General features: G+C 59.0%; 98 protein-coding genes and 1 pseudogene (1 of these 99 running past the window's edge). 34 read left to right on the top strand and 65 right to left on the bottom strand.

From position 1 onward, the window contains the following. The 6 genes from QD357_RS20875 to QD357_RS20900 all read right to left on the bottom strand — a co-directional run. On the bottom strand, window positions 1-2,627 hold a 2,627-nt coding region (locus tag QD357_RS20875), incomplete at its 3' end, for a PAS domain S-box protein (protein WP_414124915.1). 592 nt (window positions 2,628-3,219) lie between these two features. Then, window positions 3,220-4,365, bottom strand: coding sequence for an IS630 family transposase (locus QD357_RS20880; RefSeq protein ID WP_414124916.1), 1,146 nt, complete (start codon window positions 4,363-4,365; stop codon window positions 3,220-3,222). Between the two features lie 178 nt (window positions 4,366-4,543). After that, complete coding sequence (locus QD357_RS20885) at window positions 4,544-5,935, bottom strand: transposase (RefSeq protein ID WP_414124917.1); 1,392 nt, start codon at window positions 5,933-5,935, stop codon at window positions 4,544-4,546. Between the two features lie 375 nt (window positions 5,936-6,310). Further along, window positions 6,311-6,964: a BON domain-containing protein gene (locus tag QD357_RS20890; RefSeq protein WP_414124919.1), complete on the bottom strand. Its 654-nt coding sequence runs from the start codon at window positions 6,962-6,964 to the stop codon at window positions 6,311-6,313. An 81-nt stretch (window positions 6,965-7,045) separates the two neighbouring features. After that, window positions 7,046-7,300: a hypothetical protein gene (locus QD357_RS20895; RefSeq protein WP_414124920.1), complete on the bottom strand. Its 255-nt coding sequence runs from the start codon at window positions 7,298-7,300 to the stop codon at window positions 7,046-7,048. A gap of 255 nt (window positions 7,301-7,555) precedes the next feature. Next, window positions 7,556-8,164, bottom strand: coding sequence for a DUF2026 family protein (locus tag QD357_RS20900; protein WP_414124921.1), 609 nt, complete (start codon window positions 8,162-8,164; stop codon window positions 7,556-7,558). 339 nt (window positions 8,165-8,503) lie between these two features. Between QD357_RS20900 and QD357_RS20905 the strand changes: the two genes are divergently transcribed. Continuing rightward, on the top strand, window positions 8,504-8,674 hold the full coding sequence (locus QD357_RS20905) for a hypothetical protein (RefSeq protein ID WP_183939823.1): 171 nt from the start codon (window positions 8,504-8,506) through the stop codon (window positions 8,672-8,674). A 94-nt stretch (window positions 8,675-8,768) separates the two neighbouring features. Here the strand turns inward: QD357_RS20905 and QD357_RS20910 are convergent, their stop codons facing one another. After that, the gene (locus QD357_RS20910; protein ID WP_414124922.1) at window positions 8,769-9,680 is read right to left on the bottom strand and encodes a hypothetical protein; all 912 of its coding nucleotides are present in this window, start codon (window positions 9,678-9,680) and stop codon (window positions 8,769-8,771) included. Window positions 9,681-9,961: 281 nt separating this feature from the next. Between QD357_RS20910 and queC the strand changes: the two genes are divergently transcribed. From queC to QD357_RS20930, 4 genes are all read left to right on the top strand, one after another. Next, window positions 9,962-10,672, top strand: a complete 711-nt coding sequence (queC, locus tag QD357_RS20915; protein ID WP_414124923.1) for a 7-cyano-7-deazaguanine synthase QueC — start codon at window positions 9,962-9,964, stop codon at window positions 10,670-10,672. Continuing rightward, complete coding sequence (gene queD, locus QD357_RS20920) at window positions 10,672-11,028, top strand: 6-carboxytetrahydropterin synthase QueD (protein WP_183939481.1); 357 nt, start codon at window positions 10,672-10,674, stop codon at window positions 11,026-11,028. Before queC ends, queD begins: the two co-directional genes overlap by 1 nt. Then, window positions 11,025-11,762 carry a 7-carboxy-7-deazaguanine synthase QueE gene (gene queE / locus QD357_RS20925; RefSeq protein WP_414124924.1) on the top strand — a complete coding sequence of 246 codons (738 nt, stop codon included), beginning with the start codon at window positions 11,025-11,027 and terminating at the stop codon, window positions 11,760-11,762. Before queD ends, queE begins: the two co-directional genes overlap by 4 nt. A gap of 188 nt (window positions 11,763-11,950) precedes the next feature. After that, complete coding sequence (locus QD357_RS20930) at window positions 11,951-12,961, top strand: FecR domain-containing protein (RefSeq protein WP_414124925.1); 1,011 nt, start codon at window positions 11,951-11,953, stop codon at window positions 12,959-12,961. A gap of 79 nt (window positions 12,962-13,040) precedes the next feature. Here the strand turns inward: QD357_RS20930 and QD357_RS20935 are convergent, their stop codons facing one another. The 7 genes from QD357_RS20935 to QD357_RS20965 all read right to left on the bottom strand — a co-directional run bounded on the left by QD357_RS20935 (window position 13,041) and on the right by QD357_RS20965 (window position 27,280). Beyond that, a complete protein-coding gene (locus tag QD357_RS20935; RefSeq protein ID WP_414124926.1) occupies window positions 13,041-15,212 on the bottom strand; it encodes a CHASE2 domain-containing protein in 2,172 nt (723 codons plus the stop codon). Between the two features lie 170 nt (window positions 15,213-15,382). Next, a complete protein-coding gene (gene glgB / locus QD357_RS20940) occupies window positions 15,383-17,590 on the bottom strand; it encodes a 1,4-alpha-glucan branching protein GlgB (protein WP_183939487.1) in 2,208 nt (735 codons plus the stop codon). Further along, the gene (gene treS, locus QD357_RS20945) at window positions 17,590-20,868 is read right to left on the bottom strand and encodes a maltose alpha-D-glucosyltransferase (protein WP_414124927.1); all 3,279 of its coding nucleotides are present in this window, start codon (window positions 20,866-20,868) and stop codon (window positions 17,590-17,592) included. Before treS ends, glgB begins: the two co-directional genes overlap by 1 nt. Next, window positions 20,869-24,102 carry an alpha-1,4-glucan--maltose-1-phosphate maltosyltransferase gene (locus QD357_RS20950; RefSeq protein WP_414124928.1) on the bottom strand — a complete coding sequence of 1,078 codons (3,234 nt, stop codon included), beginning with the start codon at window positions 24,100-24,102 and terminating at the stop codon, window positions 20,869-20,871. 141 nt (window positions 24,103-24,243) lie between these two features. Continuing rightward, window positions 24,244-25,071 (bottom strand): nickel-binding protein, encoded by an 828-nt coding sequence (locus tag QD357_RS20955; protein WP_414124929.1) that lies wholly within the window; start codon window positions 25,069-25,071, stop codon window positions 24,244-24,246. A 99-nt stretch (window positions 25,072-25,170) separates the two neighbouring features. After that, window positions 25,171-25,992 (bottom strand): SDR family oxidoreductase, encoded by an 822-nt coding sequence (locus tag QD357_RS20960; protein WP_414124930.1) that lies wholly within the window; start codon window positions 25,990-25,992, stop codon window positions 25,171-25,173. A gap of 94 nt (window positions 25,993-26,086) precedes the next feature. Then, a complete protein-coding gene (locus tag QD357_RS20965; RefSeq protein WP_414124931.1) occupies window positions 26,087-27,280 on the bottom strand; it encodes a phytanoyl-CoA dioxygenase family protein in 1,194 nt (397 codons plus the stop codon). Between the two features lie 94 nt (window positions 27,281-27,374). Here QD357_RS20965 and QD357_RS20970 point away from each other — a divergent pair, with 94 nt between their 5' ends. Beyond that, a complete protein-coding gene (locus tag QD357_RS20970) occupies window positions 27,375-28,397 on the top strand; it encodes a LacI family DNA-binding transcriptional regulator (protein ID WP_183939499.1) in 1,023 nt (340 codons plus the stop codon). Window positions 28,398-28,417: 20 nt separating this feature from the next. Here QD357_RS20970 and QD357_RS20975 read toward each other — a convergent pair whose 3' ends face one another. The 3 genes from QD357_RS20975 to QD357_RS20985 all read right to left on the bottom strand — a co-directional run bounded on the left by QD357_RS20975 (window position 28,418) and on the right by QD357_RS20985 (window position 30,666). After that, a complete protein-coding gene (locus tag QD357_RS20975; protein ID WP_183939501.1) occupies window positions 28,418-29,092 on the bottom strand; it encodes an HAD family hydrolase in 675 nt (224 codons plus the stop codon). Window positions 29,093-29,166: 74 nt separating this feature from the next. Beyond that, window positions 29,167-30,147, bottom strand: a complete 981-nt coding sequence (locus QD357_RS20980) for a mannonate dehydratase (protein WP_414124932.1) — start codon at window positions 30,145-30,147, stop codon at window positions 29,167-29,169. 126 nt (window positions 30,148-30,273) lie between these two features. After that, the gene (locus tag QD357_RS20985; protein WP_414124933.1) at window positions 30,274-30,666 is read right to left on the bottom strand and encodes a hypothetical protein; all 393 of its coding nucleotides are present in this window, start codon (window positions 30,664-30,666) and stop codon (window positions 30,274-30,276) included. A 221-nt stretch (window positions 30,667-30,887) separates the two neighbouring features. Between QD357_RS20985 and QD357_RS20990 the strand changes: the two genes are divergently transcribed. Further along, window positions 30,888-31,265, top strand: coding sequence for a hypothetical protein (locus QD357_RS20990; protein ID WP_414124934.1), 378 nt, complete (start codon window positions 30,888-30,890; stop codon window positions 31,263-31,265). A gap of 52 nt (window positions 31,266-31,317) precedes the next feature. Here QD357_RS20990 and QD357_RS20995 read toward each other — a convergent pair whose 3' ends face one another. The 16 genes from QD357_RS20995 to oiaX form a co-directional block, all read right to left on the bottom strand. Beyond that, window positions 31,318-32,382, bottom strand: coding sequence for an ABC transporter ATP-binding protein (locus QD357_RS20995; protein WP_414124935.1), 1,065 nt, complete (start codon window positions 32,380-32,382; stop codon window positions 31,318-31,320). A 22-nt stretch (window positions 32,383-32,404) separates the two neighbouring features. Continuing rightward, complete coding sequence (locus QD357_RS21000; protein ID WP_414124936.1) at window positions 32,405-33,919, bottom strand: DUF5060 domain-containing protein; 1,515 nt, start codon at window positions 33,917-33,919, stop codon at window positions 32,405-32,407. Between the two features lie 38 nt (window positions 33,920-33,957). Continuing rightward, window positions 33,958-34,845 (bottom strand): carbohydrate ABC transporter permease, encoded by an 888-nt coding sequence (locus QD357_RS21005; protein WP_414124937.1) that lies wholly within the window; start codon window positions 34,843-34,845, stop codon window positions 33,958-33,960. After that, complete coding sequence (locus QD357_RS21010) at window positions 34,842-35,741, bottom strand: carbohydrate ABC transporter permease (RefSeq protein WP_414124938.1); 900 nt, start codon at window positions 35,739-35,741, stop codon at window positions 34,842-34,844. The genes QD357_RS21005 and QD357_RS21010 overlap by 4 nt, the downstream gene beginning before the upstream one ends. Window positions 35,742-35,836: 95 nt before the next feature. After that, window positions 35,837-37,090 (bottom strand): extracellular solute-binding protein, encoded by a 1,254-nt coding sequence (locus QD357_RS21015; protein WP_414124939.1) that lies wholly within the window; start codon window positions 37,088-37,090, stop codon window positions 35,837-35,839. A gap of 80 nt (window positions 37,091-37,170) precedes the next feature. Next, window positions 37,171-37,815: a dihydroxyacetone kinase subunit DhaL gene (dhaL, locus tag QD357_RS21020; protein WP_183939518.1), complete on the bottom strand. Its 645-nt coding sequence runs from the start codon at window positions 37,813-37,815 to the stop codon at window positions 37,171-37,173. Continuing rightward, on the bottom strand, window positions 37,812-38,831 hold the full coding sequence (locus tag QD357_RS21025) for a dihydroxyacetone kinase subunit DhaK (protein ID WP_414124940.1): 1,020 nt from the start codon (window positions 38,829-38,831) through the stop codon (window positions 37,812-37,814). The genes dhaL and QD357_RS21025 overlap by 4 nt, the downstream gene beginning before the upstream one ends. A 58-nt stretch (window positions 38,832-38,889) precedes the next feature. Beyond that, window positions 38,890-40,773 carry a hypothetical protein gene (locus tag QD357_RS21030; RefSeq protein ID WP_414124941.1) on the bottom strand — a complete coding sequence of 628 codons (1,884 nt, stop codon included), beginning with the start codon at window positions 40,771-40,773 and terminating at the stop codon, window positions 38,890-38,892. After that, window positions 40,770-41,804, bottom strand: coding sequence for a Gfo/Idh/MocA family protein (locus QD357_RS21035; RefSeq protein ID WP_414124943.1), 1,035 nt, complete (start codon window positions 41,802-41,804; stop codon window positions 40,770-40,772). The genes QD357_RS21030 and QD357_RS21035 overlap by 4 nt, the downstream gene beginning before the upstream one ends. A 3-nt stretch (window positions 41,805-41,807) precedes the next feature. After that, on the bottom strand, window positions 41,808-42,872 hold the full coding sequence (locus QD357_RS21040) for an ABC transporter permease (protein ID WP_414124944.1): 1,065 nt from the start codon (window positions 42,870-42,872) through the stop codon (window positions 41,808-41,810). Continuing rightward, on the bottom strand, window positions 42,869-44,416 hold the full coding sequence (locus QD357_RS21045) for a sugar ABC transporter ATP-binding protein (RefSeq protein ID WP_414124945.1): 1,548 nt from the start codon (window positions 44,414-44,416) through the stop codon (window positions 42,869-42,871). The genes QD357_RS21040 and QD357_RS21045 overlap by 4 nt, the downstream gene beginning before the upstream one ends. Further along, complete coding sequence (locus tag QD357_RS21050) at window positions 44,413-45,063, bottom strand: DUF2291 family protein (protein ID WP_414124946.1); 651 nt, start codon at window positions 45,061-45,063, stop codon at window positions 44,413-44,415. Before QD357_RS21050 ends, QD357_RS21045 begins: the two co-directional genes overlap by 4 nt. A 75-nt stretch (window positions 45,064-45,138) precedes the next feature. Then, the gene (locus QD357_RS21055) at window positions 45,139-46,080 is read right to left on the bottom strand and encodes a D-ribose ABC transporter substrate-binding protein (protein ID WP_183939532.1); all 942 of its coding nucleotides are present in this window, start codon (window positions 46,078-46,080) and stop codon (window positions 45,139-45,141) included. Window positions 46,081-46,157: 77 nt separating this feature from the next. Continuing rightward, entirely contained in the window at window positions 46,158-46,985 is an 828-nt protein-coding gene (locus tag QD357_RS21060; RefSeq protein WP_183939534.1) for a phosphogluconate dehydrogenase C-terminal domain-containing protein, read from the bottom strand. A gap of 94 nt (window positions 46,986-47,079) precedes the next feature. Next, entirely contained in the window at window positions 47,080-48,423 is a 1,344-nt protein-coding gene (locus QD357_RS21065; protein ID WP_414124947.1) for a four-carbon acid sugar kinase family protein, read from the bottom strand. Then, on the bottom strand, window positions 48,420-49,679 hold the full coding sequence (oiaX, locus tag QD357_RS21070; protein WP_414124948.1) for a 3-oxo-isoapionate-4-phosphate decarboxylase OiaX: 1,260 nt from the start codon (window positions 49,677-49,679) through the stop codon (window positions 48,420-48,422). The genes QD357_RS21065 and oiaX overlap by 4 nt, the downstream gene beginning before the upstream one ends. Before the next feature lie 183 nt (window positions 49,680-49,862). Between oiaX and QD357_RS21075 the strand changes: the two genes are divergently transcribed. Beyond that, window positions 49,863-50,567: a transcriptional regulator NanR gene (locus QD357_RS21075; protein ID WP_183939541.1), complete on the top strand. Its 705-nt coding sequence runs from the start codon at window positions 49,863-49,865 to the stop codon at window positions 50,565-50,567. On the opposite strand, the gene QD357_RS21080 is transcribed toward QD357_RS21075, so the two are convergent. Further along, the gene (locus tag QD357_RS21080) at window positions 50,555-50,956 is read right to left on the bottom strand and encodes a response regulator (protein ID WP_414124949.1); all 402 of its coding nucleotides are present in this window, start codon (window positions 50,954-50,956) and stop codon (window positions 50,555-50,557) included. The two genes, QD357_RS21075 and QD357_RS21080, sit on opposite strands and share 13 nt — an antisense overlap. A 229-nt stretch (window positions 50,957-51,185) precedes the next feature. Between QD357_RS21080 and QD357_RS21085 the strand changes: the two genes are divergently transcribed. Further along, the gene (locus tag QD357_RS21085) at window positions 51,186-51,464 is read left to right on the top strand and encodes a DUF982 domain-containing protein (RefSeq protein ID WP_414124950.1); all 279 of its coding nucleotides are present in this window, start codon (window positions 51,186-51,188) and stop codon (window positions 51,462-51,464) included. 117 nt (window positions 51,465-51,581) lie between these two features. Next, window positions 51,582-52,232: a UdgX family uracil-DNA binding protein gene (locus QD357_RS21090; protein ID WP_414124951.1), complete on the top strand. Its 651-nt coding sequence runs from the start codon at window positions 51,582-51,584 to the stop codon at window positions 52,230-52,232. A gap of 23 nt (window positions 52,233-52,255) precedes the next feature. Here QD357_RS21090 and QD357_RS21095 read toward each other — a convergent pair whose 3' ends face one another. Beyond that, window positions 52,256-52,753: a BON domain-containing protein gene (locus QD357_RS21095; RefSeq protein ID WP_414124952.1), complete on the bottom strand. Its 498-nt coding sequence runs from the start codon at window positions 52,751-52,753 to the stop codon at window positions 52,256-52,258. 203 nt (window positions 52,754-52,956) lie between these two features. Here QD357_RS21095 and QD357_RS21100 point away from each other — a divergent pair, with 203 nt between their 5' ends. Continuing rightward, window positions 52,957-53,208, top strand: a complete 252-nt coding sequence (locus tag QD357_RS21100; RefSeq protein ID WP_414124953.1) for a DUF982 domain-containing protein — start codon at window positions 52,957-52,959, stop codon at window positions 53,206-53,208. 467 nt (window positions 53,209-53,675) lie between these two features. On the opposite strand, the gene QD357_RS21105 is transcribed toward QD357_RS21100, so the two are convergent. After that, a complete protein-coding gene (locus QD357_RS21105; RefSeq protein WP_183939552.1) occupies window positions 53,676-54,113 on the bottom strand; it encodes a hypothetical protein in 438 nt (145 codons plus the stop codon). 182 nt (window positions 54,114-54,295) lie between these two features. Then, complete coding sequence (locus tag QD357_RS21110) at window positions 54,296-55,246, bottom strand: GlxA family transcriptional regulator (protein WP_414124954.1); 951 nt, start codon at window positions 55,244-55,246, stop codon at window positions 54,296-54,298. A gap of 86 nt (window positions 55,247-55,332) precedes the next feature. Between QD357_RS21110 and QD357_RS21115 the strand changes: the two genes are divergently transcribed. From QD357_RS21115 to QD357_RS21125, 3 genes are all read left to right on the top strand, one after another. After that, window positions 55,333-56,022 (top strand): DJ-1/PfpI family protein, encoded by a 690-nt coding sequence (locus QD357_RS21115; RefSeq protein WP_183939557.1) that lies wholly within the window; start codon window positions 55,333-55,335, stop codon window positions 56,020-56,022. 172 nt (window positions 56,023-56,194) lie between these two features. Further along, window positions 56,195-56,611: a hypothetical protein gene (locus tag QD357_RS21120; RefSeq protein ID WP_414124955.1), complete on the top strand. Its 417-nt coding sequence runs from the start codon at window positions 56,195-56,197 to the stop codon at window positions 56,609-56,611. Window positions 56,612-56,841: 230 nt separating this feature from the next. Continuing rightward, window positions 56,842-57,855, top strand: coding sequence for an alpha/beta hydrolase (locus QD357_RS21125; protein ID WP_414125011.1), 1,014 nt, complete (start codon window positions 56,842-56,844; stop codon window positions 57,853-57,855). Window positions 57,856-57,980: 125 nt separating this feature from the next. Here QD357_RS21125 and QD357_RS21130 read toward each other — a convergent pair whose 3' ends face one another. Further along, window positions 57,981-58,268: an Sf3a2-prov protein gene (locus QD357_RS21130; protein ID WP_414124956.1), complete on the bottom strand. Its 288-nt coding sequence runs from the start codon at window positions 58,266-58,268 to the stop codon at window positions 57,981-57,983. A 168-nt stretch (window positions 58,269-58,436) separates the two neighbouring features. Beyond that, window positions 58,437-58,610 carry a hypothetical protein gene (locus QD357_RS21135; protein WP_183939570.1) on the bottom strand — a complete coding sequence of 58 codons (174 nt, stop codon included), beginning with the start codon at window positions 58,608-58,610 and terminating at the stop codon, window positions 58,437-58,439. Between the two features lie 224 nt (window positions 58,611-58,834). Between QD357_RS21135 and QD357_RS21140 the strand changes: the two genes are divergently transcribed. After that, entirely contained in the window at window positions 58,835-59,686 is an 852-nt protein-coding gene (locus QD357_RS21140) for a Ku protein (RefSeq protein WP_414124957.1), read from the top strand. 3 nt (window positions 59,687-59,689) lie between these two features. After that, window positions 59,690-62,245, top strand: coding sequence for a DNA ligase D (gene ligD, locus QD357_RS21145; protein ID WP_414124958.1), 2,556 nt, complete (start codon window positions 59,690-59,692; stop codon window positions 62,243-62,245). Here ligD and QD357_RS21150 read toward each other — a convergent pair. Further along, entirely contained in the window at window positions 62,229-62,666 is a 438-nt protein-coding gene (locus QD357_RS21150) for a LysR substrate-binding domain-containing protein (RefSeq protein ID WP_414124959.1), read from the bottom strand. The genes ligD and QD357_RS21150 overlap by 17 nt on opposite strands. Here QD357_RS21150 and QD357_RS21155 point away from each other — a divergent pair. Next, window positions 62,656-62,907 carry a hypothetical protein gene (locus QD357_RS21155; protein ID WP_414124960.1) on the top strand — a complete coding sequence of 84 codons (252 nt, stop codon included), beginning with the start codon at window positions 62,656-62,658 and terminating at the stop codon, window positions 62,905-62,907. The genes QD357_RS21150 and QD357_RS21155 overlap by 11 nt on opposite strands. A 39-nt stretch (window positions 62,908-62,946) precedes the next feature. On the opposite strand, the pseudogene QD357_RS21160 reads toward QD357_RS21155, so the two are convergent. The 6 genes and pseudogenes from QD357_RS21160 to QD357_RS21185 form a co-directional block, all read right to left on the bottom strand. Next, window positions 62,947-63,749 (bottom strand): annotated as a pseudogene (locus QD357_RS21160) (Ku protein). Between the two features lie 74 nt (window positions 63,750-63,823). Next, window positions 63,824-66,481: a molybdopterin-dependent oxidoreductase gene (locus QD357_RS21165; RefSeq protein WP_414124961.1), complete on the bottom strand. Its 2,658-nt coding sequence runs from the start codon at window positions 66,479-66,481 to the stop codon at window positions 63,824-63,826. Window positions 66,482-66,527: 46 nt separating this feature from the next. Beyond that, window positions 66,528-66,878: a nitrite reductase small subunit NirD gene (nirD, locus tag QD357_RS21170; RefSeq protein ID WP_414124962.1), complete on the bottom strand. Its 351-nt coding sequence runs from the start codon at window positions 66,876-66,878 to the stop codon at window positions 66,528-66,530. Window positions 66,879-66,882: 4 nt separating this feature from the next. Continuing rightward, entirely contained in the window at window positions 66,883-69,333 is a 2,451-nt protein-coding gene (nirB, locus tag QD357_RS21175) for a nitrite reductase large subunit NirB (protein WP_414124963.1), read from the bottom strand. 19 nt (window positions 69,334-69,352) lie between these two features. Further along, window positions 69,353-70,624 (bottom strand): MFS transporter, encoded by a 1,272-nt coding sequence (locus QD357_RS21180; RefSeq protein WP_183939593.1) that lies wholly within the window; start codon window positions 70,622-70,624, stop codon window positions 69,353-69,355. Between the two features lie 407 nt (window positions 70,625-71,031). Next, on the bottom strand, window positions 71,032-71,823 hold the full coding sequence (locus QD357_RS21185) for a phenylalanine 4-monooxygenase (RefSeq protein ID WP_183939596.1): 792 nt from the start codon (window positions 71,821-71,823) through the stop codon (window positions 71,032-71,034). Between the two features lie 121 nt (window positions 71,824-71,944). Here QD357_RS21185 and QD357_RS21190 point away from each other — a divergent pair, with 121 nt between their 5' ends. Beyond that, the gene (locus QD357_RS21190; RefSeq protein WP_183939599.1) at window positions 71,945-72,406 is read left to right on the top strand and encodes an Lrp/AsnC family transcriptional regulator; all 462 of its coding nucleotides are present in this window, start codon (window positions 71,945-71,947) and stop codon (window positions 72,404-72,406) included. Between the two features lie 34 nt (window positions 72,407-72,440). Here QD357_RS21190 and QD357_RS21195 read toward each other — a convergent pair whose 3' ends face one another. Next, the gene (locus tag QD357_RS21195) at window positions 72,441-72,941 is read right to left on the bottom strand and encodes an Lrp/AsnC family transcriptional regulator (protein WP_028752075.1); all 501 of its coding nucleotides are present in this window, start codon (window positions 72,939-72,941) and stop codon (window positions 72,441-72,443) included. A 131-nt stretch (window positions 72,942-73,072) separates the two neighbouring features. Here QD357_RS21195 and hppD point away from each other — a divergent pair, with 131 nt between their 5' ends. The 5 genes from hppD to QD357_RS21220 all read left to right on the top strand — a co-directional run bounded on the left by hppD (window position 73,073) and on the right by QD357_RS21220 (window position 84,877). After that, a complete protein-coding gene (hppD, locus tag QD357_RS21200; RefSeq protein WP_183939602.1) occupies window positions 73,073-74,182 on the top strand; it encodes a 4-hydroxyphenylpyruvate dioxygenase in 1,110 nt (369 codons plus the stop codon). 59 nt (window positions 74,183-74,241) lie between these two features. Then, entirely contained in the window at window positions 74,242-75,603 is a 1,362-nt protein-coding gene (gene hmgA / locus QD357_RS21205) for a homogentisate 1,2-dioxygenase (RefSeq protein WP_183939604.1), read from the top strand. A 37-nt stretch (window positions 75,604-75,640) separates the two neighbouring features. Continuing rightward, a complete protein-coding gene (locus QD357_RS21210; RefSeq protein ID WP_414124965.1) occupies window positions 75,641-76,666 on the top strand; it encodes a fumarylacetoacetate hydrolase family protein in 1,026 nt (341 codons plus the stop codon). Continuing rightward, the gene (gene maiA, locus QD357_RS21215) at window positions 76,663-77,295 is read left to right on the top strand and encodes a maleylacetoacetate isomerase (protein WP_414124966.1); all 633 of its coding nucleotides are present in this window, start codon (window positions 76,663-76,665) and stop codon (window positions 77,293-77,295) included. Before QD357_RS21210 ends, maiA begins: the two co-directional genes overlap by 4 nt. Window positions 77,296-77,602: 307 nt before the next feature. Beyond that, window positions 77,603-84,877: a hypothetical protein gene (locus QD357_RS21220; protein ID WP_414124967.1), complete on the top strand. Its 7,275-nt coding sequence runs from the start codon at window positions 77,603-77,605 to the stop codon at window positions 84,875-84,877. 69 nt (window positions 84,878-84,946) lie between these two features. Here the strand turns inward: QD357_RS21220 and QD357_RS21225 are convergent, their stop codons facing one another. The 13 genes from QD357_RS21225 to QD357_RS21285 form a co-directional block, all read right to left on the bottom strand. Beyond that, window positions 84,947-85,930: a Tim44 domain-containing protein gene (locus tag QD357_RS21225; RefSeq protein WP_183939615.1), complete on the bottom strand. Its 984-nt coding sequence runs from the start codon at window positions 85,928-85,930 to the stop codon at window positions 84,947-84,949. Window positions 85,931-86,406: 476 nt separating this feature from the next. Next, the gene (locus QD357_RS21230; protein ID WP_183939617.1) at window positions 86,407-87,195 is read right to left on the bottom strand and encodes an ABC transporter ATP-binding protein; all 789 of its coding nucleotides are present in this window, start codon (window positions 87,193-87,195) and stop codon (window positions 86,407-86,409) included. Window positions 87,196-87,202: 7 nt separating this feature from the next. Beyond that, the gene (locus QD357_RS21235; protein WP_183939619.1) at window positions 87,203-88,237 is read right to left on the bottom strand and encodes a FecCD family ABC transporter permease; all 1,035 of its coding nucleotides are present in this window, start codon (window positions 88,235-88,237) and stop codon (window positions 87,203-87,205) included. Window positions 88,238-88,239: 2 nt separating this feature from the next. After that, window positions 88,240-89,217 (bottom strand): FecCD family ABC transporter permease, encoded by a 978-nt coding sequence (locus tag QD357_RS21240; RefSeq protein ID WP_183939621.1) that lies wholly within the window; start codon window positions 89,215-89,217, stop codon window positions 88,240-88,242. A 50-nt stretch (window positions 89,218-89,267) separates the two neighbouring features. Further along, window positions 89,268-90,188: an ABC transporter substrate-binding protein gene (locus tag QD357_RS21245; RefSeq protein WP_414125012.1), complete on the bottom strand. Its 921-nt coding sequence runs from the start codon at window positions 90,186-90,188 to the stop codon at window positions 89,268-89,270. A 250-nt stretch (window positions 90,189-90,438) separates the two neighbouring features. Further along, a complete protein-coding gene (locus QD357_RS21250) occupies window positions 90,439-91,842 on the bottom strand; it encodes an MATE family efflux transporter (protein ID WP_414125013.1) in 1,404 nt (467 codons plus the stop codon). A gap of 13 nt (window positions 91,843-91,855) precedes the next feature. Next, window positions 91,856-92,923, bottom strand: a complete 1,068-nt coding sequence (locus QD357_RS21255) for a PLP-dependent cysteine synthase family protein (RefSeq protein WP_414124969.1) — start codon at window positions 92,921-92,923, stop codon at window positions 91,856-91,858. Beyond that, entirely contained in the window at window positions 92,920-94,254 is a 1,335-nt protein-coding gene (locus QD357_RS21260; protein WP_183939627.1) for a Y4yA family PLP-dependent enzyme, read from the bottom strand. Before QD357_RS21260 ends, QD357_RS21255 begins: the two co-directional genes overlap by 4 nt. Continuing rightward, the gene (locus QD357_RS21265; protein ID WP_414124970.1) at window positions 94,245-95,240 is read right to left on the bottom strand and encodes an ornithine cyclodeaminase; all 996 of its coding nucleotides are present in this window, start codon (window positions 95,238-95,240) and stop codon (window positions 94,245-94,247) included. Before QD357_RS21265 ends, QD357_RS21260 begins: the two co-directional genes overlap by 10 nt. A gap of 129 nt (window positions 95,241-95,369) precedes the next feature. Then, window positions 95,370-95,810 carry a ParB N-terminal domain-containing protein gene (locus tag QD357_RS21270; RefSeq protein WP_183939629.1) on the bottom strand — a complete coding sequence of 147 codons (441 nt, stop codon included), beginning with the start codon at window positions 95,808-95,810 and terminating at the stop codon, window positions 95,370-95,372. 337 nt (window positions 95,811-96,147) lie between these two features. Continuing rightward, window positions 96,148-97,035: a DUF3313 domain-containing protein gene (locus tag QD357_RS21275; RefSeq protein ID WP_414124971.1), complete on the bottom strand. Its 888-nt coding sequence runs from the start codon at window positions 97,033-97,035 to the stop codon at window positions 96,148-96,150. A gap of 144 nt (window positions 97,036-97,179) precedes the next feature. Further along, window positions 97,180-98,517, bottom strand: coding sequence for a sensor histidine kinase (locus tag QD357_RS21280; RefSeq protein WP_414124972.1), 1,338 nt, complete (start codon window positions 98,515-98,517; stop codon window positions 97,180-97,182). Then, complete coding sequence (locus tag QD357_RS21285) at window positions 98,517-99,188, bottom strand: response regulator transcription factor (protein ID WP_183939813.1); 672 nt, start codon at window positions 99,186-99,188, stop codon at window positions 98,517-98,519. The genes QD357_RS21280 and QD357_RS21285 overlap by 1 nt, the downstream gene beginning before the upstream one ends. Window positions 99,189-99,617: 429 nt before the next feature. On the opposite strand from QD357_RS21285, the gene QD357_RS21290 reads away from it, so the two are divergent. Continuing rightward, entirely contained in the window at window positions 99,618-100,607 is a 990-nt protein-coding gene (locus QD357_RS21290; protein WP_183939633.1) for a potassium channel beta subunit family protein, read from the top strand. A gap of 188 nt (window positions 100,608-100,795) precedes the next feature. Continuing rightward, window positions 100,796-101,122, top strand: a complete 327-nt coding sequence (locus QD357_RS21295) for a hypothetical protein (RefSeq protein ID WP_414124973.1) — start codon at window positions 100,796-100,798, stop codon at window positions 101,120-101,122. 206 nt (window positions 101,123-101,328) lie between these two features. On the opposite strand, the gene QD357_RS21300 is transcribed toward QD357_RS21295, so the two are convergent. Then, window positions 101,329-101,574: a hypothetical protein gene (locus QD357_RS21300; protein WP_183939637.1), complete on the bottom strand. Its 246-nt coding sequence runs from the start codon at window positions 101,572-101,574 to the stop codon at window positions 101,329-101,331. A gap of 23 nt (window positions 101,575-101,597) precedes the next feature. Further along, entirely contained in the window at window positions 101,598-102,887 is a 1,290-nt protein-coding gene (gene aceA / locus QD357_RS21305; protein WP_414124974.1) for an isocitrate lyase, read from the bottom strand. A 195-nt stretch (window positions 102,888-103,082) separates the two neighbouring features. Between aceA and QD357_RS21310 the strand changes: the two genes are divergently transcribed. Next, window positions 103,083-104,495, top strand: coding sequence for a helix-turn-helix domain-containing protein (locus QD357_RS21310; RefSeq protein ID WP_414124975.1), 1,413 nt, complete (start codon window positions 103,083-103,085; stop codon window positions 104,493-104,495). A 75-nt stretch (window positions 104,496-104,570) separates the two neighbouring features. Here the strand turns inward: QD357_RS21310 and QD357_RS21315 are convergent, their stop codons facing one another. Further along, entirely contained in the window at window positions 104,571-105,347 is a 777-nt protein-coding gene (locus tag QD357_RS21315; protein ID WP_183939643.1) for a DUF899 domain-containing protein, read from the bottom strand. 321 nt (window positions 105,348-105,668) lie between these two features. Between QD357_RS21315 and QD357_RS21320 the strand changes: the two genes are divergently transcribed. Then, complete coding sequence (locus QD357_RS21320; protein WP_414124976.1) at window positions 105,669-106,502, top strand: universal stress protein; 834 nt, start codon at window positions 105,669-105,671, stop codon at window positions 106,500-106,502. A 39-nt stretch (window positions 106,503-106,541) separates the two neighbouring features. On the opposite strand, the gene QD357_RS21325 is transcribed toward QD357_RS21320, so the two are convergent. Next, entirely contained in the window at window positions 106,542-107,267 is a 726-nt protein-coding gene (locus QD357_RS21325) for a response regulator (RefSeq protein ID WP_183939647.1), read from the bottom strand. A 217-nt stretch (window positions 107,268-107,484) separates the two neighbouring features. On the opposite strand from QD357_RS21325, the gene QD357_RS21330 reads away from it, so the two are divergent. The 3 genes from QD357_RS21330 (at window position 107,485) to QD357_RS21340 (ending at window position 108,901) form a co-directional block, all read left to right on the top strand. Next, the gene (locus tag QD357_RS21330; RefSeq protein WP_414124977.1) at window positions 107,485-107,784 is read left to right on the top strand and encodes a hypothetical protein; all 300 of its coding nucleotides are present in this window, start codon (window positions 107,485-107,487) and stop codon (window positions 107,782-107,784) included. Window positions 107,785-107,792: 8 nt separating this feature from the next. Beyond that, window positions 107,793-108,218, top strand: a complete 426-nt coding sequence (locus QD357_RS21335; RefSeq protein ID WP_183939651.1) for a universal stress protein — start codon at window positions 107,793-107,795, stop codon at window positions 108,216-108,218. A 326-nt stretch (window positions 108,219-108,544) separates the two neighbouring features. Continuing rightward, on the top strand, window positions 108,545-108,901 hold the full coding sequence (locus tag QD357_RS21340; RefSeq protein WP_414124978.1) for a hypothetical protein: 357 nt from the start codon (window positions 108,545-108,547) through the stop codon (window positions 108,899-108,901). 733 nt (window positions 108,902-109,634) lie between these two features. Here the strand turns inward: QD357_RS21340 and QD357_RS21345 are convergent. Continuing rightward, on the bottom strand, window positions 109,635-110,147 hold the full coding sequence (locus QD357_RS21345) for a DUF995 domain-containing protein (protein WP_414124980.1): 513 nt from the start codon (window positions 110,145-110,147) through the stop codon (window positions 109,635-109,637). A gap of 602 nt (window positions 110,148-110,749) precedes the next feature. On the opposite strand from QD357_RS21345, the gene QD357_RS21350 reads away from it, so the two are divergent. The 4 genes from QD357_RS21350 to QD357_RS21365 form a co-directional block, all read left to right on the top strand. Continuing rightward, on the top strand, window positions 110,750-111,937 hold the full coding sequence (locus QD357_RS21350; RefSeq protein ID WP_246451443.1) for a helix-turn-helix domain-containing protein: 1,188 nt from the start codon (window positions 110,750-110,752) through the stop codon (window positions 111,935-111,937). A 372-nt stretch (window positions 111,938-112,309) separates the two neighbouring features. Continuing rightward, window positions 112,310-113,323: a UDP-glucuronic acid decarboxylase family protein gene (locus QD357_RS21355; protein ID WP_414125014.1), complete on the top strand. Its 1,014-nt coding sequence runs from the start codon at window positions 112,310-112,312 to the stop codon at window positions 113,321-113,323. Further along, complete coding sequence (galE, locus tag QD357_RS21360) at window positions 113,323-114,309, top strand: UDP-glucose 4-epimerase GalE (protein WP_414124982.1); 987 nt, start codon at window positions 113,323-113,325, stop codon at window positions 114,307-114,309. The genes QD357_RS21355 and galE overlap by 1 nt, the downstream gene beginning before the upstream one ends. Beyond that, on the top strand, window positions 114,306-115,343 hold the 5' portion of the coding sequence (locus tag QD357_RS21365) for a glycosyltransferase family 2 protein (protein WP_183939663.1). Its footprint extends 825 nt past the window's final position; the window shows 1,038 of its 1,863 coding nt (coding positions 1-1,038); the start codon lies at window positions 114,306-114,308; the stop codon falls past the right edge of the window. The genes galE and QD357_RS21365 overlap by 4 nt, the downstream gene beginning before the upstream one ends.

The following is a 115,343-nucleotide window of genomic DNA, read 5'->3' on the forward strand; positions in this document are numbered from 1 at the left end:
TCTTTCGGGACTGCGCCACCGCAAAAGCGTCTTTCGGGACTGCGCCACCGCAAAAGCGCTTCGCAGCCTGTTACACGGCGCGATCGTAAGTTAATTAGCGGCTGGTAATGCAGCTCGAATTCGTTCCTCTCCAGCGCACCTCGGAGCGCAATCTTGATCTGCTGGTGCGCTTGCAGTTGAGCATGCATCGCCACATTAAAGCGTCTGTAAGTGCCCCGGCCGCTCGACTTCGCGCTATAAAGAGCGATATCCGCCGCTTTCATTAATTCATTCGCGGTCTCCCCGTCGTCGGGTGCAAAAGCAATTCCGACGCTCGCTCCGACAGTCGCGCTGACCCCTTCTATGGTAAAGGGCTCGTATAGCACGTCGATTATTCGTTGAGCGAGATGGCAGGCCCCATCTTCATCCGTTGCGGCAGGGAGTATGATAGCGAATTCGTCACCCCCCAGTCGCGCAACGATGTCTGTAGCCCTCACGCTCTGAACCAACCGGGCGGATACCTGCCGCAGTAACGAATCGCCGGCCGGATGTCCAAGCGTGTCATTGATAGCCTTGAAGCCATCGAGATCCACGCACAGTACTGCCACACTTTGATTTGCACGTCGTTCATTCAAGACGTGATCGAAGCTCTCGCGGAAGAACACCCGGTTTGCAAGCCCGGTCAGCATGTCGTGCTTTGCCATGTGAGCCATCTGTTTCTGGGCGAGGAGCTTCTCCTCCTCCGCCCGACGGCGCTCCGTTGTGTCTCGGCAGAAAATGGATATACCGTCTTGAGTAGGAGAAGCACTTGCCTCGATCCATCGATCGAGCGACGTTAAGTAGTCCTCGAAGAAGGAGCGCGTGCGCCGACTCATTACCTCCTGGCAATGCTTCGCAAAAGTTCCTTTCCTTTCTTTCGGGAATAGCGTCCAAAAGACCTTTCCAAGCGACTCGTCCCCAATTCGCAAAAGTCTTTTGGCATTTTCATTTAAATACCGGATACGCCACTCGGGGTCGAGGAGCATGACGCTCTCCATGGTGCTCTCGAGAACCGAGGAGAGCTGCTCGGCCGCAGCTTCTGCCCGTTTTTGCGCGTGGCTTATTTCCTCTTTGGCGCGCTTCGCTTCGGTGACGTCGCGCCAGATCGAAAGCATTCGAACCGGCTCCCCTTCGCGCCCCATAACCGGCGCTGCGATCACGTCCATGCACCTTTCCCTGTCATCGGCATCCCGAATGGTGATCTCGAAACGGGCCGTTTCGCCCGACCTGACCTTGGCCCAACCGGCCTTCACCTTTTTTGCGTCCGAGGCTTTGCCGATGACATCCCATGTGGTTTTTGTCAGCGGTGCCCCTTCAGCAAGACCGAATATCTTCCGACCAGCTATGTTCATAAGTAGAGGGTGCCCGTCGAGGTCGAGCACGCGCACGCAATCGGCGCTGCTGTCGAATATGCTCCGGATGAAGGCTTCCGATTGTTCTCGGGCGATCTCCGCGGCTCGGCGCTCCGTAATGTCGAGAACTGATCCGACATATCCGAGGAACGTTCCATCGGCAGAAAAGCGGGGATGGCCGACATCAATCACCCATGCCCAGCTCCCATCAGCCCGTCGCAAACGGTATTCGCAGCGTACCGATGCCCTGCCCGCCTTTGCACTGAAAAAAGCCTTCTGCACTTTCTCCAGATCTTCGGGGTGGATGACATCCACCCAACCAAAGCCAAGCGCCTCGGACTCCGTTTGGCCGGTGGTCTCTAGCCAAAGGCGATTGAAGAAACTTGTGTCGCCCGATGGATCCGCCATCCAAATCATCACCGGCGCATTATCAGCGATCGTCCGGAACTGTATCTCGCTTTCGCGCAAAGCCTCGATGGCGCGTCGCCTATCGTCGACATCCTCGAGGACACCGTACCAGCGGACGATTTTGCCAACGCCATTGCGTTTGGCGGCCGCGCGAACTCGAAACCACCGATAAGAGCCCGTCCGAGACAATAGCCTGTATTCATAGTCCAGCGGGTCGCCGCTCAAAAGAGAGTGGTGCCAATGCTCTACCAGTGCGTCAGCATCCTGCGGATGGACGGCTTTTCCCCAACCACTTCCGACTGTCTTCTCTACGCTCAATCCCGTAAACTCGGTCCAGCGGGGGCCAACCTCCAAAACGTTTCCCGCCGCGTCTGCAATCCAGGGAACTTGCGAATGAAGGTCGACGAGAGAACGATAGTGATCTTCGCTGGTTCGAAGAGTATCTTCGGCCCGACGCAGCTTCGTGATGTCCACGATGACGGCGACCAGAAATTTCTCCTCAGTCCCACCGGTGGGTATGTGCACGCAGCGTTTTTTGGTCAGCAGCGTCCGTTGGGCGCCATTTGCCGTCGTGACCTGCTCCTCGAGATGGTGTTCCTTGCCGGTTGAAAGCACGACCCTGTCCAGGGATACTATTCTGTCGGCCTCCTCCTTGGGCAAAAAGTCATAATCGGTGTGTCCCAGAAGCTCATCGCAGTCCCGACCCAGAAGTGCGCATCCCGAGCTGTTGACGAAAACAAACCGCGAGCGATCGTCCTTTACGATCACCGGCTCGGCAATGCCCTCCAGCAAATATTGGAAAAAGTCATGAGATTTCCTGGATGAGTTTTGTGAAAGCGGTGCGTTCATAACTCGACTGTTCCACCGAGCGGCCGTCAATCGACCCCGCTCGGTAGAGCCCTCCCTGGTTGTGCAACCTCGACAAACTCTTTTCAGTCGCAATTGGTTCCAGCCGGCGCTCACATTTCTGCGACCTCAGGGCGTGAAGATTTTCGATCGGACGCAGTCGGCGGACCTCAAACAATCGGACATCTGATTAGCAACTATCGGGAAACAATCATATTGAGCTGACACGCCAAATGAACGACGCCGACGCGAAAGGCAGATACCGACTGCAGAGACGGTGGATGCCTACAACTCGATGGAGCGTAAAGAAGCCGGAGTGAAAACTGATCCGTCAGGTTGTAAATGCGGCTAGCCAAAGGCGCATTGGCGGAACGAGGAGTAGTGGAGGCTAAAGCGGAAATGCTGAGTAGAATGTGCTAAAGTGCGGCGGGCGCCCGAATCTTGGCTGTAGCGGCCAGGCGCTCGCACCGGCTCGACTCGAAAAGCGCTCGCTTGCGATATCGATTACCGAGCACCTCCCATTCCGCATTTCAAGCATTGTACCACGACGCCGGTCCGAGACGACTAGTTCAACGTTTTCGTGGTTCGAATCATATCAGGCGGCGTCGGCGAGTTTATAGGACCATGTGTGGATGACGGGATGGCGATTGACGTCGTCGATGCCGGCCATAATGCGTTCCTTGAGTTCGTGCTTTGAGCTCACCCGGATGTGGCGCAGGACGGAGCGGGCGAATTTGGAGAAGAAGCCCTCGATCAGGTTGAGCCAGGAGCCGTGTTTGGGCGTGAAGGTAAATTCGAAGCGGCCTGCCGGTCGTTTATCGAGCCAGGCTTTGGTTTCTTTCGAGATGTGGGCGGAATGATYGTCGAGGATCAACTTGATGGCGGTGCCGGCCGGATAGGCGGCATCGAGCAGCTTGAGGAATTCGATGAACTCGCGGCTGCGGTGACGGTCTTTGACAAGCGCGTGGACCTTGCCTGTCAACAGGTCAATTCCAGCCAACAGGCTGAGCGTGCCATGACGCTTATATTCAAAATCGCGTGCAAAGGCCGGATGGACACCTGGCACGGGCGGCAAATCCGGCGCCGTCGTCGCGATCGCCTGGATTCCAGGCTTCTCGTCATAGGAGACGATCGCGACCGGCTTGCCCGATTTGTTCGATTTGGCGGCGGCCTTTTTCAGGACCTGGACCTCGCGATAGACACACAAGACCTCCGCCATCTTCTGCTCGAACTCGGCATCGCGACGTTCCAGATAGTAGCGCATCTTGTGSGGTTTGATTTCCTCCTGGCCAAGGAGCTTGCTGACCGTGCCCTGAACCAGGCGGGCCAGACAGGAATGTCCGGCCCCMGGTCCGTGCTCGCGCGCATGGCGGGCCAGCAGCCGCGTCGTCCACAGTTCGTGCGGATAGCCATGGTCCTTGGCCTTGTCGCACGCCAAAGACACCAGCCAGGCCTTGGCCTCCGRCGTGATCACCGGCTCCTTGCCCGGCCGCGGCCGGTCGTCGAGCGCCGAAAGCGGGCCATAGCTCTCGGCGCGCTCAACACAGCGCTGSACCGTYTGATGGTGCACGCCAAGTCTTCGTCCCACGGCAAAGAACGACGGGTTCTCCCGATAGGCCAAAAGCATAGCTGCCCGCGATACCCGGCTCGCCGGYTCGCTTCGAGACCGCGAAAGAGCCGTCAACGTTTCGATCTCCTGCTCGCTCATCGCCAACTCGATTACGCGCCGTCTGGGTGCCATGATGAAACTCCTCATTTGGATAACTCAAACCAGGAATCCGCCAGCCCGCTTCAGGTTCCATCAAAGGCCGCTTTCATGGAATCGCTCGTCTAGTTCAGGCTGGCGGAAGTTTGGACGCATTTTCTATGCGGTCAAGGGTTTGCCGGCCCATGTCCATTTGAACGGCTTTGCCATTGTCTCATTTGAAGTAGGCGATGAAGCGCTCAATGCGGTCTTTAAGATCGGCGGTGGAGGTGAAGGAGGCGCGGCGCAGCATCTTGCGCACCAGGATGGAGAACCAGATTTCGATTTGGTTGAGCCAGGAGGCGTGTTTAGGAGTGAAGTGGAAGGTGATGCGATGGCTCTGATCGCTGAGGAAGGCGGCACGGCTGGCCTTTGTTGCGAGAATGCCGTCGCGGCCTTTGCTGCCGAGTGTTGCTTCATCGATGCCGCACTGGCGCGCCACCAAGCGCACGACGCCTTCGGACTTATGGGTGTCGAGATTGTCGCAGACGATGCGCCAGCGCATGGCCGGGGCCGCCGAGCGCAACAGGCGATCGAGGAAGCTGACGAAGTCGGCTTCGGTGCGCGTGTTTGCAATGGTGCCGCCGACCTTGCCGGTGGCGACATCGAAGTGGGCGATCAGCGTTTGGGTGCCGTGACGGACATATTCGAACTCGCGCCGCTCGACCTTGCCCGGCTTGATCGGCAAGGAAGGGGCGATGCGTTCGAGCGCCTGGATGCCGGTCATCTCGTCGACCGACACCGTCTTCGTCGTCTTTTGGGCGGCGATGGCGCTGCGATAGACGCGGCACACATCGATGCATCTGGTTTCAAAGTCCGGATCGGGCTTGGTCCCGAATGCACCAGCGACAAGCAGGTCGGCGTAGTTCTCTTTGGCAGCCGATTGGATAACGTCAGCCGTCGGTTCTCCATGAGCCTGGATGGCGATGATCTCAACATTTAGGCCGGCATTGCGGAGTACGGTTGCGAATCGGTCGCGGGCCTTCTCATTGATCAGTTTCTCATCAATGACCGAGACTAACACAACTCGCGATGTATTCTCCAAAAGCAGCCGCGCACCCGTTAGCGCCCGCGATAGGGCAGCGCTTCCGTCCCACGCAATCGCTATTGTATCAATCCGCCCATAGAACTTGTCCAAGGGAAATAGGACAAGTGGCCGGCCGCTTTCAAATAGAACACTCTCGACAAGTGGCGCTGTTATCTCAGAAGCTTCCATGACCGAAAGCTCATAGGCGCGCGAAAGCTCGGCAAGGGCGCTTGCGACGAAAGGCTCCCATTCTTCGAAGGATTGAATCGAGGCATGTATGTCCGCCTTCTGCGCATAATCTTGGAATATCTCGATCAGTGCCGCTCCACTGTCGCGGCTAAATTGCTCGGCCTCGGAACTCGTTTTCTCCGCATCGGCTTTTGAGACGAACGGTCGCCGAGTGAGTGGTATCTTGTCATGCAAAACGCTTGCAGTGAGGTCGGTCTTTTGATGGCGTGCGAATTCGACCGCATTCTGAACGATGGTAAACGAACTGGCCTCCGGATAAGTGATCAATGGTAGATGGAATTGAGGTTTCATGCCGATCTCCTGCCACACGGTGCCGTAAATGGTTACTCGCGTCGCCCACTTTTGCATTGACGGACATCAACGTTACCAGCTTATAGAGCAGCTATCGGCCCCTTGTCGGAAGGATCGGCCGATGCAACAGGTTATCGGGTTCAAACTCAATTTCTCTCGCCCCAAGCCGGTGCCGTTCTTTACAAGTTTGCCGTCCACATATGGTTGCTACCGCCGACTTTATCAAAAGAGGGCCTTCAGACGTCGTAGGACGGTTGCGATCGACGGCCATCGAGGCACTCCGAAGGCGGCTTTCCCCAGCCATCGGACGCAGCTCAGTTGCAATAGCGTCGGGGTATTAGGTGGGAAGGGGGAGCAAGAGCTTCCTTCCTTATGTCAGCCGACACTAACATGAAGATGGTTTTCAACGACTGTAACGCTGGGGATAGACCATGCAGCCTGCTCTGCGACGCGCCGCTCGTTCAACGTATGCACATTGCCCTCAAGCACCACTTTATTGTCGGCCACACAAACGCTTATCGCATTGGCGTCGAGCTCCGCGTTTCGCAGAAATGCCTGCTCAATCTGGCTCTTGATGTCGGAAACACTTGGACGTGGCTGGATCGTGAGACGATTAGCGACGCCGATAACACCACCAAGCTTCTTGACGGCGTTTTCCGCAGCCATACGCTGAAAATTCCAACGGACCTCGCCTGATAGGGTCACCCAGCCCCTCTGAACCTGGACGTCAATGGCGCCGTCCGGAAGTGAGGTGTCCCAGGCAATGACATCAAGGGCGCGGCCCGCAATTTCGTCGTCAGAATGCGCTTTATGCCCTGGATAGCGAACTTCAATCTCCTCGGTTATTGCGCGGACACCCTTCACACGTTGCGTAATAAGTTCGGCTGCCAGTTTTTCTGTGTAGCTCTTCACGTGGCCAGACAGCGTGACAATACCATTGGTCACGGAAACACCGATATTAGCAGCGTCAACCTTGGGATCGAATTCCAGTTCGTCGAGGACATCCCGGCGAATCGTTAGATCGCTCATGTTTTCCTCCTTGAATACGGTTGAGGCGCCCACCTCAGTTCTAATCTTTGTCGCTGCAGCGTTCGGTGTCATTGCGCTCGGTCAAAAATGATTGCGGACTTTTAGCATCAGCTTTCTCATGATCATCACGAGAAGATTCGGCGAATGGTGCAGATTTTCAGCGCAGCGAATACCTGATGAGTGACAATCGTTCCTTCGGAAGTGCATGACGCAATCGCTATCATGCTGACGAGCCGTGCCAAACAGGCTCAACGTTCTGAAGTGGCGATACAAGTCGTAGTAGGGATCAGGTTGCAGTCGTTCGGCGATGGCCGCGCCAGCTCCTTCGCTTTTCACCCGGAGCCCGCATCCAACCATCAATCTTCGCATGTCTTGAGAAGAACAGGCACGGCCTTTTCGTGAACCGGATTCACTATGGCGTTCGCGTCAGTTGGCGCGCCACGTCTATAGGAGGCCTCTATAGGAGGCGAGACGCGAATGCCATTGGGTTCCCTCTGGCGTGTGGATTTCAGCGCCATATCCGATCTTTGATGCCGAAGCTCGAAAATTCGGTGCACGGCGCTTGCTCGGGTCTAGCAGTCGTTCTGAAGATTACCATGCACCAGCGAGCGAATTGCCGACAAGCGGAACGATCTTGGTTTTGCCCTGCTGGTCTCGAACCGTGATTGACGCCGGCATTTGCTTCGGTGACTTTCGGAACCAATTCGCGGCGACGGTGGCAAGGTCTCCGATCATCGGATGCTTGCGCCAGTCCGCAAAACGTCGGGTCATTGCGTCAGGCTCAGAGTGATAAAAGAAATCTCCGGATTGGGCGAGATCATTGATCGACGGAGCCATTGATGAATGCGGACGCTGAAACATCTTGGACGGCACTCTCAAATCCGGTGCGCTCTCGGGAAACGTTGGCGCCATGAAGTCGATTACCCAACCGTCCGCTTCGACCCAGCAGTGAAAGTTTTCACCGGCACCGGAAACGTAACCGTCTTCGCGGTGGTCAGCGAAAAGGATGTGCTTTCCTTCAAAATTGTAAGCGGCGAGACCACCCTTGGGCGTCGCCGCGATCTTATAATGGTGTTGGAGAATGAAGGCTCCAAATGTGCTGAAATACATGGAAGCCGTGGCAGGATTGGCGTTTTCGTTGATCAGCAAGCTATTGATGACCCTGTAGATCCGATGATAGTCGCTTTGCTTGACCAACATGACCGTTTGCCCCAATTCGATAGTCGGGCATGTACTAGGCGAGAGGAGGGGCATTGTAAACGCTGCCTCATTCCCCCTTTTCAGAACCAGACATTCCGCCAAGCGATCGATCGACAACATAGCTCAAAAGGCGAGTTGGAAAAAACAGATGCTGCGGATGGAACGATCAACCAGCAATCCGGAAGATTCAAACCTGCATTCTCAACTACGTTCCCCCCGCAAACATCMACATCTTTAATCGATTAAAATAAATTCAATCGTTTAAACTTTTTAATGCTCTAATTTACAAAGAATTTCTCCCGTGGCATTCAAAGAACATCAACGGCAGGGGAGGCCCCGATGCAAGAGCGTGAAACCGTACGGAAAGAAATCCCCGTACATGTAGTCGATCGTCTGGAAAATGAATGGCGGGTAATGCAGGTCGAGCGTTCGCCGGCAAAGCTTGTGCCTGAGATCGACGGGACCGATAAGATTACCTCTGCGCCGGGCAACGGCATTAACACACGCTGAGCACTACCGCGCTTGCTGCGGTTATCGGTAAAGCCTACATCCATCTCATCGAACGTTCTGCGCTTGGGATCCGAATTGATCGGGTCCCATTTCTTTATGCGGAAATTGCGCGTGGGCGGGGAACAAGCTCTTCGCCGGATGTCGCTGAATCATCGGGCTGGTTGAGCACCGCTTGGCTCACGGTGTCGACGATGGCGTATTTCTCGGCTTGATAGTTCCAGTATTCGGAGATGAAGTTTCGAGACAACCAGAAGCTGCTTTTGCCGGAGTTGCCGGCCCAGCCGACGCTTCCGAGGTCTGTCGCCTGTTTCAAAAGCCGCTTCAGATGCGAGCCCGAAATCATAAACCGGCTCTGGATGATCTTCAGCGAAATCGGGCCGATCAGGACCTTGTCCGCGGCGGGATCAATCTTGTCGATTCGGGAAAAGAGATAGTCCATCACCACACCGCCGGAGGTCGCCCAGTTGAACAAAGCGAAGGTTACGCCGGGATTCTGCAGGCTTTCGCTGTCCAGGATCATCTTGGCGATCCTGGGCTGCATCCGCGACACCGAAGCGGGGTCGGCGGTTGTCCTTGCCAGCCTGTCGCCGCCGTCCAGCGCGTCCAGAACCAGCAGATGCGTGTAGATCCAGCGAGCCATATATTCGTGGGTCGTTTCGGTAGGCTCCAGCAAGGTGATGCGGCGGTCAGAACTGCCGGCGATCGGCCGAACGAAGCGGTAGGCAACCATTTCCTTCAGGAACGCTGCGGCCGTATTGCGGCTCGCGATCTTATGCTTGACCGCGAAATCGATAAACCTGCCGGTATAGAGCGCCGGCGCGGGGCCGTCTGGATAGCCGAGAAACAGAGCATAGCCGGCATGTGCCAGAAGCCATCTTTGCTGCGCAGCAAAGATCGAGGCTATGCGGGGGTTCTCATTGTAGATCGCCATAAGTTCATGCGCGCTCTGTAATATAGCAGATAGGAAATGTTCGTTTTGCGCAAGTTCTTTTGCTGTGAAGGCCATAAGTGCCAACATTCTTTCAATGGTTTAGGATTGGCCAAGTCATCGCCTCAATAGCCGATATTTATAGGCTTTAAATACTAAATGTTTGTTTGTCTTGCCGGTTCCAAGGGGCTGCGATTTGCGTCGCCGTCGACGTGTTATAGCCCGCCAGGCTTATGACCATCATACCTGCGCCTCGTCGGGTGATCGCGCATGCCTTGCTTCTAACAGGGTCTGCTGCTAGGGACCCTTCCATAGTTTCCGGTCGCAGCCCACCCGGTCAAAACAAGGGATCACGCATTATGAAGACTATCGTCATCTGCTCCGGCGGATTGGACTCCGTTTCGCTCGCCCACAAGGTCGCTGCGGAACATCAACTTGTCGGACTCGTTTCGTTCGACTACGGCCAACGGCATCGCAAAGAGCTGGATTTCGCCGCCGCCTGCGCCACACGCCTTGGCGTGCCGCATCATATCATCGATATCACCACCATCGGCAAACACCTGACGGGATCAGCCTTKACCGACGATGTCGAGGTGCCGGACGGACACTATGCCGAGGAAACGATGAAGGCGACGGTCGTTCCGAACCGCAACGCCATCATGCTCGCGATCGCTTTCGGCCTTGCCGCCGCTCAGAAGGCTGATGCCGTCGCCGTTGCCGTTCATGGCGGCGATCATTTTATCTATCCGGATTGCCGCCCAGGCTTCATCGAGGCGTTTCAGCATATGCAGAACCAAGCCCTGGATGGCTATGCCAGCGTTTCGCTCTATGCACCCTATGTGAACATCTCCAAGGCCGACATCGTGACCGATGGTGCGAAGAACGGCACGCCGTTTGCCGAGACCTGGTCTTGCTACAAGGGCGGCATGCGTCACTGCGGCCGCTGCGGCACCTGCGTCGAGCGGCGCGAAGCCTTCCATCTCGCCGGTGTCGAAGATCCGACGGAATACGACGATCCGGATTTCTGGGTGGCGGCGACAGCAGGATATTCGGCCGAGGAGGTGAAATAATGTTCCGCATCACCAAGCAATTTCACTTCTCCGCCTCGCATCAGCTCACCCATCTTCCGGCCGATCATCAATGCGCTCGGCTGCATGGGCACAACTATATCGTCGAGGTGGAGCTTTCGGCTGCCGAACTCAATGCCGACGGTTTCGTCCGCGACTATCATGAGCTTGCGCCGCTGAAGCGCTATATCGACGAGCAATTCGACCACCGCCATCTGAATGAAGTTCTCGGTCATGATCGTGTGACATCGGAATATCTCGCCAAGCATCTCTACGACTGGTGCAAGCAACGCCTGCCCGAGACGTCGGCAGTGCGCATCAGCGAGACGCCGAAAACCTGGGCGGAATATCGGCCATGAGCGAGGCGCGCGAAACCACGATCCGCGTTAGCGAGATATTCGGGCCGACAATCCAGGGCGAGGGGGTATTGATCGGACTTCCGACCGTGTTCGTCCGAACCGGGGGCTGTGACTATCGCTGTTCCTGGTGCGATACGCTGCATGCGGCCGACAGCGAATATCGCGATCAATGGCAGCCAATGTCGGTCGACGAGATCTGGCAGGAGGTGACCCGGCTTTCCGGCGGTAAGCCGCTGATGGTTTCGCTTTCCGGCGGCAATCCGGCGATCCAGCCGCTCGGGCCGCTGATCGCCCACGGCCATGATCAAGGCTACAGATTTGCGCTGGAGACGCAGGCGAGCATTGCGAAGGCGTGGTTTGCCGATCTCGATGCGCTGGTGCTGAGCCCGAAGCCGCCTTCGAGCGGCATGGAGACGGATTGGGATGCGCTCGACGACTGTCTCCGCATGGCGGCAGACGGACCACAGATCGCGCTGAAAATMGTCGTTTTCGATGATCGGGATTATGCCTATGCACGCGATGTCGCTGCCCGCTTTCCGCATCTGCCGGTCTATCTGCAGCCCGGCAACCATACGCCCCCGCCGCCCGAAGCGGATGATGCAACAATCGATATCGAGGGCATCATGGATCGCATGCGCTGGTTGGTGGACAAGGTGACGTCAGACGGATGGTTCGAGGCGAGGGTTCTGCCGCAGTTGCATGTGCTGCTTTGGGGGAACAAACGCGGCGTTTAGTGCCGGCGTTGTTGGGCAATTCGCCGTCGTTCCATATGAACCTGGCCGACCGTGACTATGCCAGATGGGCCTGATTTTAGCCCAAACCTAACCCGACATAATTCAAGCTATATCGAATATACTCAGAAAGGGTGAAGGGACGTTCGAGACTATCCTATGGTAAAACATAGATAATCTTGGAGGGTAGGATGTTGTGTCCGCGTGACGCCGCGATTGCTGTGCTGGGCGTCATGCTGCTCGCCCCGTCGCCCTCGAGCGCGGCCGAGAAGGTCGGCGAGGCGGTTCTCATTAAAACCGAAGTTTCGGGCGCCAGTGGTCCGCTGGCGGTCGATGATCCCGTCCATCGGGACGAGCAAATTCGCACCTCTATTTCGGGCCTTGGACAGTTCACATTTCGAGATGGCACGAAGTTAGCTGTCGGAGCCGGCTCGTCTGTTGTCATCGACAAATTCGTCTTCGATGACTCTGGTGCGGTCAAGAAGCTTACCATAAATGCGGCAAAGGGCACTTTCCGTTGGATGAGCGGTAATTCAAACCACTCCGCCTATCAGATCGTGACGCCAGCCGGAACGATCGGTGTGCGCGGAACTGCAGTCGACTTTTATGTCGGCTCCAATGGCACGACGGCGGTCGTTCTGTTGAACGGCGCCGCGCAGTTCTGCGGCGCGGGTGGCTGCAGGCAATTGAAGGCGCAATGCGACTGCGTGGTCGCTAAACGCAATGGCGAGATCAGTGATCCGCGCCGGGTCAATCGCGATATTCTCAAGACGCTCGGAAACCAGAAAGCCCTACCGTTCCTGTCCGGCGATCAAAGTCTTTCGGGAAGAATGGCTTTTGCTGGCGGCGGCGATTGTGGCCTATCGACCGCGATGAGAGACAGGCCCAACGGCATATCTCCGCGCAGCGCTCCGGCAAATAATCCTTCTCCATCAACGCCCGATACGCCGGCATCGCCACGCGCCGAGGCCCCCGCTGCACCGAGTGCGCCCGCAACGCCCAGCGCGCCCAATGTCTCCAATCCACCAAGCGCGCCTGATCCCGGCAAACCGCACGAGCACGACGACGACGGCAAGCATCATGGTCATCACGACCATCATGGCGATCATGATGACAACGACGACCATGACGACGGTGATCAAAATAGCGATCATGACGGCGATCGGGGCAATCATGATGGCGGCGGGCATCACCATCGGTAGCGCATAAAACTCTTTGAGCCCGTACGGGCTGTCCGCTCTCGATGATGCGATTTGAAGGCGGCGATGGCTGCAAATTTAGCTAGATGTCAGCCGCCTTGTCTTCTGGTTCGTCGACGAAGTGCCCGGCTCGGCGCGAAATCTGGCTGTAAAAACCTTGCAACAGCCCCATCGCCGCGACCTGCGCCTTAAGTTTCGCAGCGCTGACGAGTTTGCGGTTGTTCGTCGATCGTGCTCGCAGGGCAGAGATTAGCCGTCTGTGCATGGCGTAAAGTTCAACAAATTCGGCAGATCTTGCCAGGCTCGCATCGCCGACCACCGCAAAGAGTTGGGTTCGCATACTCTTCCCCTTCAGCGTCAGCGCTCCGGCTTCGAGCAGGGCGCAATCAGGCAGCAAGCTTGCTGTCGGTTCGGATACCAGAATGTCGAAATTGACGTCCTTACAGGCGGATTCGATGCGCGCGGCAATGTTTACGGCATCGCCGACCGCGGAGTAATTGAAACGTGTCTCGGCACCCATATTGCCGACGCAGGCAAGCCCGGTATGGATGCCGATCCCGATACCGACCTTCCGCTCGTCTCCGAAACCGAATGCATCGGTGCTGTTGAGGCGGGCGAGCGTTTCTCGCATGCCGAGAGCTGCACGGACCGCCTTGCCGGCATGATCGGAGACATCCACGGGAGCGTTCCAGAAGGCCATGATCGAGTCACCGATGAACTTGTCGAGCGTGCCGTCGTTTGCGATGACATGGTGGCTAAGGGCATCGAGCAGCGTGTTCAGAAATGCGACGACGGCGCTCGGCGTCATCTCCTCGCTGATCTGGGTGAAGTTTCGCACATCGACGAACATGACGGTCAGCTCGCGCTCATCTCCACCAAGGCGCAGGGCATTGCGCGTATGCTCGATGCGATAGAGCAGCGATGGTGAGAGATAGTGGCCGAATGCCCGCCGCACGTCACGCCGTTCCCGGTCGGTCACGAGAAAGCGGAACGCCGTCGCAGCGAAATGCGTGATCGATCCGGCGACGATCGGCGCCAGCGGGTCGAAGAGGAGCCCTCCATAGAGGAAGGCAATCCACGAGGCGACGAGGGCAAAAAAGGTAATCAGCAAGCCGCAGGCCAGCGCGACTGCCGGATTGACGAAAGTGGTGAGGATCACCAGAAGGCTACCCAAGACGGCGATGGACAGGATTTCCAGCCCGTCCGCCCAGTCCGGCCGGGAGAGGAAACGGCCGGAAAGGATCTGTTCGACGATCTGCGCATGGATGGAGACACCCGGCACGTTTTCGCCAAGGGGCGTMGTGCGGACATCCTGCAGACCGGAAGCGGAGGTTCCGACGAAAACGATACTGCCTTCGATGGCCGATTTGATCTCGGCCGAGGCGTCTCCGGCGCCGAGCACCTTGCTTGCCGAAATATACCGTTCCGCGGTGTCGGGACTGACATAGAGCCAGAGCTCCCCCGCGGCCGTCACCGGCACCACGAAATCCCCGATCTTGACCCGGGTTAGCGTGTTCGGCTTGTCCGCAGCCGCGTCGAGTATGTAGGTGGAGGCTCCCTGTGCGACCCGCAGCGCTTCGAGCGCAAGATTGGGGTAAAGCTGCTTGCCGTCACTGAGGAAAAGCGGAACTGCGCGCACCACCGCCGATGATGCGCCCGGATTGAGGCTGATATGGCCGAGACCGGCGGCATTGGCTTCGAATCGCGGCTGCAGCGGCGTTGCGGCCTTGAGCGCGGGCGGCGCACCGAATGGAGTTTCGCCGGTGTAGGCAAATCCTGCCTTGACCGGCGGCAGATAGTTGCCTTCGTTGGAAAGACCGAAGCCCAGCACCACCGGCCTTCCGGATAGCGATTGGGAAAAAATCTCATCATTGTCCGGCAGTTTGCCAAGCAGTGAGGGATCGATGCCAGTGACATCACGAACGACATTGCGGGGCGACAGGCGGTCGGGCTCGGCGAAAAGGACATCGAAGGCGATCGCGGATGCGCCCATATCGGAAAGCTTGTCGACAAGGGCGGCAATCCGGTTTCTCGGCCAAGGCCATTGACCGAACTCGCGCAGCGACGCTTCGTCTATGTCGATGACCCTGACAGGCTGGTTCTCGAAGGTCCGGGGCACCAGGCGCTGATACTGATCGAATGTCAAATCGCGGGCGAGCCTTAGCAATTGAGGATCGCTTGCCCGCAGGATTGTCAGCGCTGTGACAATCGCCAGGCCGATAACGACGCCAATTTGCTGCGCGCGCGTCACCATTACGGTGTCAGTCCCCTTGCCCCGCATCCCCGGCAATAAGTAGCTTTCGGAGAAATACTATTGATCTGTTGCTGCGCCAAGGAATAGCATGCTGCCTTGTTCACGTGAACGATGCAATGAGCAAAGTATCGAAGAGATACGGAACAGGATCTTCTTGGCTGCCGTCACTCTCATCGAGGGCTTTTGATGAAGATGGTGGAGAGCGGCGGCAGCCGAAGGGATAGCGAGGCTGGGCGCCCGTTCAGCGAAGACAAAGCCGCTGGGATTGCCCCGTTCACCAGGCCGGACCCACCATATTCATGGGCATCGCTATTGAATTCCTCGATCCATATCCCTTCCGTCGGAACGCCGATGCGGTAGTCGTAACGCGGAACGGGCGTAAAATTCGACACGACAAGAACTGAATAGGAGCGGTCCTGCGGAAACCGCAGCATCGCGAAAACGGAATTGGCCGCGTCATCGACCACGGCCCATTCGAAGCCCTGCGAATGAAGATCGCCGAATTGCAGGGCTTCCTCCCTGCCATAAATGCCGTTCAGATCTCTTACCAGCCGCTGCATGCGCGCATGTCGCGGCTGGTCGAGGACGTCCCAGGTTACGGATTGATCGTGCTGCCATTCGCCGGGCTGTGCGATTTCTCCACCCATGAAAAGTAGCTTCTTGCCCGGATAGCCCCACATGAAAGCGAGATATGCCCGCAGATTGGCGAATTTCTGCCAGTTGTCGCCCGGCATTTTCGTCAGAAGGGAGCCCTTTCCATGGACGACTTCGTCATGGGAGAGCGGCAGCATGAAGCGTTCGGAATAGGCATAAATCATGCCGAAGGTCATCATGTCATGATGATGGCGGCGGTAGAGCGGGTCCTTCGACATGTAGGTGAGACTGTCATGCATCCAGCCCATGTTCCATTTGATGTCGAAGCCCAGGCCGCCTTGCTCCGCTGGTTTCGTCACCCCAGGCCATGCCGTGGATTCCTCGGCGATCATGAGGGCGTGGGGGCATCGTTGATGGATGATGCTGTTCAGGTGCTTGAGGAATTCGACCGCTTCCAGATTCTCCCGTCCGCCGTATTGATTGGGAACCCATTCGCCTTCGTTACGGCTGTAGTCGCGGTAGAGCATCGAAGCCACCGCATCTACTCTCAGGCCATCGACGTGGTAGCGCTCCAGCCACTCCAAGGCACTGGCGATCAGGAAGCCTTTCACCTCGTTGCGGCCGAGATTGTAGATCAGCGTATTCCAATCGCCGTGGAAACCTTCCTTGGGGTCCTCATGTTCGTATAGGGCGCTGCCGTCAAAGCGGGCCAATCCCCAGACATCGGTCGGAAAATGTGCGGGCACCCAGTCCAGGATCACACCCAGACCTGCTTCGTGGCATCGATCGACGAAATAGGCGAAATCTTCCGGCGTACCATAGCGTCCAGTGGGGGCGAAAAGACCGAGAGGCTGGTAGCCCCAGGAGCCGCCGAACGGGTATTCCATGATGGGAAGCAGCTCTATGTGGGTGAATCCCATATCACGCGCATAGGGTACGAGCCGCTGGCTGAGTTCAATCCAGTCGAAAGACCGGTTGCCGTCCTGAAGATTTCGAAGCCAGGAACCCACATGGACTTCGTAGACCGAGATCGCCCCCTCCAGGCCCTTTCGCGATCGCCGGGAGTGGAGCCACGCGTCATCACTCCAGCGGAACGGCGTTGAGGACGCGACGATGGAGGCCGTGGAAGGGGCGGCTTCGCTCGCCCGCGCCACCGGATCGGCTTTTTGTGGAAGGCAGTTGCCGTTTGCATCGATAATCTCGAACTTATAGCGCTCGCCGGGCGTCAGCCGTGGAATGAAGATTTCCCAAACGCCCGCGGGTGCGCGCAGGCGCATCGGGTTGCGCCGGCCGTCCCAGGAATTGAAATCTCCAACCACCGAGACCCGTTGCGCGTTCGGTGCCCACACCGCAAAGCGAACGCCGGCGATTCCGTCGATCTCCATGGCGATGGCGCCGAGAGCCCGGCTCAGATTGTAGTGGGTTCCCTCCGAAATCAGATGGAGATCGAGTTCGCCCAGCAGAGGCCCGAAGCTGTAGGGATCCTCGGTCAGTTGAACCGCATCCGGCCATCTGATCTGAAGGCAATAGTCCAATTTTGAAGCGACAGCGGCCGCAAACAATCCGGCCGGGTTAACAAGCTGGCAGGTCGTCAGGATATTGCCGCTCGCGGTGTCGATAATATCCACCGCATCGGCGCCGGGCATGAGGACCCGCACGATCGTGAACATACCGTGCCTATGCATTCCAAGGATTGCAAACGGATCGCCATGGCGTCCTTGCGTCAGCGCCGCAATCGCATCCTGTCCGATGCCGGCGAGAAGGTCGGAGCGTTCGATATCCACTAGCGGGCCTCCAGAAGATTGGACAGGATGCCCGAAAGCCCTGCCAATGGAATGGGCAGCCATTTCGGCCGGTTGCGCGCCTCGTAGGCGATTTCATAAGCAGCCTTCTCGAGAAGAAAGGCATCGAGAATCCTGTGTCGCTGCTGGGACGGCATGGACAATGCCGCCGACGTCGAAATGGCTTCAAAATAGGCGTTCAGAAAAGCCCGTTCCGCATTCGCGGCGAAGCGGGCGATAGCCTTCCGTCGACGCTCGTTTTCGTGCTCGATAACCGCATCATTGTCGAGGTCGGCAGTCGCGGCGAGATAACTCAGCGACCGCAATAGTCCTGCCACATCCCTGAGCGGGCTGGTTTTGGCGCGGCGCTCGGCAAGATTTCTCGCAGGCTCGCCTTCGAAATCGATGATCACCGCATCGCCTTCGCTGACGAGGATCTGGCCGAGATGGAAGTCGCCATGCACGCGTGTCATGAGTGTGCCGCGCACACTTTCCGCCAGCCTATCGGCCAGATCGACAATCGCTGCCTGGCGCTTCAGAAGCGGCTTGGCCAGAGCATCGACATCCGGATCGGCGGTCTCGTCCAGTTCCGCGAGCTTCGAGAATGCATACGAAACTTCGCCAGTGACCGTTTTCTTCAGCGCTACGATCTCGGCATCATCAGCAATGATCGGTTTGAAAGCCTCCTCATCGGTGCTTTTGGCAAGAACCACATGCAGTTCGCCGAGACGCTGACCGATCATGCCGACGAAGTTCGTCAGCGACTGGAAGAAATCGTCGCGCGGTTGGGTGTCCGGATCACTMAAGGCGAACTCGTCGGCGGCGCGGCGCAGATTGCTCAGCATCCAGTTCCAGGCGTCACCCTGGTTTCGGATCGCGCCCTGGACGATGATGAGCGTGGATCGGCGTCCACTGGGATCGGTATGCGCAACCTCGCCCAGGAACGGAGCGGTGTGATCATAGCCGGCCCGGGTCAGAAAGCGTGTCATCTCGACCTCGGGATGCATGCCGGGAAAGATATGTCTGATCAATTTGATGATGACCAAGTCGCCGATGATCAGCGAGCTATTCGACTGCTCCGCCGAGAGCCAGTGAATCGGCATGTCGGCGACCATATCGAGATGATCGAGCTGATCGGTGCCGATAAACTCGATGGTTCCCGTGCGACCGGCGGTGTGGGATCGTTCGCAAAGGCCGCGCACGATCCCGCGCGCCATCGCATCCACGGCAAATCCGTCCGTCAGGAAGCCGACACGCCGGCCCTGGCGGAGCCTGCCCAAGGCAAGTTGCTGGGCGAGCACCGGAGGCTGGCTGTCATCCCACGCCACGGCAAGCGGGAGCTGGTAGGATTCCGTATGGTTTGGAAGCACCGCCTCCAATTCACCGAGCACGACACCTTCGGCAAACGGGATCGGCGTTGCAGAAATCAGCCGGGCGGCCTCTAGCGTCTGGTCTTTCGCCCCAAACCAGCGGCGTTTGGAAAGATATGCCGGTAGGATCTCGGAATTCAGGATCTTCGAATGTCTCGGCTCATCCACCAATTCCAGCAGGTTTCGGCGGATGACCATCGTCAGCAGATCGGGAAGCTGCTCAGGCGGCGCCGTCCGCCAGGCTGGCCCATCGGCGTCGGCAACCAACTGGAACCAGAAGAAGCCGTAAGGCGGTAGTGTCAGCAGGTAAGTTAGTTGGCCGATGGGTGGAAATGGTGACATGCCCGTCAGTTCTATCGGCACGCGCGCCTCGAACTGCGACAGGTCCAGTTCCACGGCCTGCGGCAGGCGGGAAAGATTGGCAACGCAGAGAACGGTTTCATCTTCGTGTTCACGAAGATAGGCAAGGATCTTGCGATTGTCCGGCGAGAGGAAACGCAGCGAGCCGCGTCCGAATGCAGGATGTTTGCCGCGTAGCGCCAGCATCCTGCGCATCCAGTTCAGGAGCGAATGTGCATCCGTGCTTTGCGCCTCGACATTGACGGATTCAAATCCATAGAGCGGATCGGCAACCGGCGGCAAAACGAGGCGCGCGGGGTCCGCGCGTGAAAAGCCGCCATTGCGGTCGGGAGACCACTGCATCGGCGTCCTGACGCCATCCCTGTCGCCCAAATAGATGTTGTCGCCCATGCCGATTTCGTCGCCGTAGTAGATCACCGGCGTTCCCGGCATGGAAAGAAGGAGCGCGTTCATGAGCTCGATCCGGCGGCGGTCGCGCTCCATCAGCGGCGCAAGCCGCCGGCGGATACCGAGATTGATCCGCGCGCGCTTATCGGAGGCATAGGTTTCCCATAGATAATCGCGCTCGGCGTCGGTCACCATTTCGAGCGTGAGCTCATCATGATTGCGCAGGAATATCGCCCATTGGCAGATGTCCGGAATTTCCGGCGTCTGGCGCAGGATGTCGGTGATCGGAAAACGGTCTTCCTTGGCGATCGCCATGTACATGCGCGGCATCAGCGGGAAGTGAAATGCCATGTGGCATTCGTCGCCGTCGCCGAAATATTCGCGCGTGTCTTCCGGCCACTGGTTCGCCTCCGCCAGTAGCATCACGCCGGGATGGGTCGAATCCAGCGCCGCGCGTATCCGTTTCAGGATTGCGTGGGTTTCGGGCAGGTTCTCGTTGATCGTGCCCTCCCGCTMGACGAGATAGGGAATGGCATCCAGGCGAAAACCGTCGATACCCGTTTCCAGCCAAAAGCGCATCACTTTCAGCAATTCTTCCATCACCAGCGGATTGTCGAAGTTCAGATCCGGCTGGTGCGAGTAGAACCGATGCCAATAATAGGCGCCCGCGACCGGATCCCATGTCCAGTTGGATTTTTCGGTATCGACGAAAATGATGCGGGTTTCCGAAAACCTCTGATCGGTATCCGACCAAAGATAAAAATCCCGTTCAGGCGATCCCGCCGGCGCTTGGCGGGCGCGTTGGAACCACGGGTGTTGATCCGAGGTGTGATTGATCACGAGTTCGATGATGACGTGGATATTGCGCTGGTGGGCGGCGTCCACGAAGGCTCGAAAATCCTCCATCGTTCCGTAATCCGGACTGACATTGCCATAGTCGGCAATGTCATAACCGTCGTCGCGGCGCGGTGAGGGGAAGAAGGGCAGAAGCCAGATGGCGTTGATACCCAGGGCCGCGATATGATCGAGTTTTTGATGCAGCCCCGCAAAATCGCCGACGCCGTCATTATTGGCATCGTAGAACGATTTGATATGGAGCTGATAGATCATCGCATCCTTGTACCAGAGCGGGTCGAGTTCTCTGTCGCGGTGCATCGTGTCCATTCATGCCTCCCTTGACCGAACGCGCCAGATCGCGAAGGGCAGGCTATGCGGATCAAGCCTGACCCTCTGCTGTTTGCCGGTCCAACTGAAGCGGCCTCCGCCGATGAGATCTTCGGCATCCAACGTGCCGCCGTCGCCGAGTGACCAGAGCCAGAGCGGTATTTCGACCTCGCTCTCCTGCGGGTGGTCGGGATCGAGGGTAATGGCGACGAGCAGGACATTGTCGCGGGCAGGGCTCGCTTTTTCGAAAAAGAGAAGATTGTCGTTGGCTGCGCTAAGAAGCGTCAGCCCCAGATGCGAATGTAGCGCGCTGTTTTCGTTCCTGATCCGGTTKAGCATCCGGATCTCGGCGATTATGTTGCCGGGGCGCTCATAATCCCAGGCGCGGATCTCGTATTTCTCGCTGTCGGCATATTCCTTGCGCTTGGCATCCGGGCGTCCCTCGCAAAGCTCGAAGCCGTTATAGACACCCCAAAGACCCGAAAGGGTTGCCGCGAGCGCTGCGCGGATCAGGAAGGCCGGGCGAGGGGCATCCTGCAGGAAATCCGGATTGATATCATGCGTGTTGACGAAGAAATGCGGGCGGAAGAAATCCTTCGCGGCCGTCTGAGTGAGCTCTCGCATATATTCTTCGAGCTCCCATTTGGAATTGCGCCAGGTGAAGTAGGTGTAGGATTGGGAGAAGCCCAGCTTTGCCAACCGATACATGACTTTCGGCTTGGTGAAGGCTTCCGACAGGAAAACCACATCCGGGTGACGCGCCCTGATATCGTCGATCAGCCATTCCCAGAAAGGAAAGGGTTTGGTGTGGGGATTATCGACGCGAAAGAGCTTTACACCCTGATCCACCCATAATTGGACGACGCGCCGCAGTTCGAGCCATAGTCCTGGCACCGACTCCTTCGTGTAGAAATCGACGTTGACGATGTCCTCATATTTTTTCGGCGGGTTCTCGGCGTAACGGATCGTTCCATCCGGCCGCCAGTCAAACCAACCCGGATGCTGTTTCAGCCAAGGGTGATCGGGCGATGTCTGGATGGCGAAATCGAGGGCGATCTCAAGGCCATGCTCTTCAGCGGCTTTGATCAAGCGACGAAAGTCTTCGAAAGAACCGAGTTCCGGATGGATGGCGTCGTGCCCGCCGGCGGGAGAGCCGATAGCATAGGGACTGCCCGGGTCGTCGGGGGCTGCTTGCAGGCTGTTGTTGCGGCCCTTCCGGTTGGTCGAACCGATCGGATGGATCGGTGGAAAATAGAGCACATCGAAACCCATGTCGCGAATGGCGGGCAGTCTTTCGATAACGTCGTCGAAGGTGCCGTGTCTGTCGGGATCGCCGCTCTGCGACCGTGGGAAGATCTGGTACCAGCTTGCGAACGCCGCTGCCTTCCGTTCCGCGTCGACTGCGCTTGCTTCCGAGCGAACCCGAAAGGGTCGCTTATCGGCTCGTGCCATCAGTTCTAACGTATGCGCATTGAGCAGGATTGCCGTCCGCTCTGCTTGGGAAGAGAATTCAAGCCTCTCAAATAATGCCTGCAGCTCGGCTCGAAGCGCGGTATCCCGCGTCTCGGCAAGTGCGGCGCGAACGAGGTTCATTCCTTCCTCTATTTCCAGCTTGAGATCGAGCCTCGCCTCGTTTTTCTTCGACAGCTCATAGCGAAAGACCGCAAACAGGCTTTTCCATGCCTCGACTGCGAATTCATACCTGCCGACGCGCTCCAGCGGGAATTCTGCGTGCCAGCGATCGTTTTCGACCAGCCGCATCTCTGCTTCGTTCCATGCGGTCGCATCCGTGGAGCGCCACATCAGGGCCGCCGCGATCGGATCATGTCCCTCAGCAAAGATATCCGCCTCGACGGAGACGATGTTGCCGACGACGCGCTTGACCGGAAAACGTCCGTCATCGACCCGCGGCATGATGTTTTCGATCGCCAGGCGGGGCGAAGCGGTTGCCTGTGCAATGTCAAGGTTAGGCGCGACCGTGATCGGCGTCGAGGCCGTCGCCTCGAACGCGATGACTTCTCCCGCCCGCAGGCGCAGGTCTTCATCAACCCCATTCGAGAAGGGGAGAAAGCCCGACGCGGCTTCGCGCAGCGCCGTCAAAGGGGCAGGAGCGCTTCGCCGAAGGTCCCTGTTGAGGAGGATGATCTCTACGCGGTCCGCATTCCGAAGGTCTTCTTCATCCGAATGAAGAAGAGCGGATACGGGGGTGTTTGCGCTGCGGATGAGTGAAAGCGACGAATGAAAACTCGCGCCGTTCGCTTCGATTTGCCTATTGGCAGCGCGAATCTCGGACGAGATATCGAAGGCCAGGTCATATCGAAGACCCCGCAATCCCGATCCGTCTCCGTGGGTCGGATCGAGCGGCAGCGCTGCGCCATATTCAAAACCCATGGGGATCATGAGCCCGCCGCCAAGGGATGTGGCAAGGCGCAATGCCCTTATCGACCGTCGTTCGCGTATTTCCCGGCTTTCCGTACCGTGGGCCACCCGCTTGGCAAAGGGCGGTTCCGGAAAGGCGATCTGCCAGCCAAATGGCTGCTGGACACGGAATTCCTCGATGAACCAGCTTTCGTCGAAGTCCCACCAGGCCATCGATGAAAAGCAGCCATCAAATCCGACTTCGCCCAACGCCGTTCTCGCCGCGAAGGTGGTGCCGGGCGTCCAGGCCAGGAATTGCATGTTCGGCGCCTCTTTGTGCACCGTTGAGATCAATGATCGCCATAGTTCTGGTGGCACGCGATCGGTGCCCAGGCAGCGATAGCCTGATATTCCAAGCCGGCTAAGCATCTGCACCCGTTTTGTCCACTGTGCCAATAGCTGCGATTGTTGATCTTCCGCGGCGAGGGTGATGATCGAGCTGCATGCGTCCAATGGCGATAGCCTCGGGTCGATCGGACGCAAATCGCGGGATGGGTCGCGCGCCTTTCTATCGAGCACGAGATCCATCATGAGCGCCACGCCGCGCTTCCCGGCCTCCATCGCCAAAGTCCCTAAGCCATCGACGAGAGAGCTACCGAGCGAGAGTTCAGGGTCAAGATTTTCGAAATTCCGGGGCGCGAACACGCTGTTGCCGCCCCGATCGAAAAGAGGCGCCGTCAGAACAGTATCGAAACCAGTGCCCTTTGCGTGATCGAAGACCTCGCGCCACGCATCGATGCCTCTCAGAAGCAAGGGATTGACGTAGTAGATTTGGGGCGGAGCGCTCTGCAACCCCTCGTTCGCAGTTGATGTCATCGCCGCTGCTCACGTTGGTTTGACATGAGGGTTTGGGATGAGAACTTTCGTTGGGGCCGCTTTGTTCCCTTGAACATTTTAAGGTCGGCCGGCCGATGTGTTCTCCTGCGACGCGGGTCCCGCACAGTTGCGGGAGTTCGATCACTGGTTAGCGGCTTTGCACCAGTTACATTGGAAGACGAGGATAGGCTTCAAAAAACCCTTCAGCCGCCGGTGGGTCGCATGGGCGAAGAAATCGGCGGTGCCGTATTCTCGAAAAATGCTCTCTGACACAAGGATCTGATCGGCAGAGGCAGAGGCGCACAATCGCGCTGCGAGTTGAACGGTCGAGCCGAACAAGTCGTTGCTGTCCGCGACGGGCTCACCGCAGTCCAAGCCGATGCGGATATGGAGCGGTTCGAGGTTGCCCTGATTGTAGCGCTCGAATTCCTGTTGGATCGCGATTGCGCAATCTACGGCCGCAGTTGTCGAGACGAACGTCGCCATGATGCCGTCGCCCGTGTGCTTTATCTCGCGCCCCGAAGATCGAGCGAGGCATCTGCGCACGACAGCATCGTGCGCCCTCACCAGCTCGATCGCCATACGGTCGCCGAGGCGCGACGTCATTTCCGTCGAGCCAACAATATCGGTGAACAGGATCGCCCTGTGGGCGGCATCCATTTCCAGCGAGGATTGTCCGGATGTCGGCTCGGGATCGTGAATTCGGCCGAGAAATGCCTCGACCGCCGCCAGGGCGACCTCGACCACCTCGCCTGCGATGAAGCCGTGGGCAACGCGGTGCACGCACTGAGCCGTTTCCGCGTCGGGCGCATCCATCAGGCAAAATGCAGTTCCGCGCCGCTCGTCGAACCAGTAGGTGAGGAACTTAACCCCGTACCGATCTTGAATGTCGAGATCCCGGCGGTGTGCTTCGGCAATATCGGCCGCAGTGATCCCCTTCAGATCATGACGATCCATGAAGATAGCCATCACACGCCCCGCTGAAATCCCCCACACATATATAAGACTACCCTAAAGTTTAGACGGCGCCCAGCCTATCCCATCGGGCGATCCGATTTCCCGATTTTCTCAGAGGGCCGTCGTCGGATGCGGCGATCCGTCGTAAGCGCCCCAGATCGACTGGTCGAAGCAGATGACCGAGCCGGTCATGAGGCCGGATTCGGCAGACGACAGATAGGCGCAGGCGCGGGCCACCTCTTGCGGGTCGACCAGACGGCCGAACGGTTGGCTCGCCGCTGCCTTTTCCAGCCAGTCGGCGGGCGCGTCATGATATTCCTTCTGAATCCGATCTTCGCCCTCCGAGGCCATCCAGCCGATATTGAGGCCGTTGACGCGGATACGGTTGCGCAGCAACGCGTAGGCGGTGTTTTTCGTCAGGGTTTCCAGTGCGCCCTTGGAGGCGCAATAGGCGACGATGAAGGGCTGGCCGGCTTTGGCCGACATCGAGCCGATATTGACGATCGTGCCTTCGATCGTTTCACGCCGCATGACCTTCACGGTTTCCTGCATCAGGAAGAACGGCGCCCGGACATTGACGGCGAACATGGCGTCGAAAAGCTCGGGGCTGGTGTCCAGAATCGTGCCCCGATCCGTGATGGCAGCAGCATTCACCAGCGCGTCGACCCGGCCGAAGGTCTGGTCGCAGACATGCACGACGTTCCGTGCCTCTTCCACATTGCCGAGATCGGCTTTGACGTAGACGACCTCGGTGCCTGTTGCCGCTGAAATCTCCTGCGCTTTGGCTTTGCCCTTCGCCTCGTTGCGGCCGCAGATGACGATGCCTTTGGCGCCGCGATCGGCAAAAAGGCGGGCGATGGTGGCGCCAAGGCCTTGTGTGCCGCCGGTGACGATTGCGATCTTGCCGTCGAGACGGCTGTGGTCTGTGCTCATGTGGTTCCTCCCGAAGATGGTCTGATACGATATGTGGAAAGCCCCTCGCGATGCGAGAGGCTTCGTTTTACTGAATGATGCGCCTTCGGTGCCGTCAGGTCAGCTTCTTGTCCGCCTGTTCCGCAAGCGCGTTGCAGAAAGCCTCGTCGCTCCAGTTTTCCTTCAGCGCCTCATGCATCAATTGCGCCTGCGTCTTCGGCGCAAAGCCGCCGATGGGTGGGTCGCGGTCGAGGTTGGTGGGGAAGGAATAGCCCTCGGCGCAGGCGGCGACGGCATTCGACACTTCGGCCCTGGAGAGTTTGCCTGTMGATTTCAATGCCTTCAGCGCGGGAAAGAGGCGGGCGCTCATGCGCTGGCGATTGACTGTTTCCATGGCGCGGCCGAAGGCGGAGGAAACCTGCAGCAGATTTGCCACGCGCTTGATGTCGGCCGAGCGATTATTGCCGGCCGCGTGGAAAAGGGCAGGGTTGAAGAAGACGACGTCGCCCTTTTCGAGCGGGAGCTGAACATGGTTGCGATCGAAATAATCGCGGAACTCCTGACGCTTCAGTGCGAGATAGCCGGGCACGTAGGTCTGGCTATGCGGCAGGAAAAGCGTCGGCCCGCTTTCGAGTGGCATGTCGCAATGAGCAACCGCGCCCTGCAGCGTCAGAACCGGCGAAAGCCTGTGCACATGGGCCGGGAACTGCTCGATCACCTTCGATGATTGGAAGCCGAGATGGTAGTCGCGGTGGGCGGACTGCGCCGCGCCGCCGGGATTGACGCGATTGACCTGCGCCGTCATCTGATAACTCGGTCCGAGCCAAGCTTCGCTGGCGATGGTGATAATGGCATTGCCATAATATTCCGCGAAGTTTTCGGGATCGGCGAGGCAATGTTTTTCCAGCGAATTCCAGATGCGGTCATTGGCACCGGGCTTGGCGAAATGGTCACCGCCGCCGGTTGCGGTGCGATGCTGCTCCTCGATGATATCGTCGAAGATGGTGCTGGCGCGATCGATGACGGATGTATCCTCGTATGCACGCTTGAAGACGACGACGCCCGGGCCTTCGCCGAAGGCTTCGCAGATTTCGGCGAGCACGGCGCGGCGACCTTGCGGGGTCGCAATATCAGCGAGAACCTTGCGGCTATCGTAGATCAGGACATTTTTCTCGACATGATCGGCGGTCGGATAGTCGGAAAGCGCCGTGGTCTTTTCGGCGAGCGCGCGAAAATCGTCGAGGTCACAGGCGTCTTCGGTCAGCCAGACGCGGTCGGCGCGCAGTTTTTGAAGATTGTCTGATTTCATCGGATGCTCCTCCATCTCTGATGAAGGCACTATACGGCAGATGCCGGTGTGTTATAGATCACATATCCATCAAAAAACCATCAGAGCGAGCCGTATGTCGCATCCGTTTCTCGTCAAGGACATCGCCTTTCAAGCCGGGCTCAGCACCGCCACTGTCGACCGGGTGCTGAACGGCCGGGCAGGCGTGCGGCGGCAAACCGAAATGCGGGTGAAAGCAGCGATTGGCGAACTGGAAAAGCAGCAGGCGGGTGTTGCGGCAAGCGGGCGAACGCTGGCGATCGATATCGTCATGGAGACGCCGGAGCGCTTTTCCAATGCCGTGCGTGCCGCCTTCGAAGCAGAGGTCGCGACCTTTCTGCCGACGGTCTTCCGCTGCCGTTTTCATTTTGCGGAAATCATGAAGCCGGTTGAAATGGTGCAACTGATCGATCGCATTCGGCTCAGAGGTACCCACGGGATTGTGCTGAAAGCCCCCGATATTCCTGAGATTGCCGCGGCGGTCGAGCGTGCGACCAATGCCGGCATCACCGTGGTCACTCTGGTGACGGACCTGCCAAACTCTTCGCGTGCGGTTTATGCAGGCGCCGACAACCGTGCCGCCGGCGAGACCGCGGCCTATCTTGTCGGGAATTGCTTTGATGGGGCCGCCGCCAGGGTGCTTGTGACGCTGTCGAGCGGCCGCTTTCGCGGCGAGGAAGAGCGGGAGATCGGCTTTCGCCGGGTTCTTCGGGAGCGCTATCCGCAGATCGGCATTGCCGAAATCAGCGAAGGTCACGGCGCCGACGCTGCCACAGGCATCCTTGCCGCCCGCGCCATCGCGGCAGATGCGACGATCAATGCGGTCTATTCCATTGGCGGCGGAAACAGGGCCGTGCTCGCCGCCTTCGAGGAGGCCGGCAGGACAATCCGCATTTTCGTCGCGCATGATCTCGATGCCGACAATCGCGCACTGCTTGCTACGGGTAAGATCGATTTCGTGTTGCATCACGACCTGCGAACGGACGCGCGTTCGGCATTTCGAGCCATTATGAGCGGTCTGGTGAAAGAGCGTGTCGCGCCGGCCGTACTGTCCGCAGTGGAAATTATCACACCCTATAATATGCCTGCGGGGAGCTGACCCGCCGGTGGACCTCTCGCTTAGCGCCGTCCGCCCACTTCATCGATATGATAGAGCAGGTCGGCCGGATCTTCATAGACGCGGATTGCCCCGGCATCCCTGAGTTCTTCCTGGCCATAACCACCGCTCAGCAGGCCGACACCGAGCGCCCTGCAACGCGTCGCCGCAAGCATGTCCCAAATGGCATCTCCGACGACAACAGAATTCTCTATCGCAACACCGAGGGCTTCGGCTGCGGCAATGAAGAGGTCCGGGTCGGGCTTGGCATATTTGACCTTGTCGCGAGTGATGATCGGAAACGCTTCCGGGTCGATCCCCAAGGCGGCAATGTTGACCGCTGCCGTCTCCATACGGCCGCTTGTGGCGATCGCGAAGGGGATCTTGGCGTCCGACAGCCATCGGAGAAGCTCGCTTGCGCCGGGAAGGGGACGTATCTGAGTGCCGAGCCGGCGATAGGCTTCKGCATGAAGGTGCCGCAACCGCTCATTTTTCTTATCGGTTATTTCGATGCCGGTTTCACGGAGCAACTGGTAGGTGAACAGCCCGCCGCTCATTCCGATTTTTCTATGGATGCGCCATACCGAGAGGTCTATGCCCTCTGCATCCAAGGCTTCTTTCCACGCGAGCACATGCTGATAGACGCTGTCCACCAACGTGCCGTCAAGATCGAACAGAAAGGCATGTTCAATGCGCATCGAGCCCTCCATACCCCGGATGTAGAGGAGGAGCGAAAGGCATCAATGGGAAGATGGTGCAGAAAAGGCTTCCCTTACCGCTTGTCGCTCTCCAGCACCTGCAGCATTGCGGCAATGTAGCCATAGGTGAAAGCGAAGGCGGTATTTTCCGGGTCGCGCCCGGAAACGCGCGGCACATGATCCGGCATGATCATATATTGATAGCCGACATTGGCGTAGGTTTTCAGCGAACGCCACATATCCATGTCGCCTTCCTCCGGAAAGGTCTCCGTGAAGGAGAGCTTGCGGCCGCGGATATTGCGAAAATGGACATTGAAGAGCTTGCCCCTCTCACCGAACCAGCGGATGACGTCGAAAATTTCCTCGCCCGGATTGTCGAGCATCTCGCCGACCGTGCCCTGGCAAAAGTTCAGCCCGTGATAGGGGCTCTCGCGCATCTGAACGAACTTCTTCAGGCCTTCGACGCTGCCGAGAACGCGGGTGACCCCGCGATAACCGGGAGGCGTGTAGGGATCGTGCGGATGGCAGGCAAGCGGCACTTTGCAGGCCTCGGCGACCGGAACGACGCGGGACAGGAAATAGTCGATACGCTCCCAATTCTCCTCTTCGCTAAGGATGCCGGCGATCGAAGGCGGCGCATCGTGATCGGTCTTTTCCCAGCGAAACGCCTCGTTTCTCGATCCGCCGCGGCCGATCTCCAGTTCGGTGCGGGGGATGCCGATAATATTGAGATTGTATTTGACGGAGGGAATGCCGATGGCGGCGGCATTTTCGATCAGACGGCAGATGGAATCGATCTGGCGGTCGCGGTTCGGCCTGGCCGTCAGGATATCCGGGCTGTATTGCTCTTCGATCACCCGCGAGCTCATCGGGAGCTGGATCATATCGAGGATGAGGCCAAAACTCTCGATATGTTCGCGGTGGGCTTTCAGAATATCGAGCGTCCAGTCATGCGGATTGCCGGCCGGATCTGCATTGACGTGCCTGACACCCAACTGCGCCATGACGCGGTAATCATCATCGTCCCGAGCCTGAAACTGCGTACCGAGATACATATGAAATCCTCTCCTCGAACCTCTTGAATGCTAGAGCACCAAAAACAAAGAGATAGGGCACGCGAATTCATCCCCGCAAAATACATTCGCGGCAATCCGCCGCGGTTATTTCCGGCTGGAATTTCGTTAGCGGATCGAACTGACCAATATCGAGCTTGCGGCAAGACTGTCGATAAGCACCGTCATCGCATAACAGGCGACAAGCAGTTGAACTGAAAAGCTTAGTATAGGTCTCCAGTCGCGCGCAGAAGAAGGCCGATTGCCGGTTGCGGCGGAGGGGGTCTCGATATCCAGGGGCACGGCTTCCATGGTCTTGGCGCCGAAAACCAGCAGCATGAGAATGTTGAAGATGATGAACTGGCGCGGACTTGCCCCGATCGTGCAGAAAATCAGATTGCAGCACAGGCAGATGGCATAGAGATAGGCGCGCTTCTGCCTGCCGAGAAAGCGCTTTAGAACGGTCGATCCATTCAAAATTCGACCCGGATTGCTCTGTCCGGCATTGCTGGTTGGCTTCACATCCTGCCTCCTTGCTCAAATCAGGCAGGCAAAGGAAACCAGCTTTCGCGGATCGCATGTGTTGCATTACATTGCGGCAAATTCTTTTAGTTTGCGGCGGCCAAGTCCCTTCGCTGCGAAGCCGCAGGCGTCACGCCCCTGAAACAAAACGCAACAAGATACAACACTGCGTTACACCGAAAAGCTCTATGTTCGGCCGAGTTTGAATGAGAGGTCGCTGGATGCTTTTAGATTCTCCTTCAGAGCCCGGTCAGGCGGATGTGCTGATCTGTCTCGACAATCCGCAGGTCGCAAAGCACATCGGCTCGGTCCTGTCCGCCCGCGGGCTGACGGTTGCGACCGTTCCGGTTTCCGGGCTGGATGCAACATTCGAGCAGCCAGGTGGCCAGGTTGTCGTTACGCATACGGCGATGATCGGGCGGGTGCGCAGCCGCCTGCACCTGCCGGTGGTCAATGTCGAGGCGTTCATATTCGAGCGGCCGGATCATTCCACTACGGGCGCACCGAAGCAGTTCGATGGTCCTGCGTTCGTAAAACGCGTCATGACCGTGATGAGCGACGCCGAAAGGCGGCGCCGCGGTGATGGGCGTGCGGCGTGATCATGCGGGTCTTTTGAGGCCGTGTCCCGGGTGGGCAGAGCGGCGCAAATTCTTACAGGCGCTGCTGGGTCTCCTTGTCAAAAAAGTGGACGTTCGACGATCTGAGGGAGAGGCTCACCATCTGGTCGGGCGTCAGTTCCGCGCGCTCGCGCATGACCCATGTCAGTTCGCGCCCTTCCAGATCGAGCGCGACGTGGGTCTCCGAGCCTGTCGGCTCGACGACGGTAACCTTGGCTGGCACGCCGCCGTCGCCGGCAAAGGATAGGTCCTCTGGACGGATGCCGATAACCACGTCTCTGCCGTCCGATTGAGCCGGAGCCGCCGACAGTTCGATTGCCGTGCCGCTCGGCAGCAACAGCCTGGGGTTCGCGCCGCCCGTCAGCCGGCCTTCCAGGAAATTCATCGCCGGCGAGCCAAGAAAGCCTGCCACGAAGATATTTCTCGGCCGGTCGTAAAGCTCKAGCGGCGTTCCGATCTGCTCGACTTTCCCGCCCTGCAGCACAACGATCTTGTCGGCCATGGTCATCGCTTCGATCTGGTCGTGCGTGACATAGACGATCGTTGTTTTCAGCCGCTGATGCAGCGCCTTGATTTCGGCTCGCATCTTGACGCGCAATTTGGCATCGAGGTTGGAAAGCGGTTCGTCGAACAGGAAGACCTTGGGATCGCGCACGATGGCGCGGCCCATGGCAACGCGTTGGCGCTGGCCACCGGAAAGCTGCGCGGGCTTGCGGCCGAGCAGCGGCTGCAGCCCCAGTATCTTGGCTGCGTCGCCGACCTTACGGTCGATCTCCGCCCGCTTTGCGCCGGCCAGTTCCAGCGCAAAGCCCATGTTCTGCGCGACCGTCATCTGCGGATAAAGCGCATAGTTCTGGAAGACCATCGCGATGTCGCGATCCTTCGGCGGCAGGTTGTTGACCGTGCGGCCGCCGATCGAGATTTCGCCGCCAGTGATTTCCTCCAGTCCGGCAATCATCCGAAGCAGGGTCGACTTGCCGCAGCCCGACGGCCCCACGAGAATGACGAATTCGCCGTCCGAAATATCGACATCGACGCCATGGATGATATCGACCGCTCCATAGGATTTCCTGACGTTCTTGATGGCCAATCCGGACATGAAATTCCTCCTGTAGACCCGATCAGTTCTTCTTGCGGATGCGAAGGGCCTGGTATGGCCTACCCGGCAGTTCGACGCCAAAGGCCGCATCCGCCTTGCCACCGCGCACGATCGCGCCGTGCCGGGTGGGGTGCGGGATGGGCGCTTCGACTTTCTTGGCCGGGGTGATTGTCATCTCCCAGGTGTCGATAATCTCGACATCGTAGTCGGTGCCGTCTTTGGGCAGGCCTGTCGACCAGACGACGGGCTGGTGTTCGCCGAGATAGATGTAGCTGATATCGCCGTCGCGCGCGCCCGAGACGCGGGTCCAGGGCCATTCACCGAAAGACGCCATCGGCTCGAGTCCGTTGACGACATCCCCCTCCAGCAGGTCGCGTAGGAAGCCGATGCGCTTCCATGCTTCGCCGCGCAGCTCGCCGCCCTTCGCCCACCAGATCAGATCTTCGGGATGCGAATAGGTTTCGCCGTGGCCGGCATAGCCGCCGCGTGTCACGGTGATCCAGAAACGATGCACCAGTTCCTGCGCCGTCAGGTTACCCCAGGACTGGATGATGTTGCCCTCATATTCCGGCTCGTCGTTGACAACCGGCTTGCCATAGGCCTCGCGCCATTCCTGCGTGCGCTTCACATCCCAGTTCTGGATGCAGGTATGTGTCACCCATGGCTTGCGATGATCGAAGTTCATCGTCGGCTCGCCGTTATGGATCGACTTCAGATGGCCATAGGGATCGTTCTCTTCAAGGATGTGGAAATAGCGGTCCCACTGCTGCAGCGGCTTGGTGTCGAGGAGGAAATCATATTCGTTGGCGAGCGCCCACCAGACATTGCGATAGGCCGAAAGACGCGCCGCGAGATAGGCGACGTAGCGGAAATCCTGCTCGGCCGACATGTCGGCATAACCCCAGCGATCATAGGGGTGGAACATGATGATATCGGCTTCGATGCCGAGATCGCAGAGCGCGGCCACCTGCTTTTCAAAGTGCTGGAACAAGACCGGGTTAGGCCTGTCGAAATCCTCTTTGCCGTCTACGCCCTTTTCAAAGCAGGCGTAGAGAGGCTCATTGACGTTATAGGGATAGTCCTTGGGGAAGACGCCCATGCGGATCTTGTTGAAGCGCGATTTCCTCAGCGTTTCTAGCGTCTGGGCCTGCATCTCCAGCGGCTGATGCGTCCAGGCATAGCAGGTCGTGCCGAACGACAGGAAGGGCTTGCCATCGGCATAGGCGAAGTGGAACTTGTTGTGGACATGCACCGGGCCGTGATTGCCTTCAGACGGCTTGGTCGCGACAAACGAACCGGTCTTGCCATTCAACTCTGCCGTCTCCGAGCGCGTGCGGAAGGACCATTCGCCTTCATTGTCGGGCATGAAGCGAACGCGATAGACGCCGTCGCCGTCGTAGAAGCCGGGCACGCGGATGTCGCGGCTATTCTGGCTGAACACGGCATCGAATGCCACGTCGAGATAGGGATTGCCGCCCGAGGGGCCGCTGAAAGCCGCCTCGAAGACGCCCCATTTTTCGACGGTTGCATTGGACATGATATTCTCCTCGAAAGACTTGCCTGTTGGGTTGATGATCAGCCCTTGACGGCGCCGGAGGTGAGGCCGGAGACGAAGTAGCGCTGAAAGATGAGGTAGACGAGCGTCGCCGGCAGCACGGTCATGACGATCGCGGCATTGAGCTGCCCGTAATCATTGGAAAACTGGCCCTGGAAGGACATAAGGCCGAGCGGCAGCGTCCACATATGCTGATCCTGCAGGAGCACCAGCGCCATGGCGAATTCATTCCATGTGGAAACGAAATCCAGGATCAGCAGCGCCGCCAGCACCGGCAGGCAGACCGGCAGGAATATCCGGCGGAAGATGGTGAAATGGCTTGCGCCATCGATCAACGCAGCTTCCGACAATTCCTTCGGAATGCCTCTGAAAAAGCCATGCAGGATGAAGACCTGATAGGGCACGCCGAAGGCGATATAGGGCAGGATGACGCCGGGATAGGTGTCAATCAGGCCGAGCGAATTGACCAGCGTAAACAGCGGCGCCAGCATGACCTGGAAGGGGATCATCGTGCCGAAGACGACGAGGAGCAGCAGTAGCTTGCTGAACCGCAGCCGGATCTTGGCGAGCGCATAGGCTGCCATGGCCGACAGGATGAGCCCGAGCGGCACCTTGATCACGGTGATGATGGTGCTGTTCAGGAAGGCGCTGGCGAAGTTGCCGCGACCCCAGGCGCTCGAATAGTTCTCGAAAGCCGGATTGAGCGGTGGCGCGAAGGCGCCCGTCGTCGTCACATCGGCCTGCGTTTTCAGCGACGTGAAGACGATGAAGACGAAAGGTGCAAGCCAGATCGCGGTGACGAGGAGCAGCGCGATCCATAAGCCGATCAGGACAGGATCCCGCTTGCGCTTTGCCGGGGTGACGGTCTCGAAGTCGTCCGACATGGATGATGCCGATGCTGCCGTCATTGTTCGGCCTCCTCATGCTTCTGCGTCCATCGCAGGTAGGGAATGACGATGGCGATGGTGATGAGCAGCAGGACGACGGAGATCGCAGCGCCACGGCCGAAATCGAAGATCTGCATGGCCTGCGTAAAGGCCCAGAGCGCCAGCATCTGCGTGGATTGTGCTGGCCCGCCGCCCGTCAGGCCGTAGACGATGTCGAAGGCCTTCAGCGATGAGATGACCGATAGAACCAGCACGATCGTGAGCGTGGTGCGCAGCGCAGGCAGGGTAACGTATCGGAAGATGTTCCAGCGCCCGGCACCATCGATGCGGGCGGCCTCGACCAGTGTCTGCGAGACATTCTGCAGGCCTGCGAGAAACAGAACCATGGAGAAACCGACGGATTGCCAGAGATAGGCGACGAAGACCGAATAGAGCGCGATGTCCTTATTGCCGAGCCAATCCTGAATCCAGTCCTGCAGCCCCATCGACGTCAGAATCTCGGTGAAAAGGCCGAAGAAGGGATCGTACATCCACTTCCACATAGTCGCGACCGCGATCGGGGCGATGATGACCGGCAGATAGAAAATGGCGCGGAAGGTATTGCGGGCGAAAAGCTTCTGATTGAGGCTCAGCGCTAGCAGCAGGCCGATCATCGGCGGGAAAATCACACACATGATCGTCCAGATCACCGTGTTGCGGAAGGCGACCCAGAAGACGGGATCCTGCGTGAAGATATATTGATAGTTCGCCAGGCCGACGAACGGGCGTTGGGGATCGAGGCCATTCCATTTCTGAAAGCTCAGTACCACCACGTTCAGCATCGGATAAAGCGCGAAAATCGCGTAGATCAGCATGGCCGGGGCGAGCAGGATCGCTGCCTGAACGCGCGGGTMATGTGTTCGATTGCGGAATGACATTCTGATTGCTCCCGGCGGCAACTGACGCGTGGGCATAAAGTGAGGGAAGCCGTCCACTGCGATTGGCAATCGAAGCGGCGGCCTCCCTCGAGAGATCAGGTGCGACCCGCGATGAAGGTCTGCAACTGCTTGGCAGCATCGGCCGGCTGGATATTGCCGGCAGCAACGTCGTTGATCACCCGGAAGTATTCGGTGGTGACGTCAAGCGGGAAGGCCTGGTCGCCATTCATGTAGACCTTGCTGTAGGTCTTGAAGATATCCAGCCATTTCGCCTCAAGCGGCTTCTGGTCGGTGTACTGGACATTCTTGTTKACCGAGATCGAGCTGATCTGCCCGACGAGATCCTGCTGCACCTTGGTCGACAGGAAATAGTCGAGGAATTTGGCGGCAAGATCCGGATTCTTGCTCTTGGTGCTGACGTAATTGTACTCGGCAAAGCCATAGAGACGGTTGGTGTTCGTCGGGAACGGCACGACGCCGTAATCGTCGAGGTTGACCTTGCTGCCGCTCAACTGGCTGACCAACCAGTCGCCTTCGAGCATCATCGCGGCGCGGCCGGCGACGAACAGCGTATAGGACTGCTGGTTGCTGATGCCCATGAAGGGCTTCAGCGTGTAGTCCTTTGTCCACTTGGCAAACTCGGTGAAGGCATCGGTTGCGCAGGGCTCCTTGGTCCAGTCGGCCTTCATGGCCATCAGCGCATCGTGCTTGTCGGCGCCGCATTTGGTTTCGAGCAGCACGTCCATCAGGCGCATGACGTGCCAGTTGACCGAGCCGCCGAAGGTGAAGGCCGGAATTCCAGCCGCCTTGAGCTTGTCGGCTGCCGCCAGCAGTTCCTCATAGGCCTTCGGCTCCTCGGTGATGCCGGCCTTCTGGAAGAGCTTCTTGTTGTAATAGATCGCCTCGCCCTTGAAGGTGAAGGGCACGCCATGCTTGCCGCCGGGATAGAGATCGGCAAAGGCGGCTGCAGACGGAAGCAGTTCATCGTCCCACTTGTACTGCGTGTAGTATTTGTCGAGCGGCAGCGAGAGGCCCGCCTTCACATATTCGCCGCCGAGACCAAGCCCAGCCCAGCTAAAGTAAATATCGGGGCCCTTGCTGGAGCCTGCGGCCACGCGAAGCGCGGTCTTGTGTTCATCGACGCCGCGTTGGACGATTTCGATATGAGTGCCGGGATTGGCCGCCTCGAAATCAGTCGCCACCTTCTTGAGGGCACCGTTTGCTGCGCCGTTGTCGAAGTTAAGCGTCCACAGTGTCAGGTCTTCCGCGGCGACATTGGTCGCCGAAAAAGCTGCCGCAGCAATCGCAACGGCACCGAACCAACGCGCATATTTGGAGTTGATAGCCATCTCCCGTCCTCCTCTGAACAAAGCTGAGGTGGTTTTGGCAAATCGTTATCAACATGTCAACTGGTATGATGAGGTCATCATTACTCTGATGTGAAATGATCCTTGACGCAGGATAGGATCACCACAGCCGAAGCCGCTCCTGGATCCATGTGCCCCAGAGCCCGCTCGCCAAGACGCGATGACCTGCCTTTTGCCGCGATCATGCCCTTCGTCGCTTCGGCTCCCGCCTCACCAGCCTTGAGGCCGGCAGCGAAACATTCGGCAAGCGATGAGCCGTGATCCCGGGCGGCTCGGCAGGCCGCGGCAGCCGGTGCCCAGGCATCGACCATCGTCTTTTCGCCGACCTCTGCCTTGCCACGGTCCTGAATGCCCTTGGCAAAGGCCGCAAATAGCTCGACCATATCGTCGTCGTTCAGCGATGGTTTCCCCTTGGCGACTGCGCCCGCACGCATCAGGGCTGTCGCATAGAGCGGGCCGGAAGAGGCTCCCACGGCATTGAGGAAGGATTTCGCTGCCGTGTTGAAGACCAGCGTCGGATCGGCAGTCGTCGAATCCAGCTCTGAAACCGCTTTGGCGGCGGCGGCAAAGCCGAGTTCCATGGCTATGCCATGATCGGCATCACCGATCACGCCATCCAGCTCGCAGAGGCGATCCTTCTCGCGTGCCATCGCCTCGGCGATCCGCACGAAAAGGCCCTTCAAGTCTTCTGTTGCAACCGTCGTCATTGCAAAGCCTCGCCGGAGCGGAACATGGCGCAATCGCAGGGATGATCGATCAGCCGCTGCAGTTCGTCGTCCAGATGCATCAGCGTGATCGAGGCGCCGGCCATCTCCAGCGAGGTGCAGTAATTGCCGACCAGCGACAGGTGAATGACGAGGCCTGCATCGTCGAGCATCGCCTTGAGTTTGCGCATCATGATGTAGAGCTCCATGAGCGGCGTCGAACCCAATGAGTTGACGAGCACGGCGACCCGATCGCCACGCGCCGGCTTCATCTCGTCGAGGATCTTGCCAACCAGCTCGCTCGTCACCTCATCTGCCGATCGCATCGGTCCGCGGGCGACGCCCGGCTCGCCGTGGATGCCCATGCCGATCTCCATCTCGTCGGGGCCTATGTCGAAGTTCGGCTTCCGTGTCTGCGGCAGGGAGCAAGGCGCAAGCGCGACGCCCATTGTGTAAGTGCGCTCGTTGGCGAAGCGCGCGATACGTTCGACATCGTCAAAGCCGTACATGAGATCACAGGCCGCGCCCGCGGCCTTGAAGATGAAGACGTTGCCGGCAACGCCGCGACGGCGCTCCTTCTGATCGACGGGCGCGGAGGCGACGTCGTCCGTCGTCAGCACGGTGCGGACCTCGATGTCATCCATGGCGAGCATCTCGGCCGCCATATCGAAATTCATGACATCGCCGGCATAATTGCCATACATGAACAGCACGCCGGCGCCGCCATTAACGGCTTTGGTGCATTCAATGATCGGATCCGGTGGCGGAGAGGCAAAGACGTTGCCGATAGCTGCCGCATCGGCCAGTCCTTTGCCGACATAACCCAGGAAGGTCGGCTCGTGCCCCGAACCGCCGCCGATGACCAGGCCGACTTTGCCGGGCCTTGGCCCATCATTTGCGACGATGGAGCGCGGCGATCCCTCGACGGCGCGCAGGTGACGGGGATGAGCCGCCAGAACGCCCGCCAGCATCTCGTCTACGGCGGCCGCTCCGTCATTGATAAGCTTCTTCGTCTTCACGTGAGTCCTCCCAGTCATCTCGTTTCGGAAGACTAAGTTGCCCTTCTCGACTGTCAGGTCAATCCTTCAACACGATCGAACGGATGGCAAAAGGTTGCAGCGTCAGGCTGCCACTCTCGCCTTTCTCGGCGAGGTGGAAGGAGCCAAGTTCGACCTGTTGTGCTGTGGCCGTGATGTTCACCAGCAGCATTTGCGGTGCTCCATCGGCAGGCGCCGCGACGAAAGAAAGGACGGCAGTCGGATCGGATGAGATGCATTCCCGCCATTGACTGCCAGCAAGCCGGGCGAGCCTCGCGACCGTGTTGAAGATCGGGCGCTTGCCGCCCGCTGGAGACGGCTCGTCCTTGCCGGCGATCACGCCGAACGGCCCCGTCAGCGCCGAAAGCGTCAGGCATTCCAATCCGGCATCGAGCACTTCAACGGCATAGCCAAGTGCGAAGGCTTCCGCGAAGCGGCTATTATGCCGGGGGTCCCTGTTTGCCATCGGAATGCAGCTGCCGGCGGGATTGTCCATCGTCCGGCTGCCATAGGGGTTCTGGCGCATCGGGATGGTGGAGGGGCCGATGCGATAGGGCTTGTCGCCGTAGATGGCGCGGACCGAGCGCGTGATGAACGGCAGCGCCTCCAGCGTCTGCATGACGCTGAGATCATCGGCCGCATGGACGATCGGGTTCGTGCAATGGGTGATGAAATCAAGCGGCCCGGAAGGAACACGCTTGCGGTTGAGTTCGGTGAAATAGCTGAGCATGCCGCCGCCCAGCCGGACACCGGGAAAGGCGGAACGTGCCGCCGCATAGACCTCTTCAAGCGGCGGGCATGCCGGCCATTGACTGCCCGGCGGCGTCGATTGTCTGTCCACCGAAGGGGATATGACCACCGCATCCGGTTTGAAACCGGCCGCCTGCATCCAGGTTGCGATCTCGTGCGCCTCGGCAAGCGGCGACTGTTTGCACGGCAATGCGATTTCGAGGGTCGATGTGCCGGCGTGAAGCCTCGCGATGGCACCGAACGCTTCGAAGGCCATAGCGTTATGACCGGCATTCGGATCGAAATGAAAGAGCAACTCCTGCGGCCCGATCTCCGCCAGGATGCCGGGGGCCTCAAGCGTCGCCTTCGCCTCTTCCGGCGTGATCACCAGCCCGATCGACGGCATCATGCCGCGCTTGCTTCCCTCCGTGATCGTGACTGCGCGGCCATCAGGCCGGACGGATGCAGGGGCACTCGGCGTTTGCCGCTTGTCAGTGAAACTCAGGACAATGCGCTGGCTGACGGGTTGGCCGGCGGGAATTCGATAGGGCCAGGGGAGGGCAAGGGGGCGGACATAGGTCTTGTAGGAGGCATCCGACCAATTGCGTTGGTCTTCCATCTCGAAAGTATCGCCTTCCATGCGGCATTCCGCCGTGACCTCCGGCATGACGGTATGCGTGATCGCACGCATATCCTTGAAGGGCTGCCAGGGCTCGATGAGATCGGGAAAGCGCGTATCCTCGCGACGACCGTCGACATGCTCCACCGAGACCGGTGTCCCGGCAACGCCGACAATCGGATGGAGAATGCAGAAGCCGCAACGGTTCGTCTCGAAGCCGGTTTGGGACGTGGCTTCCGCTTCGAAGATTACAGCACCTCCGGTCTTGGCGGAGATATGCACGCGAATTTCAAGATCCGTATCGTCCGGGCCGGCGAAACGCGCGAGGTAACCTACCGAAAATCCGTCATCACCCTGATCGATCTTCAAGTCCGATATTCGCGGGGCGTAAGTGCCCCAATCGCGGTCGCGCACGAGGTAAGATACGGCGCGCAGCACTTCGGTTCCGTCGTAGGTGATCGTGCGGAGATTGCCGTCCTTGAAGTCGACGGCGAGCCTGCCGGCTGTCAGCCGTTGTGGCAGTACTTCGGTTTCGCGCGTGCCGTAAAGTTGAAAAGGGTCGATTTCAGCGGTCATCGCAGCATGGCCCCAATATCGACGGTCCTCCCATGAGCGGCACTGTCATAGGCTGCATCGACAAGCGCGAAGGTCTTCAGATTATCAGCCCCTGACGTGGACGTTTCGCCGCCTGATGCAAGACGGTCTGTCCAGTGCTGTTGAATGGCGAGAACACTCTCCTGGATGTTGTGCCATGGGCGGGAGGCCCAGGAGAGAAGCTTGGGCGAGGCGTCCGAAACGGTGGTGCCGTCTGCATTGTTGACCTCGAGACGATAGCCCTGCGAGAGCCGGATCGTTCCCAGCGTTCCGTCGATCTCGATCAGCGTTTCGGGAAAGGGCTCTGTCCCGAGCTTGGTCGCATAGCTGACGTCGACGATCGACGTCGCGCCATTTTGATGATCGAGCATGATGGTCGCGACGTCCTCGCCCTTGATCTTCGGATTGACCCGTTTGGTGCGCGCGGTGAGCGTCGTGACATCGCCAAGGATGAAGCGTGCGATATCGAGCGTGTGGATACCGAGATCTTCGATGATGAAGCGCTCGCCTTCGGCAAGGTAGGGTTGGCCGGAAAAGACATCGTAGCCGGAGCGGAAGGAAAAGCGGCCCCAGAACGGCTCGCCGATCGCGCCTGATTGAAGGACGGACTTCACGGCCTGAATTGGCGTCTGCCAGCGGAAATTCTCGTGAACCATCAGGGGGATCGCGGCGTCGGCGCAAGCCTTGACCATAGCTTTGGCGTCGCTCAACGTCTTCGCAAAAGGCTTTTGGCAGATGGCCGGGATTTTGTGGGTCGCTGCCATTTCCACCAGCGCGCGGTGGCTCTGCACCGTTGTCGCGATATCGACGAAATCGAAACCACCATCGGCGAAGAGAGCCGCCGCATCGCTGTAACGGCGCTCGATGCCGAATTGGTCGCCGACGATCTTCAGCCGCTCCGGATCACGATCGCAGATCGCGACGATCTCCGCGCCTTTGACGTCCCTCCACGCATGCATCTGGTTTATCGCGAAGAAGCCACAGCCGATGAGCGCACCCTTGAGTTCCGTCATATCTCAACCTGCCTTTGCCATTTGCATAAGTGTCACGCGCTGCTGGAGACGGCGCTGCGCCTGATCGACGACAACGGCGATGATGATGACCAGCCCTTTGATGACCATCTGCCAGAAGGACGAAACGCCCATCATCACCAATCCGTCGGACAGGATGCCGATGACGAAAGCGCCGATGATCGTGCCCCCGATCGTGCCGCGTCCGCCGGACATGGAGGTGCCGCCGAGGACGGCCGCGGCGATGGCGTTGAGCTCGAAGCTCTCGCCGGTCGCCGGATGCGCCGCCATCAGCTCCGACGAAATGACGATGCCGACAATGGCAGCGCACAATCCGGAGAACATGTAGACGACGATTTTCACCAGATCGACGCGAATGCCCGACATGCGCGCTGCGCGCTCATTGCCGCCGACGGCAAAGATATGCCGGCCGATCGGTGTCGAGCGGGCGACATAGGCGGCGAGCAGCGCCAGAACGATGAGGATCCAGATGGAAATCGGGAGGCCGAGCAGCCTTCCGGCACCGAAGACATCAAAGCCGGTCGTGTCGAACTCCGGCCTGCCGACGAGGTTCGGAAAGGTCTGGCCATCCGAAGACAGCAATGCCATGCCGCGCGCGATGTAGAGCGTGCCAAGCGTCGCGATGAAGGGCGCAACGTTGAGTTTGGTGATGAGCAATCCGTTGATCAGCCCGATGACGAGGCCCACGGCGAGGGTGATCATCACGATCTCATAGAGGTTGAAGTAGACGGTGTATCCGATCGGCAATTCGACGCCATTGAGGATCAAGGCGCCGGTGACCATGCCGCACAGGCCGACGATCGAACCGACCGACAGGTCGATGCCGCCGGTGATGATGACGAAGGTCATGCCCATCGCCAGGAAGGCGTTGAGCGCGACGTGTTTCGACATCAGGATCATGTTCGCCGTCGAGGTGAAGTTCGGCGCGAAGATGGCGAAGAAGATGATCACGGCAAAGAGGGCGATGAAGGTCCTGAGTTTCATCAACGTCAGGAGGATAGAGCCGTTCGACCGCTTGGCCGCAAAAGAAGACGATGTATCCGCGGTCATGACGCGAGTTTCCTTGTATGTCCGTGTCCCTTGGCCGACGCTGCGACGATGGCCTCCTCCGTCGCTTCCTTTCTGTCGAAGACGGCGACCAACTGGCCGTTGCTCAAGACAGCGATCCGATCGGAGAGCGCCATGACCTCTTCAAGGTCCGAAGTCGAAAACAGGATTGCGAGACCCTTGCCGGCGAGCTTGCGCATGGTGCGGAAGACATCGGCCTTGGCGCCGACGTCGATGCCCCGGCTCGGCTCGTCCATCAGCAGAACTTTGGGGTCCGTCATCAGCGCCTTGCCGATGACGACCTTCTGCTGGTTGCCGCCCGACATCGACGTCACCTCGAAATCGGGATTGGGTGCCTTGATCGAGAGATCCCGGATCATGTCGCGAATGGCGCGCTTTTCGGCACCGGCATCGATATGAAAAAAGAAACGCGCGAAGCGGCCGAGGCTCGCAAGCGTCAGGTTGCTGGCGATCGAGAGCACCTGCACCAGACCCTCGCGCTGCCGATCTTCCGGGATCAGCGCCAGGCCGCGCCGGATCCGGCGGGTCGTGTCGCGCTCGCGGACCTCGATGCCGTCGATGAAAATCTTGCCGGTCGAATGCATGTGCTGGCCCATGACGCATTCGAAAAACTCGCTGCGGCCGGCGCCCATCAGCCCGTAGATGCCGAGGATTTCGCCGGCGCGGACGGAGAGCGAGACGTGGTCTACGGCGAGGCCGCCGGTCGGCCGAGGCAGGCTGATGTCTTCTGCGCGAAAGGCCTCCTTGCCGATCGCATGGCCGCCATCCCGGGCAAAATCCTTGGCATCCGATCCGATCATCGACCGGACGATCCATTTCGTATCGATGTCGCGAACCGTCGCCTGGCCGGTGATCTGCCCGTCGCGCAGCACGGTGATGTAATCGCCGATCCGCATCAGCTCTTCCAGCCGGTGGGAGATATAGACGATCGCGACGCCCTGAGCCTTCAGTTCGGCGATCACCTTGAAAAGGATGTCGACTTCCGCGGCTGAAAGCGCTGATGTCGGCTCGTCCATGATCAGGATGCGGGCATTGAGCGAAATGGCCTTGGCGATTTCGACAAGCTGCTGCTGCCCGATCGGCAGATCCTCCACCATGGTTTCGGCGCTGATGCCTGCATCCAGCTTCGTCAGAAATTCGTTGGCCCTGGCGATCTGCGCCTTGTGGTCGATGCCGAAAACGCCACGCGTGATTTCGCGTGTCGCAAAAATGTTTTCGGCGACCGTCATGTTGGCGAAGAGATTAAGCTMCTGGAAAATCATGCCGATGCCGCGCGCCTGCGCGTCGGCCGGGCTGTCGAAATGAACCGCTTCGCCCTCCAGCAGGATACGGCCGGCGGTCGGACGCTCGACGCCTGCGATGATCTTCATCAGCGTCGATTTGCCGGCGCCATTTTCCCCGACCAGCACATTGACCGCGCCGCGCCGTAGTTCGAGGTTTGCGCGTTTGACCGCGACGATGCCCGAATAAACCTTGGACACGTCCTCGAGACGAAGGATGATGTCTTCCTGGGTCGTATCGCTCATGATCCTTGTCCCAAGGTCAGCGCCGATGGAGTAATCAGGGGAAGCTGGCCGGATGTGGGCAGCGGAAACGCGCCGGTTACATCGACTGTCTTTCCGGTCAGGCCATCCTTCGGCAGAGCGGCGAGAAAGGACGTGTTCACCTTCTCATTGAACGCCTTGCCGAATTGTGCCCATTCGATCTGGTTCTTGAATTCGTTGAAGTCCACGAAGTCCAAAGCGTCGCGCAGCGCCGTGCCGCGGATTGCCGGGCCGATCTGAACCTTTGCATCGGCCTTGCCATCGCCGTCGACATCGACGTCGAGCGTTGCGGCACGGGATGCGGTGTCGACGGCGACGATCTTGCCCTTGAGCTTCACGGCATAGGTCCAGGGCGAGGTGCTCTGTTTGCGCGGATTGCCGTATTTTATACCGGCTTCGTCCGGGTTCGATGCCGCAGCCTGCATCACTGTCTTCAGATCGCCGGCACGCTTTTCAAGGTCGGGTATCGCCTGCGATTGCCAGATCGCGTCGACCTTGGCCGCAGGATCGAAGGCGCTCTTTGCCGCCTGCGCCGCCTTCTCCTCGGCCGTCGGCGTCTTGATGATCTTACAGCCGGGCAGTGCTGCGGCCAATATGAGGGCCACAACAGCGCCTCTGATCCTCAACATGCAATGCACCTCATCTCACAGAAAACGTCAGGAGAGCGCGGCTTTGCCACGCCCTCCGCAGTGCTCGGTCCGCCGTTAATTTTTCAGTGCGAAGGTCTCAAGCTTGTCCGCATTCCCAGCGGTGATGAGAACGCAATCCATGAGCTGCTTCTCTTCCTTCGGGGTCGTCTTGTTCTTGATGTACGCATCGGCCTGCTGAACCGCCATCTGAGCCTGGGCATAGGCGGGCTGCAGCACGGTTGCCTTGATGCCGCCGGCCTTGATCGAGTCGCGCACGTCGTTGGAGCCATCGAAGCCGACGACGATCACATCCTTGCGGCCGGCAGCCTGAAGCGCTGCGATCGCGCCCATCGCCATGGTGTCGTTGCCCGAAATCACGCCCTTGATGTCGGGGTTCGCCTGCAGGATGGTTTCCATCTTCGCATAGGCTTCGGTCTGGCTCCAGTTCGCCGATTGCTTGGCKACCAGCTTCAGGTCCGGATAGTCATCGATGACGTCGTGATAGCCCTGCGAGCGGATGCCGGCATTGGTGTCGGATTCCTTGCCCACCAGCTCGACGTAATTGCCCTTTTCGCCCATCTGCTTGACGAATTCCTGCGCGCCGAGTTGTGCGCCCTGATAGTTGTTGGAGACGATCTGGGCGGCGGCGACACCGGTCGCATTGATTTCGCGGTCGATGAGGAAGGAGGGGATGCCGGCATCCTTGGCCTTCTTGACCGCGGCTACCGTCGCGTCGGCACCGGCATTGTCGAGGATGATGGCCTTGGCGCCGCGGCCGATCGCCGTGTCGATCACTTCCGACTGTTTGTTGGCATCATCGTCATGCGTCATGACGAGGGTCTCGTAGCCCAAATCCTTCGCCTTGGCTTCGGCGCCGACGGCTTCGGCCTTGAAGAACGGATTGTCGTGCGCAGGCGTGATGATAGCGATCAGATCTGCCGAAAAGGCAGGCATTGCGGTGCCCAATGCAAGGGCGCCGGCAAAGGCGGCAAGAGTCAGTCTGCGTGTCAGTTTCATGCTTTCCTCCCAATTATGAAAAGGCCCTATTCCCGGTAGGGCTAAGAAGGGAGGGGCGAGCCCTCCCGGGATTTTGGTCAGGTGATGCGGCGGATGCTTTCTGCGATCTCCTGGGGCTCGAAGACTTTCTTCCAGTCGTCGCGCATCAGAGCCGGGATGCCGAATTCGATCGCCTTGTTGCAGGCATCCGAAAACACGCCTTCCACCTGGTTGAAGATCACGGCGCCGAGGACGTTCATGTGGCCGAGCAGGAAATCGCGAGCGGCCTGTTCCGGCACGCCGCGCGCCACGCACTCGTCCATGGCCTGCCGCATAACAACGAGCAGCGATGCGCAGACGGTTTCCGAGAGCCCCGGTTCGAGCATCGCCATCTGCTCGACGGTGACCCGATGCGAGCGCATGACCGGCGCCCAGATGAGCTTGGCGATCTCCTCCCCGAGCGCATAGGCAGCTTCCGGCCCCTGCATCAGCGCGGACACGATATGTTGCTTGGCGAACAGGCCACCGAAATGGTCGTTCTTCGCCTGCATATCGGTTTCGTCGTTGAAGATCGGAGGGTGGCAGGGATGGGTGACGAAATAGGTGAGGTCATCGCGTTTCGGCAGGTGGCCGGCGAAAGGTGCTGCGGCGTCGAGCGCGACCACCATCGTCCCGGGCTTCAGCTTATCGACGATCCCGGCGGCGACTTTGCCGATGGCCGTGTCCGGAACGGCCAGAATGACGACTTCGGCGCCATTAAGGGCTTCGTCGACAGGCACGCATGACAGGCCGAGATCGTTCTTCAGGCGCGCCTTGCCTGCATCGCTCACCTCGACGTGACGAACGTCGAAGCGCGAACCTTTGAGATTTTTGGCGAGCCGGTATCCCATTTTCCCGCCGGCGCCGAAAAGAGCTATTGCAGTCATGTTTTCTTCCTCGTCCATTTCAAATTGTGGTATCGCAAGTGGTATAATGAGTCAATAATCACACCATTATCTGAGGTGCATAAAACTCATTTTTCTAAGCGCTTCTTCCGTCGCGGATCTGCGGGAAATAGCCGTCGGCTCCGACCTGCCCGCCTTTCAACGCGGTCTGCAGCCCATTGGTTGGGTCGTAATTGCCATGGGCCACGCAAAGCGGCGATCCCGGCGTCTGGGGGAGAGGCAGTAGGGTCGTCAGTGCTTCGACGCGCAATTCCTTCAGCGCATGGCTCGATGTGTCGCCGCCGGCGATGACCGCACGGCTGAGCTTTTCACTTTCGACAAGGCGACGCAGGATGATGCCAAGAGCTTGTCCGAGCCGATGCCGGGCGCCGGGAACACGGTCGATCGCGCTGCCGCGATCGGCCGAGGGGCCAAGCGCCGTGTGCAGGATGACGCTGCGGCCCGTCTTCAGGCTGGCAATGCCGGCATCGACGGCATCGTCGATCGCCCGGTCAGCGCTTTCGCCKACAAGCGCYAGGGGATCGAGGTCGATGCCGTCGAAACCATCCGTCATTGCGTGACGTATCTGCCGTTCCGTCGTCGGCGAGACGCTGCCCGAGACGACGGCGAGGCGTTCGACCTTTCCCGGCGGGGCAAAATCGCGGCGCTTGCCAATCAGGCCTTCACGGCGCCAGGCATTCAGAAGCGCGTATTCGACGCCGGAGGAGCCAGCGACGAAGGGGCCGTCTTTTGCTGCGCGCCGCCAAAGCTGAGTTCCCGCAGCAGCCTGCGTTTCGGCGCTGTCGACATCGATCAGCATGATTCCGGCCGTTGCGGCGGCGCGTTCGTCGACCCGATCGTCCGCATCCGTGGCCGTCAGGGTCACGAGATCAATGAGGTTCACGGGGAGGGAGGTCTGTTTGCCGAGATGCAGCACCAGATCGGCTTCGTCCATGGACGTGACCGGATGGCGGCTCATCACCGGATGGCGGTCGATGCGATAGACCTGGCCTTGATAGGCCGCGAAGAGGTGCCCGAAAGCCGTGTAGCGTTTGAGCTGCGGCGCACCGACGACGACCGGCACGGAGGATTGCGCAAAAAGCTCCCTGCCGATTTCGATCGCCTTGCCGATATTGCCGATCGACGGACTGGAATCGAAGGTGGAGCAGACCTTGTAGTGGCATATCCTCGCTTTGAGCCCTTTAAGCCATTGCAATGCCGGAACAAGGTGCTGCTGCATCCACTCCGGGGTCTCGCTGCGGCTGGTGCCGGCGATGCCGATGGCGCGGCATTGGCTAAAACGCTCCAGCAGCGCGCCATCGGGGATCCCGAGAAAAAGCACCGTCGGAACACCGTTCGAAGCGAGAGCCTCCATGACATCGGTGGAGCCGGTGAAATCGTCGCCGTAATAGCTGATCAGAAGATTGCCCGTCGCCATCATGCGCCCTTGCCCTCACTGAATTTTGCGATCGAGGCGGCGAGCTCCGGATGGTCCTTGGCATAGTCTTCGAGCTCGATATCCGCGACCGCGGCTTGCCACGCCTGCTGGATCGCACGGACGCCGGCGGCTGGTCCGAAAGGGTGGCTGACGATGCCGCCGCCGCAGAGATAGAGCAAATCGGTAGTGCGCCCGGTCCGCCGGTAGGTCTCGGGAGCCTGGCCGCCCCATTGACCCGAGCCGGCAACGGGAAGCGGGCAATMGGATGGATCGAACAGCGGCGTGCTGACGGCCTTGAAGGACTCGACGAAGCTTTCGTCCGGTTCCCAATATTTGACGCGGATACCGTTGATCTGAAACTGGTCGACACCGAGCAGGCGCCAAAACTGCTGATAGACCTTGAAATCCATGCCGGCGCCGGGATGGCGCGCCAGCACGTCCCAGCCGTTGCGGTGGGCGTGCAGCACCAATGCCGAGCGCTTGCGAAGGAAGCTCATGCCGCCAAAGCCGATAGAATTGATGTTGATAACGGCACAGTTGCCGCCGGCCTTTAGGACGAGGTCGTGGTTGCGCATCATCTCATCGGGATCGGCGTGGGAAATGCCGAAGGCATACATCACCTTCTTCCCGGTCTTCTGTTCGTGATCGAGGATCAGCGGCATGATCGCCTCGACACGTTCCTTGAGCGGCGAATAGGCGGGGCTCATCAGCTTTTCATCGTCCTTGATGAAATCGACGCCGGAGCTGATGAGCTCGCCGACCAGTTCAGCGGTCTCGGCTGGGCGAAGGCCAAGGGCCGGCTTGACGATCGTGCCGATTATGGGGCGTCCTTCAACGCCCGTCAGGCACTTGCTGCCGGCAACGCCGAATTGCGGACMCGGATGCACGCCGTAAAAAGCCCCCGGCAGCTTCATGTCGACGATACGAATGCCCGTCATACCTTTGATCGAGTAGACGCCGCCGATCGCAATCGTCATCAGGGCTGAAAGATCGGTGCCGATCGCATCGAGCGGAAAGGCGATGTCGACATCGGCGCGATGAAGAGGACCATGACCGGCCGCAACTTCAGGCCATGTCGGCCGCTCTGCATCCTCCAGCCGCCGAATGCCCAGGACTCGCGCCGCAACCCGCGATTTCAGCTCTTCCGTCTCGCCGGGAACCGGTACGAAGGTGCCCGTCGACTGATCGCTGGCGATCTTGTCAGCCATCGCTTCGATATGGCCGGGCGTCTCGATGCGGTAGGTGATCGTAATGCTCATAAGCAGCCGTTGCTCCTTTCGCCGACGATTTTGTCGTGGCGTCAACTCGTGATCTGGTATAATGAGTATTCCAATTTGTGCAACGATTTTTTTGTTCAGGAGGCCCCAAGTCGTTCCGAACGGGCTTTCTCAGCGCGGTCTGACATTGCATAAGGGAGAAAAGCTTTGAGCCAGCGAGATGCCATGAGCCAACCAGTCGAACAGATCGTACGTCGGAAGCTCTCCGACGAAGTATTCGACCGATTAGAGCGTTTGATCACGTCGGGAGAACTCAAGCCCGGCGATGAAATGCCGTCCGAGCGTGTTCTCATGGAGCGCTTCGGCGTCGGGCGTCCGGCGATCCGCGAGGCGATGCAGTCGCTCGCCAATATGGGATTGGTCAGCATTTCGCATGGGGAGCGGGCGAAGGTGCTGCAACTGACTGCGAAATCGATTTTCCGGCAGGTCGATTTGACCGCGAAGATCATGTTATCGCAGTCGTCGGACACCCTCGAACATCTGAAGAGCGCGCGCATATTCTTCGAGCGCGGTATGGCCCGGGAGGCTGCACCGCGCGCCACGGAAAAAGATATCGCTGACCTCAGAGATATTATTGAACGCCAGCGGGCCTCCCTCGGGCATGCCGAGGAGTTCATTTCGGCCGACATGCAGTTTCACACCCGGATTGCCCAGATTTCCGGAAATCCGATTTTCGTCGCGGTCAGCGAGGCGATGTTGGCGTGGCTGAAGACCTATCATACGGACATGCTCATCTGGACCGGCAAGGAAAAGTTCACGCTGGTCGAGCATGAAGAAATATTGGAGCGGCTGTCCGACCACGATGCCGACGGTACGGAGGCTGCGGTCCTGAAGCATCTGGAGAGGTCGAGAGCCCTCTACACCAAATAGAGATCCCGTTTTCGCCTGCCGAACAGCGCCTTGCCGATGTGTTCGATCTCCGCGGCTTTGTCGCACAGGATGAAGCCGGTAAATCCGGCGGGAACGATGGGCGGTTCGTGGCCTATCGCGAATAGATAAGGAAGCTTCAGCCTCTGAAGCGTTTCCACGATCGGAAATACAAATCCGGCGTCGAGATGCAGGTCGAGGATCACCGCATCCACGTTCTTGCCTTTGATGAGTTCGAGAGCGTCTTCGGCCGTGCTGACGGGACCGAGCAGGGTAGCGCCAAGTTCCTGCAATTTTTGACGCGCCTCCTCGGAGAGGAAATATCCGTCCTCGACGATCAAGAGCCGCTTGCCCGAAAACATCTGGCGATATGTCACCGTCGCGTCGTTCATATTTCGATCCAGAAACTGCCCCGTAGATCCACGAACATTCAAAGGCAGCGGTTGTTCCCGAGCCGGCAAGACGATGTCGATGGTGCTGAGGAATGCGATGCCTCTGCATGCGGCGGGCAGGGATATCCCGGCACGGCGCATGCGTTGTCATCTCCAGTAAATAGCGCTCCATCCCGCGGGAACAATCGTCCCGACCCCTTGTTTGGTGGACAAATAACAGGGGGAGCACATGAACGAAATCATCGACGTCAAATTCAAGATGCTCTGGAACACACCGGTTTGCGTTGCGGTGGGCGGCCGCTTCACCTCGCGCGTGAACGGACCGGAAGACGCTATTCATTTTCTGTCCGTCCGATGGCCATCCGAAAGAGGCTCATATTATGTGAAGGCAAAGGAAAAATGCCTCGCCGCCATTTCACACCGCGCCACGCTTGACGCTGCGCGCGAAGCCTTTGTCATGGCCTGTCTCGAAGCGCGTCTGATACAGGATGACCGATACGTGTGGTGAGGGCCGCGGCTTGCATCTCATCCGGATCAAGATTTGGCAACTCCTCGTGCCGCACGGAACAAAGAAAGCGGCGATCGGTTGACGAGGGTGTGACGTTCAAATCGCAGCGAGCCGCTCATGCTCGATAAACACTCCTCGCCCTATACCGGTCCTTCCCTCCAGCGCGATCATGCCGACGCGGTGACGCTCGGCGAACTCCGGCACGACGCCGAAGCCTGCACGCGTTGCGACCTCTATCGCCACGCGACGCATCTCGTCTTCGGGGAAGGCCCCGAAACGGCGGAGGTCGTGCTGGTTGGCGAACAACCCGGTGACAAGGAAGATCTGTCGGGCAAGCCCTTCGTCGGGCCGGCGGGCCGCCTGCTGGATCAATGCCTTGAGGAGGCCGGGGTCGATCGCGACCGCTGTTACGTCACCAATGCGGTCAAGCATTTCAAGTATCAGATGCGCGGCAAGAAGCGACTGCATTCCCGGCCCAATGCCGGCGAGGTGCAACGTTGCGCCTGGTGGCTTGGCGCCGAACTTGACCTATTGAAACCGAAACTGGTCGTAGCGCTCGGCGCAACGGCCGTGTCTTCGTTGCTCGGATCGAAGGTGCGGGTCATGCGCGATCGTGGCAGCATTCTTCGTCCACCCGGGCAGTTCGACATTCTCGTCACCATTCACCCATCGGCTCTTCTGAGGATCAGGGAGGCGGACGAAAAGGAACGGAGCCGTTTGGCCTTCGTCCAGGATCTGAAGAAGATCCGGAGTTTCCTGCGGCATTGACTCCCGTTCAAGGCAATGTGGCATTACTCGTCGTCGCCCGGAATATGTGCATCGACGCCGGTCGTCCGAAGGTTATTTTGAACCTCGACGACGCCGGGGATGGACCGAACGATCGCTTCAAGATGACGGGCCAGCGGAATCGTCTCGACGCTACCTTCCAGCGTCACGGTGCCGCCGTCGGCCTGTACGTCGATGCTGTCGATGTCGACACCTCTCAGTTCGAGCTGCTCGGTTATGACCGCTTCCAGTTCATCGCTGTCGATACGATCGGTGGGAAGAGGCCCGGTCGTATCGTCCTCGGCTCGCTCGAGGCCAGTCTGATCGGCTGCATCCACAATGAAATTGCGATCCGGCTCCTCGTCGAAATTCGCGGAGGTGTCACCATATCCCCTGTTTTCAGGGCTTTGCGAGGCACTTCCGCTCCCGTCCGAATAAGGCCAGCCGTCCCGAAGATTGCGATCCTCATAGTCGCGATAGTCTTCTTCGCGCGATAGTGTCTTTGGCTTTCGAGGCGCTGTCATGTCGGCCTCCTTTCCTATGAAAGGTCAAACAAGACAGAGCTGATTTTGTTTCATCGATGCCCCTCCGGGCAACTGCGGCAGGAGGGAGGTATTCAGCTTCTGGTATATGTTTTCGCATGCTCCAATGAATATTTTTGATTGTTTCGCTCCGGGTGGGAACCAAGGCGAAGAGTGTCCGTTTCATGGGCGGAGGAAACTGCTACATGTCCAAATATTTGTGGAATCGTTCGGTGACGATCGTCACCGGGGAGTGCGGCCACCACGTTACGATCAACAACACCGAACAGGCCCTTAAATTTCTTCTTCGCGAATGGCCAGCAGGCAAAGCCGACCGCATTCATGCCATGGCCAAGAAAACCTTGATCGGCACTTACCATAGCCAAGGGTCTGTGGAGGAAGCGTGTGATGCCTTTTTGGCGGCAGCCGTTTCGGCGGGCATAGCGGTAAGGAAGTGATGCGAAGGTAACTACAATGACTGCAACAAGTTTCATGTGAATATCCGCCGGAATCCGACGAGCGTGGCGATCCATTCATACTATCGCCACTTGAAATCGCGAACGCCCAACCGTATCTACGCTTCACTTCCCGTATTGATGGTCTGCTGCTCGACGCCAGTCGATGCGTTCCAAGCCGTCCGGGTTGGAAAAGGCGCTCCCCGAAAGGGTCGAGCGCCTTTTCTCGTTTTACGTTTGGGTTCGAGCCGGAGGCCGCTTCCTCCCAACATGGCAGGCGGCTCTCTCGTCGTGGATTGCTATCCGCGACAATGATCCGCCAAACGTCGGGTGAGGCGATCCTTGAGGATCTGGAACCCCAGGGATTGCCAAGCCAACGCTCGACTGCCGGTGTGTTGCTCATGCGACGCAGCCAAGTTGGACACATCGCCAAAGTCCGTCAGCCGGAGCCGGTATTGCCGAAGTATGGACTATATCGACAACGCCTTGCGCAAACGGGCAAACAGGCTCGGTGGCCGCCCGGCAACCAACGGACGAATGGAGCGTGCGACTACGGCAGAATTGACCGTCTCGCCGAAATGGCAGTAGCAGACAATTCCGTGCAGCTCATGATCCGTGAGTTCGAAGAAGCGCTTGGCCTCCCCGTAGCTGTCGTTTTCCAAGCCGGCAGCGCGAAGAACCGGATCCGCAAAAGCGACGGAAATTGGAGAGCTATCCGTTCGCATTGCCGCCCTGGTTTCACTAGGCTGAAATTCGGTTTCGCGCAAAGTGGAAAGAAACTGTCGGGGACTCCGCTCGAGAAGATCTATCCAACGTTCGAGCCGCTGGCTTCGCGACATTTCTCGATTAAGGAAGTCCTGATCGACTTTTGCAATTTTCTGCAAGTCATCGCGTGCATGCTGCTTCATCTCGGCCTCCTATTTGGCGATAGTTGGTCCCCTTCGATGTAACTTCAGCCCGGGTTGATGGTGATCCCAAAGAGGCGAGATGTCCAGTCACTTGGGGGTGCCAGACGATCTGCGGAAGGAGAAAAATGACGCGCCCCGGCTTTCTGCTCGTCTTTCTGGCAGAGGCATTGCCGATGGCGGCCTTATCCGAAATGATCGCGAAAGGCCTGCGGCGTGGTTCCGAATGCTCTGAGGAAACTCCGTCGCATGGTCTCTTCCGAACCGAAACCGCAGCGGATACGTGCCTGACGAACGGATAAGCCCTGCTCCAGGAGGCGCCGCACGGCCTCCACGCGGATATCCTCGACAGCCCGAGCCGGCGTTCGCCCAGTTGCCTGGCGATAATGCCGCGAAAAGCTGCGCGCGCTCATATTCGCCCGTTCGGCGAGCGCCGGCAGCGAAAGGTCGGCGCGCAAATTGTCGATGATCCATCCATGCAGCCGGTCAAAACGATCGCCGCTTTCCTGCAGCGAGAGCATCGTACTGAACTGAGCCTGGCCGCCCGGTCGCTTCAGAAAGACGACGAGTTCGCGGGCAACAGCGAGCGCCAATTTGCGGCCGAGATCCGCCTCGACCAGCGCGAGTGCCAGATCGATGCCGGCAGTGACGCCTGCCGACGTCCATATGTTGCCGTCCTGGATAAAGATCGGATCGGGTTCCAACCGCACATTCGGGAAGCGCTTGGAAAACTCCTTGCATCGGTGCCAATGCGTTACCGCGCGCCGCCCATCCAAAAGTCCGGCTTCCGCAAGAAGAAAGGCGCCGCTGCAGACGGAAGCGATCCGCCTTGCCCTGGCTGACCGCCGGCGGATCCAGTCGACAAGGGCCGCATCCTCACACGCCTTATTGACGCCGATGCCGCCTACGACCATCAGGGTATCGATCGGCTCATCATCATCGGGCAGCAACGCCGTCGCAAGCGACAAGCCCGAGGTCGTTCCGGTCTGCTCGCTCCTTGCAACTGCGATCGCGTCATAGGGCTTCGGCTGACCGGCTGCGAGTGCCTCTTCGTTGGCGCTCGCAAACACCTGCAATGGCCCGGTTATATCGAGCAGTTGGGCATTTTCGAAGGCGAGGATTTCAATACGGCGCATGGTTGGCTCAAAACGAGGGGACTTTGGCAAATACGCCAGATAGTGATCGCGTAGGCTTGCCGGAGTCAACCATTTGGAGATGCACCATGACCATTCGCTTCGGACTGCTCGTCTTTCCCGGTATTCAGCAACTCGATCTGACAGGCCCCTATGAGATCTTTGCCTCAGCGGAGGGCGCGGAGGTCCATCTGATCTGGAAGGACACTTCGCCCGTCATTTCTGCAACGAAATTGGTCCTTCAGCCGACAACGACGTTCGACGAATGCCCTCAGCTCGATGTCATCTGCGTGCCCGGCGGTGGCGGCATCAATCCATTGCTTGAGGATGAGATCGTACTGTCTTTCATTCGCGCACAGGCAGCGCAGGCGCGCTTCATCACCTCGGTCTGCACCGGCTCTCTGGTGCTGGGCGCCGCCGGCTTGCTCAAGGGCAGGAAGGCGACGACGCACTGGAATGCCCACGATTTTCTCGCAAGCTTCGGTGCTGTCCCGACCACGGGCCGCATCGTCCGGGACGGCAATCTCATCACCGCCGGCGGTGTGACGGCCGGCATCGATTTCGGGCTGGCGGTCGTTGCGGCCCTTTTAGGCCAAGAGGAAGCGGAGACGGTTCAGCTTTCGTTGGAATATGCGCCCACGCCACCGTTCCATTCGGGCACACCCGAGGAGGCGACGGCCGATGTGATCGCGAGGACGAAGCGGCGTCTTGCCGGTTCACGGACGGCGCGAGAGGCCGTCATCGCCCGCCTGATGGCCTCGCAGCGCGAGCCGGTGTAGGCGCGCATCCGCAAAACCACCCGAGAACAATCTCGGCTTGCCGCGTCGCCGGCGGCTTCCTCCCTTCGATTGGAAGGTTCGAAGCCGCTGGCGATGTCACCTGGATGCAATGGATTGCAGATAATGATCGGGCAGGACAATTGATTTTCCAGACACGTTTATCGAGGTTGCGATGAGTATTCGGGCAAACAAGATACTTCCCCACCATCGGTTTTCACATTCACTCGGCGCACCGCTGGCTCGGGTTCAAGGCGTAATAGCGCATGTGTTCGAGGCTCCGGAGAACCACCACGGTGCAAACCACCAGCATTTCACTGTGAAGATCGAAACGGTTCTGAAGTTCGACGGCGGCGATGATGATATCACCGGCCAGACCGTCTTCGTTGCCGTGCGTTTCGGCGACAATGAAGGGCTCGACCACGAGATCCCCGACCTGAAGGCAGGGGAAGCAATCGAGCTGCAGGGCGAGTATATTTCCGTCGCGTCAGCCTATCCCACCGAAGACAACAGTAACCCGGTATTGCCGGTCCTCCACTTCACGCACCATCCAGTAGGCTATGTGCTGTATGAAGGCGTGCACTATAGCTGAGCATCGAATTCAGGGTTTTACCGCGCTTTTAAGCCCGGAATTTGCTGCACTCATAGGGCTGGAAGTTCGGGAACGGGCTATCCAGCCGCTGCAGTTTCCAGGAGCCCCTTGGCCGACTTTCCTACTCTACCCGCCATGCTTGACTCAGACATCAATTCTGCGACGGTGAGACGTCTGGTCTCCACGGCAGAAAGGCTAATCGTATGAACGGATTTTGGTTTTTTCGCTTCATGCGCCTTTTTGCGACGGCGTCGGTGGCCACCGTCGCCCTTGCTGTTTCGCCGGCGCTGCCGGTATCAACGGCCTATGCGCTTGATGCCGCTTCGCAGACGAAAGCCTCGAACAATCAGATCGACAAACTCATCGAGGCCCTGCGTCCGACCTATGCCGCTCAGGACCTTCGCCAACGGCGCGCCGCTTTCGAAAGGCTTATGGCGTCAACTCCGGATCCCACACGCGTTCAGATCCGCCATGTCGATGCCAACGGGGTTGATGCCGACCTGATATGGCCCGCCMGACTGCACCATCCGATCGGCAGGCGCGTGATACTCTATCTCCATGGAGGCGGGTTCTACAGCGGCTCCCTCAGGACGCATCGGAATATAGCGGGTTCCCTTGCGAAGGCTGCGTCTGCCGATGTTCTCCTGGTCGACTACCGCCTGCTGCCGGAGAATAGGGTTCCGGCGCAGATCGATGACACTCTGGCCGCCTATCGTTGGCTGCTGGCCTCAGGATACAGGCCTGAGAACGTGGTGATCGTCGGAGAGTCCGTGGGTGGCACTCTGGCCATCGAAGCGACCCTCAATCAGCTTCGGATCAAGGGACCTTTGCCGGCGGCCGTGGTCGCGATGAGCCCGGTGACTGATTTTGCTGCAACCGGTGAATCCATTACCACGAATGCTGATAATGATCCGTTCATGGGCAAGGCCGAGCTGGAGGTGATCCGCAACATCTATATCGGCGACAAATCTCCGGTTGAACCCGCGCGGTCGCCGCTTTACGCCGATCTGACCGGTTTTCCGCCCCTGCTCTTGCAGGTCGGCTCGCGTGAGACGCTGCTCGACGACACACGCCGGCTGGAAGACAAAGCACGCAAGGCCGGTGTCGATGTTACCGCTGAGGTTTGGCCGGGCATGATCCATCAGTGGCAGATCTTCCCCTTCTGGATCGAGGATGCGCGCAAATCGAATAGAAAGGTCGCCGAGTTTGCTGTCTCTCACTTTGCCGACAGGCCCGAGGAATAGGCAAATCAATGGCTGACCGGCGACGCTGCCTTATGGGACGTCGCTGAAATACAATGCGACCTAAATCGGGCCGCAACATGCTGTTCGGCCCGTGGCGTCCACGAAAATCGTTTAAGGGTGCGATTTCAATGCGGCGGCTTGTCGTCGCTCCTTATCTTCTGCCCATCCAGATAGCCGTGCTCATAGGACTTGGCGAGACTGCTTCCCTCGGGATAGGGATTTTTCTCGGCCTCAGTCTCCCTTTTGCCGGCTTCGACGCCGCGCGCATACGCGGCTTCATCATCGTCTTCTGCGCCAGTACCATTTCCCACATTATCTATTTTGGGTGGTTCTGGCGATTGCGGCTGTATGGGATTGGGAAGCCCCGCTTCAGGAGCCGGGACCGGGGGTGATGTTGGATCATATTTTGCCATGGCATTGTCCTCCGATGAGAGAACGCCATCACTCCCTCGCGGTTCCCCGAGCGATCCCAATTCCGCTTGGCTATACTGCCACTCGTTCGGCCTAAAGGCAGCTTACGTCGCGGATATCCATCATCGCAGAGGCAACCGGCTTAAATGTCCTGATCGCCCATCGCGGCATCATCGATCCAAGTTGAGGGAAAGCTGCACAGCGCGCGGCAAGGGCGGTAACGGTCGGCTGATATCGACGCGGCGCTTCCAGGCGGCGCGCCGTTCCTGTTCGCGTTCGCGCAGCGCTTTCGAGACTGCGACAAAGGTCATGGCTCGTTCTATGACTTGTTCGGTTTTCGTCATGGATACCTCCATTTGTTCACTATATGTTCTCATGATTGACCGAGGTAGTCAAGCCGTTGGCAAAGTCTGGCGGAAATGGAGGCCGGCCTGTTGATTGGATTGCATTGCGTTTGCGCCGCCATCTCTTTTGAAGGGAAGGCGCTGGCGAGCAAAATTAACTGACCTGCCGGAACAAAGCCCGCCAGATATCGTTCAATTCCATTGGTTCACCGGAGATTTGTCGGATGTCGCTGCGTGCGCAGTGGAAAGGTTATTTGCAATTCGGTTTGGTGACTTGCCCCGTTGCGCTTTATACCGCGACGTCGACGTCCGAGCGTGTGTCTTTTCACACCATTAATCGAGCCACGGGCAATCGCGTCCGGCGTGAATTCGTGGATAGCAGCACCGGAAAACCCGTGGCGCGCGAGGATCAGGTCAAGGGCTACGAAGTCGGCAAGGACGACTATGTGATCTTTGAGCCCGACGAAATCGCCGCCGCAGTCCCTGGAAGCGACAAGACCCTTCATCTCCAGGCGTTCGTCGCATCTTCGGATATCGACGACGTTTATTTCGACAAGCCCTACTATCTCTCCCCAAGCGATCGTGGCGGCGAAGGGGCCTTTGCGCTGATCCGCGACGGTATGCAGAAAAAGAAGGTCGCGGCCATCGCGGGGACCGTGCTTTTCCGGCGTTTGCGGACCTTGTTGATCCGTCCCTACGATAAGGGCTTGCTCGCGACGACGCTGAACTTCGACTACGAGGTCCGCTCTGCGGACAAGGCTTTCGAGGATATACCAGACATCAAGATCAAGGGCGAAATGCTTGATCTTGCAAAACATATCATCACCACGAAAAGCGGTACGTTCGACGCCCAGACATTTGATGATCGCTACGAAGCAGCCCTCACCGAGCTGATCATGGCAAAGCTCGAAGGCCGCAAGATTACCGTGCGCAAGGAGCGCAAGCCGGAAAAGGTCGTCGATCTCATGGAAGCACTTCGCCAGAGCGCCGGCGTCCAAACCGGTATCAAGGGCGAAAAGAAGCAGACGCCGAAACGAGCCGCCTCCAATGCCTCCCGGCAGCGAAAGGCAGGCTGATCCATGGCGCTTGAGACCTATCGCGAAAAGCGGGATTTTTCGAAGACATCCGAACCCAGGGGACGCACGCGCAAGACTGCCGGGCATAACAGCTTCGTCATCCAGAAGCATGCAGCCAGCCATCTGCACTATGATTTTCGCCTGGAACTTGACGGCGTTTTGAAGAGCTGGGCGGTTGCAAAGGGTCCAAGCCTTGTTCCGAGCGACAAACGTCTGGCAGTCCAAGTGGAAGACCATCCGCTCGACTATGGCGATTTCGAAGGCACTATTCCCAAGGGCGAATATGGCGGCGGCTCGGTGATCGTCTGGGATCGCGGCACCTGGGAGCCGGATGGCGATCCGCACAAGGGCTTCCAAAAGGGGCACATCGAACTCGAGCTGCATGGCGAGAAGCTTCACGGCCGCTGGCATCTGGTCCGCATGGCAAGACGTGCCCGAGAAAAGCGGGACAATTGGCTGCTTATCAAAAGCGACGATGAGGCGGCCCGTCCCGAGGGTGCGGATGACATTCTCGAAGAGCGACCAGAATCCGTAAAGACCGGCCGGTTGATCGAAGAGCTTGAAGGAGAAAAGCCCGGATGGTCCTCGAAGACGGGCAAGATCAAACAACCGTCGGGCAGGGGTAGGCAATCCCGACCGTCCGCACTGAAAATTCAGGTTGATCCCTCGTCCGTGAAGAAGGCCAGAAAATCGGCTTTGCCCGATTTCGTGCCGCCGACATTGGCGACACTGACAAAGACGCCGCCGAGCGGGAAGCAATGGCTCCACGAGATCAAGTTCGACGGCTATCGCCTGCAGGCCCGCATCGAGGATGGGCACGTCAAGTTGCTGACGCGCAGCGGCCTCGACTGGTCGGACAAGTTCGGGAAAACGCTTCTGGCCGAATTGGCCGCTCTTCCGGTCAAAACGGCGCTTGTGGACGGCGAACTGGTGGTCGAGACCAGTTCCGGTGCATCGGATTTCTCAGCCCTGCAAGCCGATCTCAGCGATGGCAGGGGCGATCGTTTCGTCTTCTACACCTTCGATCTCCTCTATCTCGACGGATATGATCTTCGCGACGTGCCGCTGGTGGAACGAAAGAAAATACTGGAGAAAATCATCCCCTCGGGGAATGGCAAACTCCGCTTCAGCAGCGATTTCGATGCCGATGGCGAGCTGATGCTGGAGCATGCCTGCCGCCTGAGTCTGGAAGGTATCGTGTCGAAACGCGCTGACGAACCTTATCGCTCCGGCCGCGGCAAAGGTTGGCTGAAATCGAAGTGTTCCTTCCGGCAGGAGTTCGTGATTGCAGGCTATGTACCGTCATCGACGGCGCGCAAGGCGATCGGTTCCCTCGTTCTCGGCATTTTCGACAAAGGCAGGCTAAAACATGTCGGTCGCGTCGGCACCGGGTTTACCAACAAAGTCGCCGAAGATCTCTATTCTCAACTCGAAGGCATGCGGGCCGATGACAGCCCGTTCGACAAACGTCTTGCCGCCGACGAAGCGCGCGGCGTTCGTTTCGTTMGTCCGGAACTGGTTGCCGAAATCGAGTTCCGAACTTGGACGGGGGATGGACTCTTACGGCACGCAGCATTCCGAGGTCTGCGCGAAGACAAGCCGGCGACCGAAATCGTCCGAGAGACCTCAGCCGCTTCGGCTACGGAAGCCGAGCCGCCGAAGCGGACTGTTGTTCTCACGCATCCCGACCGCATCTACTGGCCTGATGAGGGCGTTACCAAGGAAGGTCTCGCCGATTATTACACCGATGTCTGGAAATACATGGCGCGCTTCGTCGTCCAGCGGCCATTGGCGCTGCTACGCTGTCCCGATGGCATCAACGGCCAGAGCTTTTTCCAAAAGCATGCGTGGAAAGGCCTGAACAAGAACATCGTCCTCATCCATGATCCGAAGGAAAGGGATGAGGAGCCGCTGGTCAGTATCGATGATCTCGATGGCTTGCTTGGTCTCGTGCAGGCTGGATCGCTGGAACTCCACCCCTGGGGCATCACGGTCGCCGATTGGGAGCATCCCGATATGATCATCATGGATCTCGATCCCGGCCCCGGCGTGCCCTGGGAGCGGGTGATCGAAGCGGCGGAAGAAACGCGCGATCGCATGAAAGAGGCTGGGCTGGAGGCCTTCATCAAGACGTCGGGCGGCAAGGGGCTGCATGTCGTGTCGCCATTGAAACCATCGGCAGATTGGCCGGCCGTCAAAGCCTTCACAAAATCCATTGCCGATCAGATGGCAGCCGACAGCCCCGAGCGCTACGTTTCCACCATCACGAAATCGAAGCGCCACGGCAAAATCCTGATCGACTATCTGCGCAATCAGCGCGGTTCGACGGCAGTGGCCCCCTATTCGACGCGAGCGCGGCCGGGCGCCGCAGTCTCGATGCCGCTCGCCTGGGAGGAACTTAGCCCCGCGATCGGGCCAGCCTATTTCACCGTCAACAGTACGCCCACCCGTCTCGCCGCACTTCGCTCCGACCCTTGGGCAGATTTTCGAACAGCCGCGGCACCTTTGGAAAAAGCAAAATCCAAAAGGAGCAGAGTGCGCGCTAAAGCCGAGCCTTGATGTAATCGCGGAATACCTTTGTGCGCGCGGTCATCTGCCGTCCGGGCGCGCTGATCGCGTGGAGTGTCAGACCGGACCAACTCCAATCGGGCAGGACGCGGACGAGCCTGCCGGCCGACATCGAATTGGCAACGATAATTTCGGGAAGAGGTGCTATCCCAGCGCCTGCCTCGGCGAGTTTCAATACGCATGCGAAATCGCTTGCTCGCACGTCGGCTCGCAGGGAAACTTTCTCTTCTCGCGCGCCATTGGAGAGCGCGAGGTACGCAACGCCCGGTCGCTCGCGCGGCAGAACCAGCGCATGTCGCTCGAGATCAGCCGGAACCTCGATCGGACCGCTCCCTTGCAGATAGGATGGCGCCGCGAACATGCCGACGCTCATTTCCGCGATGGGAAACGCCTGAAACTGCATGTCGGGCATTTGCGCCAAACCCACTCTCAGTGCGAGAGAGCTGGGGATCAAGCATCTTCGCATTCTGATCGATCCGAGCGCGTCGCTCACGCAGTCGCGAGCATCCGCTGAAGCGCCGCTGCCGCTATACGGCATGCCGATCACCTATCTTCTAACGCCGAAAGGCCGGATTGCGGGTTTCATTGAAGGACCTTCCGAATGGCTTTCTCCGGAAGGTCATGCCCTCATAAATTACTATGCTTCGCTTTGAGCGGCATGGAGATCGCTGCGGGTCGTGCCTGGAATTGAGCTAGCGCTTGGCTTTCGAGGCCGCGGCAACACTTTTTTTCAACGCATCGAGGATGTTGATGACATTGCTCGGCGGCGCTTCGGTCTCTGGCTTGGGTTTGGCTGCCCGTTTCCGCCCTTTCTTTTTCGCGGCAATCAGATCGTGCAGCTTGTCCTGCACCGGATCGCTCGCCATCGACGGCGTCCAGGGCTTGGTCTCCTCGTCGATCAATTGTAGGACGAGCGACATCAGGCGCGGATCGGCCTTATCCGCTTTGACCGCTTCGAAATAGGCGGCCTCATCGCGAACTTCGTCGCCATAGCGCAACGTCCATAACACGATGCCTTTGTCGCGGGGCTCTAGCATCACGGCCCGCTCGCGGCGATACATCACCAGGCGGGAGATGCCGACGGTCTTGGTGGCTGCCATGGCGTCGCGGATAACGCAGAAGGCTTCCTCGCCGACGGGATCGTCCGGGGTCAGATAATGCGGCTGGTCGAGCCAGATCCATTCGATAGAGTCGCGCGGGCGAAGACATCGATATCGATCGTGCGGGTGCTTTCAAGCGCGACGGAGTCCAGCTCGTCGTCTTCGATCAGCACATAGTCGCCCTCGCCACGCTCATGGCCTTTGACCTCGTCGTCCTCCTTCACGGCCTTGCCGGCGACGGAATCGACATATAGGCTGACAACCCGGTTCCGGGTCTCGCGATTGAGGGTATGGAAGCGGATCTTCTCATTCTCGGATACGGCCGGCGCCATCGCGACCGGGCAGGTCACGAGCGAGAGTTTGAGATAACCTTTCCAGAAGGAACGCGGCGCCATCTATCGATCTCCCGATTCCAACACGAACGGGAGGCATGACGCTTTGTTCCATGCCCGGCTACTCTTTGAGCCGTTTATTCGGCCGCGGTCGCAAGGCACCCATCGATGATCCCGCGGATTTCGGCGCGGCAGGAGCCGCAATTGGTTCCGGCGTTCAGCGCTTTTCCGACGGCCTCGACGCTGTGGCAGCCATTGCGAACCGCACCGACGATCTGGTTGACGCCGACGCCGAAACACKAGCAGACGGTTGCACCGGGATCAGGCGTATTGGCGCCCGGCCGGCCGGCGACGAGGGCAAAGCGTTTGCGCATGTTGCCGTGCGATGCGGACAGTTGCGCGATTGCCCAGTTGCGGGCGACGGCCACCGGCTGGCGGGCCAGAAATAGCGCCGCGAGAAGCCTGTCTCCGTCGAAGAAGGCCAGGCGCAGATCACCGGAGGTTTGATCGGCATAGCCGAGCGGCTCGACATCTGGAGGAATGTCGAAGGTGGCGCGGCACCAGTCCGCCCAATCTTCCACGGCATCGTCGAATGCCAGTTCCATCCGCCATCCGCCATCGGCCTTGGCGAGAGCCCAGTAGGCGGCTTCCAGATGCTGTGGCTTTGCCACGGAAACGGCAAAGCCATAATACGATGCCTTGAAAGGACGTGCGGCAACAGCGACATTTTTCGAGGCTGGCTGGCCGGAGAAGGGATCGGTCACGGGCGCGACGACGGTATCGATGCGCGCCTTGGCGGCGAAGCTGTCATTCCAATGCATCGGCACGAACAGGCTGCTGCGCGCCTGTCGTTCCGTCACCAATGCTCGAACGATCACCTTGCCTTGCGGGCTTTCGATCTCGATCAGGCTGGCATCGCTGACGCCGATTTCGATCGCATCGCGGGGATGGATTTCGGCAAAGGGCTCGGCAATATGCGATGATAGCCTGGCGCTTTTGCCGGTGCGGGTCATCGTATGCCACTGGTCGCGGATACGGCCCGTATTGAGCGTGAACGGGAATTCCGCACTCGTGCGGTCCGAAACCGGCATCTTGATGGCCACGAAACGGGCCTTGCCGTCGGCGTGAAAAAATCCGCCTTTGGCGAAGAAGCGCGTCGTCTGCGGCGCGGTTCCCGCAGGCTGCGGCCATTGGAACGGCGAAAGCGTTTCATAGTCTTCGGCCGCTATCTGCGAGCAGGCGCCGATATCGAAATCCCGGCTGCCGATATTTTCAAAGCTGGAAAGGGCAGCATGTTCGGCAAAAATGCCGGCTGGCGAGTGGAAGGAGAAGGCCTCAGTGAAGCCCATCCGACGACCAACTTCGGCCATCTGCCACCAGTCCGGTTTCGCCTCGCCGGGCGAGGGGAGAAAGCCGCGTTGCCGGGAAATCCGGCGTTCGGAATTGGTGACGGTGCCATCTTTCTCGGCCCAGCCGATAGAGGGTAGCAACACGTCCGCATGTCGTGCCGTATCCGTCTGTTTCAGGACGTCGGAAACGACGACGAACGGACAGGCCTTGATCGCTGCTTCGACGGCATCCGCATCCGGCATCGAGACCACTGGATTGGTCGCCATGATCCACAGGGCTTTGACGCGGCCATCGGCAACGGCGCGAAACATGTCGACGGCCTTCAGCCCTGGTCGCTCGGCGATGACGGGGGATTTCCAGAAGCGCTGCACACGATCCCGATCGTCCGCGTTCTCGATCGCCATATGGGCGGCAAGCATATTGGCGAGCCCACCGACCTCGCGTCCGCCCATGGCATTGGGTTGGCCGGTCAGGGAGAAAGGCCCCATGCCGGGACGGCCGATGCGTCCCGTAGCGAGATGGCAATTGAGGATGGCGTTGACCTTGTCGGTACCGGAGGACGACTGGTTGACGCCCTGGCTATAGCAGGTCACGACCTTTTCCGTCGTTTCGAACAGGCGGAAGAACTCGCGCAGTTGCATCGCCGGCAGACCAGTCTTGTCGAGCAGGTCGCTGAAGCTTAGCGCCGAGGCTTCAGCGAAAGCGTCCGAGAAGCCTTCGGTATGGGTCGCGATGAAATTCTGGTCGATGGCGGAGCTCTGGGCCAGGCGGGCAAGCAGACCCGTGAATAGAGCGACATCGCCATCGGGACGGATTGCCAGATGCAGGTCGGCGATATCGGAGGTCATCGTCCGGCGCGGATCGATGACGACCACTTTCATTCCCGGACGTTCGGCCTTGGCGGCAGCGAGGCGCTGGTAGAGGACCGGGTGACACCAGGCGAGATTGGAGCCGGTGAGGATCACCAGATCGGCCAGCTCGATGTCCTCATAGGTGCCGGGCACCGTGTCCGAACCGAAGGCGCGGCGGTGGCCCGCAACCGAGGATGACATGCAGAGGCGCGAATTGGTATCGATGTTGGCCGAGCCGATAAAGCCCTTCATCAGCTTGTTGGCGAGGTAATAATCTTCGGTCAAAAGCTGACCGGAAACGTAGAAGGCGACCGAATCCGGGCCATGCGCGGCCACGGTTTCGGAAAAACGCCTTGCCACCAGATCGAGGGTTTCGTCCCAGCTCGCACGTTCACCGCCGACTTCCGGATAGAGAAGGCGGTCGTCAAGATCGATCGTCTCCGCCAGCGCCGACCCCTTGGAACAGAGCCGCCCGTAATTGGAGGGATGATCGGGATCGCCTTTGACGGAAACCTTGCCGTCATCATCGATGCTGGCGATGACGCCGCAGCCGACGCCGCAATAGGGGCAGGTCGTTTTGGTCTCAGCGGACATCGAGCTGCCCTCCAAGAGCCGAAGATAGAGCCGGGTGCAAAACCATCTATTCCGCCGCCATCATGAGGCTATCGAGCCTGATCGACAGCACTCCGTCCTCATTGCGTACCGGGATGGTCCGAACCGAACCTTCATCCGCTCCGAGTGCCTTACCGGTCTCAAGCGAGATGACCCAATTGTGCAGCGGGCAGGTGACGGCGGCGCCGTGCACGATCCCTTGCGAAAGCGGTCCGCCCTTGTGCGGGCAATGATCCTCGATGGCGAAGACTTCGTTTTCGGCGGTACGGAAGACCGCGATCTTGCCCTGCGGGGTCTTCACGCAGCGTGCGCCGCGCAGAGGGATGTCCGAGATGTCGCCGATTGGATGCCAGTTTTCATTGGGCCAGTTCATGTCCATCTCCTTACTCGGCGGCCTGCGGGTAGCCGATCGTCGCCATCGGCTTGAACTCATGCTTGTCCTTGCCGGAGACGCGCTCCGACCAGGGATCGACCTGGGCGAATTTCTGGCTGAAGACGAAGCGTTCGTAGAAAGCCTTGCGCTTTTCGCCGTCGTCCATGATCTGGCGGCGGATCTCGTCGAGGCCAATGCGCTTCGCCCATTTGTAGATGCGCTCGAGGTAACGGGCCTGCTCGCGGTACATCTGCGTCAGCGCCACGATATGCTCCAGCGCCTCGTCCTCGGTCTTGACGAGGCCGAGCACTTCCGTGCCCTTGATGTCGAGACCGGCAGCGCCTGCGAAATGGATTTCGAAGCCGCTGTCGACACAGATGACGCCGATGTCCTTGCAGGTCGCCTCAGCGCAATTGCGCGGACAGCCGGAAACCGCCATCTTGAGCTTTGCCGGGGTCCAAGAGCCCCACATGAACTTCTCGATGCGGATGCCGAGGCCGGTGGAATCCTGCGTGCCGAAGCGGCACCAGTCCGAACCGACGCAGGTCTTCACCGTGCGCAGGCCCTTGGCATAGGCCTGGCCGGAGATGAAGCCCGCCTTGCCGAGATCGGCCCAGACAGCGGGCAGGTCTTCCTTCTGCACACCGAGAAGGTCGATGCGCTGACCGCCGGTCACCTTGACCATCGGGATCTCGAATTTGTCGACGACATCGGCGATGGCGCGCAGCTCGTTCGAACTGGTCACGCCGCCCCACATGCGCGGCACGACCGAATAGGTGCCGTCCTTCTGAATATTGGCGTGAACGCGCTCGTTGATGAAACGCGACTGATAATCGTCGGCATATTCATCCGGCCAGTCGCAGACGAGGTAATAGTTCAACGCCGGCCGGCATTTGGCGCAGCCGCAGGAGGTCTTCCATTCCAGCTCCTGCATGATGGCGGGGATGGTCTTCAGCCCCTTGGCCTTGATCAGCCGGCGCACATCGTCATGACCAAGCTCGGTGCAGGTGCACATCGGCTGGACGGCGGCCGGGTTGTAGCTGTCGCCAAGCGTGATTGACATCAGTTGTTCGACGAGCCCTGTACAGGAGCCGCACGAGGCGGATGCCTTCGTATGGGCGCGCACCTCGTCCAGGGACGTCAGGCCCTTGGACGTGATTGTCGAGGTGATTTTGCCCTTACAGACGCCGTTGCAGCCGCAGATTTCCGCATCATCCGGCAAGGCTGCAACGGCCGCCATAGGGTCCAGCGGGGACCCTCCCTGGTAGGCCTGGCCGAAGATGAGCGTCTCGCGCATCTCCGAAATATCGGTCGCCTTCTTCTTCAGGTCGTTGAACCATGCGCCGTCAGCCGTTTCACCATAAAGTACGGTGCCGATGATGCGATTGTCCTTCAGGATCACGCGCTTGTAGACGCCGGCTGCGGCATCGCGCAGCACGATTTCCTCGCGATCGTCACCGTCCGCAAAGTCGCCGATGGAAAAGAGGTCGATGCCGGTGACCTTGAGCTTGGTCGGCGTGTCGGAATGCACGAAGCCGGCAGTGGTGTCGCCGGCAAGCTGCGCGGCAGCAACGCGCGCCATCTCATAAAGCGGCGCCACCAGGCCGTAGACCTGACCGCCCACTTCGGCGCATTCGCCGAGCGCATAGATATCGCCGTCGGAGGTGCCCATACCGGCGTCGACGACGATGCCTCTGTTGACGGCGAGGCCGGCATCCTTCGCAAGGCCGGCGCTCGGACGGATGCCGGCTGCCATGACCACCAACGTCGCCGGCACGATGGTGCCGTCGGCCAATTCCACACCTTCGACTTTGCCGTCGCCGACGATCGCCTTGGTGTTGGCTTTGGTGATCACCTTGATGCCGCGTTCCTCGACGGCCTTTTGCAGCAGATAGCCGGCGGCGGGATCGAGCTGGCGCTCCATCAGCGTCGGCATGACATGCAGCACGGTGACGTCCATGCCGCGCGAGCTGAGACCTGCCGCGGCTTCGAGACCGAGCAGTCCGCCGCCGATGACGACCGCCTTGGCGCGGGACTGTGCGGCAAGCAGCATGGCGTTGACGTCGTCCAGATCGCGATAGGTCAGGACGCCCGGCAAATCGTTTCCGGGAACAGGAATGATGAAGGGCACGGAACCGGTGGCGATCACCAGCTTGTCGTAGCTCTCGGTGACGCCATGATCCGAGGTGACGGTCTTCGCGGCGCGATCGATGGCGACGATCTTGTGGCCCTTATAGAGGGTGATGTTGTTCTTGATGTACCAGCCATCGCCGTGGATGATGATCTGCTCGTAGTCCTTTTCACCCGAAAGGACCGGCGACAGCATGATGCGGTCGTAATTGACGCGCGGCTCGGCGTTGAAGATCGTCACTTCATACTGGCCGGGCGCTTTTTCGAGGAGGTGTTCCAGCATGCGGCCGGGCGCCATGCCGTTGCCGATGATGATGAGTTTCTGGGTCATGATGGAAGTCCGATCCAAATTACTGGGCAAAAACGCTGGCGTTTGCGGTCGATGCGCTGTTCCGCTGCAATTGGCGGATGGAGAAATGCATCCATACCAGCGAGATAGCGACGATCGCGAACAGCAGCATGAAGCAGCTCGACCACAGGCCGGTCATGTCCTTGAGCAGGCCGAAGGCGATCGGCAGGATGAAGCCGCCAAGGCCGCCCATCATGCCGACGATACCGCCGACAGCACCGACAGCGCCGGGATAGTACGCGGGAATGTGCTTGTAGACCGCCGCTTTGCCGAGGCTCATGAAGAAGCCGAGAACGAAGATGACGACGATGAAGATCGCCGGCGTAATGCCGAAGGCTGGGCCTGCTGCTGTGGCTGCCGGCAACGAAAGGATTAGGGTTGCTACAGCCGATACAGCCAGCATCGTGTACATGACGCTTCGGGCGCCCTTTTTGTCGGAAAGCATGCCGCCGAAGGCGCGGAAGATGCTGCCCGGGATGGAATAGGCGGCAGCGACCATGCCGGCAGTCTCAAGGTTGAAGCCGTAGACGCCGACCAGATAACGGGGCAGCCACAGCGACAGGGCGACGAAGCCGCCGAATGCGAAGAAGTAATAGAGCGAGAAGCGCCATACCTGCACGTTCTTCAACGGTGCGAATTCCTGCAGGAGGCTTTTGGATACGCCGCCGCCGTTGCGACGAGCGCGGAAGGCCGGATCATCGGTMGTGGTGAACCAGAAGACGACCGCCATGGCCGCAAGCACCAGCGCCCAGATCTCGGCGACAGCCTGCCAGCCCCATGCGAGGAGGACGAAGGGGGCCGCGAACTTGGTCACCGCTGCACCGACATTGCCGGCGCCGAAGATGCCAAGCGCCGTTCCCTGCTTTTCCGGCGGGAAGAAGGGCGAGACGTAGGCGACACCGACCGCGAAGGAGCCGCCGGCAAGGCCGACGCCGAGGCCAGCGATCAGCATCTGCGTGTAGGTATGGGCATAAGAGAGCAGGAAGGTCGCCAATGCGGCGGCCAGCATGGTGAGCGTGTAGACAAGACGGCCGCCGTAGCGGGTGGTCCAGATGCCGAGAACGATGCGGACGATCGAACCCGTCAGGACCGGCGTGCCGACCAGCAAGCCAAACTCGGCCTCGTTCAGGCCAAGCTCCTGTTTGATACGGATGCCGATGATCGCGAAGATCGTCCAGACCGCAAAACAGATGGTGAATGCGAGTGTCGATATCCACAGCGCGCGTTGCGGTGCGTCAGAGGACGATGTCGGCGTTTGGTCAAAAGCAGGCATAGCTACTCCGTGCGCGACAACGTCGCGCTTTCCTGGGTTCGAATTGAAACAAAAAAGCTGCTGACCAGGGTTCGCGCACGCTGGGAGCGCGTTCGTTAATCCTGATCAGCAGCTTTGCCTGGGGCGCCCCACGTTGGACGCCAAATATGTGAGCCTTGTGGGCCTCGAAAATAAGAAAGCAAGTTGCGTGCCAAATTCAGTGCGCCAAAAAATCTAGCATTATCAATGGGGAAGGAGAACGATAGCCCGGTGACGGAATGGTCAAATCTTGGGCGGCCTTTGCTGCGGTGCACATTAATCGAGCAAGAGCGTCTTTGGTGAAGCCGAAATAGCGACGCCGCCGGATGGCGGCGTTTGGGATAAGTTGCCAAAGATTGGACGTAAGCAGGTAGGAGGCAAGTGCCTGTTCACGATGCCTTGGCTTCGAAAGTGGGCGGGAAATCACCCAGCGACTTCGCCTTGAGGATCTGGCCCTCGATATCCTGCTCGACGATCGCTTCAAGGTCGGCGAAGCTGTCGATGACATAATAGATCGGCTGGACGATATCGATCCGATATGGCGTTCTGAGGACGCTGAGCAGGTCGAACGGCCGAAATTCGCACGCTTTGCCTTCCATTGCGGCCTTCGTTTCGCTCGGCGAGGAGACGATGCCGGCGCCGAAGCAGCGGCGGCCTTGCGGCGTGTTGATCAGGCCGAATTCGACGGTAAACCAGAAGATGCGGAACAGATGCCAGGAATAGCCTTTGCCGAGGCGCACGGCGGTTTCGCCGAAATGCCGCACGAAATTGGCATAGCTCTGGTTGGTCAGCAGCGGGCAATGGCCGAAAACCTCGTGGAACAGGTCCGGCTCCTCGATATAGTCGATATGCTCGCGACGGCGCAGGAAGGTTGCCAGCGGGAATTTGCCCAGCGACAGAAGTTCGTAGAAGCGCGAGGGCGGAATAAGCGCCGGCACGCCTTCGACGCCGAAGCCGGTGGTCTCGCTCAGGCGACGGTTGACGTCGAGAAGTTGAGGCACCTTGTCCGACCTCAGCCCCAGGGTTTTGACGCCGTCCAGATATTCGCGGCAAGCCATATTGGCGAGCAGCTTCATCTGACGCTCATAGAGCTCGCCCCAGATCGCGTCCTCTTCGGTGGTGTAAACGTATAAACCGTCCGGGCCGGGCAGTTTGGCGGTGTAGCTGCTTTCCTTGGTCATGCCGATCCTCCCAGGCACTGCGGTATTCTTGCAATTATGCTCCAAGCTTTGAGGATTTTCTTTTCTTTTGTGCTGATTATCGTCATATTGATGGGAAATCTTCTCGAATATGGCGCTGAAAATGAAAGAAAATGGGAGTTTTCATCGCAAGCTTCTGCAACTCATCCAGGCCGATGGCAGTCTTTCGCTGGCTGAGTTAGCGGAAAAGGCCGGCATGTCGCAAAGTTCGGCTTGGCGGAAGATCCAGGAGCTGGAATCCGATGGTGTCATCCGCAAGCGCGTGACATTGCTGGATCCGGGAAAACTCGATCTCAAACTCTGCGTGATTGCGCATGTAACGCTGGAGGATCACCACGAAGAGGCGGTGGCATCTTTCGCTTCGGTAGTATTGGAGCGACCGGAGATCATGGAGTGCTACGCATTGTCCGGCGCCTTCGACTATATGCTGAAGATCCGGGCGAAGGATGTGGAAAGCTATGAGGCCTTCATGACCCGCTACCTCATGCGCAACCCCCATGTGCGTACGGTCGTGTCGAGCTTTGTGCTGCGCGAGCTGAAATTCTCGACCGAACTGCCGATCTAGCGCCTGCCGAGCTGGATTCGTGCACGCAGACAATTCAACGTGCACTATCGCCATGCCAACTATGCGGCATGAGCACCGGAAACCCCTCGAATGTCTTGAGCGTGTCGAGGACAATCGACGTCTTCACATGCTGCACCGACTCGTGGGGCAACAGAACGTCGTTGACGAACCTTGAGAGGTCGTTGAGCCCGCGGGTTGCCACCTTCAAGTGATAGTCCATTTCACCCGTCAGCGCATAGGCTTCAAGAACTTCCGGCAACCCGTTGATCAGTTGGGAAAATCTGCGGGCATTGTCCCGGTTGTGGGTCGCGAGTGTTACGGAGATGACCACCAGCATATCCAAGCCCAGCTTCTGCCTGTCCAGGTTGGCCTGGTAGCTGCGAATATATCCTTCCGCTTCCAATCTCGTCCGCCGGCGCGAGCATTGCGAGGGTGAAAGCGCGATCCGCTCGCCCAATTCGTTGTTCGTCAGCCTGCCGTCTTTCTGAAGCTCCTGGAGCAGGCGCAAATCCAATTTGTCGAGCTGTTCATCCACTGCGCAAAATCTCAAAAATCCTCACGATCCGTGCATAATATCTTCTTTGAGCATGAAGAATGCAAGAACTTTGCGCGCGTTTTGGGCCACACTTTGCATAGTCAAATTCATCTCTCTAGAGGAGAAAGAAAATGGGTCCTTTCCCGCACGATGCGCCGCCTTCGGAAATAACCGCCGACAATCCGGCCGGCACCGACGGCTTCGAATTCGTTGAATTCGCTCATCCTGAGCCCGAGAAACTGCGCGAACTCTTCACGCGCATGGGTTACGCTCCGGTCGCCAAACACAAGACGAAAGACATCACCGTCTGGCGGCAGGGCGATATCAACTATATCCTGAACGCAGAGCCCGGTAGCCATGCCGCTCATTTCGTTGACAAGCATGGTCCCTGCGCCCCGTCGATGGCCTGGCGCGTTGTMGATGCCAGGCATGCGTTCGACCACGCGGTGTCAAAAGGCGCCGTTCCCTATGAAGGGAATGACAAGGCGCTCAATGTTCCGGCGATCGTCGGCATCGGTGGTTCGCTGCTCTATTTTGTCGAGACCTACCGGGCAAAGGGATCGGCTTACGACGCAGAGTTCGATTGGCTTGGCGAGCGCGATCCGTATCCCGAAGGCGTCGGCTTCTATTATCTCGATCATCTGACGCACAATGTCTTCCGCGGCAACATGGACAAGTGGTGGGATTTCTATCGCGAGCTGTTCAATTTCAAGCAGATCCACTTCTTCGATATTGATGGGCGCATCACCGGTCTGGTGAGCCGCGCCATCACCTCGCCCTGCGGCAAAATCCGAATTCCGCTCAATGAATCGAAGGACGACACAAGCCAGATCGAGGAGTTTCTGAAGAAATACAAGGGCGAGGGCATCCAGCACATCGCGGTTGGAACGGAAGACATCTACAGCGGCACCGACAAGCTTGCCGCCAACGGCCTCCGTTTCATGCCGGGTCCGCCGGAGACCTATTACGACATGTCTTATGCCCGCGTGAATGGTCATGACGAACCCATCGAACGTATGAAGAAACATGGTATCCTCATCGACGGCGAAGGTGTGGTGAACGGCGGCATGACGAAAGTCCTGCTTCAGATCTTCTCCAAGACGGTCATTGGTCCGATCTTCTTCGAGTTCATCCAGCGCAAGGGCGATGAAGGCTTCGGGGAGGGCAACTTCCGTGCTCTTTTCGAGTCGATCGAGGCGGATCAGATCAAGCGCGGCGTCATTGGCACCGCGGCTGAGTGATCTCCAGGCTATCCGGCGCAAGGCCCCGGATAGCCGGCATTTTCGGGAGGAGTGGAGCGATGGACCAGACGATATCTAAAACTTCCGACAGCCAGGCGACGGCGGCGGAGACGCTGCAATACATGCCGGGCTTCGGCAATGACTTCGAAAGCGAGTCGCTTCCCGGCGCTCTGCCACAAGGCCAGAACAGCCCGCAGAAATGCAACTACGGTCTTTACGCGGAGCAGCTTTCCGGCTCGCCGTTCACCGCCCCCCGTGGGACGAATGAACGGTCCTGGCTCTATCGCATCCGCCCGAGCGTGCGTCACACCCGCCGCTTTTCGAACGCCTTCTATCCACTCTGGAAATCCGCACCCTGTCTCGACGAGCATTCGCTTCCTCTCGGCCAGCTTCGCTGGGATCCGCTGCCCGCGCCGACTGAGCGGTTGAATTTTCTGGAAGGGATCCGCACGATCACGAGCGGCGGCGATGTCATGACCCAGACGGGCATGGCGTCGCACGCCTATGTCTTCAACGAGGACATGGTGGATGATTATTTCTTCAATGCCGATGGCGAGTTGCTCATTGTGCCCCAGGTCGGCGCTATCAGGGTGTTTGCCGAAATGGGCATCATGGACATCGAGCCCTTGGAAATTTGCGTCGTCCCTCGCGGCATGATGGTCAAGGTGCAGCGCATTGGCGACGAAAAGGTCTGGCGCGGGTATATATGTGAGAACTACGGCGCGAAATTCACGCTGCCGGATCGCGGGCCTATCGGCGCGAACTGCCTGGCAAACCCGCGCGACTTCAAGACGCCCGTCGCCGCCTTCGAGGACAAGGAGACGCCTTGCCGCGTGCATGTCAAATGGTGCGGAAAGTTCTACGTCACCGAAATCGGCCACTCACCCCTCGATGTGGTCGCCTGGCACGGCAACTATATCCCTTATAAATACGACCTGCGGACATTTTCCCCGGTCGGGGCGATCCTGTTCGACCATCCCGATCCGTCGATCTTCACCGTACTGACCGCTCCGACCGAAAGTGCCGGCACGGCGAATGTCGATTTCGTGATCTTTCCGCCGCGCTGGCTGGTTGCGGAACATACTTTCCGCCCGCCCTGGTATCATCGCAACATCATGAGCGAGTTCATGGGCCTGATCCATGGCCAATATGATGCAAAGGAGCAAGGTTTCGTGCCGGGCGGCATGAGCCTGCACAATATGATGCTCCCGCATGGACCGGATGCCTCGGGCTTCGAAAAGGCATCCAATTCCGAGCTCAAGCCCGTGAAACTGGATCAAACCATGGCTTTCATGTTCGAGACCAGATTTCCGCAGCAGGTGACGAAATACGCGGCCGAGCTTGAAACGCGGCAGGACAATTATCTGGAGTGCTGGGACGGCCTGGAACGCAAGTTCGACGGAACGCCGGGCATCAAGTGAAGTCCGGCCAATTATCCTCCGACACTGGGATTGGGACATGAAGCTTGCGACACTGAAAGACTCCACAAGAGACGGCCGGCTCGTCGTCGTCTCCCGCGACCTTACCCGCTGCTCCGAGGTCGGTCACATTGCCCGCACGCTGCAGGCAGCCCTCGACGATTGGGAGCATGTGGCACCCAGGCTTGCTTTGATCGCGGAAGGTATCGAGACCGGAGCCCAGCCGACAATCCGGTTTCACGAACATGCAGCCGCCTCGCCTTTACCGCGGGCCTATCAGTGGGCCGACGGCTCGGCCTATGTCAACCATGTGGAGCTTGTGCGCAAGGCGCGCAACGCCGAGATGCCGGCGAGCTTCTGGGTCGATCCGCTGATGTATCAAGGGGGATCAGACGGTTTCCTTGGCCCCCGCGACCCGATCGCGATGGCCGACGAGGCATATGGGATCGACATGGAAGGCGAGGTTGCCGTCATTGTCGGCGATGTTGCCATGGGTTCGACTCCGGAGGCTGCCCGCAGCGCCATCCGCCTGCTGATGCTCGTTAACGACGTATCGTTGCGCGGCCTCATCCCGGAAGAGCTGGCAAAGGGATTTGGTTTTTTCCAGTCCAAGCCGGCATCGACATTTTCTCCGGTCGCGGTGACGCCGGAGGAACTTGGAGACGCCTGGGATGGCGGCAAGGTGCATCTGCCGCTGCTCGTGACTTTGAATGGCAAGAAATTCGGCAAGGCAAATGCGGGCGTCGATATGACATTTGATTTTGGCCAACTGATCGCCCATGCCGCCAAGACCCGCAATCTCGTGGCCGGGACGATCGTCGGCTCGGGAACGGTTTCCAACAAGCTCAACGGCGGGCCGGGCAAGCCGGTTGAAAACGGCGGAGACGGTTATTCCTGCATCGCCGAGATACGGATGATCGAGACAATTGAAACCGGATCGCCGAAGACCCCCTTCATGAAGTTCGGAGACCAGGTCCGGATCGAGATGAAAGATCGGACCGGGCATTCAATCTTCGGAGCGATCGAGCAGACGGTCGAAAAATATGAAGGGTTGAAGCCGCGATGAATGAGGTCGTCCTCTACGACTACTGGAGATCATCGGCGAGCTACCGTGTCCGCATCGCGCTCAACATGCTTGAGATCGACTATAAAACCGTGTCGATCAACCTGTTGGAAGGTGAGCAGAGAAGCGGGGATTATCTGGCGCTCAACCCGCAAGGGTTTGTGCCGACGCTGGTGATCGATGGAAAGACGCTGACGCAGTCGCTCGCAATCATCGAATATCTGGCGGAGCTTCGGCCGGAGTATGGATTGCTGCCGCTGGACATTGCGGAGCGGCAACAGGTACGAGCACTTGCTTATGCGATCGCCATGGACATCCACCCCATCTGCAACATGCATGTCGCGGCGCATGTCATAAGCATAACGGGCAAGGCTGAAGCCCGCGAAGAATGGACAAAGCACTTCATTGCGGACGGCCTCGGCAAACTGGAAGCAATGCTCTCTGAATTCAATGGAGAGTTCAGCTTTGGAGATCAGCCGACGATGGCGGATCTCTGCCTTGTTCCCCAAGTCTATAACGCCCGCCGATGGGGAGTTGATATCACCGCTTTCAAGCGCATCGTCGATATCGATGGCAATTGCGCCAAACTGCCCGCTTTTCAGGCGGCGCATCCCGATCGCGCGAAACCATAACGGCAAATCTCAATCATAACAGAGTTTGAGAAGCTGCTGCGGCCTCTTACCCGCTTCAGAGGGATCAAGTCTGGTCCGGCATTGAGGAGCGCCTCGATCTGTTTGGTTTTGCGATGGAAAATCGTCCAGAGACCATCTGATAGAGAGATCGGCGAGCGTCGGTCAACTTCAGGTTCAGGCAAGCCCCTTTTCGTACTCAGCATTTACAGGATGACGGACTCGCTTGGCCGATGCTCATTCAGAGCTTGGGCAGATGGACCGCCGTCGGTTGTTGAGACGTTGGATTTCACGTTTAGGATTTGCGGGCATGACTTCGATCAGTTCTTCCCTGAGTGTCAATCAGATCAGACTTCTGTCGACGGCAACGGTCGCGGCTTGGTCCGCCGAAGATGTGGCGTCGCTTTCCACGACTCAGATCGCAGCGCTTTCTTCGGCTCAGGTCGCAGCTCTGGATACGGAAGATGTCAAAGTTCTCGACTCAGAGCAGTTGGGCGCCATTTCGCAAGGTGCCATCATCGGTCTGACGCTGGATCAGTTGAGCATTCTCGACAAGGTTGCCATCGAAAGTCTGAACTCGGGCCAGGTTTCCGCGCTCACCACGACGCAGCTTCATGCGCTGACGACAGATCAGGCGGAGGCACTGACCACGTCTCAAGTCGGCGCCCTCAAAGCGTCGCAACTCGCGGCCCTCACTGCGGATGATGTAGCGACGTTTTCGACCGAGGACATCGCGGCGATTGCCAGCAAAGCCATGTCGGGCCTGAGCACGGGGGCGATCGCGGCGCTCTCCTCCGGTCAGCTCGCTGCATTGACAACGGCCCAGGTCAACGCCCTCAAAACGACGCAACTCCAGGCCCTCGATAGCGATCAGCTCGAGTCCTTGTCGACCGATCAGATTGCTGCCTTGAATACCGGGGCAATTGCAGGCCTGACGTCCGCTCAGATCTCCGTCTTCAGCACCGATCAGGTCGAGGCTTTGACGTCGGCGCAGGTGAAGTCGCTGAGTTCTGTACAGCTCGCAGCCCTCAGTTCGGACGATATCGCGACGTTCTCGACTGCCGATATGGCGGCGATCACGAGCAAGGGCATCTTGGGCTTGAGCACGGCCATTCTGGCAGGGCTCAGCACCGGCCAGATCGCCGCTCTGGGTACCGGTGCGATCGCAAGCCTGACGACCGATCAGGTCGTGGCTTTGAGTGCCGATCAGGTCGAAGCACTGTCGTCGACGCAGGTCAAAGTATTGAGTTCCACGCAGCTCGATGTTCTTGGTACGGATGACATAGCGACATTCTCCACCGCCGATGTGGCCGCGATCACGAGTAAGGCCGTGCATGGCTTGAATGAGGATATGATCGCAGTCCTCACCACAGATCAGATCGCAGCCCTGAGCACCGCCGCGGTTGCAAGCCTGGCGACCTATCAGGTCGCGGCTTTGAGTACTGATCAGGTCGACGTCCTATCGACGGCACAGATCAAGGTGTTGAGTTCAACGCAGCTCTCGGCTCTGAGTTCGGAGGATATGGCGTCGTTCTCGACCGCCGATATCGCGGCGCTCACGAGCAAGGCCATCCCGGGCCTGGGCGTGGACATTATTGCGGCGCTCTCCACCAGCCAGGTCGCCGCACTGACGACGGCTCAGGTCGCCAGCCTCACGACGACGCAGCTCGCGGCCATGGACACGGATCAGGTTGAAACCTTGTCGTCGGCACAAGTGGCGGCGCTGACTTCGACGCAGCTTTCTGTCTTAGGCACGGAGGACATAGCGGTGTTCTCGACCGCCGACATGGCGGCGATCACCAGCAAAGCCGTGCCGGGACTGAGCACGGACATTATCGCGGCGCTCTCCTCCGATCAGATTGCCGCGTTGACGACATCCCAGATCCACGCCCTGAAAACAACGCAGCTCCAGGCCTTGGATACCGATCAGTTTGACGGCCTGACGACTGCTCAGGTTGCTGCTTTGAGCACCGGTGCGACGGCAAGCCTGACGACCGATCAGATCGCGAGCATGAGCACTGCTCAGATCGAGGCCCTGACAACGGCGCAGGTCAAAGCCCTGTCCTCGGTACAGCTTGGCGCGCTCAGCACGGATGACATAGCGACATTTTCGACCGCCGACATGGCGGCGATCACGAGTAAAGGCATCTCGGGCCTGGGTACAGCCGTCATCGGAGCCCTCACCACCCATCAGGTCGCGGCTCTGAGCACCGTCGCGATTCTGGGCCTGACGACCGATCAGGTCGCAGCTTTGAGCACCGATCAGGTCAAGGCTCTGTCCTCGGTACAAGTGAAGTCGCTGAGTTCTTTACAGCTTCAGGCTCTGGGCACGGATGACATAGCGACGTTCTCGAGCACGGACATCGCCGCGATCACGACGAAAGCCTTGCCGGGCCTGAGCACGGACGTTGTCGCAGAACTCTCTACGAAACAGATCTCCGTCTTGTCGACGCTGCAGATTGCTGCCCTCAAGACAGCGCAGCTCGCTGCCATGACCACGAGCCAGGTCGAAGCCCTGTCGTCGACACAGGTGAAGGCGCTGAGCTCGACACAACTGGCGGCCCTCAGCGCGGAGGACATAGCGACGTTCTCGACCGCTGATATCACGGCGATCGCCGGCAAAGCCGTGCCGGGTCTGAGCACGGAGATTGTTGCGGCCTTTACCACGGGTMAGATCGCCGCATTGACGACGGCCCAGGTCGCTGCCCTCACAACAGTGCAACTCCAGGCCTTGAGCACCGATCAGGTCGAAGCCCTGACGCCGACACAGGTGAAGTCGCTGAGTTCGACGCAACTTGGGGCTCTGGGCACGGATGACATCGCGACCTTCTCGACCACCGATATCGCGGCAATCACCACCAAAGCTCTGCCGGGTATGAGCGTCGACACTGTTGCTGCGCTTAGCACCGATCAGATCGCTGTGTTGACGACGCTTCAGATGGCAGTCCTCCAAACGTCGCAAGTCGCAGCCTTGAGCACGAGCCAGGTCGAAGCCCTGTCGTCGGTACAGGTGAAATCACTGACTTCGACGCAGCTTGGAGCCTTGACCGGGGAAGATATAGCAACCTTTTCCACCGCGGATATCGCAGCGATCACGAGCAAAGGCATCTCGGGTCTGAGCACGGACACCGTTGCGGCTCTTACCGCCGATCAGATCGCAGTATTGACGACCGCCCAGATTAGCGGCCTCAAAACGGTGCAACTTCAGGCCTTGGACGCCGATCAGATTGAGGCCTTGTCGACCGCCCAGATTGCTGCCTTGAGCACCAGTGCGGTTGCAAACCTGACGGCGGATCAGGTCGAGGCTTTGAGCACCGATCAGGTCCAAGCCCTGACCACGACACAGGTGCAGGCGCTGGGTTCGACGCAACTTGCTGCCCTGAGTGCGGAGGACATAGCGACCTTCTCCACCGCGGACATCGCAGTGATCACGAACAAGGCCATGCCGGGTCTGAGTGCGGATGTTGTCGCCGCTCTCACCACCACCCAGATCGCCGCGCTCAGCACCGGTGCGATTGCAAGCATGACGGACGACCAGATCGAAGCTCTGAGCACCGGTCAGGTCGAAGCACTGTCAACGGCACAGGTGAAGGCGCTGAGTTCGACGCAACTTGGGGCTCTGGGCACGGATGACATCGCGGTGTTCTCGACCGCCGATATCGCGGCGATCGCGAGCAAGGGCATGTCGGGCTTGAGCGCGGATGCTATCGCCGCTCTCACCACAGTTCAGCTCGCTTCGCTGAGCACCAGCGCGATCGCAAGCCTGACCACCGATCAGATCGATGCCTTGAGCACCGTTCAGGTCGGTCTCCTGTCCGCCACGCAGGTCAAGGCGTTGAGTGCGGCACAAGTCGCCGCCTTGGGCGACGATGTTGCAGTCTTGTCTACCGACAAAATTGCCGTGTTGAGCACGTCGGGCGTTTCGGGCCTGACTGCCGATCAGATTGCTACTCTCAGCTCCACTCAGATCGACGCCTTGACCAGTACCCAGATCGGCGCCCTCAATTCGACGCAGATCGCGGCACTGACAACGGGCGACATAGCAACGCTTTCAACGACCCAGATCGCGGCTCTGAGCACCGGCGGCGTCGCAGGACTTTCGACCAGCCAGATCGCTGCTCTCAGCACCGGCCAGATTTCGCTCTTGTCGACCAAGCAGATCGCAGCGCTGAGTTCGGCACAAGTTGCAGCCTTGAGCACAGGCGACATAGCGGCTCTTTCAACGGCGCAAATTGCCTCCCTGAGCACGGGCGGCGTTGCGGGATTGAGCTCCAAGCAGCTTGCAGTCCTCAGCACCAGCCAGGCGGAAGCCCTGACCAGCGCCCAGGTCGGCTCCCTCAGTTCATCACAGATTACCGTGCTGAGTGCGGACGAAATAGCGACCTTCTCGACCAAGGACATTGCGGCGATCAGTTCCAGTGCTATTCCAGGCTTGGCGACAGCGACGATTGCGTCCTTGACGACCGCCCAGATCGCAGCCCTGAGTACGCAAGGCATCAGCGCTCTGAGCACCACGCAGATCGCTGCCTTAAGCACGGTTCAGGTGGAGGCCTTGACGAGCACCCAGGTCGGTGCGCTGAGCTCGCGACAGATTGCCGTCCTCAGCGCCGACGACATAGCAACCTTCTCGACCAAGGACATTGCGGCGATCAGCTCGAATGCCATTGCCGGCTTGTCGACGGACACGCTCGCCTCCCTGACGACTGCCCAGGTCGCGGCGTTGAGCACGATAGACATCAATACGCTGAGCACCAAGCAGATCGCGGCGCTGAACACTGCTCAGATGGAGGCTTTGACCAGCGCGCAGATCGGCGCTCTCAGTTCCGCACAGCTTACGGTGCTGGGAGCTGACGACATCGCAACCTTCTCGACCAAGGAGATTGCCGCGATCGGTTCGGCCGCCATCCCCGGCTTGTCGACGGATGTGATCGCCGCCTTGACGACGGCTCAGATCGCGGCTCTGAGTACGCAGGGCGTCAGCGGTTTGAGCACCAAGCAGATCGCGGTGCTCAGCACCGATCAGGTGGACGCTCTGACCAATTCCCAGGTCGGCGTGCTCGGATCGAGACAGATCGCGGCCCTGAGCACGGGCGAGATCGCTTCGCTTTCGGCAAGCCAGATAGCCTCTTTGAGCACCGCGGGCATAGCGGGTCTGAGCACGGATCAGATCGCAGCGCTCAGCACCGATCAGGTCGAGGCGATGACCAGCACCCAGGTCGGCGCGCTCAGCTCGAAGCAGATTGCCGCCCTCAGCGCGGAGGATTTCGATACTTTCACTGCCGCGGAGATGGCCGCGGTCGGTTCAACTGCGGTCTCCGGCCTGTCTACGGCAACGATCGCCTCGCTGACTCCGACCCAGATCGCAGCGCTAGGCACGGCAGGCATATCGGGTCTAACCACCGATCAGATTGTCGTCCTCAGCGCGGATCAGGTGGATGCCCTGACGACCTCGCAGGTCGGTGCTCTCACGTCGAAACAGATTGCAGCCATGAGCACGGCCGACGTCGCTTCGCTTTCGGTCGAGCAGGTCGCGGCACTTGGCACGGCGGGCATCGAGGGTCTGACCACGGATCAGATCGCTGTGCTCAGCACCGATCAGGTCGAGGCAATGACCAGTACTCAGGTCGGCGCGCTCAGCTCGAAGCAGATTGCCGTCCTCGGTACGGACGATCTGGATACCTTCACGACCGCCGAGATGGCAGCCATCGGTTCGAGCGCGGTCGCCGGCCTGTCGACGGCAACGGTCGCGTCGCTGACGCCAAGCCAGGTCGCAGCCCTGGGTACGGCGGGCATAGTGGGGCTGACCACCGATCAGATCGCCGTCCTCAGCACGGATCAGGTGGATGGCCTGACGACGGCGCAGGTCCATGCTCTCTCCTCGAAACAGATCGCAGCTATGAGCACTGGCGACATCGCTTCGCTTTCGCTGGATCAGGTCGCGGCACTTGGCACGGCAGGCATTGCGGGCCTGAGCACCGCTCAGATCGCGGCGCTGAACACCTATCAGGTTGAGGCACTGAACAGCACTCAGATCGGTGCGCTCAGCTCGACGCAGATTGCCGCCCTCAGCGCAGACGATCTGGATACGTTCACCGCCGCGGAGATGGCCGCGATCGGTTCCAGCGCGGCCTCGGGCTTGTCGACGGCAACGCTTGCCTCTCTGACGCCGACCCAGATCGCAGCTTTGGGCACGGCGACCATATCGGGTCTGACCAGCGACCAGATCGCAGTCCTGAGCACAAGTCAGGTGGATGCCCTGACGACGGCCCAGGTCGGCGCTTTGACCTCGAAGCAGATTGCGGCCATGAGTACAGGCGACATTGCCTCACTTTCGACAGAGCAGATCGCGGCACTTGGCACGGCGGGCATCGCGGGCCTGACCACCGCTCAGATCGCAGCGCTCAGCACCGATCAGGTCGAGGCATTGAGCAGCGTCCAGATCAGCGCGCTTAGCTCGAAACAGATGGCTGCTCTCACGACGGACGATTTGGATACCTTCACGACCGCCGAGATAGCCGCGATCAGTTCGAGCGCGGTCTCGGGCCTGTCGACGGCAACGGTCGCCGCGCTGACGGCGAGCCAGGTCGCAGCTCTGGGTACGGCGGCCATATCGGGGCTGACCACCAACCAGATCGCTGTCCTCAGCACGGATCAGGTGGACGCTTTGACGACGGCTCAGGTTGGCGCTTTGACCTCAAAGCAGGTTGCGGCCATGACTACGGTCGATATCGCCTCGCTTTCGGATGCGCAAATAGCCGCTCTGGATCCGAAGGCTGTTGCAGGCCTCGGCAGCCTGCAGGCCGGCGCCTTGAGCATCGAGCAGGTCGAAACACTCTCGACCGCTCAGATAGCGGGATTGAGTTCGGACGGGCTTAAGGGCCTGACCACGGATATGCTGGACACCTTCTCGGCGGAAGAACTTGCCGCAATTAGCTCAGGCTCGATAAAGGGGCTGTCCACGGACTTCATCGCGACGCTCTCTGACGATGAGATCGCCGCTTTGAGCACTGGAGGCATCTCTGGATTGACGAGTGATCAGGTCAAGATTCTTAGCGAAGAGCAGATCGAAGCGCTCTCCACCAGCCAGATAGCCGCAATGAGCTCCTCTGGGCTCGCCGGGTTGACCACGGCGGATCTGGAAACCTTCTCGACCGACGAACTTGCTGCGATTAGCTCGACGGCGATCAGGGGATTGTCCACGACCGCCATCGCGTCCCTATCCTCCGGCGATATCGCGGCTTTGACGACGAGCCAGGTTGCTTCGCTGAGCTATGTTCAGGTGGCGGCAATGACTACCACGCAAATCGGAGCGCTGTCGGCATCGCAGGTCAACTCCTTCGACGTGATACAGGCCGCCGCGCTGAGCGGGGATGATCTGTCAGCGTTTTCCGACGAGCAGATCGTCTCCCTGACGACGAGCGCAGTCACGGGATTGAGCACCAGTGCGCTCGCCTCCCTGACGACCTCCCAGGCCGAAGCGTTTACTCCGGCTCAGATTGCCGCCATGACGTCGGCGCAGGTCGACGCGTTGGCGACGAGCAGCTCCGATAGCGCGGCAGACACTTTGTCTTACCTGACAGTCTGACGTGCGGCGGTGACACCGGCCGATCATCAATCGCCGGTACGATGAGACATTGAGCCTGCCGAGGCAGGCTCAAGCGTGACGGAGTTCCGTTCCCTGGATAGCCGAAAGCTTCCAGTCCGAACCGGGCTTGCGCACGAACGTCCAAATCTCGGTGGTCTCAGACGCATTGCGATCGTCGCCGTCGACAACCCGGCCCGTCGTGCGGTCGAGCAGCGCATCGACGCTCGAGTAACGCATGGCGAGAGTAGCATATTCGGCATTGGCCTCGCGCCAGGCTTCCGAGATATCGCCCTGCAGCAGACGCACATTGGTGACGCTGTTGCGCACGCCCTTGGTCGCGTTTTCTCCAAGCTCTTCGGCAAGATAGGACATCGCCTCCGGCGTGGTGAGACGGCGCAGGCTATTGTAATCCTCGGCGCCATAAGCCGACTGGACTTCGGTCAGAAGCTGTTCGAAACGATCGAGATCGGCTTGCGTGAGCCCGATTTCGTCATTGGCCTTTCTTTGCTGCGCGGGGCTTGCAGCTCCGCCGCCGATCGCCGGAATAGAGAAGGAGGAAGGCCGAGACCCGTTCATATTGTAGGACGCGTTCGATCCCAATGCGGAATAGGAGGTTTGCTGCCGATTTGCGAAAAACCGCATGGCGAAGCTGATGGCCGCAATGATCAGGCCGATCTGCAGCAGCAGGCCAAGGAAGCCAAAGCCGCCGCCGAAGCCATGTCCGAGCAGCATGCCGAGAAGACCGCCCGCAATCAATCCGCCGATCATTGACCGGCCGAAACCATTGAAGAGGCTAGGACGTGGCTGCGTATTGATCGGCGATTGCGTTTCGGTCTGCGGCCGCGGCGTCATGGTCCGCTCGATGGGAGCGGCCTGGGTCGGAGCGGTGCGCGTTATCGCCGGAGCGTCATAGGTCCGCGTTCCGCGGCTGCCAAATCCACCGAAACCGCCAGCGCGACGCGCATCGGCGTCGCCGAAGCTCGCAAGGGTGGTGGCGAGGGCGAGAGCGACGATGACTGCAAGCTGAGTGAAACGCGGAACTGCACTAAGCATTGTTTCTCCTGTCCTTAGGCAGAAAGATGATTTGCAGTTCTATATAGGAACCGTTACTTGCGATTAAAAGCTGGCGGGACGCTTCCCTTCTGGAAGGTGCAAGCCGGCGGCGCGTCGATCGTCTTGTGCCACGACCATCAGACCGTCACTTTCATGCCTCTATCAGCAGCCTTTCCAACGGGAAGAGGTGGCATGGAGCATGGAGGAGATCAGAGCCTTCTCGCGAAGGTTGCTTATCTCGGCATCCGCCAATTCTGTGCATTGAAACTCACCGGCGCCTGCCGCCAGACTAGCCGCTGAGATATTTCCGGATTCCTTTTCTGGAACGGTGCGAACACGCGGTTTACCCAAAAGCCACTGAACCAAACGCATGCGAAATAGAAGTCCAGCCAAGGAACCCTGGGAGGATGTGTTCGGATCATGATCTTCCGGATACATTTCCGAGACCACCCAAAGCCAGCGCGACTCCGCTCGTCCTAGTGATACCGATGTGCAAGCTCGACGTCGAAATGCGGAGGCGCATCGGAGGTGATCGGCACAAAACGCCCCTTCACCCGGAAGACCTTTTCGATCAGCCCCGTGTCGGCCAGTACCTTTGGGTCACCGTCAAAGACCAGATTGCCCCTATCGAGCAGTGAAATCTGGTCGCAAACGGACATTGCCTGATTGAGATCGTGGATCGCCATGATGATGGTGACACCTTTTTCCCGGCTGAGCCGATAGACGAGATCAAGGACCTCCACCTGATAGCCGATGTCGAGGAACGACGTCGGTTCGTCGAGAAGCAGGATCCGCGCTTCCTGTGCAATCGCCGCCGAGATCCAGGCCCGCTGGCGCTCGCCGCCGGACAATTCCCGAAGGCTCCTTTCGGCGAAGCTTTGAAGGCCGGTGCTTTCCAGCGCCCAGCGAATGGCGTCTTCGTCCTGAGGGCCATAGTTCCGGAACAGGCCGACATGCGCGAAGCGACCTTGCCGGACCAGTTGCGCCACGGTCATCTCATCAGGCGCAGCCGGTTGCTGCGGCAGAAATGCGAGGTGCTTGGCCAATTGTCTGCGCGACATGGATGTGATCGGCCTGCCGTCGATCTCCGTGTTTCCTCCCGCCGGATTGATCAGACCGGAAAGGGCTTGGAGGGCCGTACTCTTTCCGGAGCCGTTGGGTCCGATCAGCGCGCGGATCTCGCCTGGCCTGAAGGAGAGATCGAGGGCGTTCAGCGCTCTTCGAGCACCGTAAGCGACGGATAGACGGGAACACGACAGCAGCATGGCATCCTCACGGGGTTTTGCGCAGAAGCGCGATAAGCACGGGAACGCCGCAGATCGCCGTGACGATGCCGATCGGGATTTCGTCGGCTTGTCCGATGAGCCGACCGGCAAGATCTCCCAGGGTCACAGTCACGGCGCCGAGGGCGATCGTCAGCGGCAGGACGAGGGTGCTACGCCTGCCGGCAAGAAAGCGGGCAAGGTGAGGGACGATGAGCCCGATGAAGACGATCGGGCCGACCGTGCCAACCGCACTTGCCGCAAGCGCGCAGGATAGAAGCAGCGCAAGAGAAAATTGCCGCCGGTAGGAAAGCCCGAAGGATCGGGCCGTGGAAGCATCGAAGCGCAGGAGTTCCAGCGGCCTGCGGATCATGGGCAAGACAGCGAGACCGACAACCGTATACGGAAGGAGGAAGGCAGTATGTTCCCAACTGCGCGCGTAGAGACTGCCGGAAAGCCATTCCAGTAGCACCTCGACCCGCGCGGAGCCCCAGCCTGCGATCAATCCGATGGCGAGGGCCTGCAGCACGGCTCCCACGGCAATGCCGCAAAGCGTGATGCGAAGCGGCCCAAGGTCGAGGCGAAACGCAAGCACATAGATAATGCCGCCCGCAAGAAGACCACCCACCGTGCCGACGGCCGGCAGCCATTCCAGCGGGAGTTCGGCGACCGTCGTCGATCCGCTATAGTGAATATAGACCGTGAAGAGCAGGAAGATGGTGACTGCAAGCGTTGCCCCCTGAGAGACGCCCATAATCGATGGGTCGGCGAGGGGGTTGCGGGTAATACTTTGAAGAATAAGGCCGGCAACAGCGAGATGAATGCCAGCCAGTATTCCCGTCACGATGCGGGGCAGGCGAATATCCATGATGACCGATTGCGCCTGTTGCGAACCGTGTCCCGTGAACACAGCAATGACATCCGAGGGCGGGATATCGGCCACGCCCACAAACACCGCCAGCACGAACGAGAGGAGCGCGATGACGGCGAAGGCGAGCAAGAACCCGGTGCTGCCGGTGTTTCGGAGTGACAAGGAGGTGGCCATGGTCACGCTTCTCCCTTGAAGGAGAAGTTGCGGCTTTGGACGAGGTAGATGAACAACGGTCCTCCTATCAGCGCCGTGACGAGGCCAACCGGAAGTTCTTGGGGAGCCGCAACGCTTCGCGCAATCACGTCGGCGGCAACCACCATCAGGCCGCCGATGGCTGCGGTAAGCGCAATCGTCCATCCCTGGCTCTTTGGCCCCAAAAGCCGGGCGATATGCGGTGCTGCCAACCCGACGAACGCGACGGGACCTGCCACCGGCGTAACGCCCGCCACGGGGAGAACCGCGAGAAGAAGCAGCAATGGTTTCCAAAACGAGAGCTGCAATCCCATCCCGGCGGCGGCCTGTTCGCTAAGGGCGAGGAGACCGATCACGCGCTGGCATGCCAATGCGCCGGCGGTGCCGAGAAAAACCCATGGGGACATGTATGCGAGCTGCGTCCAGGAACGTCCCTGAAAGCCGCCGGCCAACCAGAAAAGCAATGACGGCACCTGCGGTCCGCTCAAAAGAAGGATGTAGGTCGAGACTGCGCTGAGGAACAAAGAAATGCTGACGCCGCCAAGGGCCAGATGCAAAGGACGTCCTCTGCCCCCGCGCGAGACCCAGAAGGTCAACAGCGCAGCCGCTAAACCGCCCGCCAGTCCGACCAAGGGATAATATGCGGATGAGAGCCACGGCATGAAAACGAAACAGAAAACGATTGGTGTCACCGCTCCGGATGTCACGCCGGTCAGACCCGGTCCGGCGAGCGGATTGCGGGTCAGTGTCTGCAACAGATAACCGGAGACGCCGAGACCGGCGCCTCCGATGAAAGCCGCTAGGCTGCGCGGCAGCCGCAATGTCCATACGACAATGGAATCGATCTTCCCGTCGGGTTCGAACAGAACCGTCCAAAGAGCGCGCGGCTGAAGCGGCTTTGCGCCGACCAGAAGCCCGCCGACAATCACGGTCGCGGCAACGGCCACGATCGTGATTGTCATCACCAGCGATCGAAGATCATTCCGTGGCCGCATAGCGGCCGCACTCCTCATCAATTTTGCAGCTCGGTCGGGATCAGCTTGGCCGCCTCCGCCTTGACATCGACGGCGGGGAAGGTGTCGGGGTAGAGGTAGTGCGCGGCCTCACGCAGCACCAGTTCACGGCCGATCGGACCATTGGTCTCCACCCACTCGTCGCCGACATAGTGCACGCGACCAGTCCTGACGGCTGAGAGCTGCTTCCAGATGGGATTGTTTTCATGCGGACGATCCGGGCCGCTATCATAGACGAAGATCACTTCCGGATCTTTTTCCAGCATCGTTTCGAGGCTGAGCTGTTCGCCGAACCGGCCGTCCTTTGTCATCGGGCCAACGATATTGTCGCCTCCGAGCGCTGCAACGATCGATGCTGCGGTGTTTTCGGTATGGAAGGAGAAGGGGGTATCGCCCGCCCACATGATCTGGAAACGCGGATGCGTATTCTTCGGCGCCTTCGCGGCGAAATCCTCGAGATCCTTCTTGAAAGCGGCGTTCAGTTCTTCGCCGCGCTTCGGCTGTCCGAACAGTTTCGAAAGGTCGGCGACCTCCTGATAGCTTTGGCTGAGAAGCTCCATATTGTAAGCGATATAGGGCGCGATCTTTTCGAACTGTGGGGCATTGCCGACGGTGTAGCGTTTCATGGCAATGATAACGTCGGGCCGGACTTCCGACAGCAATTCGAGATTGGGCTTCGCTCGTTGTCCGATCTGCTTCATGTCCTTCGTCAGGCCAAGAAGGAAGTCCGGTTCGCGTCCGGCCGTCATGTAAGTGGTTGCAACAGGCTTGATGCCGAGGGCAAGCGCGACATCGACCGCAAGGTAGGAAACCGAGGCTATCCGCTTCGGGTTGACCGGGGCTTCTACGGTCACGCCGCGCTCATCGACGATCGAAAGCGTCTGTTTTTCCTCGGCGAAAGCGCCTGCCGAGGTCAACATGACAATGATGCTTGCAATATTAAATACGCCCAACGCGCGCCGCCGCATGGCGATATCCTCCAGTTCAATATTTGTTACAACATAACGTTTCGTTGGCAGGCGCCTCTCCCCACCGCTTTCCTATGCAAGAAGCGGCGGGAGACGGCCTGGCCTGCAAAACTTGACTCTAGCAGTCTGCTTAGCGAGAAAATATGATGATTACAATCATCTTTTATCGCGGCATGCGGGAATATTGTTCGCGTCGGGCTTGCTAACTGGCACCTTGATATTCAGGGTTTTGCAGCGTAGCCGATGCCATTCTGAGGTCGGTTACGAAACGCCACCACAGCAAGAAGCTGGTAGCTCCGAACCCAAGGCACAGGCCGAACCAGATGCCGTAGCTGCCCCAGCCGATCCAATATCCGCAGACCGCCATGGCCKGGATGCCGATCAGCCAGTAGCCGATCAGCGTGTTTGTCAGCCCGGCCTTGGTGTTTCCAAGCCCGCGCAGCAATCCGATGCAGATATTTTGCGAACCCTTGAAGAATTGATGCGCTATGGCGAACCAGAGAAGCGTGCTCGCCGCGGCGAGCACGGCCGGATCGGCCTCGTCACCCAGGAAGGGGCGCAGCACCGCCTGCGGAAGCAAGACGTAGACAAGCCCAACAGCCGTCATGATGGAGAAGCTGATCGTGAAGGTGCGCCTCGCGATCGCACCGACTTCACTGGTTTGGCCCTTTCCGGCCGTGCGGCTCACCAATATCGAGGAGCCTTGCGACAATCCGATATTGGCCTGGTAGACGATATAGGCGAGTTGGTTGACGATATTGGAAGCAGCGAGAGCGACCGGACCGAACGTACCCATGAATACCGTCGCGATAGAGGTAATTGCCGCTTCGGAACCATAGGTCAAAGCGATCGGCGTTCCCATCCTGGCGATTTTTTTTATCGTCGCGGGCTGTGCCCGAAATCCATACAGCGCGAGGAGGGTGTTCAGCTTTTCATCCCGCTGGACTGCTCGCAAATAGACAAAAAAGGTCCATATCTGGACAAGCGTGGTTGCCAGACCGATGCCCGCCAGACCAAGCTTCGGCAAGCCAAGCCATCCGTAGATGAAAGCGGCGTCGAGCAGAGCGTTGACGGCGATCGAGATGATCGTAACCCGCAGGAGTGAGCCGGCGCGGCGCATTCCCACCGCAAACTGACGCAGGACATTGAGCCACAGCATAGGCAGCAGACCCGGTGCGAGGGTCAGCATGATCGGCTTCGCAAGCTCGACGACCGTGCTGCTCTGCCCGAGAAAGACCAGGCAATAGCTGAGAGCGACGAGGATGATGCCCGCGGCAATCGCGACGATCGTTGCCAGCAGCATGGAGGCTCGGAGGAGATCGCGAACTTCGTCCTGCGTGGTGGCGTCGATGGATGAGGTTCCGGTTCTCTTTTCCCCTTGTCCAACCGAAGTGGCAATCATGTTGCCAACGCCCGTCACCATGCCGACGCACATCGTGCGCAGTTGATTGTAGAGCAGGATCGCGAGGCCGCCCGCAGCAACGGCCTGAACGCTGATGAAGCCCATCATCAGCAGGTCGGTGCTGGTAAGAGCGACCTGGGCGAACTGGATGCCGGCGATGGGGGCGGCGAGCGTGATGATTTCCCGATAGTTCCGAAATTGCATTGTAGCCACGTCGTTATGCTCCCACCGCTGCCGCGGTTCGAGAGGCGAGATATATCGATTCCCGATAGGCATCGAAAAGCCGATGCAGGCGCCGATGTGCCGTCTCGTCGAACAGATGACGTTCCCGAAGCCAGTCGTCGTCGTAGATCGTGTCGAGATATTTTTCGCCTGCGTCGCAGACCAGGACCACCATCGTGCTGTTCGGCTCGATGAGGGCCAAACGTTTGAGCGCCACATGGATGCCGGCACCGGCGGTCCCGCCGACCAGCATGCCCGTTCGGCGAGCGACGACGCGGGCAGCCGTGAATGCATCGATATCGCCGACCGTCAATCCTTCATCGATCAGGGCATGATCGACATTGGTGCCGACGGTAAATCCGCCCGGTGCGCCGGCGCCGGTCTGCCAATATTTGCCGGGCTTGCCCCCGAAGATGATCGATCCTGTCGGTTCGACGCCGATGCTTGTGACCTGCGAGCCGAGGCGGCGCAACTCCCTCACCGTTCCGCATAGCGTGCCGCCGGTGCCGACGGCGCCGACGAGATAGTCGACATCCGTGCCGAGGTCACGGAGCAGTTCGGCCGCCAGGCCGACATAACCGTTGTTGTTGTTGGGGTTGTAGTGCTGATCCGGCCACAATGCGCCGGTTTCCTCGGCAATTTCGCCGGCGATGCGCCTCCGTTCGACAGTGCTCGGGCCTTCCCCCTTGCTCTCGACAAAAACGAGATCGACGCCCATGGCCCGCATCGCCCGCAGCTTGTCGCGCGATGCGTGGCTGTCGACGACGGCGGTAAACTTATAGCCCCGCTCCACTGCCGCAAGCGCCAGCCCCGTTCCGGTATTGCCCGAAGTCGGCTCGACGATGCGGCCGCCTGGCTTCAGCTTTCCGTCTCGCTCGGCTGCCAGGATCATTTCCCGCGCCATGCGAACCTTGCAGGTTCCGGTGGGGTTGAACTGTTCCAGCTTCAGTAGCAATCGGCTGCCGGATCCGGTCCGGGCAAGTTCCAGCAATGGCGTATCGCCAATCAGTTCAGAGCATGTCGTTACCACGCGTTCAGCAGGCCGGCTAATGTGTCTGGTCATTGATCCATCCTCCAGGTGAAACACTCGCCCTGCCGGGTCACAACAATTTTCGGCGGCAAGGCGAGCTGGTGAAACTCACTCTCGTTCTTGTCCATCTGATAGCCGGCTGTGTTGGGGTAGATGATTAGATCGCCATACCGAGGGGTCGCGGGAAATGCGATCTTGCGCCAGGTCAGAACGTCGTATTCCATGCAACTGGAGCCGCCGATCGCGGCGCGAACGGGCTCCTGGGGGCGGGGCGCTCCCCTCTGCACCAGAACAGGGGTCGGCAGAAACTCGCTGTTTTTCCACTGTTCCGACAAGCTCATGCTAAGGCCGGCCACGGTTACGATGCCGTGTTCTGCATTGCGCTTGAAGCCCTGCACCGGAAAGACCGTGATCCCAGCGCCGTCGAGAAGTGCTCGTCCGGGCTCGAGATACAGTTGCACCTCTGCAGCGATCAGCTTCGATGCGAGCGTCCCCTCAGCGTCCGGGCTTTGCAGGATCGCGTCGAGCATGGCGGCGCCGGTGGGGGCCTGGTAGTAGGGATAGAAGTGGTGGAAGCTCTTTCCGGCATGAAACTCGGCCGGATCGATCGTTTCCTTGAAAGCCTTCCACTCCTCTTCGTCGACATAGGCGCAGGCAAAGCCTCCGCCGATGGAAATCGCGGTGGCCGGAAAGCCCTGTCGGCGTGCTTCCAGGCATTGGTCGATCAACATCGATGCCAATTTGACGCGTGGCTCCACCGCATAACCATCGAGGTGGAAGGAAAAGCCGTCCATGATCAGGTGGCGTCTCGCCTTCGCGCAGCGCTCCAGTGCCACGCGAAGGTCATTTGAGCTCAATCCGAAGCGGCTGTTCTGCCCAGTCGGCGGCAGCACTCGCAGCAGGATGCGCAAGGGAGCGGTTTCCGCCGCGATATCGATCGCCCGTTCCAGTTCATCCAGGGCATCGATGGCAACGGTGGCGCCGTGGCGGCAAGCCAGCCAGAGGAGATCGTTGCTCTTGGCGGCGCCCGTCACGCCAATATCCTCGCCGAGGATTCCATTGGCGAGCGCATGAACAAATTCGGGCAGGCTGGCGACGTCGACCGATCCACGCAGTCTTGCAACTTCACGCAGCCATGCGCCCGCCTTGTTGGCTTTCTTGCCGAAATAAACGTGTCCTGTGACGTTTCTTTCCCGCAGAACGCGCTGGAAGGCCGCCAGATTGTCGGCGAAGCTTTCGGGATGGATGATGTGAAACGGGCCATCCGTCGCGCGGTGAATCTGGCTCAGCAGCTCAATGTCTTGTCGGACGGCAGTCGCCCAGGTCTGCTCCCGGGCGCGCATCGAATTGATCACTAGCTCCATAGTTCGACGCGCTTGCCGCGGCCGGCGGCAATCCCTCTGGTGGCCAGTGCGTGGGCGACAGGGATATCGGTGATGATCATGCCGCTGCTGAATGCGAACACCCGGTCTTCCTGAGTGTTGCGTCCGGGTTTGCGGCCACCGACGATATCCGGCAGTTCGGCATCGATCCTGGCAATGCCGTCCGGGCCGGCGAGCCGCTTTCCGGTCACGCCCAACTGGCCCTCGTTCGTCGCGATTGCATAGTCGGCATCGTGCAATGCGCCCGCCTCGACCCCTTTGCTGGCAACCGAGATCAACAGGCCACCGGGCTTGAGCCACTTGGTTTGGATTTTGGGGTGGGCGGCGCGGCCGGAGGCAGCCACGACGATATCGGATGCGGCGACCGCCTCCGGGACATCCTTCACCAACTCGATCTCGCGATCGGGAAAATACTTGGCAAATGTGGAAAGGCTCGCGGCAAGCCCATCGGGATGCGTACCGAAGAGGCGCAGGGTTTCGAGGCGGGGCAGGGCGGTTAGAAGATATGGCAGCGTATTGATGCCCTGCGCGCCTGTCCCGATCATCAGCGCCGATCTCGCGTTCTCCTTGGCGCAATGTTTGGCAATAATCGCGGTCGTGGCCGGCGTGCGCGAACCGCCGACGCGATGGCAATCCATGAACGCGAAGGGAAGTCCGGTCGTGTCGTCATAGAGGCTGATCGTGGTGTAGTATTTTTCGGCGCTTTCGCTGCCTTGGCGATAGGAGGTCTTGAAGCCGACTTGTTCGAGCGCGCCGTCAAATCCGAGCATCGAATAGGATACGGCGTCCCGCTGTTCATTCGGGAGTGGCATCATAAGCTTGGTCGGGCAACGGGACTGTCCCTCAGCATAGGACAAGTAGGCATCTTCGACGAGCCGAATGACCTCCGCTGGTGGCAGCTCGATATCCGATAAATCAGAACGTGTAAGGATATGGATGGCAGGCGTGTGCATGAACGTCTTGGTCATCGTCGATGCCTTTCGATGTTGCCGATGTGATGTGAGGGGACAAAGGGGTGCCGTTGGGCGAGCGCTCTGATTTCGCTCGTCCACTATCGCGGCGGAAGGATCTGCGCTGGGCTGTTTGGCGCTCTCGCCTTAGGAGGGAGCCATTGTATGTTTGGCGCTTGGGGCGGGGTCGGGATGCCGAAGCTCTCCCAGAGGAATGTCGCAAGCCGGCGGCGGGCCTTCGAAAATGTGGCGCGTCGTCTTGCAAGGGAATTTTCGGCCGCTACGCGCCATCTCGAAAATCATGTCGGGCGTGATTGTCTCACCCTGCCGCCATGCCTCCACCCGAACGGTGTCATAGTCCAAAAGAACGACTGGCAGGACTTTGAAGTCAAGGCGTTGCGCAATGGTGAGCCTGTGGTGTCCGTCCATGACGAACCAATCGCCCCGATGGACGGTGATCGGTCGCGTCCACCGACCGGATTGCACGATCTCCTGTTCGAGTTCGACGACTCTGTCACCATCGATTTCTTCGGTTGGAATGAGCTTCCGGGGGTCGAGAAGCTGGTATTGAACAATGCTTGTCTTCATTCATGCCTCCCCGAATCACGACCCGCGAAAAACGCGGGCCAGACCGTCTATGAGCGAGAACTTACACCCTTTTAGGCTGCAGTCAACAAAAGATGATGAAAATAATCAAGATTAGAATAGAACTAAGAATGCCTCAAAAAAACAGCGTGTTAGAATCTGGCTAACAAAATCATAACAACCATAAATAGTGTATGCGGTTGTACGAAAATGAGCCATGTCGTGGTTGGTCGCAACATCCATATTGCATGGATATGCGGCCCCGTCGATGACTTCGGGGGCCGCATGTCGTCGTTGCGTTTCAATGCCGACAGGCGCGATGCCTGCGCGCGATCATCAATCAATATGTCGCGGCCGGCTTAGGCTTTTTGTCGGTCCATTCGGGTGGCGCACCGTACTTCGCTGCCACCGCGCCTAGCAATCCAGGCGCTCGGCCAAACGCGCCACATGCGGGGTATTTGGGCTTTCCGCCGAGCCAGGATTGCATCCGCTGCTTCGAAGGAAGAGAGAGGTTCAACCCCTTCGGCTCCTTGCCTATGATCAGCATGCGGGAAAAGTCATTTCCAAACGTCGAAGCGAGGCTGTAGGCGTCCCCGACTTCCGAAACACGGGGATTGTTCTGGATCGAATTTGCCCCGCGAGCCCACACCATCGCGGCGCGTTGGGCGCCGCCGCTATCGACTGCCTCCGCCTCGACGGCAAGTCCGCCGAGACCGACGGGCAGGCGCGGCACGCTGACGGGCAAGACAAAACCGGAACCCACCGATACCGCGGTTGCCACCCCTGCCATCGCCTTGTTCGTCGGAACGATATCGGTGACGACGGATCGAATCGTCATATCGGCCGGCTGGCCGGCTGAGACCATTTGATACTTGTCGCTAAGCGCGACGCAGAGTGCCCGGTCGAGTGCGTTTGTCACCAACGAACGATCTGCTTCCGATCTGATGCGGGATGCGGCGCTGAATGTGAAAGCAGTCGGCACGATTCTGACCGTCTTGACCGCGGCAAGACGCTGTCCTTCGACGTAGATACGCGACTTGGACAACTTTCCCTTGGGCGCGCCAAGATTGCCGTAGGAGGTGAGCGTTCCGCCCTCTTTCAAAGGCACTGAGGTACATCCGGCCAGCGCCAGAGTCAGGGGTAACGCGAGATGGAGAGGTTTCAGAGAAAAGGTCGGCGCGAGGCCGGGAAGTCGGAAAAATGATTTGATCGATGGATTGCTGCGCACGCTTTAGGGCCTCCGTCACGGGTGTTTCGGAGGCGACATTGAAAGGGCGGGATTGCCGCAACATTACAGAATATTTGCAGATCGTTTCAGCGACAACATTGCGCGAGGCGCAACCTGCTGCCCGGATTATCGTGGCAGGCTCTGTCAGAGCTGAAGAGCCACCCGTGTCCCGGTCGGGCTGCTTTTGATGCTGACTTCGCCCCCGTGATTTGCGGCGACTTGCTTCACCAGGCTCAGGCCGAGACCCGCACCCTTGCTCTTGGGGGTAACGCGATAGAATGGTTCAAAAACCAGCTCTTGATGCTCGGGCGGTATACCGGGCCCTTCGTCCGCCACGTTGATCTGCCCGTCGGCCGAGACCGAGACGGTGATMATTCCCGTGTTGCCGCCGTGGTCGATGGCGTTGCGAACCAGATTGCTAATTGCCCTCGGTAAAGCGGAAGGACTGCCTTTGCGCTCGAGACTTTCCACATCGCTCTGAAAAGAAATCTGGTATCCAGCCGCTATCGCCACGGGCGCGAGATCGGCGACGACCATTCGTGCGATTTCAACAAGATCGACCGTTTCGTTGAGATCGGCTGCCTGATCATTACGCTCGAAATCGAGAAGCTGCTCGGCCGTATCAGCCAAACGCGCCACGCTGTCCGACAACCGCTTACGTTCCAGACCCTCGGGCATCCCATCGATCCGCGTTTGCATGATGGCGATAGGCGTTCTGAGCTCATGCGCGGCATCGATCAGGAAGCGCTGACGTTTTCGGGATTCACTCTCAAGCCGCTCGAGCGTTCCGTTGAAGGCAACCACCAAGGGAGCGACTTCTTTGGGGATACCGTCTGCAGGAAGGCGTGCTCCATGCCGGCGCGGTTCGATTTCCGATGCTTTGCGGGCAACGTCGCTTACACCGGTCAAAGCGCGCCTGACGATACGGGGGACCGTAAAAAAGACGGCGGGCAGAGCGATGACCAACAGGGGAGCGTAAATGGGGTAGGTCTTCGTGAGCATCACCAAAAACGTCGAACTTCTGCTGGGGTTTCCGCCATACATCACTCTGGCCTCACCGAAGGCTGTCTCGACCACGTCGATGGACGCGATCTCGCTCGTGTCCGGAGAGCCTTGTATGTCGGCACGTTTGATCAGGCGGACATAGTTGGCCAAGTCCGCATAAGGTGCAGGAACTGTACCGTAAGAGGCTGTCTTTCCATCCAGTGTGGAAACCAGAAACCAGGGCCCTTCGTTCTCTGCCTCCAATGACCTGAGACGCGGCTTGTCGGCGATAGCAAGCTTGCCTCCCGAATCCTGCGTGAGAGCTTCTTCGACTGCGGCAATCAGCCTATCCTCCATCCACTCGTTCGGTGAAAGGATTGTCGCTCCGTAGGCGCAGAGCCCAACGATCACCACGCCAACCACGGCGACGATAACCAGACTGAGCTGCCAGCTCAGCTTCCACCAAAGTGACGGGTTCAAGCTTTTCGCTTCGCGCATTATTCTTCCCTCAGGAGATATCCGACGCCCCGGATGTTGTGGACCGCGACGCCGGCGCCCGCCTCCAGCAGCCGCTTGCGCAGCCTGGAAATATGAGCATCGAGCGCATTGGACTGGATTTCTTCTTCGTAATTGTAGACTGCAGCTTCGAGCGTCGATCGAAGGACGGTCTTGTCTTTCCGTTTGGCCAGCGCCACCAAAACCAGAAGTTCGCGTCTGGGGATGTCGAACGGGATGGACCCGACGGTAACGTTTAAATGTAAGGGATCGATCACCATGCGGCCCACGGCCATTTGAAGTTCCGCCAGAGTGGGCGGTCGTCTGAGGACAGCCCGCAAGCGCGCCATCAGTTCTTCGACAAGAAATGGTTTGCCCAGATAATCGTCAGCGCCAAGATCGAGACCCTCGACACGCTCCATTGGCTCATTGCGTGCCGTCAGCACGATGATCGGCGTGTCTGATCCCGTCCGCCTCAACTGCGGGATAAAGGCCAGCCCCTCGCCATCGGGCAGGCGGCGATCGAGGAGGATCGCATCGTAAACATTCTGACGTGTCAATTCGACCGCGTCGGCAAGGTGCATCGTATGGTCGGTGACGATGCCATGTTTGCTCAGCGCAACCGACAGCGCATCCGCCAGCTCCCGCTCATCTTCTATCAGTAGAATTCTCATCGTCTTCCCGCTTTGCCCACTCTCCTCGTTTGTGCTGCAAAGGTTGCAGCAGCATTGCGGAGCTTGAAAGGCGGTCGGGTAATACTGCCGCAATTGTCGAAGCCTAGACGTCGACATCAGCGAACAACACAATTGGAGAGCAGCAAGATGCTCTATCTCAGATCCATTCTCCCCATCCTGGCTCGGCATCTCCTGTCAGCCATCATATTGGGCACGCTTTTGGGCGGACCGCTCGTCATTCTACTTTTCAAATAGCGTCTCGGCGATTGGTCATTCCCATGTTCTTGGCGCTGACGCGGATCGCTGAACGGGCAGGATAGAGCGCAAATCCAGCGTCTTGTCCTCGACGAAGTCTGACGGGAAGGTGATTGTCTTTGTCGCCGCTGTGGGCCTATGGTGCCGCGTCCTTTGTCCCTTAGGAATTGCGCCATGGAATATCGTCGTCTTGGAAAATCTGGCCTGCAGGTCAGCGAGTTCTCTTTCGGATCATGGGTTACGTTCGGCCGGCAGGTCGAAGGCAGCGATGCCGTCAGTCTGATGGCGCGTGCCTATGACAGCGGCATCAATTTCTTTGACAATGCCGAGGGCTATGAGAGCGGGAAATCCGAAATCGTCATGGGCGAAGCCCTGAAAACCTTGGGCTGGAGCCGCGACAGCTTCATCGTTTCCAGCAAGGTGTTCTGGGGCGGTCAGAAGCCGACACAAAGAGGCCTTTCGCGCAAGCATGTCACCGACGCCGCCCACGCTGCGCTGAAGCGCCTGCAGATCGACTATCTCGATCTCTATTTCTGCCACCGGCCTGACATCGATACGCCGATCGAGGAAACGGTTCGTGCCATGCACGACCTCGTCGCCCAAGGCAAAATCCTCTATTGGGGCACGTCGGAATGGTCGGCCCAGCAATTGACGGAAGCCTATGCGGTGGCCCGCGACCTGCGCGTTACGCCTCCGACGATGGAACAGCCGCAATACAATATTTTCGAGCGCCAGAAAGTCGAAGGCGACTACCTGCCGCTTTATGACCTGATGGGCTTGGGCACCACGATTTGGTCACCGTTGGCATCGGGCATTCTGACCGGCAAGTACAACAAGGGCGTGCCCAACGACAGCCGCATGAACTTGCCCGGTTATGAATGGCTGAAGGAGAAATGGGCGAGCGAGACCGGCCGCGCCCGGCTTGTCCAAGTGGCGGAACTGGCAGATCTTGCGGAAGAGATCGGCATTTCGATCACCCATCTCGCGCTGCTCTGGTGCCTTTCTAACCGCAATGTGTCGACGGTAATCCTCGGCGCATCGCGCATGAGCCAGCTCGAGGACAATCTGGCCGCGCTGGCACACAAAGACAAGCTGACGCCGGAGGTGTTGGCTCGTATCGACGCCATCGTCGCAAACAAACCGGCTGCCCCGCAGAGATTCTAAGATCCCAGGGCAGCCGCGAAGTTTGCGATGCCCGGGACAACCATCATGACTCCTTCGAGATTTCGACTGAATGAAATCGAAACGACGCGTTCACGCCACATTCAGGCGAACATTATCATGTTTGAAAGCGTTCCTTAGCTGAGTCGAAGACTTGAATCGAATGGCGTGAGGCGTCGAAGGTGGTCATGATGAAAAAGACAATTCTCTCGGTTTTCCTTGCTGCGGCGTTTGCAAGCAGCGCATTTATCTCTGGCGGCGTCGCTCAAGCGCAGCAATATGATTGGCGGGGCGGGCCGCCGCCGCAACGTTATCACCATCGTCATCACCATGATGGAAATGTCATCGCTGGCGGCGTGGCTGCCGGGCTTATTGGCGGATTAATCGGCGGCGCCATCGCAAATGGCGGAGGCTACGAGCCTGCACCCCCGCCGCCGAGATGCTGGTATGAGAGCCGCGCGGTTCAAAACGAATATGACGACGATTATCACTACGAGCGCATGCGCGTCTGCAATTGAGAGCCTTCCTTTCGCCCCTAAGGGCATGAAGGCATAACAGTAGGCCTCTCGATTGCCGAGGCCTGCTATCGCGGCCCCAAATGCCTGTGTTATTCCATATTCCGCTTACATCAGAACGCCTCGCTTTCGGTGGTTTCACCAGAGAAAGCGAGGCGTTGCAGTATGAAGAGAGTGCCCCGTGTGCGTTCAAATGAACGCAGGGCCCTCTAGGCTGGGCGAGACGTGTTGGCGACAATGACGGGGGTCAGCAGGTCGCCCCAGTTGCCGTTGCCGCTGTGATGGCGGGCGGAACGAACCAGCTCGACAGAGACGCCCGCCTCGACCGCATCCATAACGACCTGATTGAGGCGATGCAGCTCGTTGGCCAGCATGCGGATAACAGCCTGTTGGTCTGCAGTCATGGTGGAAGACTGTTCTTCAGTGCGTTCGCTGATGCGTGCGATGGATGGCATTGTCGTTCTCCTCCGATTGATAGTTATTCCGCAGCCGGCTTGAATTGCGCGTGCTCGGTCGATTCATGCATGGCGGTAGTCGAAGACTGGCCGCCGGTGATCGCCAGCGAAACGGCGTMGAAATAGCCGGTGCCGACCTCGCGCTGGTGCTTGGTGGCGGTGTAGCCGTTGGCTTCCGCCGCAAACTCCGCCTGCTGCAGTTCCGAATAGGCGGCCATCTGGCGTGTCTTGTAACCGCGGGCAAGTTCGAACATGCCGTAGTTCAGTTGGTGGAAGCCCGCGAGCGTGATGAACTGGAACTTGTAGCCCATGGCTCCGAGTTCACGCTGGAACTTGGCAATCGTCGCGTCATCAAGGTTTTTCCTCCAGTTGAAGGACGGCGAACAATTATAGGCGAGCAGCTTGCCCGGATGCGCCCGGTGCACGCCCTCGGCGAATTTGCGTGCCTGTTCCAAATCCGGCTTCGATGTCTCGCACCAGATGAGGTCGCAATGCGGCGCATAGGCGACAGCACGGGCGATGCAGGGCTCGATGCCGTTCCTGACCTGATAGAAACCCTCGACGGTGCGGCCGGCATCGTAATCGACGAAGGGACGGTCGCGCTCGTCGATATCGGACGTCAGAAGCTTGGCTGCCTCGGCATCCGTGCGGGCGATGACCAGTGTCGGGACACCCATGACATCAGCCGCCAGGCGAGCGGCATCAAGATTGCGGATATGGGCGGCGGTGGGGATCAGAACCTTGCCGCCGAGATGACCGCATTTCTTTTCCGAGGCGAGCTGATCTTCGAAATGAACGCCGGCGGCGCCCGCTTCGATATAGGCCTTCATGATTTCAAAGGCGTTGAGCGGCCCGCCGAAACCGGCTTCGGCATCGGCGACGATCGGCGCGAACCAGGTGTCGACCGACAAGCCCTTGCCTTCGGCAATCTCGATCTGATCGGCGCGCTGCAGCGTGCGATTGATGCGCTTTGCAAGCTCCGGCCCGGCATTGGCCGGATAGAGCGACTGGTCGGGATACATGGCGGAGGCCGTATTGGCATCGGCCGCGACCTGCCAGCCGGAAAGATAGATCGCCTTCAAACCGGCACGAACCATCTGCATGGCCTGATTGCCGGAGAGCGCGCCTAGCGCGTTGACGAAATCCTCCTCGTGCACGAGCTGCCAAAGACGGTTCGCTCCCATTTCGGCCAGGCTGTGGCGAATGGAGACTGAACCGCGCAGGCGGCTGACATCATCAGTCGTATAGGGCCGCTCTATGCCGTCGAAGCGGCCAGCAGGTGCCGATGAAACGAGTTTGTAAAAATCAGTCATAACGATTTTCCTTCTCCCAAGCTTTCGTATCGCTGATGTGACTAAATTTACATTGCAGTGCGATATGGAGCCAGTGAAAACGATGAAAACGCCCCATCAAAAGGGTTAGGATGTATTGCGCTTGACAAAGTGATGCAGTAAATTTGTTAAGATTGTAAATCTTGCGATTACACAATTTTGTAAAAGGAATGACAGATGGCTGAGCGCAAGATCTTTGCCGGGCCGCGTATGCGGCGCATTCGCAACAGCTTGGGTTTGACGCAGACGGCCATGGCGCAGGCGCTGGAAATTTCGCCTTCCTATCTCAATCTGATCGAGCGCAACCAGCGGCCGCTAACCGTACAGCTCCTCTTGAAGCTGTCTTCGGTTTATCGGGTCGATCTCGACGAACTCCAGGGCGAGGCCGGCGGCAGCGCCGGGCAGTTGCGCGAGGTCTTTGCGGATCCGCTATTGGCGGGTGAGATCCCCGGAGAACAGGAGCTKATCGAGGTTGCCGAAGCGGCGCCGAATGCCGCGAACGGCATGATCAAGCTTTACCGCGCCTATCGCGAGCAAGCGGCGCGGCTGTCTGATCTCGCAGAGCTTCTCGCGCGGGAGGGCCATATTCCGGCGCTGGCCGGTCCGCGCCTGCCGCTCGACGAGGTGCATGATCGGCTGGAGCATCGTCCGAATTTCTTCGCCGGGATCGACGATGCGGCCGAGGCTTTTCATGCGAAGCTGACGCAGGGAGACGATTTGGCGGCGGCGCTGAAGGCTTGGCTTCGCAGCGAGCACGGCATTGCCGTGCGTACGCTGCCGGTCCACGCCATGCMGAACCTGCGCCGGCGCTACGATCGCCACTCCATGCGGCTCTTTCTGTCGGAGCGTCTGTCGCCCTTCGATCAACTGCAGGAGATTGCGACCGAAGTGTCGCTGCTGGCGCTGCGCCAGCAAATCCACGCCGAGCTCGAGCCGCTATCGCTATCAACGCCGGAAGCAAGCCGTATCGCTCGCTTCGAACTGGGGCGCTACGCCGCTCATGCCCTGATGATGCCCTATGGCGCCTTCCACAACGCGGCGCAGCGTTTGCACTATGATATCGACGGGCTGCGTGCGCGTTTCGGCACGTCCTATGAGCAGGTTGCCAGCCGCCTGACGACCTTGCAGCGGCCGGGTGCGGCCGGCATTCCCTTCTTCCTGATGGAGATCGACGGGGCAGGGCACCGGCTGCGGAAGGTGGGGGCTCAAGGCTTTCCGCAGGCGCGCTTCGGCGGCGGCTGTCCCAAGCTCAATGTCCATGCGGCCTTTGCACAACCGAGCCAGATTCTGGTCGAAGCGGCTGAAATGCCCGACGGCACTGGCTTTCTGACGATCTCTCGCACGATCGAAGGTCCGCAGGCCAATTTCGGCGAAAGGGTCCGCCGCACGGCACTTCTCATCGGCTGCGATCTCGGATTTCGGGAGGAGATTGTTTATGGCAAGGCTCTTTCGGCCGCTCCGATCGCAATCGGTGCGGCCTGTCGTCTCTGCGAGCGCCAGGGTTGCCTCGCAAGGGCCGAGCCGCCAGTGACGCGGCCTCTGGGGCTCGATGAAATGGCTGCGGGGCTCAGCGTCTTCGACTTTCAGTGATGTTGGCAAGCTTCGGCGTGGCGGCCTGTCCCGGGTTCAACGGAACAGGCCTGCGCATGGTTTCGTACGCGCTTGCTATTTGCGGAACGCCGCCTCGCCAACGTCCGACACCTCGACCCACTTCTTGTCGGGAGCTGCGTCCGCGACGTAGCTGTCGTGCCAGTTCCACCACTTGTAAGTCGGCGTCTGAGGATAGCCCTTGGGCGAATCCTCCCAGACCTCCTGGCGGCCCAGCGGCGTAATGTCGAGGTAGTTCCAGGTGCCTCCCATCTGCTCATCGCCGCGATTATTGATGAAGTAGGTGCGGAACACGCGGTCGCCGTCACGGTAGAATACGTTCGTGCCGTGCCACTCACCGACGCCAAAGTCGGCATCGAAGCTGTCCGTGACGGTAAACCACGGTATCTCCTCCCAGCCCATCCGCGCCTTCAGCCGCGCGATGTCAGCCTGAGGCGCACGCGAGACGAAGACGAGGGTGGTATCCCGCGCATTCAGGTGGGAGACATGGGCAACCTGGTCGGCCACCATGGAACAGCCCCGGCAGGCGTGGTCGGGCCAGCCGAACACTCCCGGCTCGAAAAAGGCGCGGTAGACGATCAATTGACGCCGGCCTTCGAACAGATCGAGCAGGCTTACTTTGCCCGAAGGCCCTTCGAACGCATAATCCGCCTTCACGGCCATCCATGGCATGCGCCGGCGCTCGGCGGCCAGGGCATCACGGGCGCGGGTCTGTTCCTTTTCCTTCAAGAGCAGTTGTTGGCGGGCCGCTTCCCATTCCTGTGACGACACGACCGAGGGTGTGTGCATTGAAGGCTGTCCACCATTCCGTCCGTTTTCGGCTGACGTAGTCATGGCTTCGAAATCTCCTGGGTTGGGCGAATTTCCGCGCCTGAGAGGCGTGATTTCATTCGCCGGTTAACGCTCCTTGTTCGTCGTGAGATAATCTGGCACCGGAGATCAAACAGTGTGAGTAACAAGTGTGGCAGTATTCCAATGGAGCTGCTGATCTCACCCCCAGCGCGGGCGTGAAGCACATCAAACCATTGAGGGCCAGGGCCACGAGGCGGCGCAATATTTCAGCGGTTGTTCATGTTCTTGACCAGGATCAAAGTGGAGCGCGAACATCGGGCTAAATTCGCATTGAACGGTCAATCCCAAACGCGAGGTGTGACTATGCGAGCCAAAACCGTTTTAAGCATCATAGGCATCAATCAAGACAATGAGGATCTGCGGTCGGCGATCGAACTTTGCCGTGCAGCAGGGGCACATCTTTCCGTGCTGGTGACGGCGCTGGCGATCGCGCCCGTCGGCGGATATGGCGAAATCTCTTCGTCCGCATGGGCCGAAGAACGCGAGCGCGAGTTGCAGAAGCTCGGCGAGCAGGTCGCAGCCGCAAGAACCGTGCTGCAAGCGAGCGGTATTTCGTATGATGTGGACAGCCTGTTCACGGAATACGGATGGGTCGAGAATGAAATCGGCGAGCGCGCTCGTTACGCCGATGTGACACTGGTCGGCGGCGACCTCCTGGCCCAGGATGACATGCGATGGCGCATGTTGAATGGCGCCCTGTTTTACTCGCCGGCGCCGATTCTCATTGTGCCGAAAGGGTGCGAGGCCTCGCTTCGGCCACGTCGGGTGCTTGTTGCCTGGGACTCCCGCAACGAAGCAAGTCACGCCGTCCGCGCCGCAATGGAGCAATTGACGGTGGCTGAAAACGTGCATGTCGCCATCGTTGATCCACACGCATCGATCCGTGCCAATGGCGAGGAGCCGGGCGCCGATATTGCCGCCTTTCTTGCGCGGCACGGCATCCATGTCTCAGTCGATGTCTTGGCGGGCGGTGGCAGGAGCGTCGCGGACATCCTGCGGCAACATGCCGTGGATATTGGCGCCGACTTGATTGTCATGGGTGCCTATGGGCATTCGCGCATGCGGGAGCGGATTTTCGGAGGAACGACGCGCTCCATGCTCGAGGCCGCACCCGTCCCATTGATGATGACGCGATGACGCGAAATCCGAGGGTGCCGTGCCTCGAAAAAGGCCGGGTCACACCTTGCCGGTGAACATATAGCCGACCCCGCGTATCGATTTGATCAGTTGCGGATGTTTGGGGTCGGTTTCGATCTTCTTGCGCAGTCGTGCGATCTGGGCATCGATCGTTCGGTCAAAAGCCTCCAGATTGCGACCGCGCGTCAGATCCATCAGCAATTCGCGGCCCAGGACGCGTCCGGCATGCCGGACGAAGACGACGAGCATATCGAATTCGCCCGTCGTCAGTTCGACCTCGCTGCCATCCATCGCCAAAAGCTGCCGCTTTCCGATCTCGAGCTGCCAGCCGTCGAAGCGAATGATCTCGTCGCGGCTGCTCTCCGGAGCTTTGGCGACGGGCTGCCGCCGGCGAAGGATCGACTTCAGGCGGGCATGTACCTCCCTGAGGTGGAAAGGTTTGGCGATATAGTCATCGGCTCCGACCTCGATGCCGACGATCCTGTCCACCACGTCGTCGCGGCCGGTGAGCATCATGATCGGAATGTCCGATTGCGCACGAATTTCGCGGGCGAGATCCAAACCGTCATCGCCCCCGGGCAGAACCAGATCCAGCAGAATGATATCGAAATTCTCCTGCCGCAGTCGCACCCGCATTTCCGCACCGCCCGATGCGGCGCTGACGGCATAGCCCTCATCTTCGAAATACCGGGTCAGCATCTGCCGGATTCTGGGATCGTCATCCACCACCAGAACATGTTCACGTCGCTGCTCGTCGGAGGCCATCGCAAAAGATTCCAGATTTAAATGCAGGCCGAGCCGCGCTGTGACAATCCGTTACAAATTCGCGCCATTTCTAACACGCGCAGCATTCGGATGTCACTTACGGACCGTCATTTATCCAACATAGACAACATTTGAGAGCGATTGTCATGTTGCAGGCGGGTCAGGCGATCCAGACGCTGAATCCGGCAAGACCTCTCTTTAGGAGGATGGAGCAATCATGAACGCGACCGGCACGCGAACAGGCGAAGCACTCCTTGCAGCCGCGGGATATGCCTTTCCGCATCATCAGGATTGTGACTTTCGCCTCGATCGAACAGGCAACAACGAATGGCAAATCATGGTTCTGTCGCCACGCGCCTGCGAATGGGTCCGTAAGGAATTGTGCACTCCTTTCGGCCAATGCTTAAGCAACGGCTTCAAAGTGGATATACTGAGCGCGGACCAATTTTTGAAACAAGCACATGCTCTGGGATTTCGAACCGAATTTGTCGGCGGAAGCGGCAGAGATCTCTTCTGAGGTGAAATATGTACAAGACGATCGTCTGCGCCGTAGGCCTTGGATCACGGGAAAGAGCAGAGCATCTGGTGCGCACAGCTCAGGCATTTCTCGAAGCCGACGGGACCTTGCATGTCGTTCATGTCGTGGAACGTTTTCCGTCCGTCGTTAGTCAAGGACCGGACGACTGGGCCGTCTCGGTGATCGACGAGGCCGAGAAAAAGCTGTCACAGCTCTGCAAGCAGCTACGGGTACCTGCGCTTGTCCATGTCCGCGCCGGTCGTGCCGCCGATACGATCCTGGCAATTGCCGCCGAAGTCAAAGCGGACTTGATCATTGTCGCCGCCCACAAGCCCGATGTCCTCGATCGCGTCTTCGGATCGACCGTCGACGACATTATGCATCATGCAAAGTGTTGCGTGCATATCGACCGGATTTCCGAAGCGAAACCGTGACGATTGAAAGTATCGAACGCCGATTCTTGGACCGGCTTAAAATCTGGTCTTGGAAAAGTTCGATGTAAGGATCATAGTGCCGATGCTGGATGATGGTTACGCCTGACAAGAAAGGCGGCGGCTTCTATTGCACGCTCCACTCCAGTCGCCGTCTCGCGCCACAAATGTAGGGCATGCGGATCGGCACTGTGATTACCAGTCTATCGTTCTTGATCTAGGAACGCCTACGCAAGACTGCCCATTAGAAGGCATGCTCCATCATTTTGTGCAGCTTGAAGGCCTTCGATGAGGACGCCAGTGAAAACGAATTCCACGGGAGGAAAACGATGCTGACAACAGATCGGGAATGCCGAAGAGGTGGAGAGCGATTTGCAATGCCGACTCTCGGTGAAATCGAGGGCAAACTCATTGTTTCGGAGGTCGTCGCCGCAAATTGCCTGCGACAACTCCTCGCCGGACCAGAGGCGGAACCGTTGTCCTCGATAAGGCGGGGGATCAAGCAATCGCTTCAAAAACGGTGCAAGAAATCAGGACTTTGCGGCGAAGACACCGATGCGGCGATGGAGTACGCTTTTCAGCTACTCGATGCAGCCGTAGAGGCGGTCGCAAACCAACCGAAACTGGATTCCAATGGGCGTGAGACCGTCCATCAGCCGGACCGCGTGGCGGCGCCACCGCAATAGCCGACACGGAAGCAACAACAAAACGGCGACGAAATTAGCGTAGAGCAGGCGTGCGGACGTATAAACAGACGTCCGCAGCAGTATAAATGCAGCCGCCACGGATATGGATATCCTGGCTCTCATAAGCTTTGTGCAAGCTTTTATTGCCACCATACCAAAATACGCCTCGCTTCATAAGTCTTAGGTTCCGGCGGGGAGGTTCGTTAAGCGTCCTGAAATAGATGTTGCATTAAAACACTTCCAAATTATGGGGGATATTTTGGATGTTTTCTGACAGTGAAGTTGGGATTTTCCTGTCATCTGAGAGGCTTAAGAGAGAAAAAGCTAGAGCAATACAGTCCCCGAAGTCGTTCCGAGGGGCTGTGCAGCTCGCTTTGATCGTCGCAGTTTGTTCAGCCGTCCCAATGAACATGGCAGCCGCACAATCAACCCCGGCTGAGCGGGGACATCAAAACGTTGTAAAGTCGTCGGATACGAAAAAGAAGATAATCAAGACCCAGAGCGCGTCGGCAAAAATCGCAAAGCCAGTTTATCTCGGCGGGGCGCCATATGTTTGTACGCCCAGCGGATTCGGACATACGTCAAGATGCTTCCTGAGATGAGCGGCTTGCCCATCTGAGCGCCGATCTGGCTGTTGCGACAAGGTCAGAGAAGCCATCCGTTCAGCTCCTAAGTGAGCCCAAATACAGATGGCTTCGTGATGCAGGATTGATGCCTTGCAGGAAGGCCCGATCTATTTCTTTTGCGACCACTTGATCCGCATGCGGTTGTATCCTGCCGTCGCGTAGTCTCCGGGCCGCACCTTGCTGTATTCATCGTCAGCGCTGGCCGGGCTTGTCTTGAATGCGTACCAATCCCCGTTCGGTTCGCGCTTCTGGAATATGGTATTGCCTCTCTTTCGATGACTGAAACACGTCACCGCCAAGGCATTTCCTGTCTTTGCGTACCATGTGGCCCTGAAGCAGAGTTTGCCCGGGTCCGTCACAAACCAACGACCAACGCCGTATGAACCCGTTCCCTCACCAGACCAGGCCTTGAAGTCGCGCCCTTTCGCCGCAAAGTAACCCGCGCCGTCTTTCCAGATCCAGGTACGATTATAATAGAGCTGAAACACATCCTCAGCGGTCAGCGGTACCGATTTGGCTGGCGGTTTTGACGCCTTATTTGGTGCCGTATTGGCGGCAAAGGCGCAGGTACTGGTCACACCCAAAACGCACAATAGTAACAGCGTTCGGAATACAGTCATTGGTTTCCTCCTGTCTGTCGATTGTCTGTCGGCGAATGAATTGCTGCAGCCCGGCTTTGCAAGAATTGGAATTCTGGCCGTCTGTTGGTTGATTTGAGCAGCTTGCGGTTGATCTTGCAAGCTGCTGGTTCTTTTGCGGTAGCGTTTGATCCTTTCCCGCAACAGCGGGACACGATCCCACCCTGCATCCAGGCACGGACGGCAGAGGAGAGCGGTTCTCCAAATCACCGCCGTATTGCCGACGATTATCGTATTAGACGATAGGGACGAGCTGCCTTCCAAGATATTCGCAGAAGACGTTTTTCTTGAACGGGATATGCCTGTTCACGCATTATTTTCTTAACCCGCGGCGTTGAGCTTGGATTTGCGATCCCAGGCGGTAGCCTCAGCTTGTCGAGCTGGTTATTCTAATGTTGCTGATGATTCTCAAAAAGGCGTGCCGGAGTTGGTGTGAAATCTCCGGCGGCGAGAGGGCATGGTAGTTTCCCCGTCAGATTGAATAGATATATGTGCCATTCATCATTAACGATTTGGTTTTAAATCATTTGCTGATGAACACTTAGAGTGGTACAAAATAGCCTTCCGAAAGTTGTGAGGAAATGTTGCCTGACTCATCCCAGAAAGGGCAATCGCCGCAGGTTCCCGTCGAAAAACAGAATGACGGGCGAGCGACCACCCACCCCACTTTCCAGGTCGAGCGCCGGCGTTGGCCTCGGCATTCGGATGCTATTCAAGAAGCAAATCCGCCTCTGCCGCCGGCCCTCACGCCGCTGCGGTTTTCTACCCACGATTTGCCGCCAAGCGATCAATTTGTAGCCTGGCAGACGTATCTGGCGCCTCTGATCGATATCAGGTTGCCGGAAGGCGTGTCGGAGGAAGCTGGCTTTCCTGCCGATCATACCGCCTGGAATCTTGGCGGCATGCTTGTCGTCCAGCAATCGGTGCCCGCACATTCTTATTCGCGCACCGCGACAAAGCTGCGGTCAAATTCGATCGACCATTGGCATGTCGTGCTGTTGCGCACCGGCCAGAGCTGGACAGAGGTTGATGGAAACGTGTCAAAGGGAGAGCCCGGACGCGTGGAACTGAGGTCCCTCGGTCATCCGTTCAGGGGAAGGGCTACCGACTCGCGAAGCCTCTCCGTCTATCTGCCGCGGGAGCTGTTTTTGGACATGCCCGCGTTCAACGAGATCAAAAGCAATACGGTATTCTCCGACACCTACGCGAAGTTGCTGATTGATTTTCTCGACAGTGTCGAGGCGAAGCTGTCCAGCATGAGTGCGCCAGACCTTCCCCGCGTCGTCCAAACGATGCACGATATGCTGGTGACATGCATTTCTTCATCGGCTGAATATTCCGGTCCCGAAAAACATCAGAGCAATTTAGCCCTGATGGAGCGCGTCCGCCGTTTCGTTCAGCGCAATTTGAGTTCGCAAGATCTCACGCCGGATGCGCTATGCCGGGAGCTCGGCATTTCGCGTACTCGACTCTACCAATTGTTCGAGTCGAGCGGTGGCGTTCTTCACTATATTCAAAAACGCCGTCTTTTTTCGGCGCACGTTGCACTCAGCAATACCATCAATCGGCAGCAGATAGTGGAGATTGCCGCCGAGGCCGGGTTTGCCTCTGCGGCCCACTTCAGTCGGGCGTTCAGCAAGGAGTTTGGTTATACTCCTCGCGAGGCTCGAAATATTGCCGCTCCGCCCTTCCTCGCACGCGCGGTTTTGCCCGTGGACGCCAAGGATGGTGCAAACCCATTCGGCGACTGGTTGAGTTCCCTCGGACATTAATAGAAGCGCGGTTGTAGTCGCAATCCGGCTGGGCGTATGCCTCAAGCCGCGCCGACGGCGTGGGTAGCCGCGCGCATCTATCTTCGATCTGACCAGATCCCCCCAACAAGCCACTGTGATCCGGTGTCTGGCCCGAAAATCGCGCCGGGTTGTATGAGCATTTGCAAATATGGACGCTGCGGCAAATTTCAGGATGCGCAGCTAACGACAGTTCATGGTGCGATAAGTATAAAACAAGCAATACCAACGCTGCCTTACAACACTTTATCATGAAGCAAAAACGTTAAAAATGTTTTTACTTCTCGATAAGAATAGGTAGATTTTGAGGTCAGTACGATGAAAGTAATGCGTCCAACTACCGATCGCTCTGATATTAATACTCTCCTTGGTGATATCCGAATTCTCCATTCAAAACAGCAACCTCGGCACATACTAGTTGCCGGCGGCGCGGGTTTTCTTGGCTCTCATCTCTGTGAGCGGCTCCTTAAATTGGGCCACAGCATCGTTTGTGTCGACAATTTTTCAACCGGACTTGAACGCAATATCCATCATCTGCGCAGCTACAACCGGTTCAGCGTCATCAGGCACGACGTCATCGATCCGATCGACATCGAAGTCGATGAAATCTACAACCTTGCTTGCCCGGCATCACCGCCTCACTACCAGGCCGATCCGATACACACGATGAAGACATCCGTCTTCGGTGCGCTCAATTTGCTGGAATTGGCTGCCCGTACCGGTGCCCGCATTTTCCAGGCGTCCACCTCCGAAGTATACGGCGATCCGCTCGTGCACCCGCAGGTCGAGAACTATTGGGGCAATGTAAATTCGTTTGGCCCCCGATCCTGCTACGACGAAGGCAAGCGCAGCGCCGAAACGTTGTTCTACGATTTTCATCAAACATACGACGTCGAGATCAAGATTGCGCGAATCTTCAATACTTATGGCCCCCATATGCGTCCCGATGACGGCCGTGTCGTATCGAACTTCATCGTACAAGCGCTGAAGGGCCAGGACATCACCATCTATGGCGATGGCTCGCAGACGCGTTCGTTCTGCTTCGTCGATGATCTCATCGAGGGCTTCCAGCAGTTGATGGCGACCGACCCATCCTTCACTGGGCCTGTCAACCTTGGCAATCCAGGTGAATTCACCATTCTGGAACTCGCCGAACAGGTGATCAAGCTGACCGGCTCCAGCTCGAAGACCATTTGCAAGCCATTGCCGAAAGACGATCCACGCCAGCGTCGCCCGGATATATCCCTTGCCCGGGAAAAACTCGGATGGCAGCCGCTGGTGCCGCTGTCGACCGGCCTGGAAAAGACGATCTGCTATTTCGACCGTCTTCTCACCGAAGAAGCACATGAATGGGTGGGGACCGCGTGATGTCGCAGAAAAAAATTCTGGTAGCCGGTGGCGCCGGATATATCGGCAGCCACACGGCCAAGCTGCTCCGTTCCAAAGATATCGAGCCGATCGTCTTCGACAATCTGGTTACGGGGCATCGCTCTTCGGTGCGTTGGGGACCATTCGTGCATGGCGATATCCTCGACACCAGCGCCCTGACGCATGCCCTCTTGCAGTACAAACCGGATGCGGTCGTGCATTTTGCCGCATCCGCCTATGTCGGAGAGTCCGTAGAGGACCCCGCCAAATACTATCACAACAATGTCAGCGGCACCTTGTCCCTCTTGGACGCCTGCCGTCACGCTGAAATCGACAAGATCATTTTCTCGTCGAGCTGCGCAACCTATGGCACGCCGGCGTCTCTCCCCATCACCGAGACGACGCCGCAGGCGCCGATCAATCCATATGGCAGGACGAAGCTCATCGTCGAGCAGATCCTGAAGGACTACGCGGCAGCCTATCAACTGAAATATGTTGCGCTGCGATACTTCAATGCCTGCGGCGCCGATCCCGACGGAGAACTCGGCGAATGGCATGAGCCGGAGACACATCTCATTCCGAGAGCATTGCTCGCGGCCGCTGGAACAATCCCGCATCTTGCCATCTTCGGCGACGACTACGACACGGAAGATGGAACCTGCGTTCGCGACTATATCCATGTGACGGATTTGGCGCGTGCCCATGTTCTGGCGCTCGAACACCTCATCAATGGCGGTCGCAATCTTTCCGTCAATCTCGGGACCGGCCACGGCGCGTCGATCAACGAGATCGTCAGGGCCATCGGCCGTATCACCAAACGCGAAGTTCCGGTCGAGATGCATGCAAGACGAGCCGGCGATCCGCCGGCTCTCTATACCGACCCGACCTTCGCGCGCGAGGCGCTCGGCTTCTCGCCCGAATATTCCGACATCGGCACGATCATCAAAACTGCGGCTCCCTTTTTTGGCCTGGAGTCGCGGACATGACAAACACKACCAACACGTCCAAGGAAACGACCAAACCGCACCTGGTCCCGGTTCTTCAAGGCCGCGATCGGCTGGAATATCTCGCCGGTGCTGCAATCTGGCTGGCACTGCTCGTCTATTTCTGGGCCTGGTGGCTGCAGCCGGCGCATTATATCGGCTTTTGGCGCTTTGCTCTGGTAACGGGCATACTGGCCTGGGTGACCCTTCTGCCGGCCTATTTCATCGCAATATTCTATCGCGCCAAGAAGCCCGCCGGACCGCTGCAATTGCCGGCCGGCAGCCGCGTCGCCATGGTCGTAACCAAAGCGCCGTCCGAGCCTTTCTCCGTCGTGGCAACGACCTTGCAGGCCATGCTCGATCAAGCGTTTCCGCACGACACATGGCTCGCCGATGAAGACCCGACTCCTGACACGTTGAACTGGTGCCGCCAGCATGGCGTCTTCGTTTCGACCCGAAAGAATAGGGCGGACTATCACCGGACGACCTGGCCGCGCCGTACGCGCTGCAAGGAGGGCAATCTCGCCTTCTTCTACGATCATCACGGCTATGAACGTTATGATTTCGTCGTGCAGCTCGATGCCGATCATGTTCCGGAACCCGGTTATCTCGTCGAAATGCTGCGTCCGTTTGGCGACCCCAAGGTCGGTTATGTCTCGGCACCGAGCATTTGCGATCGCAACGCATCGGAAAGCTGGGCTGCACGCGGGCGGCTTTATGCCGAGGCCAGCATGCACGGTTCGCTCCAGGCCGGCTATAATGACGGGCTCGCTCCTCTTTGCATCGGATCGCACTATGCCGTGCGCACCGTCGCCCTCAAGGAAATTGGCGGGCTCGGACCGGAGCTTGCGGAAGATCATTCGACGACGTTGATGATGAACGCCTATGGCTGGCGTGGCGTGCATGCGCTTGATGCCATCGCGCATGGCGACGGCCCGCGCACCTTCGCCGATCTCGTCACCCAGGAATTTCAGTGGTCACGCAGCCTTGTCATGCTGCTGCTGCGGTATTCGCCGATCTATGTTCCGCGCCTGCCG

The sequence above is a fragment of the Rhizobium sp. BR 317 genome (assembly GCF_047445835.1).
Taxonomy (GTDB): Bacteria; Pseudomonadota; Alphaproteobacteria; order Rhizobiales; family Rhizobiaceae; genus Rhizobium; species Rhizobium paranaense.

What these genes read in the sequence shown, in the direction of transcription:
- QD357_RS21235 (WP_183939619.1), bottom strand. Translation starts at nt 88,237, where the DNA reads ATGGCCACCTCCTTGTCACTCCGAAACACCGGCAGCACCGGGTTCTTG.
- nirB (WP_414124963.1), bottom strand. Translation starts at nt 69,333, where the DNA reads ATGACCCAGAAACTCATCATCATCGGCAACGGCATGGCGCCCGGCCGC.
- maiA (WP_414124966.1), top strand. Translation starts at nt 76,663, where the DNA reads ATGAATGAGGTCGTCCTCTACGACTACTGGAGATCATCGGCGAGCTAC.
- QD357_RS21105 (WP_183939552.1), bottom strand. Translation starts at nt 54,113, where the DNA reads ATGAAGCAGCATGCACGCGATGACTTGCAGAAAATTGCAAAAGTCGAT.
- QD357_RS20930 (WP_414124925.1), top strand. Translation starts at nt 11,951, where the DNA reads ATGTTGTGTCCGCGTGACGCCGCGATTGCTGTGCTGGGCGTCATGCTG.
- QD357_RS21100 (WP_414124953.1), top strand. Translation starts at nt 52,957, where the DNA reads ATGTCCAAATATTTGTGGAATCGTTCGGTGACGATCGTCACCGGGGAG.
- QD357_RS21225 (WP_183939615.1), bottom strand. Translation starts at nt 85,930, where the DNA reads ATGCTTAGTGCAGTTCCGCGTTTCACTCAGCTTGCAGTCATCGTCGCT.
- QD357_RS21340 (WP_414124978.1), top strand. Translation starts at nt 108,545, where the DNA reads ATGCTGACAACAGATCGGGAATGCCGAAGAGGTGGAGAGCGATTTGCA.
- QD357_RS21135 (WP_183939570.1), bottom strand. Translation starts at nt 58,610, where the DNA reads ATGACGAAAACCGAACAAGTCATAGAACGAGCCATGACCTTTGTCGCA.
- QD357_RS20905 (WP_183939823.1), top strand. Translation starts at nt 8,504, where the DNA reads ATGCAAGAGCGTGAAACCGTACGGAAAGAAATCCCCGTACATGTAGTC.
- QD357_RS21155 (WP_414124960.1), top strand. Translation starts at nt 62,656, where the DNA reads ATGTCGGGCATTTGCGCCAAACCCACTCTCAGTGCGAGAGAGCTGGGG.
- QD357_RS21265 (WP_414124970.1), bottom strand. Translation starts at nt 95,240, where the DNA reads ATGACCAAGACGTTCATGCACACGCCTGCCATCCATATCCTTACACGT.
- QD357_RS20990 (WP_414124934.1), top strand. Translation starts at nt 30,888, where the DNA reads ATGCTTTTAGATTCTCCTTCAGAGCCCGGTCAGGCGGATGTGCTGATC.
- QD357_RS20970 (WP_183939499.1), top strand. Translation starts at nt 27,375, where the DNA reads ATGTCGCATCCGTTTCTCGTCAAGGACATCGCCTTTCAAGCCGGGCTC.
- QD357_RS21285 (WP_183939813.1), bottom strand. Translation starts at nt 99,188, where the DNA reads ATGAGAATTCTACTGATAGAAGATGAGCGGGAGCTGGCGGATGCGCTG.
- QD357_RS21290 (WP_183939633.1), top strand. Translation starts at nt 99,618, where the DNA reads ATGGAATATCGTCGTCTTGGAAAATCTGGCCTGCAGGTCAGCGAGTTC.
- QD357_RS21270 (WP_183939629.1), bottom strand. Translation starts at nt 95,810, where the DNA reads ATGAAGACAAGCATTGTTCAATACCAGCTTCTCGACCCCCGGAAGCTC.
- QD357_RS21345 (WP_414124980.1), bottom strand. Translation starts at nt 110,147, where the DNA reads ATGACTGTATTCCGAACGCTGTTACTATTGTGCGTTTTGGGTGTGACC.
- QD357_RS20890 (WP_414124919.1), bottom strand. Translation starts at nt 6,964, where the DNA reads ATGAGCGATCTAACGATTCGCCGGGATGTCCTCGACGAACTGGAATTC.
- QD357_RS21325 (WP_183939647.1), bottom strand. Translation starts at nt 107,267, where the DNA reads ATGGCCTCCGACGAGCAGCGACGTGAACATGTTCTGGTGGTGGATGAC.
- QD357_RS20910 (WP_414124922.1), bottom strand. Translation starts at nt 9,680, where the DNA reads ATGGCCTTCACAGCAAAAGAACTTGCGCAAAACGAACATTTCCTATCT.
- QD357_RS21075 (WP_183939541.1), top strand. Translation starts at nt 49,863, where the DNA reads ATGAGCCAACCAGTCGAACAGATCGTACGTCGGAAGCTCTCCGACGAA.
- QD357_RS21210 (WP_414124965.1), top strand. Translation starts at nt 75,641, where the DNA reads ATGAAGCTTGCGACACTGAAAGACTCCACAAGAGACGGCCGGCTCGTC.
- QD357_RS21260 (WP_183939627.1), bottom strand. Translation starts at nt 94,254, where the DNA reads ATGGAGCTAGTGATCAATTCGATGCGCGCCCGGGAGCAGACCTGGGCG.
- QD357_RS20885 (WP_414124917.1), bottom strand. Translation starts at nt 5,935, where the DNA reads ATGAAACCTCAATTCCATCTACCATTGATCACTTATCCGGAGGCCAGT.
- QD357_RS21315 (WP_183939643.1), bottom strand. Translation starts at nt 105,347, where the DNA reads ATGACTACGTCAGCCGAAAACGGACGGAATGGTGGACAGCCTTCAATG.
- QD357_RS21335 (WP_183939651.1), top strand. Translation starts at nt 107,793, where the DNA reads ATGTACAAGACGATCGTCTGCGCCGTAGGCCTTGGATCACGGGAAAGA.
- nirD (WP_414124962.1), bottom strand. Translation starts at nt 66,878, where the DNA reads ATGGACATGAACTGGCCCAATGAAAACTGGCATCCAATCGGCGACATC.
- QD357_RS21035 (WP_414124943.1), bottom strand. Translation starts at nt 41,804, where the DNA reads ATGACGGAACTCAAGGGTGCGCTCATCGGCTGTGGCTTCTTCGCGATA.
- QD357_RS21000 (WP_414124936.1), bottom strand. Translation starts at nt 33,919, where the DNA reads ATGTCCAATGCAACCGTCGAAAAATGGGGCGTCTTCGAGGCGGCTTTC.
- QD357_RS21030 (WP_414124941.1), bottom strand. Translation starts at nt 40,773, where the DNA reads ATGACCGCTGAAATCGACCCTTTTCAACTTTACGGCACGCGCGAAACC.
- QD357_RS21150 (WP_414124959.1), bottom strand. Translation starts at nt 62,666, where the DNA reads ATGCCCGACATGCAGTTTCAGGCGTTTCCCATCGCGGAAATGAGCGTC.
- QD357_RS21255 (WP_414124969.1), bottom strand. Translation starts at nt 92,923, where the DNA reads ATGACCAGACACATTAGCCGGCCTGCTGAACGCGTGGTAACGACATGC.
- QD357_RS20955 (WP_414124929.1), bottom strand. Translation starts at nt 25,071, where the DNA reads ATGGCTATCTTCATGGATCGTCATGATCTGAAGGGGATCACTGCGGCC.
- QD357_RS21190 (WP_183939599.1), top strand. Translation starts at nt 71,945, where the DNA reads ATGAAAGAAAATGGGAGTTTTCATCGCAAGCTTCTGCAACTCATCCAG.
- QD357_RS21185 (WP_183939596.1), bottom strand. Translation starts at nt 71,823, where the DNA reads ATGACCAAGGAAAGCAGCTACACCGCCAAACTGCCCGGCCCGGACGGT.
- QD357_RS20980 (WP_414124932.1), bottom strand. Translation starts at nt 30,147, where the DNA reads ATGTATCTCGGTACGCAGTTTCAGGCTCGGGACGATGATGATTACCGC.
- QD357_RS20960 (WP_414124930.1), bottom strand. Translation starts at nt 25,992, where the DNA reads ATGAGCACAGACCACAGCCGTCTCGACGGCAAGATCGCAATCGTCACC.
- QD357_RS21330 (WP_414124977.1), top strand. Translation starts at nt 107,485, where the DNA reads ATGAACGCGACCGGCACGCGAACAGGCGAAGCACTCCTTGCAGCCGCG.
- QD357_RS21095 (WP_414124952.1), bottom strand. Translation starts at nt 52,753, where the DNA reads ATGACAGCGCCTCGAAAGCCAAAGACACTATCGCGCGAAGAAGACTAT.
- QD357_RS21090 (WP_414124951.1), top strand. Translation starts at nt 51,582, where the DNA reads ATGCTCGATAAACACTCCTCGCCCTATACCGGTCCTTCCCTCCAGCGC.
- QD357_RS20900 (WP_414124921.1), bottom strand. Translation starts at nt 8,164, where the DNA reads ATGTTGGTCAAGCAAAGCGACTATCATCGGATCTACAGGGTCATCAAT.
- QD357_RS21050 (WP_414124946.1), bottom strand. Translation starts at nt 45,063, where the DNA reads ATGTTGAGGATCAGAGGCGCTGTTGTGGCCCTCATATTGGCCGCAGCA.
- QD357_RS21110 (WP_414124954.1), bottom strand. Translation starts at nt 55,246, where the DNA reads ATGCGCCGTATTGAAATCCTCGCCTTCGAAAATGCCCAACTGCTCGAT.
- QD357_RS21240 (WP_183939621.1), bottom strand. Translation starts at nt 89,217, where the DNA reads ATGACAATCACGATCGTGGCCGTTGCCGCGACCGTGATTGTCGGCGGG.
- galE (WP_414124982.1), top strand. Translation starts at nt 113,323, where the DNA reads ATGTCGCAGAAAAAAATTCTGGTAGCCGGTGGCGCCGGATATATCGGC.
- hmgA (WP_183939604.1), top strand. Translation starts at nt 74,242, where the DNA reads ATGGACCAGACGATATCTAAAACTTCCGACAGCCAGGCGACGGCGGCG.
- QD357_RS21120 (WP_414124955.1), top strand. Translation starts at nt 56,195, where the DNA reads ATGAGTATTCGGGCAAACAAGATACTTCCCCACCATCGGTTTTCACAT.
- QD357_RS21300 (WP_183939637.1), bottom strand. Translation starts at nt 101,574, where the DNA reads ATGCCATCCATCGCACGCATCAGCGAACGCACTGAAGAACAGTCTTCC.
- QD357_RS21060 (WP_183939534.1), bottom strand. Translation starts at nt 46,985, where the DNA reads ATGACTGCAATAGCTCTTTTCGGCGCCGGCGGGAAAATGGGATACCGG.
- QD357_RS21005 (WP_414124937.1), bottom strand. Translation starts at nt 34,845, where the DNA reads ATGACGGCAGCATCGGCATCATCCATGTCGGACGACTTCGAGACCGTC.
- QD357_RS21245 (WP_414125012.1), bottom strand. Translation starts at nt 90,188, where the DNA reads ATGTTGACCTCGGCAGGCGCTTTCGCCGAGGAAAAACAGACGCTTTCG.
- dhaL (WP_183939518.1), bottom strand. Translation starts at nt 37,815, where the DNA reads ATGACGACGGTTGCAACAGAAGACTTGAAGGGCCTTTTCGTGCGGATC.
- queD (WP_183939481.1), top strand. Translation starts at nt 10,672, where the DNA reads ATGTTCCGCATCACCAAGCAATTTCACTTCTCCGCCTCGCATCAGCTC.
- QD357_RS21080 (WP_414124949.1), bottom strand. Translation starts at nt 50,956, where the DNA reads ATGAACGACGCGACGGTGACATATCGCCAGATGTTTTCGGGCAAGCGG.
- QD357_RS21140 (WP_414124957.1), top strand. Translation starts at nt 58,835, where the DNA reads ATGTCGCTGCGTGCGCAGTGGAAAGGTTATTTGCAATTCGGTTTGGTG.
- QD357_RS21040 (WP_414124944.1), bottom strand. Translation starts at nt 42,872, where the DNA reads ATGACCGCGGATACATCGTCTTCTTTTGCGGCCAAGCGGTCGAACGGC.
- QD357_RS21230 (WP_183939617.1), bottom strand. Translation starts at nt 87,195, where the DNA reads ATGCTGCTGTCGTGTTCCCGTCTATCCGTCGCTTACGGTGCTCGAAGA.
- QD357_RS21085 (WP_414124950.1), top strand. Translation starts at nt 51,186, where the DNA reads ATGAACGAAATCATCGACGTCAAATTCAAGATGCTCTGGAACACACCG.
- QD357_RS21320 (WP_414124976.1), top strand. Translation starts at nt 105,669, where the DNA reads ATGCGAGCCAAAACCGTTTTAAGCATCATAGGCATCAATCAAGACAAT.
- QD357_RS21295 (WP_414124973.1), top strand. Translation starts at nt 100,796, where the DNA reads ATGAAAAAGACAATTCTCTCGGTTTTCCTTGCTGCGGCGTTTGCAAGC.
- QD357_RS21115 (WP_183939557.1), top strand. Translation starts at nt 55,333, where the DNA reads ATGACCATTCGCTTCGGACTGCTCGTCTTTCCCGGTATTCAGCAACTC.
- QD357_RS21130 (WP_414124956.1), bottom strand. Translation starts at nt 58,268, where the DNA reads ATGGCAAAATATGATCCAACATCACCCCCGGTCCCGGCTCCTGAAGCG.